Annotated in this window: 107 protein-coding genes, 1 pseudogene and 1 riboswitch (2 of these 109 only partly in view); of the genes and pseudogenes, 61 read left to right on the top strand and 47 right to left on the bottom strand. The window is 72.0% G+C overall.

The annotated features are described in order from the left end of the window. The 3 genes from cobN to V6V47_RS06725 all read right to left on the bottom strand — a co-directional run. Window positions 1-1656, bottom strand: the start of a protein-coding gene (gene cobN, locus V6V47_RS06715; protein WP_334627141.1) for a cobaltochelatase subunit CobN. Its footprint begins 2058 nt before the window's first position; 1656 of the gene's 3714 nt are visible here — the first part of the coding sequence; its start codon is at window positions 1654-1656; the stop codon falls past the left edge of the window. A 226-nt stretch (window positions 1657-1882) separates the two neighbouring features. Next, a riboswitch (cobalamin riboswitch) is annotated at window positions 1883-2060 on the bottom strand. A gap of 154 nt (window positions 2061-2214) precedes the next feature. Beyond that, window positions 2215-2550 carry a hypothetical protein gene (locus V6V47_RS06720; protein ID WP_334627142.1) on the bottom strand — a complete coding sequence of 112 codons (336 nt, stop codon included), beginning with the start codon at window positions 2548-2550 and terminating at the stop codon, window positions 2215-2217. 328 nt (window positions 2551-2878) lie between these two features. Beyond that, window positions 2879-3682: a maleylpyruvate isomerase family mycothiol-dependent enzyme gene (locus V6V47_RS06725; protein ID WP_334627143.1), complete on the bottom strand. Its 804-nt coding sequence runs from the start codon at window positions 3680-3682 to the stop codon at window positions 2879-2881. A gap of 400 nt (window positions 3683-4082) precedes the next feature. Here V6V47_RS06725 and V6V47_RS06730 point away from each other — a divergent pair, with 400 nt between their 5' ends. Beyond that, entirely contained in the window at window positions 4083-4703 is a 621-nt protein-coding gene (locus tag V6V47_RS06730; protein ID WP_334627144.1) for a DUF1062 domain-containing protein, read from the top strand. Between the two features lie 57 nt (window positions 4704-4760). Next, window positions 4761-5420 carry a hypothetical protein gene (locus V6V47_RS06735; RefSeq protein WP_334627145.1) on the top strand — a complete coding sequence of 220 codons (660 nt, stop codon included), beginning with the start codon at window positions 4761-4763 and terminating at the stop codon, window positions 5418-5420. Here the strand turns inward: V6V47_RS06735 and V6V47_RS32680 are convergent. Both V6V47_RS32680 and V6V47_RS06745 read right to left on the bottom strand, forming a co-directional pair. Then, window positions 5380-5670, bottom strand: coding sequence for an aldo/keto reductase (locus tag V6V47_RS32680; RefSeq protein WP_442934195.1), 291 nt, complete (start codon window positions 5668-5670; stop codon window positions 5380-5382). The genes V6V47_RS06735 and V6V47_RS32680 overlap by 41 nt on opposite strands. A gap of 210 nt (window positions 5671-5880) precedes the next feature. Then, window positions 5881-7146, bottom strand: coding sequence for an MFS transporter (locus V6V47_RS06745; RefSeq protein ID WP_334627146.1), 1266 nt, complete (start codon window positions 7144-7146; stop codon window positions 5881-5883). A gap of 164 nt (window positions 7147-7310) precedes the next feature. Between V6V47_RS06745 and V6V47_RS06750 the strand changes: the two genes are divergently transcribed. Then, window positions 7311-8300, top strand: coding sequence for a LacI family DNA-binding transcriptional regulator (locus V6V47_RS06750; RefSeq protein ID WP_334627147.1), 990 nt, complete (start codon window positions 7311-7313; stop codon window positions 8298-8300). Window positions 8301-8392: 92 nt separating this feature from the next. After that, window positions 8393-9100, top strand: a complete 708-nt coding sequence (locus V6V47_RS06755) for an alpha/beta hydrolase (protein ID WP_334627148.1) — start codon at window positions 8393-8395, stop codon at window positions 9098-9100. 14 nt (window positions 9101-9114) lie between these two features. Here the strand turns inward: V6V47_RS06755 and V6V47_RS32685 are convergent, their stop codons facing one another. The 3 genes and pseudogenes from V6V47_RS32685 to V6V47_RS06765 all read right to left on the bottom strand — a co-directional run bounded on the left by V6V47_RS32685 (window position 9115) and on the right by V6V47_RS06765 (window position 10474). Beyond that, window positions 9115-9360 (bottom strand): transposase, encoded by a 246-nt coding sequence (locus tag V6V47_RS32685; RefSeq protein WP_442934196.1) that lies wholly within the window; start codon window positions 9358-9360, stop codon window positions 9115-9117. Then, window positions 9345-9482: pseudogene (locus V6V47_RS32690) on the bottom strand (transposase); the annotation flags it as partial. The pseudogene V6V47_RS32690 and the gene V6V47_RS32685, both read right to left, overlap by 16 nt. A 116-nt stretch (window positions 9483-9598) precedes the next feature. After that, window positions 9599-10474 (bottom strand): NAD(P)-dependent oxidoreductase, encoded by an 876-nt coding sequence (locus V6V47_RS06765; protein WP_334627150.1) that lies wholly within the window; start codon window positions 10472-10474, stop codon window positions 9599-9601. 121 nt (window positions 10475-10595) lie between these two features. On the opposite strand from V6V47_RS06765, the gene V6V47_RS06770 reads away from it, so the two are divergent. After that, window positions 10596-10973 carry a winged helix-turn-helix transcriptional regulator gene (locus tag V6V47_RS06770; RefSeq protein ID WP_334627152.1) on the top strand — a complete coding sequence of 126 codons (378 nt, stop codon included), beginning with the start codon at window positions 10596-10598 and terminating at the stop codon, window positions 10971-10973. Between the two features lie 269 nt (window positions 10974-11242). Here V6V47_RS06770 and V6V47_RS06775 read toward each other — a convergent pair whose 3' ends face one another. Next, a complete protein-coding gene (locus tag V6V47_RS06775; RefSeq protein ID WP_334627153.1) occupies window positions 11243-12364 on the bottom strand; it encodes an FUSC family protein in 1122 nt (373 codons plus the stop codon). 262 nt (window positions 12365-12626) lie between these two features. Beyond that, the gene (locus V6V47_RS06780; RefSeq protein ID WP_334627154.1) at window positions 12627-13256 is read right to left on the bottom strand and encodes a TetR/AcrR family transcriptional regulator; all 630 of its coding nucleotides are present in this window, start codon (window positions 13254-13256) and stop codon (window positions 12627-12629) included. Between the two features lie 70 nt (window positions 13257-13326). Between V6V47_RS06780 and V6V47_RS06785 the strand changes: the two genes are divergently transcribed. Continuing rightward, window positions 13327-14496, top strand: coding sequence for an FAD-dependent oxidoreductase (locus tag V6V47_RS06785; RefSeq protein WP_334627155.1), 1170 nt, complete (start codon window positions 13327-13329; stop codon window positions 14494-14496). 6 nt (window positions 14497-14502) lie between these two features. Here the strand turns inward: V6V47_RS06785 and V6V47_RS06790 are convergent, their stop codons facing one another. Next, a complete protein-coding gene (locus tag V6V47_RS06790) occupies window positions 14503-14922 on the bottom strand; it encodes an NUDIX domain-containing protein (protein WP_334627156.1) in 420 nt (139 codons plus the stop codon). 131 nt (window positions 14923-15053) lie between these two features. Here V6V47_RS06790 and V6V47_RS06795 point away from each other — a divergent pair, with 131 nt between their 5' ends. From V6V47_RS06795 to V6V47_RS06870, 16 genes are all read left to right on the top strand, one after another. Next, complete coding sequence (locus V6V47_RS06795; protein WP_334627157.1) at window positions 15054-15869, top strand: LppM family (lipo)protein; 816 nt, start codon at window positions 15054-15056, stop codon at window positions 15867-15869. Window positions 15870-16017: 148 nt separating this feature from the next. Then, entirely contained in the window at window positions 16018-16362 is a 345-nt protein-coding gene (locus V6V47_RS06800) for a hypothetical protein (RefSeq protein WP_334627158.1), read from the top strand. Window positions 16363-16374: 12 nt separating this feature from the next. Continuing rightward, window positions 16375-16983, top strand: a complete 609-nt coding sequence (locus tag V6V47_RS06805; RefSeq protein ID WP_334627159.1) for a glycine zipper family protein — start codon at window positions 16375-16377, stop codon at window positions 16981-16983. Further along, window positions 16980-17678 carry a carboxypeptidase-like regulatory domain-containing protein gene (locus V6V47_RS06810; protein ID WP_334627160.1) on the top strand — a complete coding sequence of 233 codons (699 nt, stop codon included), beginning with the start codon at window positions 16980-16982 and terminating at the stop codon, window positions 17676-17678. The genes V6V47_RS06805 and V6V47_RS06810 overlap by 4 nt, the downstream gene beginning before the upstream one ends. Before the next feature lie 23 nt (window positions 17679-17701). Continuing rightward, window positions 17702-18970, top strand: coding sequence for a phage tail sheath family protein (locus V6V47_RS06815; RefSeq protein ID WP_334627161.1), 1269 nt, complete (start codon window positions 17702-17704; stop codon window positions 18968-18970). Between the two features lies 1 nt (window position 18971). Beyond that, window positions 18972-19457: a phage tail protein gene (locus V6V47_RS06820; protein ID WP_334627163.1), complete on the top strand. Its 486-nt coding sequence runs from the start codon at window positions 18972-18974 to the stop codon at window positions 19455-19457. Window positions 19458-20868: 1411 nt separating this feature from the next. After that, a complete protein-coding gene (locus V6V47_RS06825; protein WP_334627164.1) occupies window positions 20869-21192 on the top strand; it encodes a hypothetical protein in 324 nt (107 codons plus the stop codon). Further along, window positions 21192-22091 (top strand): CIS tube protein, encoded by a 900-nt coding sequence (locus V6V47_RS06830; RefSeq protein ID WP_334627165.1) that lies wholly within the window; start codon window positions 21192-21194, stop codon window positions 22089-22091. The genes V6V47_RS06825 and V6V47_RS06830 overlap by 1 nt, the downstream gene beginning before the upstream one ends. Further along, complete coding sequence (locus V6V47_RS06835; RefSeq protein WP_334627166.1) at window positions 22088-23689, top strand: phage baseplate assembly protein V; 1602 nt, start codon at window positions 22088-22090, stop codon at window positions 23687-23689. The genes V6V47_RS06830 and V6V47_RS06835 overlap by 4 nt, the downstream gene beginning before the upstream one ends. Next, window positions 23689-24027, top strand: a complete 339-nt coding sequence (locus V6V47_RS06840) for a hypothetical protein (RefSeq protein WP_334627167.1) — start codon at window positions 23689-23691, stop codon at window positions 24025-24027. Before V6V47_RS06835 ends, V6V47_RS06840 begins: the two co-directional genes overlap by 1 nt. Then, window positions 24024-24458 carry a GPW/gp25 family protein gene (locus V6V47_RS06845; RefSeq protein ID WP_334627168.1) on the top strand — a complete coding sequence of 145 codons (435 nt, stop codon included), beginning with the start codon at window positions 24024-24026 and terminating at the stop codon, window positions 24456-24458. Before V6V47_RS06840 ends, V6V47_RS06845 begins: the two co-directional genes overlap by 4 nt. Then, the gene (locus V6V47_RS06850) at window positions 24455-27091 is read left to right on the top strand and encodes a putative baseplate assembly protein (RefSeq protein ID WP_334627169.1); all 2637 of its coding nucleotides are present in this window, start codon (window positions 24455-24457) and stop codon (window positions 27089-27091) included. Before V6V47_RS06845 ends, V6V47_RS06850 begins: the two co-directional genes overlap by 4 nt. Further along, entirely contained in the window at window positions 27072-27587 is a 516-nt protein-coding gene (locus V6V47_RS06855) for a phage tail protein (protein WP_334627171.1), read from the top strand. Before V6V47_RS06850 ends, V6V47_RS06855 begins: the two co-directional genes overlap by 20 nt. Further along, on the top strand, window positions 27584-28513 hold the full coding sequence (locus tag V6V47_RS06860) for a hypothetical protein (protein ID WP_334627173.1): 930 nt from the start codon (window positions 27584-27586) through the stop codon (window positions 28511-28513). Before V6V47_RS06855 ends, V6V47_RS06860 begins: the two co-directional genes overlap by 4 nt. Beyond that, window positions 28510-28971, top strand: a complete 462-nt coding sequence (locus V6V47_RS06865; RefSeq protein WP_334627174.1) for a hypothetical protein — start codon at window positions 28510-28512, stop codon at window positions 28969-28971. Before V6V47_RS06860 ends, V6V47_RS06865 begins: the two co-directional genes overlap by 4 nt. 26 nt (window positions 28972-28997) lie before the next feature. Then, window positions 28998-29753, top strand: a complete 756-nt coding sequence (locus tag V6V47_RS06870; protein WP_334627175.1) for a hypothetical protein — start codon at window positions 28998-29000, stop codon at window positions 29751-29753. Window positions 29754-29765: 12 nt separating this feature from the next. On the opposite strand, the gene V6V47_RS06875 is transcribed toward V6V47_RS06870, so the two are convergent. The 7 genes from V6V47_RS06875 to V6V47_RS06905 form a co-directional block, all read right to left on the bottom strand. Beyond that, complete coding sequence (locus V6V47_RS06875; RefSeq protein ID WP_334627176.1) at window positions 29766-30140, bottom strand: cupin domain-containing protein; 375 nt, start codon at window positions 30138-30140, stop codon at window positions 29766-29768. Between the two features lie 102 nt (window positions 30141-30242). Then, window positions 30243-31097: a PmoA family protein gene (locus tag V6V47_RS06880; protein WP_334627177.1), complete on the bottom strand. Its 855-nt coding sequence runs from the start codon at window positions 31095-31097 to the stop codon at window positions 30243-30245. After that, the gene (locus tag V6V47_RS06885) at window positions 31094-31723 is read right to left on the bottom strand and encodes a hypothetical protein (protein ID WP_334627178.1); all 630 of its coding nucleotides are present in this window, start codon (window positions 31721-31723) and stop codon (window positions 31094-31096) included. The genes V6V47_RS06880 and V6V47_RS06885 overlap by 4 nt, the downstream gene beginning before the upstream one ends. Further along, the gene (locus V6V47_RS06890) at window positions 31707-32582 is read right to left on the bottom strand and encodes a carbohydrate ABC transporter permease (RefSeq protein ID WP_334627301.1); all 876 of its coding nucleotides are present in this window, start codon (window positions 32580-32582) and stop codon (window positions 31707-31709) included. Before V6V47_RS06890 ends, V6V47_RS06885 begins: the two co-directional genes overlap by 17 nt. Beyond that, on the bottom strand, window positions 32582-33565 hold the full coding sequence (locus tag V6V47_RS06895; protein ID WP_334627179.1) for a carbohydrate ABC transporter permease: 984 nt from the start codon (window positions 33563-33565) through the stop codon (window positions 32582-32584). The genes V6V47_RS06890 and V6V47_RS06895 overlap by 1 nt, the downstream gene beginning before the upstream one ends. A 31-nt stretch (window positions 33566-33596) precedes the next feature. Continuing rightward, complete coding sequence (locus tag V6V47_RS06900) at window positions 33597-34943, bottom strand: ABC transporter substrate-binding protein (protein WP_334627180.1); 1347 nt, start codon at window positions 34941-34943, stop codon at window positions 33597-33599. 19 nt (window positions 34944-34962) lie between these two features. Continuing rightward, entirely contained in the window at window positions 34963-36093 is a 1131-nt protein-coding gene (locus V6V47_RS06905) for a LacI family DNA-binding transcriptional regulator (protein ID WP_334627181.1), read from the bottom strand. A gap of 238 nt (window positions 36094-36331) precedes the next feature. On the opposite strand from V6V47_RS06905, the gene V6V47_RS06910 reads away from it, so the two are divergent. The 9 genes from V6V47_RS06910 to V6V47_RS06950 all read left to right on the top strand — a co-directional run bounded on the left by V6V47_RS06910 (window position 36332) and on the right by V6V47_RS06950 (window position 47489). Next, window positions 36332-37660 carry a Gfo/Idh/MocA family protein gene (locus V6V47_RS06910; protein ID WP_334627182.1) on the top strand — a complete coding sequence of 443 codons (1329 nt, stop codon included), beginning with the start codon at window positions 36332-36334 and terminating at the stop codon, window positions 37658-37660. A 25-nt stretch (window positions 37661-37685) separates the two neighbouring features. Further along, window positions 37686-39119 carry a glucuronate isomerase gene (gene uxaC, locus V6V47_RS06915; protein ID WP_334627183.1) on the top strand — a complete coding sequence of 478 codons (1434 nt, stop codon included), beginning with the start codon at window positions 37686-37688 and terminating at the stop codon, window positions 39117-39119. Next, window positions 39116-40420 (top strand): enolase C-terminal domain-like protein, encoded by a 1305-nt coding sequence (locus tag V6V47_RS06920; RefSeq protein WP_334627184.1) that lies wholly within the window; start codon window positions 39116-39118, stop codon window positions 40418-40420. Before uxaC ends, V6V47_RS06920 begins: the two co-directional genes overlap by 4 nt. Beyond that, a complete protein-coding gene (locus V6V47_RS06925) occupies window positions 40411-41904 on the top strand; it encodes a mannitol dehydrogenase family protein (protein ID WP_334627185.1) in 1494 nt (497 codons plus the stop codon). The genes V6V47_RS06920 and V6V47_RS06925 overlap by 10 nt, the downstream gene beginning before the upstream one ends. Beyond that, complete coding sequence (locus tag V6V47_RS06930; protein ID WP_334627186.1) at window positions 41901-43076, top strand: Gfo/Idh/MocA family protein; 1176 nt, start codon at window positions 41901-41903, stop codon at window positions 43074-43076. Before V6V47_RS06925 ends, V6V47_RS06930 begins: the two co-directional genes overlap by 4 nt. A 213-nt stretch (window positions 43077-43289) precedes the next feature. Next, window positions 43290-44654, top strand: coding sequence for a pectate lyase family protein (locus V6V47_RS06935; protein WP_334627187.1), 1365 nt, complete (start codon window positions 43290-43292; stop codon window positions 44652-44654). 89 nt (window positions 44655-44743) lie between these two features. After that, entirely contained in the window at window positions 44744-46324 is a 1581-nt protein-coding gene (locus V6V47_RS06940) for a pectate lyase family protein (RefSeq protein WP_334627189.1), read from the top strand. 104 nt (window positions 46325-46428) lie between these two features. After that, a complete protein-coding gene (locus tag V6V47_RS06945) occupies window positions 46429-47157 on the top strand; it encodes an HD domain-containing protein (protein WP_334627192.1) in 729 nt (242 codons plus the stop codon). Window positions 47158-47240: 83 nt separating this feature from the next. After that, a complete protein-coding gene (locus V6V47_RS06950; RefSeq protein WP_334627194.1) occupies window positions 47241-47489 on the top strand; it encodes a hypothetical protein in 249 nt (82 codons plus the stop codon). On the opposite strand, the gene V6V47_RS06955 is transcribed toward V6V47_RS06950, so the two are convergent. Next, window positions 47464-47832: a barstar family protein gene (locus V6V47_RS06955; protein ID WP_334627196.1), complete on the bottom strand. Its 369-nt coding sequence runs from the start codon at window positions 47830-47832 to the stop codon at window positions 47464-47466. The genes V6V47_RS06950 and V6V47_RS06955 overlap by 26 nt on opposite strands. A gap of 63 nt (window positions 47833-47895) precedes the next feature. Continuing rightward, window positions 47896-48345: a ribonuclease domain-containing protein gene (locus V6V47_RS06960; protein WP_442934197.1), complete on the bottom strand. Its 450-nt coding sequence runs from the start codon at window positions 48343-48345 to the stop codon at window positions 47896-47898. A 231-nt stretch (window positions 48346-48576) separates the two neighbouring features. Here V6V47_RS06960 and V6V47_RS06965 point away from each other — a divergent pair, with 231 nt between their 5' ends. From V6V47_RS06965 to V6V47_RS06975, 3 genes are all read left to right on the top strand, one after another. Continuing rightward, window positions 48577-49407 (top strand): hypothetical protein, encoded by an 831-nt coding sequence (locus V6V47_RS06965; RefSeq protein ID WP_334627197.1) that lies wholly within the window; start codon window positions 48577-48579, stop codon window positions 49405-49407. Between the two features lie 165 nt (window positions 49408-49572). Further along, window positions 49573-50076 carry a hypothetical protein gene (locus V6V47_RS06970; RefSeq protein ID WP_334627198.1) on the top strand — a complete coding sequence of 168 codons (504 nt, stop codon included), beginning with the start codon at window positions 49573-49575 and terminating at the stop codon, window positions 50074-50076. Window positions 50077-50114: 38 nt separating this feature from the next. Further along, window positions 50115-50588, top strand: a complete 474-nt coding sequence (locus tag V6V47_RS06975) for a hypothetical protein (protein WP_334627199.1) — start codon at window positions 50115-50117, stop codon at window positions 50586-50588. Between the two features lie 50 nt (window positions 50589-50638). Here V6V47_RS06975 and V6V47_RS06980 read toward each other — a convergent pair whose 3' ends face one another. Next, entirely contained in the window at window positions 50639-51265 is a 627-nt protein-coding gene (locus V6V47_RS06980; RefSeq protein ID WP_334627200.1) for a lipoprotein, read from the bottom strand. Window positions 51266-51408: 143 nt separating this feature from the next. Next, the gene (locus V6V47_RS06985; RefSeq protein WP_334627303.1) at window positions 51409-51597 is read right to left on the bottom strand and encodes a hypothetical protein; all 189 of its coding nucleotides are present in this window, start codon (window positions 51595-51597) and stop codon (window positions 51409-51411) included. 41 nt (window positions 51598-51638) lie between these two features. Between V6V47_RS06985 and V6V47_RS06990 the strand changes: the two genes are divergently transcribed. Further along, entirely contained in the window at window positions 51639-51791 is a 153-nt protein-coding gene (locus tag V6V47_RS06990) for a hypothetical protein (RefSeq protein ID WP_334627201.1), read from the top strand. A gap of 30 nt (window positions 51792-51821) precedes the next feature. On the opposite strand, the gene V6V47_RS06995 is transcribed toward V6V47_RS06990, so the two are convergent. The 6 genes from V6V47_RS06995 to V6V47_RS07020 form a co-directional block, all read right to left on the bottom strand. Next, window positions 51822-52160, bottom strand: a complete 339-nt coding sequence (locus tag V6V47_RS06995) for a hypothetical protein (RefSeq protein WP_334627202.1) — start codon at window positions 52158-52160, stop codon at window positions 51822-51824. A 17-nt stretch (window positions 52161-52177) separates the two neighbouring features. After that, the gene (locus V6V47_RS07000) at window positions 52178-53704 is read right to left on the bottom strand and encodes a hypothetical protein (RefSeq protein ID WP_334627204.1); all 1527 of its coding nucleotides are present in this window, start codon (window positions 53702-53704) and stop codon (window positions 52178-52180) included. A gap of 78 nt (window positions 53705-53782) precedes the next feature. Beyond that, window positions 53783-54355 carry a hypothetical protein gene (locus V6V47_RS07005; protein WP_334627206.1) on the bottom strand — a complete coding sequence of 191 codons (573 nt, stop codon included), beginning with the start codon at window positions 54353-54355 and terminating at the stop codon, window positions 53783-53785. Between the two features lie 41 nt (window positions 54356-54396). Next, window positions 54397-56511 carry a hypothetical protein gene (locus V6V47_RS07010; RefSeq protein WP_334627207.1) on the bottom strand — a complete coding sequence of 705 codons (2115 nt, stop codon included), beginning with the start codon at window positions 56509-56511 and terminating at the stop codon, window positions 54397-54399. After that, window positions 56508-57476, bottom strand: a complete 969-nt coding sequence (locus tag V6V47_RS07015; protein WP_334627208.1) for an NACHT domain-containing protein — start codon at window positions 57474-57476, stop codon at window positions 56508-56510. Before V6V47_RS07015 ends, V6V47_RS07010 begins: the two co-directional genes overlap by 4 nt. Before the next feature lie 41 nt (window positions 57477-57517). Then, on the bottom strand, window positions 57518-59311 hold the full coding sequence (locus tag V6V47_RS07020) for an ABC transporter ATP-binding protein (RefSeq protein ID WP_334627209.1): 1794 nt from the start codon (window positions 59309-59311) through the stop codon (window positions 57518-57520). 82 nt (window positions 59312-59393) lie between these two features. On the opposite strand from V6V47_RS07020, the gene V6V47_RS07025 reads away from it, so the two are divergent. Beyond that, window positions 59394-59822 (top strand): MarR family winged helix-turn-helix transcriptional regulator, encoded by a 429-nt coding sequence (locus V6V47_RS07025; protein WP_334627211.1) that lies wholly within the window; start codon window positions 59394-59396, stop codon window positions 59820-59822. A 165-nt stretch (window positions 59823-59987) separates the two neighbouring features. After that, window positions 59988-61772, top strand: coding sequence for an N-acetylglutaminylglutamine amidotransferase (locus V6V47_RS07030; RefSeq protein WP_334627212.1), 1785 nt, complete (start codon window positions 59988-59990; stop codon window positions 61770-61772). A gap of 17 nt (window positions 61773-61789) precedes the next feature. Here the strand turns inward: V6V47_RS07030 and V6V47_RS07035 are convergent, their stop codons facing one another. Together V6V47_RS07035 and V6V47_RS07040 are read right to left on the bottom strand one after the other, a co-directional pair. Next, window positions 61790-62923 carry a carboxylate-amine ligase gene (locus V6V47_RS07035; protein ID WP_334627214.1) on the bottom strand — a complete coding sequence of 378 codons (1134 nt, stop codon included), beginning with the start codon at window positions 62921-62923 and terminating at the stop codon, window positions 61790-61792. A gap of 95 nt (window positions 62924-63018) precedes the next feature. Then, window positions 63019-64038 carry an NADPH:quinone reductase gene (locus V6V47_RS07040; protein WP_334627215.1) on the bottom strand — a complete coding sequence of 340 codons (1020 nt, stop codon included), beginning with the start codon at window positions 64036-64038 and terminating at the stop codon, window positions 63019-63021. Between the two features lie 99 nt (window positions 64039-64137). Here V6V47_RS07040 and V6V47_RS07045 point away from each other — a divergent pair, with 99 nt between their 5' ends. The 4 genes from V6V47_RS07045 (at window position 64138) to V6V47_RS07060 (ending at window position 67868) form a co-directional block, all read left to right on the top strand. After that, the gene (locus V6V47_RS07045) at window positions 64138-64491 is read left to right on the top strand and encodes an ArsR/SmtB family transcription factor (RefSeq protein ID WP_334627217.1); all 354 of its coding nucleotides are present in this window, start codon (window positions 64138-64140) and stop codon (window positions 64489-64491) included. 225 nt (window positions 64492-64716) lie between these two features. Continuing rightward, window positions 64717-64908: an FxSxx-COOH cyclophane-containing RiPP peptide gene (fxsA, locus tag V6V47_RS07050; protein ID WP_334627218.1), complete on the top strand. Its 192-nt coding sequence runs from the start codon at window positions 64717-64719 to the stop codon at window positions 64906-64908. A gap of 2 nt (window positions 64909-64910) precedes the next feature. Further along, window positions 64911-66125 (top strand): FxsB family cyclophane-forming radical SAM/SPASM peptide maturase, encoded by a 1215-nt coding sequence (locus V6V47_RS07055; RefSeq protein ID WP_334627221.1) that lies wholly within the window; start codon window positions 64911-64913, stop codon window positions 66123-66125. A 3-nt stretch (window positions 66126-66128) separates the two neighbouring features. Then, complete coding sequence (locus V6V47_RS07060) at window positions 66129-67868, top strand: aKG-HExxH-type peptide beta-hydroxylase (RefSeq protein WP_334627222.1); 1740 nt, start codon at window positions 66129-66131, stop codon at window positions 67866-67868. A gap of 240 nt (window positions 67869-68108) precedes the next feature. Here V6V47_RS07060 and fxsT read toward each other — a convergent pair whose 3' ends face one another. Further along, complete coding sequence (gene fxsT / locus V6V47_RS07065) at window positions 68109-72023, bottom strand: FxSxx-COOH system tetratricopeptide repeat protein (protein ID WP_334627225.1); 3915 nt, start codon at window positions 72021-72023, stop codon at window positions 68109-68111. Between the two features lie 16 nt (window positions 72024-72039). Then, complete coding sequence (locus tag V6V47_RS07070) at window positions 72040-73287, bottom strand: TIR-like protein FxsC (protein WP_334627226.1); 1248 nt, start codon at window positions 73285-73287, stop codon at window positions 72040-72042. A gap of 134 nt (window positions 73288-73421) precedes the next feature. On the opposite strand from V6V47_RS07070, the gene V6V47_RS07075 reads away from it, so the two are divergent. Next, on the top strand, window positions 73422-74744 hold the full coding sequence (locus tag V6V47_RS07075; protein ID WP_334627227.1) for a flavin monoamine oxidase family protein: 1323 nt from the start codon (window positions 73422-73424) through the stop codon (window positions 74742-74744). A gap of 57 nt (window positions 74745-74801) precedes the next feature. Here the strand turns inward: V6V47_RS07075 and V6V47_RS07080 are convergent, their stop codons facing one another. Both V6V47_RS07080 and V6V47_RS07085 read right to left on the bottom strand, forming a co-directional pair. Further along, entirely contained in the window at window positions 74802-77435 is a 2634-nt protein-coding gene (locus V6V47_RS07080; RefSeq protein WP_334627228.1) for a discoidin domain-containing protein, read from the bottom strand. A gap of 203 nt (window positions 77436-77638) precedes the next feature. Then, window positions 77639-78838, bottom strand: a complete 1200-nt coding sequence (locus V6V47_RS07085; RefSeq protein WP_334627229.1) for an ROK family transcriptional regulator — start codon at window positions 78836-78838, stop codon at window positions 77639-77641. A 236-nt stretch (window positions 78839-79074) separates the two neighbouring features. On the opposite strand from V6V47_RS07085, the gene V6V47_RS07090 reads away from it, so the two are divergent. The 4 genes from V6V47_RS07090 to V6V47_RS07105 all read left to right on the top strand — a co-directional run bounded on the left by V6V47_RS07090 (window position 79075) and on the right by V6V47_RS07105 (window position 83671). Beyond that, a complete protein-coding gene (locus V6V47_RS07090; protein WP_334627230.1) occupies window positions 79075-80373 on the top strand; it encodes an ABC transporter substrate-binding protein in 1299 nt (432 codons plus the stop codon). 70 nt (window positions 80374-80443) lie between these two features. Next, a complete protein-coding gene (locus tag V6V47_RS07095) occupies window positions 80444-81433 on the top strand; it encodes a carbohydrate ABC transporter permease (RefSeq protein ID WP_334627231.1) in 990 nt (329 codons plus the stop codon). Continuing rightward, a complete protein-coding gene (locus V6V47_RS07100; RefSeq protein WP_334627233.1) occupies window positions 81426-82265 on the top strand; it encodes a carbohydrate ABC transporter permease in 840 nt (279 codons plus the stop codon). The genes V6V47_RS07095 and V6V47_RS07100 overlap by 8 nt, the downstream gene beginning before the upstream one ends. Before the next feature lie 29 nt (window positions 82266-82294). Next, window positions 82295-83671 carry a GH1 family beta-glucosidase gene (locus V6V47_RS07105; RefSeq protein ID WP_334627234.1) on the top strand — a complete coding sequence of 459 codons (1377 nt, stop codon included), beginning with the start codon at window positions 82295-82297 and terminating at the stop codon, window positions 83669-83671. Window positions 83672-83889: 218 nt separating this feature from the next. Here the strand turns inward: V6V47_RS07105 and V6V47_RS07110 are convergent, their stop codons facing one another. Next, window positions 83890-84459 carry a PadR family transcriptional regulator gene (locus V6V47_RS07110; RefSeq protein ID WP_334627235.1) on the bottom strand — a complete coding sequence of 190 codons (570 nt, stop codon included), beginning with the start codon at window positions 84457-84459 and terminating at the stop codon, window positions 83890-83892. Window positions 84460-84600: 141 nt separating this feature from the next. Here V6V47_RS07110 and V6V47_RS07115 point away from each other — a divergent pair, with 141 nt between their 5' ends. Further along, on the top strand, window positions 84601-85269 hold the full coding sequence (locus V6V47_RS07115) for a TMEM175 family protein (RefSeq protein ID WP_334627236.1): 669 nt from the start codon (window positions 84601-84603) through the stop codon (window positions 85267-85269). Here V6V47_RS07115 and V6V47_RS07120 read toward each other — a convergent pair. After that, entirely contained in the window at window positions 85256-85852 is a 597-nt protein-coding gene (locus V6V47_RS07120) for a nucleotidyltransferase family protein (protein ID WP_334627237.1), read from the bottom strand. The genes V6V47_RS07115 and V6V47_RS07120 overlap by 14 nt on opposite strands. Window positions 85853-85923: 71 nt before the next feature. On the opposite strand from V6V47_RS07120, the gene V6V47_RS07125 reads away from it, so the two are divergent. From V6V47_RS07125 to V6V47_RS07155, 7 genes are all read left to right on the top strand, one after another. Beyond that, window positions 85924-86475 (top strand): 2Fe-2S iron-sulfur cluster-binding protein, encoded by a 552-nt coding sequence (locus V6V47_RS07125; RefSeq protein WP_442934198.1) that lies wholly within the window; start codon window positions 85924-85926, stop codon window positions 86473-86475. Further along, the gene (locus V6V47_RS07130) at window positions 86472-87467 is read left to right on the top strand and encodes an FAD binding domain-containing protein (protein WP_334627238.1); all 996 of its coding nucleotides are present in this window, start codon (window positions 86472-86474) and stop codon (window positions 87465-87467) included. Before V6V47_RS07125 ends, V6V47_RS07130 begins: the two co-directional genes overlap by 4 nt. After that, window positions 87464-89554 carry a xanthine dehydrogenase family protein molybdopterin-binding subunit gene (locus tag V6V47_RS07135; protein ID WP_334627239.1) on the top strand — a complete coding sequence of 697 codons (2091 nt, stop codon included), beginning with the start codon at window positions 87464-87466 and terminating at the stop codon, window positions 89552-89554. Before V6V47_RS07130 ends, V6V47_RS07135 begins: the two co-directional genes overlap by 4 nt. Before the next feature lie 28 nt (window positions 89555-89582). Beyond that, window positions 89583-89942 carry an ArsR/SmtB family transcription factor gene (locus V6V47_RS07140; RefSeq protein ID WP_334627240.1) on the top strand — a complete coding sequence of 120 codons (360 nt, stop codon included), beginning with the start codon at window positions 89583-89585 and terminating at the stop codon, window positions 89940-89942. Then, window positions 89939-90592, top strand: a complete 654-nt coding sequence (locus V6V47_RS07145; protein WP_334627241.1) for an SRPBCC family protein — start codon at window positions 89939-89941, stop codon at window positions 90590-90592. Before V6V47_RS07140 ends, V6V47_RS07145 begins: the two co-directional genes overlap by 4 nt. 181 nt (window positions 90593-90773) lie before the next feature. Continuing rightward, window positions 90774-91175, top strand: coding sequence for an NUDIX domain-containing protein (locus tag V6V47_RS07150; protein WP_442934199.1), 402 nt, complete (start codon window positions 90774-90776; stop codon window positions 91173-91175). Between the two features lie 170 nt (window positions 91176-91345). Next, entirely contained in the window at window positions 91346-91897 is a 552-nt protein-coding gene (locus tag V6V47_RS07155; protein ID WP_334627244.1) for an RBBP9/YdeN family alpha/beta hydrolase, read from the top strand. Window positions 91898-92017: 120 nt separating this feature from the next. Here V6V47_RS07155 and V6V47_RS07160 read toward each other — a convergent pair whose 3' ends face one another. The 5 genes from V6V47_RS07160 to V6V47_RS07180 all read right to left on the bottom strand — a co-directional run bounded on the left by V6V47_RS07160 (window position 92018) and on the right by V6V47_RS07180 (window position 99479). Then, entirely contained in the window at window positions 92018-92539 is a 522-nt protein-coding gene (locus V6V47_RS07160) for a hypothetical protein (RefSeq protein ID WP_334627246.1), read from the bottom strand. A 429-nt stretch (window positions 92540-92968) separates the two neighbouring features. Further along, a complete protein-coding gene (locus tag V6V47_RS07165) occupies window positions 92969-94912 on the bottom strand; it encodes an ABC transporter ATP-binding protein (protein ID WP_442934201.1) in 1944 nt (647 codons plus the stop codon). A 100-nt stretch (window positions 94913-95012) separates the two neighbouring features. Further along, window positions 95013-96272 (bottom strand): MFS transporter, encoded by a 1260-nt coding sequence (locus V6V47_RS07170; protein WP_334627247.1) that lies wholly within the window; start codon window positions 96270-96272, stop codon window positions 95013-95015. A gap of 3 nt (window positions 96273-96275) precedes the next feature. Further along, entirely contained in the window at window positions 96276-97697 is a 1422-nt protein-coding gene (locus V6V47_RS07175; protein ID WP_334627248.1) for an ATP-binding protein, read from the bottom strand. A 114-nt stretch (window positions 97698-97811) separates the two neighbouring features. Next, window positions 97812-99479, bottom strand: a complete 1668-nt coding sequence (locus V6V47_RS07180; protein ID WP_334627249.1) for an FAD-dependent oxidoreductase — start codon at window positions 99477-99479, stop codon at window positions 97812-97814. 136 nt (window positions 99480-99615) lie between these two features. Between V6V47_RS07180 and V6V47_RS07185 the strand changes: the two genes are divergently transcribed. The 3 genes from V6V47_RS07185 to V6V47_RS07195 all read left to right on the top strand — a co-directional run bounded on the left by V6V47_RS07185 (window position 99616) and on the right by V6V47_RS07195 (window position 103122). Then, the gene (locus V6V47_RS07185; protein WP_334627250.1) at window positions 99616-101853 is read left to right on the top strand and encodes a hypothetical protein; all 2238 of its coding nucleotides are present in this window, start codon (window positions 99616-99618) and stop codon (window positions 101851-101853) included. Window positions 101854-101877: 24 nt separating this feature from the next. Then, window positions 101878-102369 (top strand): SsrA-binding protein SmpB, encoded by a 492-nt coding sequence (smpB, locus tag V6V47_RS07190; protein WP_334627252.1) that lies wholly within the window; start codon window positions 101878-101880, stop codon window positions 102367-102369. A gap of 360 nt (window positions 102370-102729) precedes the next feature. Next, window positions 102730-103122, top strand: a complete 393-nt coding sequence (locus V6V47_RS07195) for an SCO5389 family protein (protein WP_334627254.1) — start codon at window positions 102730-102732, stop codon at window positions 103120-103122. A gap of 644 nt (window positions 103123-103766) precedes the next feature. On the opposite strand, the gene V6V47_RS07200 is transcribed toward V6V47_RS07195, so the two are convergent. From V6V47_RS07200 to V6V47_RS07215, 4 genes are all read right to left on the bottom strand, one after another. Beyond that, window positions 103767-104180: a type II toxin-antitoxin system Phd/YefM family antitoxin gene (locus tag V6V47_RS07200; protein WP_334627256.1), complete on the bottom strand. Its 414-nt coding sequence runs from the start codon at window positions 104178-104180 to the stop codon at window positions 103767-103769. Between the two features lie 37 nt (window positions 104181-104217). Then, a complete protein-coding gene (locus tag V6V47_RS07205) occupies window positions 104218-104790 on the bottom strand; it encodes a GNAT family N-acetyltransferase (RefSeq protein ID WP_334627257.1) in 573 nt (190 codons plus the stop codon). An 83-nt stretch (window positions 104791-104873) separates the two neighbouring features. Beyond that, entirely contained in the window at window positions 104874-105314 is a 441-nt protein-coding gene (locus V6V47_RS07210; RefSeq protein WP_334627258.1) for a hypothetical protein, read from the bottom strand. A 33-nt stretch (window positions 105315-105347) separates the two neighbouring features. Further along, window positions 105348-106583, bottom strand: a complete 1236-nt coding sequence (locus tag V6V47_RS07215; protein ID WP_334627259.1) for a hypothetical protein — start codon at window positions 106581-106583, stop codon at window positions 105348-105350. A 184-nt stretch (window positions 106584-106767) separates the two neighbouring features. On the opposite strand from V6V47_RS07215, the gene V6V47_RS07220 reads away from it, so the two are divergent. Beyond that, complete coding sequence (locus V6V47_RS07220; protein WP_334627261.1) at window positions 106768-108327, top strand: NAD(P)/FAD-dependent oxidoreductase; 1560 nt, start codon at window positions 106768-106770, stop codon at window positions 108325-108327. Window positions 108328-108471: 144 nt separating this feature from the next. Then, window positions 108472-111936 carry a ThuA domain-containing protein gene (locus V6V47_RS07225; protein ID WP_334627262.1) on the top strand — a complete coding sequence of 1155 codons (3465 nt, stop codon included), beginning with the start codon at window positions 108472-108474 and terminating at the stop codon, window positions 111934-111936. A 119-nt stretch (window positions 111937-112055) separates the two neighbouring features. Here the strand turns inward: V6V47_RS07225 and V6V47_RS07230 are convergent, their stop codons facing one another. Beyond that, on the bottom strand, window positions 112056-112706 hold the full coding sequence (locus V6V47_RS07230) for a uridine kinase family protein (protein ID WP_334627263.1): 651 nt from the start codon (window positions 112704-112706) through the stop codon (window positions 112056-112058). Window positions 112707-112940: 234 nt separating this feature from the next. On the opposite strand from V6V47_RS07230, the gene V6V47_RS07235 reads away from it, so the two are divergent. Beyond that, on the top strand, window positions 112941-113156 hold the full coding sequence (locus V6V47_RS07235) for a hypothetical protein (RefSeq protein WP_334627264.1): 216 nt from the start codon (window positions 112941-112943) through the stop codon (window positions 113154-113156). Window positions 113157-113345: 189 nt separating this feature from the next. Here the strand turns inward: V6V47_RS07235 and V6V47_RS07240 are convergent, their stop codons facing one another. Further along, entirely contained in the window at window positions 113346-113873 is a 528-nt protein-coding gene (locus V6V47_RS07240) for a hypothetical protein (RefSeq protein WP_334627265.1), read from the bottom strand. A 112-nt stretch (window positions 113874-113985) separates the two neighbouring features. On the opposite strand from V6V47_RS07240, the gene V6V47_RS07245 reads away from it, so the two are divergent. Next, window positions 113986-115343, top strand: partial view of an acetolactate synthase large subunit gene (locus V6V47_RS07245; RefSeq protein ID WP_334627266.1) — the 5' portion only. 202 nt of this gene lie beyond the right edge of the window; only the first 1358 of its 1560 coding nucleotides appear in the window; the start codon lies at window positions 113986-113988; the stop codon falls past the right edge of the window.

Here is a 115343-nt window from a genome sequence, read left to right on the forward strand (position 1 = left end):
GACGGCGTCCGGTGCGGAGTCGGCGGCCAGCCCGAGGCCCTTGCCGGGCAGCCACTCCAGGGTGCCGTGTTTGCCGAGGTGCACCACCGCGTCGGCGCCGAAGCCCCCGTCGGTGACCGGTGCGGCCAGCCAGCGGTACGCGGCCAGGTAGTGGTGGCTGGGCGGCAGATCCGGGTCGTGGTAGATGGCGATCGGGTTCTCGCCGAAGCCGCGCGGCGGCTGGATCAGTAGCACCACGTTGCCGAACCGCAGCCCGGCCAGCACGATGTCCCCGCCGTCGGTGTAGAGCTCGCCCGGGGGCTCACCCCAGTGCTCGCGCATCCGCTCGCGCAGCGCGGTCGGGACGTCCGCGAACCAGCGCCGGTACGTCTCCCCGGGCACCCGGGCCTCGGCCGCGGCCAACTGCTCCGGGGTGAGCCATTCCACGTCGTGACCACCTGCGGCGATCAGCGCGTGGATCAGCGCGTCGCCGTCGTCGGGCACCGGTGCGTCGCCGAGGTGGTAGCCGGCGTCGGCGAACGCGGCGAGCAGCCGGACCGCCGAGACCGGGGTGTCCAGCCCGACGGCGTTGCCGACCCGCGAGTGCTTGGTGGGGTACGAGCTGAGGACCACGGCGACCCGCTTGTCGGCGTTGGGCACGTACCGCAGGCGGGCGTGGCGCACCGCGATGCCGGCGACCCGGGCGGCCCGCTCCTCGTCGGCGGCGTAGACCGAGAGCCCGTCGGCGTCGATCCGCTTGAACGAGAACGGCACCGTGACGATCCGGCCGTCGAACTCGGGGATCGCCACCTGCATCGCGGCGTCCAACGGGGACAGTCCAGCGTCGCTTTCGGCCCACTGCGCACGGGTGCTGGTCAGGCAGAGCGCCTGGATGACGGGCACGTCCAGGGCGGCGAGCGCGCCCACGTCCCAGGCGTCGGAGTCGCCGCCGCCGGAGGCGTCCGCGGCGACCGCGCCACCGGCGGCGAGCACGGTGACCAGCAGCGCGTCACAGCGACTGAACAGCCCGAGCAGGCCGTTGTCGGCGGCCTCGTGCGCGTCGGCGCCGGCAGTCTGGCCGTGCGGGTTGGTCGTCAGGCCGCGCAGCGAGCCGCAGAAGATCGGCAGCGGGTTGCCGCCGGCCGCCCGTACCGCGTCGGCCAGCACGTCGACGAAGGTGGTGTTGCCGGCGAGGGCGTGCGCCCGGTAGAAGACGATTCCCACGGTGGGCCGGTCCGGGTCGGCCGGGTTGTCGCCGTGCACGCCGTACTCCGGGGTGCGGGCGGGCGGGGCGAAGCCCTCACCGGTGAGCAGCACCGTGTCGGACAGGAACCGGGCCAGCTGCCCCAGGTTCTGCGGACCACCCTCGACCAGGTACGCCAGCGCCTGTGTGACCACCCCGGACGGCACGGTGGAGACGGCCATCAGCTCCGCGTCCGGCAGCGCCTCGCCGCCGAGCACGACCGCCGGCAGACCGGTGGCGAGCACCTGGGCGAGGCCGTCCGACCACGCCTGCCGACCTCCGAGCAGACGTACGACGGCGAGGTCGACCCCGGCGAGCAGGGCTGGCACCTCGTCGGCGGAGACCCGGGCGGGGTTGGCCAACCGGTAGTCGGCGCCGCTGGCACGGGCGGCGAGCAGGTCGGTGTCGGCGGTGGACAGCAGCAGGATGCGCACGGAAGGCTCCGGAGAGTGACGTCCCTGCCGCCACGCGGGCGACCTGGACGAGTGCGGGTGGGTGCGTGCGGCGTCAGCGCTGGCGTGCGCGGCTCAGCGGTGCCGGTGGCCGATGCGACCGACAGCCCGACCGAGGGCGGCGTGGTGTCCGCCATGCCAGCCGTAGCGATACTGATCGATGAATGAGACGCCGTGCGTCATCGGGTCCTCCTCGGGTGTCCACGCCCTGGGGTACGTCCCGACGGCCGAAGTATCCTGGCTTCCCGGATCGACGCTCTCCCCCGGCCTTCCAACCGCAGACACACGGCCGTGACTCGCGAGGGGGGATGACTCCCCGGTGACAGTGGCGGGACCGCGCCGGAATCACACCGGCTTCCTTCACTGCCGTCAGGTCGCGAATGCTGCCACACCCGTCCGAGGCCGGTCAACGGCATCCCGGTCGCAGCCATCGAGGAGTAGCGATTGCCGCGGCACTGCCTCGGGTTGCTGTCGCGCACCCTTTGCTCTGCTTCAACGGACGCAACAGCGCCGGAGCCAGATCGTTGCGCGGAACCGGTCTCAGCGTGCTCGGCGCTCCGGGTGCGCCCGGCTCCACACCCGCATCCGCTCGGGATAGCCGGTACGGCCCGCCTCGTAGAGCGGCACCGCGTGCTTGCGGGCGATGGCGCCCGCCGCGCGGGGCGTGCCGGTACGACGACGGATCCACTCGCCGTCGTGCGCGATCGCCACCACCGTGGTATCCGTCGCGGTGGTTTCCGGCTCGAGATAGAACTCCACCCCGTGCCGGCTGGCGATGAACGCCTCGAGTGCGGCGAGGTCGTCCCGGGTCGCCTCACGGTCCAGCTTCGTCGGGGTCGCCTCGCCACCCCGAGACCGCCGACTGAACCACCCCATGGCGCGTCCCCTCTCCCTCAAACCCCTACCAGTGCACCACCCCACCCTGAAACGACCCTGCACCCCACCTGTAAATCCCCTGACCCCCGCCGCTCGTGGCTGTGCCACTGCCGACTCCTCGATCACTGTGTCGTCAGCAGTTGTCCACGCCCGCCGGGGACCTGCTCACGACACAGTGATCGAGGGTGGCACGAGCGGCGGCCGGTTACGGGGTTGAATCTCATCGCCACCGGGCGGGCCGGACTGCTGTACATCATCCCGGGCCGCGGACCCACCGCCGCGCGCTGAGGCCGAGGTCGGCGCAGGGCGGCGGCTCCGTCGTCGTGTCCTATTCCTCCGGCTCCCAGGCGATCAGCTGGTCGAAGACGCGCCGGTCGCCGTCGACCCGCAGCGAGTCCATCGGAATGCGGCCGTAGCAGAACATGACCAGCTCATGGGCAGTGCCCCGGGCGGAGACATAGGCCGCATCCGAGTCCTCGCCAGCGACGGCCGCCTCGGGGCCTTCGCCGGCGACCGGCGTGGGGAGGCGGGCGGTCCGGGCGCCGTCGGCGGAGAACCAGAGCCGCCAGGAACGGCCCTCGGTGGCGTGGTAGTCGACGACCGCGGGCTTGTGCGGCCACGCGGCCGTCGTCGCGACGCAGGTGGTCACGAACTCGTCGACACCGTCGAGGGCCACCTCGTCCGGCAGCGGCTGCGGGGCGCCCACGGCGACCTGGGCGTCGTAGGTGTGCACGGCGACCTGCTGGAGCTGGTGCCGGGCGACGGCACCAGTCGTCTGCGGCGACTGCGACGGACCCCACCACGTCCAGCAACCACGATCCGGGCCGGCCTCCCGCAGCGCGTCCAGCAACTCCCGCGTCGACGCGGCGAACCAGGCCAGCAGTGCCTCGCGCTCCCGGGGCGCCACCGGGGCGGACATCGCCGGCGGAGCGTCAGCGGGCCCCGCGGCCACGATGGCGGCCCACTTGCGGCGCCCCTCGCCCAGGTGCTGCACCAGGTCGAACAACGTCCACTCGGGGCAGGTCGGCACCCGCACGTCGAGGCTGGGTGCCGCGGCGACCGCCGCCCGGAAAGCGGTCGATCGCTCCTCCATCAGGCGCAACAGGTCAGCGAACTCCAGAGTCTTTTCCACCGCGGCTTTGTACCACCCCCCTTCGACAACCGACAGCGGAAATTCCCCGCCCCCGGCGGCGGGGCCACGCGGAAAATCCGTTGCCCGGAGGCCCACGGGTCGACCACGCTGATCCGCATGGATCAGTGACCAGTGGCGCACGTGCGCGATGCAGACGGGTTGGAGTCACCTCCCCGTCTCCGTCCGCCGTGCCACTCGAAGCCCGCACCGCGTAACCGGTGCGGGCTTCCTTCACGCGACGTGATCTGCGACGTCGCGCCAGCCGGCGTGCTCCCCGCCGAGACGCCGGCTGCCCGCCACTGGACCCGGGAGGCACCCCCGGCGCGCCATCGCGCTGCCGGGCGCCTCCTGCCGAGATCTTGGAATCGCCGAAGCCATGAATAGTTCCCGCCATATCCGCGTGCCCGCCCACGGTCGCGGAACCGGCATCGACCGCAAGGCGCTGTGGGTGGTCAGCGAGCTCGGACTGCCCACCATCGTCAAAACCTGCGTGTCATGCAGGTCCACGCGGCACCGTCCCACCGGCAAGATCCGGGTCAACGCGAACCACAAGCTGCTCGACGTGTGGCTGCTGATCTGCTGCGACCTGTGCGGCCGCACGTCGAAAATCCCCGTCCACGAGCGCATCAACGTGCGGGCGCTGGACAACGAGCGGCTACTGATGTTCGAGAACAACGATCCGGCCATCGTGCGACAGCTGACCATGGACGCGACGCTCGCCCGCAAGGCCGCCTACCAGCTCGACTGGACCGGCACCTGGCGGCTGGACACCGACATACCGTTCTACGACCTCCGGCGCGAGGATGCCGCGCCACTCGAGGTCATCATCAGGTTCGAGCTCCCGGCACCCATCCGGGTCGAGAAGCTGCTCACCGCCGGGTTCGGCCTGAGCCGTCCCGCCGTACGAGGCATGGTCGACTCCGGGCGCATCCGCCTGCCCCTGCCCATCGACGCCAGGGCCCGCGAGGACTTGACCTTCCTGGTCGTCACCGCCCCACCGCTGTCTCCCGGGCAGGCATGAGGTGCCGCCCCACGGCGTGATGACCTGCGCCGTGGGGCGGCCCGTACCATCCGGGTGGTGGATCTTCGGGTGGTGGCCGCCCTGGACAACGCCCGGTGGTGCGGGATCGTCTGCGACAGTCACGGCCTGCGCTCGGTGACCGATACCGACACCTGGTCGGTGGCCCGTCGGTCGCCACCCTGGTACCCGGACGCGGTCACGCTCCGCCCCGGCATCGACGGCGACGCCCTGCTGACTCGGATCGACGCGGGGCCTGGCGCATCGGTGAAGGACAGTTTCGCCGACCTCGACCTCACCGAGCACGGCTTCCGGGTGCTCTTCGACGCACAGTGGATCCACCGGCCGCCGGTGGACCCTCCGGTCGGCACACCGCTCACCCCGGTCACCACACCCGCGGGGCTGGCCGCCTGGGCGGCGGCGCACGGCGGCGGTGAGCTCTTCCGGCCGGCCCTGCTGGACGACCCACGGGTACGGATACTGGCCCACTGTGACGACAGCGGTGCCGTGGCCGGTGGCGTGATCGTCAGCGGCGACGGCGTGTACGGCGTCTCCAACCTCTTCGCCCACACCGTCGACCCCGCGGAGATCTGGCTCGGGCTACTCGCCACCCTTCCCCGGGTGCCGCTGGTCGGCTACGAGGCCGACCCGGAGCTGGCCCCCGCCCTGGCGGCCGGCTTCACCCGCCTGGGCCCCCTCCGAGTCTGGCTCCACGACTGACCCCCGACCCCTCGAGTTGGACGTTGGAGAGCCCGAGGTGCCGGATCAGCCCAGCGGTCCGCAGCTCGGCCAGCGCCCCGAACCGCTCGGCCAGCGGCGCCGGACCGGGCCGCAGGTTGACCACGTCGAGCTGGTCGCGCCCGAGCCGACGCAGGTTCTCCTCCACCTGGGCGCGCAGTTCGGCCGCGGTGAACGCCTGGTGGAAGCCGGTCGCCGGGTCGTACCCGAAGCCGACCTTGGTGACGATCACGGCGCGGCAGCGCGACCGCCCGCTCCCGGTCGGGGTGCACGGTGATCCGCATCGAGCCGAAGCCCATCCGGTGCACGGTGCGGTCGCCGAGGGTCCCGGTGCCCGCCGGGGCGGCGGTGATCGTGTCGCTTGGCATCGGGCGACCCCAGCCAGCTCGGGTGCGCGAGCGCAGTCGGCCGCGCACCCGATACCGCGCCGAGCCGGCCTGGGTTAGATTTTCTGTGCTGGAGCGGTCGGTCCGGCGGGATGCGGCGGGCGCAGCACCGGCACCAGCGCCAGCGTCGGCACCAGCAGCAGCGGCACCACCAGCAGCGCGTGCAGCGTGCCGACCCGGTCGCCGAGCAGCCCCAGCAGCGGCGGCCCACCGAGAAACGCCGTGTAGCCGATCACCGCGACCACGCTGACCCGGACGGGCGCGTGCGCCTCCTCGTCGGCCGCCGCGCTCATCCCGACCGGGAAGCCCAGCGACGCGCCGAGCCCCCAGAGCGCGACACCGACGATGGCCACCGGCCCCGAACCGGCCAGCACGGCCAGGCCCACGCCGAGCACGGCGAGCAGGATGGTGGCGGAGAGCACCGGCAACCGACCCCACCGGTCCAGTGCGATCGTGCCGGCGGTGCGGCCGAGGGTCATGCCGACGACGAAGACGCCGAAGACCGCCGCGCCGGCCGCCTCGCTCAGGTCCCGGCCGTCCACGAAGGCGACCGCCACCCAGTCGTTGGCGCTGCCCTCGGCGAACGCCGCCACCAGCACGAAGAGCCCGATCAGCAGGGTGCGCGGCTCCCGCCAGGCGGCGAGCTGGGCTCGCCGGTTGGCGGCCGGGCTGGCGTCCTCCGTGCGCTCGGCCGGGTCGACGGCCGGCCGGGGCAGGAACGCCCGGGAGCCGAGCACGGTCCCGGTGAGCACCACCACGGCCACCGCGGCGAGGTGCGCGCCGACGGACAGGTCGAACCGGGCCGCCCCGGCGCCGATCGCCGCGCCAGCCACCGAGCCGAGGCTCCAGGCCGCGTGGAAGCGGGGCATGACGGTACGCCCCAACCGCCGCTCGACGGCCGCGGCCTCGACGTTCATGGCGACGTCGCAGGCGCCGGAGCCGTAGCCGAAGGCGACCAGCCCCACCGCGACAACGACGGCCGACCCGGCGACCGTGGCGCCCAGGCCGGCCACCGTCAGGCCGACGGCGAGCACCGCCGTACCCAGCCTCACGGTGCGGGCCGCACCCAGGCGCTGGGCGAGCAGGCCGGAGGTGGGCATCGCGAGCAGCGCGCCGGCACTCATCGCCAGCAGCAGCAGCCCGAGCCGGCCGGCGGAGAGGTCCAACGACTCACGGACCGCCGGCACCCGGGAGAACCAGCTACCGACAGCCAGCCCGTTCAGGGTGAAGGTGACGGCGACGCCGTTGCGGGCGGTCAGCACGGCCCGCGGCGGTGCCGGGGCGGTGACCGAGGGGGCGGGTGGACTGGTGGCGGCGCTCACGGGTGCAGGTCCTCTTTCCGGGGATGATCTCCTGGCACGATCGCACACCTGAGAGCGCTTCCACCACAAGCGGGATGCCCGCCCCTTACCGCCGATGGACCGGCCCGGCATGATTCCGAGTGAGGCGTTCGTCCTTGCGGACGGGTTGCCGGAGGGAGGGAACGATGACGACCGCAGCGCACCGACCGGCCACCCTGGAGGACGTCGCGCGGGTCGCCGGGGTGTCCCGGTCCACGGCCTCGCGGGTGATCGCCGGGACCGGGTTCGCCTCGCCGGCGGCCCGGGAGCGGGTCGCGGCGGCCGTCGACCGGCTCGGCTACGTGCCCAACCAGGCCGCCCGCGCACTGGTCCGGGGCGGTGGCGTACGGCTGGTGGTGGCGGTCCAGGGCACCAGCGCCGAGGTGCTGGACAACCCGTACGTCCACCGGGTGGTCGGCGCGACGGCCCGGGTCTGCGCGCCGGCCGGCATCGGGGTGGCGCTGCACTGGCTGCCGCTGGGCCAGCCGAGCCGCCTGGGGCAGCTCGCCGGGGACCGCAGCGTCTGCGGCGTGGTGCTGGTCAACACCACCGCCGAGCTGCTGGACGCCGTGCCACGGTCGCTGCGCGGCCGGGTGGCGTCGATCGGCATCGGCTCGGCCACCGTCCCGTCGTTCGACGTGGACAACGTGACCGGCACCGACGAGGTGCTACGCCACCTGTACGCCACGGGGCGCCGCCGGATCGCCATGGTGACCGGCCCCGAATGGCTGCCGTGCTCGCAGCGCCCCGTGCAGACGTACCGCCGCATGATGCATCAGGTCGGCCTGCCGGAGCGGGTGCTGCCCGGCGACTTCACCGCCGAGCGCGGCCGGGCGGCGGCCAGCGAGGCGCTGCGGCGCTGGCCGGACCTTGACGCGATCTTCGCGATCAGCGACGAGACCGCGCTCGGGGTGATCGCGGCGCTGCGCGACGACGGTGTACGGGTGCCCGGCGACGTCGCGGTGGCCGGCTTCGACGACATCCCGCTGGCCAGCATGACCGCCCCCGCGCTGACCACCGCGAGCCACCCGGTGGGCCGGATCGCCGCCGCCGCGGCGACCGCCGTGCTGGACGGGCGCCCGGTCGCGCCGGCGACCCTCTTCCCCTCCGCCCTGGTAGCCCGCGAAAGCGCCTGACCAGCCCTCCCGACAGCCGGGCCGGGTGGTTTAGCGGCAGTGGGTCGGGTAACCGCCGCGCACACGCCGTCGACAGCGAGGAGCGGTGACCCGTGTCCGAACTCGCGCCGCCGCGCCGGAAGCCGGCGGAGGACCCCCCGCACGGTCGCCTGACCGCACGGCCGCACCCGCCGGTGGCGCCGGCGCCCGCCGGACTGAGATCGATCATCGGCCCGGATGGTGAGCTGCTGGCGATGGTGTACGCCCCGGAGCCCGCGACCGACGGGACGGCGTACCGGTTGGTGCTGCTGTTGCACGGGGCGGGAGGCTCCGCCCGGCAGGGGCTGGACCTGCTGCGGCCGGTCGCGGACGCGCACCACCTGCTGCTGGTCGCCCCGCAGGCGGCGGCGAGCAGTTGGGACCTGATCGCCGGCGGGTTCGGGGTGGACGTGCGGCGCATCGACGGCTTGCTGACCAGCACCTTCGACGGCTATCCGGTACGCGACGTGACGTTCGGTGGCTTCTCCGACGGCGCCTCGTACGCCCTCTCGTTGGGCCTGGCCAACGGCGACCTGGTCGACGCGGTGCTGGCCTTCTCCCCCGGCTTCGCCGCGCCCCCGGTCACCCACGGCCGGCCGCGGATCTTCATCTCGCACGGCGTGGACGACCGCGTCCTGCCGATCGACGTGTGCAGCCGCCGGCTCGTCCCGCACCTGCACAGCCTCGGCTACGACGTCACCTTCGAGGAGTTCCCGGGCGGCCACGAACTCCCCACTCCGGTCCGCGGGTCCGCCATCACCTGGCTGACCCCGCGCCCCTGAGAGAGTGTGGGGTACTACTGGTCGATGGAGTGCAGCACCAGCCTGGCCCCGGCGCGGTCCTGAACCGAGGCGGAGTGCACCATGCAGACCAGCAGCAGCCCGTTCGTGTCGACCAGCAGATGCCGCTTGCGGCCTCGCACTTTCTTACCCGCGTCGAAGCCGATCTGCTCGCCGCCGCAGCGGACTTGGCCGACTGGGAGTCCAGCACCGCCGCGGTCGGTGCTGGGTCGCGCCCTCGGCCTGGCGGGACGAGGCGCCACGCGCAGCCCGGAACCATCACGTAGAGGATCGTGTCGGTGATCAGCCGGTGGCCGTACGTCAATGGCCGTCCACCCTTGGCCGGATCCCGTACCGGCAGGTGAGCGGATACGACCTGCCACACCGCGTCGGTCAGGGCGCCCGGCGGGCGTCATCCCCGCCAGTATTCATGTTGTCCGCAAAGACGCGATCTTGGCGGGGATGACCCAACTTCTGGCGCGAACGGCGCGCCGCACTTCCTTAGCGTGGTTGCTTGATGCTCTCGATGATTCGCGCAAAGCCTTCTTTTCCGTTGCCTGCCTCGATCTGGCGCCGGATGAGGCCCTGGACCATGGCGACTACCTCGGTGCTGATGCCCTGGTCGGAACTGGCGGTCATGATGTCGCCGAGGTCGGAGAACTCCAGACTCTGTTGCCCTTCGACGGTGTAGTCTCCGCCGTCGATGACTTCGGCGAACCCTTGCAACCCGCCGGTCATGGCGGTCAACCACGGTGCGGCCATGGCGGCGAACTCGCCCGCCGTCACGCCGGCCGGGGCGACCATGGCGGCGCCGTGCATGAATCCGGCGAACATGACGTACATGCCCGAGAGCAGGGCGAGGTCGTACAGCGACGCCAGTCCGGGATCCTCACCGAAGTAGGTACCGTCGCCCCACAGGTCGAGCAGCGGCTTGTACTGGTCGAAAACGGCGGCCGATCCGCTGTAGAAAATCGATGACCCAGGCTGACCGATCATTTCCGGGACGGCCATGATGCCGCCGTCCAGATACGCGACCCCTGCATCGGCAGCCCAGGCGGCCATCTCGCGTGACTGCTCCGGTGTCGTCGTGGTCACGTTGATCAACGTTCGTCCGGCCAACTCGTCGGCGAGCGGATCGAGCACCTCGTGGACCGACGCGTGGTCCAGCAGGCATGCGATCACCAGCCGGCTGGCCCGGACCGCTTCGCCTGCCGTGGCGGCCGCCTGCGCGCCCTGCGCAACCAGGTTGTCCGCCCTTCCCGCTGAGCGGTTCCAGACCGTTGTCGCGTGTCCGGCCTCCACCAAGGCGGCTGCGAGAGCGCTACCCATCGCGCCCAGTCCGAGAACGCTCACCTGGATGCTGTCGTTGGTTGTCATGTTTCGGGGCTCCCCTCGTGTTCGTCGTTCGGGGAGATCCTCTCCGCTGCCGGTAAGGTCGACTAGTACCGACTAATTAGTCAGGTACCCACCTGAAAGTAAGTAGGCCTTGGAGGGGCGGATGGCAACTTCAGCACGACGTGGCCCCTACTTCTGCGGGATCGACGCCGCGATGGACGTAGTCGCCGGCAAGTGGAAGTCGCTGATCCTCTGGGAGCTGCACAACTACGGGACCCGCCGGTTCGCCGAGCTCCGACGCGGTCTGCCGGGCGTCAGCGAAAAAATGCTGATTCAACATCTGCGGGAGATGGAAGAAGACGGGCTCGTGCATCGTGAGGTGTACCGCGAGGTGCCGCCGAAGGTGGAGTACTCCCTGACAGAGCACGGCGTATCCCTCAACGCCGCACTGGCATCCTTAGGGAATTGGGGCACCGAACGCATCCGGCGGATCGGCGCGGAGAAGGTTCCGGTCGACGTTGCCGGGGCAGTTCCTCGCTGAGCGCACCCGAGTTGGGACGGCAACAGACTTCTTGCACCGGTAGCGAGCAGCAAACGCGTCCCGGGAGGTGTGTGGCTGCAGCCGATCCTGACCGGGGTGCAGGTCGGTCAGGATCGACATGGTGCGGCCCGAGCCGGCCACGCTCGGGTGACGAAAGGTTCGGCGGCCAAGATCGCTCGCCGAACAACACTCTCTGACCCGCGCGCCACCGCCACCGGCGTCGATCATGGTGTTCGACGGGGCCTGGGCGGGGCCTGGGCGAGCCTGCGTCAGATCGGGGGTAGGCCCAGGGCGTCGTCGACCCGGGCGAGGACGGCGGCGTCCTCGTCGGGGTTGACGCCGCGCAGCAGGTCGATGGCCGTGGCGCGGACCTGGCCGATGATCATGGCGAGCGGGAGGGTCTGTGTCGACCCGAAGAGCTGCCCGGCGGTGTGCACGGCGGCGAGCGCCGCGTCGCCCGCCCGCGCCGCGTGCCGGTCAGCGGTCTCGTCCTGCCCATCCAGGTCGGCGGCGAGCGCTGCGCCGGCCTCCCGGACCGCCTCGGCGAGCGCGCGCAGCGCGGCGCCCAGCTCGGGCGGCACCGAGGACTGCAGGCGGCTGAGCGTCACGCTGGCGCGGGCGAGCACCCGGACGTTGCGTACCGCGTAGTCGATCTGTCGGATCGACTCGTCCACCGACCGCAGCCGGCCGATGTGCCGGCGCCGACGCAGGTTGAGCCGCAACGCCTCACCGGCGGCGAGCACCCCGTCGCGCAGCGCGTCGACCCGGGCGTCCATGCCGCGCGCCCGGGACAGCGCCGCGACCACGGCGGTCTCGTCGTGGTGGTCCAACGCGTCGGCGATGCCGCTGAGCAGCCCGGCCAGCTCGTCGAAGGTGCGGCGCACCTCGGCGACCAGCGGGGCCAGCGGGTGCCGGGCGTCGGCGATCAGGCTGACGGCGAGCGCCACGGCGCCACCGACCAGCGCGTCGACGAAGCGGAACGGCACGAGTGACCCGTCCGGTGGCGCGACCACCACGAGGTAGAGCGCGGAGACCGCGGCCTGCGTCAGCGTCACGGCGGTGGCGCCGAAGGCCACCGCGAGCAGGACGGTGAGCAGGATGACGGTGAGCACGGTCCAGGTGCTGCCCGGACCCAACGCCTGCACCACCAGGTCCGCGACCAGCACGCCGCCGGCCACCCCGAGGACGACCTCGACGGCTCGACGAACCCGCTGCCCCCGGGCCTGACCGAGAACGATCAGCGCGGCGGCCGGGGCGAAGAAGGGCTGCGGATGCTCGAGCAGCCGCGTGGCCAGCAGCCAGGCGACGGTCGCCGCGAGGGTCGCCTCCAGCACCGGCCGCCAGCCGTGCCGCAGACGCCCACCGGCGACCCGCAGCCCACCGAACCCCACCCTCGCTCACCTCCCGCAAACTCTGGCTCGCCGCCACGCGCCACCGCCATGTGCGACCGCCACGCGCCACCGCCACGCAGCGCCGGTCCAGTGACGCGCCGACAGCGGGACCGCGCAGGCTGACCGTGGCTCGCGCTACCCGAAGCGCCCCTGGCGATCGTCTACCATCGCGCGATGGTCCCCCTCACCGGGCTGCTCGACGGTCCCCGGGCTCGGGGTGCCTTCCTGCTCCGCTCGGTGCTCGACCCGCCGTACGCGGAGGTCACCTCCCGGCGAGGGCGCGCAGCAGGGTGCGAACGGCACCGGTCAGGTCGGTGCGGCTGGCCGGGCTGCCGGGTGCCGGGGCGGTGAGCGCGCCGGCGCCGACCAGCCGGTCGAAGAGCAGCCCGTCGACGAACGCGACGAACTGGTCGCCCTGCCGCTCCGGGTCGGTGGCGCCGGCCCGGGTCAGCAGGTCCCGGGCCTGGACTCGCAGGCCCGTGCCGTGGTTCAGGATGCCGCGCAGCTCGGGGCGGTGCACCGCCTCCAGCAGGCAGGCGTAGCGGGCCAACGTCCGACTGCGTCCGGCGCCCAGCCAGCGGTCGAGCACCTCGGCGATGCCGGCGGCGAGCAGGTCGAGGTCGTCGCCGTCGAGCCGCGGGCCGGGCGCGGGCGGCGGCGGCCCGGTCGGCAGGTCGTACGCCGCCAGGTCGGCCCGGTCCAGGTCGGCGAGCCGGCCCACCACGGCTTCGATCAGGGCCTGCCGGGTGCGCAGGTACGCCGACGTGGTGCCGAGCGGCATTCCGGAGCGGCCGTCCACGGCGCGGTGGGTCAGCGCCCGCATGCCACCGTCGGCGATCAGCTCGATGGCAGCGTCGGCCAGCAGCGCGATCCGGTTCGTCCGGGCCGTCACGAACCTCCCCTTCCCGTGGCGTGGTCCGGAGGTAGTATCACTCTTCTACAGGCGTAGAAGGGCGGCCGACGTGAACGACTCGCACGCGGTGGTGGTCGGCGGCGGAATCGGCGGGCTGAGCGCGGCGCTCGCCCTGCGCCGGCACGGGTGGCGGGTCACCGTGCTGGAACGCGCGCCCGAGCTGCGCGAGGTCGGGGCCGGGCTGACCCTGATGGCGAACGCACTGCGCGGGCTGGACGCCCTCGGTCTCGGCCCGGCCGTGCGCTGCGGCGACCACGCCGAGGCACCCGGCGGGATCCGCGACCGGCGCGGGCGGTGGCTGTCCCGGGTGGACGGTGCGGAGATGATCCGGCAGCTCGGCACCGCTGCCCTCGGCGTACACCGGGCCACCCTGCACCGCATCCTGCGCGACGCACTGCCGGCCTCGTCGGTGCGGACCGGCACCGACGTGGAGCAGGTGGGGTCCGGCCCGGACCACGCCGAGGTGCGCTACCGGGGCCCGGACGGCCCGCAGACCCTCGCCGCCGATCTGGTGGTCGGCGCCGACGGGCTGCGCAGCCGACTGCGCGCCCAGCTCTGGCCGGAGATCCCCGCCCCGGTGTACGCGGGCTCGACGGCCTGGCGGACCGCCATCGCGTTTTCCGAGCCGGTCCCGGCGGCGATCACCTGGGGCCCCGCGGCCGAGTTCGGCATGGTGCCACTCGGCGGCGGCCAGGTCTACTGGTACGCGGCCCTCACCGCCCCGCCCGGCGGCCACGCACCGGACGAGCTGGCAGCCGTCCGGGAGCAACTCGGCGACTGGCACGCACCCATCCCGGCGCTGCTGGCGGCGACTCCACCCGGGGTGCTGCTGCGCAACGACATCCACCACCTGGCCACGCCGCTGCCGTCGTACGTGCGGGGGCGGGTGGCACTGCTCGGCGACGCCGCCCACGCGATGACGCCCAACCTCGGGCAGGGCGCCGGCCAGGCGATCGAGGACGCCGTGGTGCTCGGCGCGGTCTGCGCCGGCGGCGCCGAGGGGCTGCCGGCCGCCCTGGCGGCGTACGACCGACTCCGTCGCCCGCGCAGTCAGGCCATCGCCCGGGCCGCCTTCCGCGCCGGACGGTACGGGCAGCAGCTCCGCAACCCCCTCGCGGTCGCGGTGCGGGACACCGCGTTACGGCTCACCCCGGCTCGGGCCGCGCTGCGCGGGATGGCCCGCTACGCGGACTGGCTGCCCCCGGCCGAGCCGAGCTGAGGTTGCTCAGCCGGCGGCGGCAGCGACGTACTCGGGTGAGGCGAGGAACTGGGTGAGAACCTCGACGGTGCCCGGCGTGTACGGGCGGCCGTCGAGCACCTGGTCACCGGGCACGAAGACGATCGCGGCACCCTCCCCGAGCACCACATCCTCCTGGCGGGCCCGGGTGGACCCCACGAAGTAGTGCATCACCCGGGCGATCTCGGGCACCGGCTGCACGGCGTACGGACGCAGCGGGCCGTCGGCGCGAAGGCCGGTCTCCTCCCACAGCTCCCGTTCGGCGGTCTGCCCCGGCGTCTCCCCCGGCTCCTCGTGCCCACCAGGCAGGCACCACACGCTCGGGTGATAAATGGCGTTGTCGTCACGCAGTTGCAGCAACAGTTGCCCGTCGGGGTCCACCAGCAGCACACACGCGATTGTGATCATCGGATCAGCCTAGCCATCGCGGCGGGGCATAAAGCTCCAGAGTAGTCAATTGCGCCGCCGCCGGCCTCAGCCGAACATGACAGGGCGCCGGTAAGATCGGCGACTGCGTTGTGACTGATCGCTGACTGCTTGTGGTGAAACTGATCACACACACTGAGCGCATGAACAGGAGAGTCAACCGCGGTAAGGCACTCCGCGTCGCGGTGTGCCTTCTCCTCCTCGCCGCGCTGAGCGGCTGCATGCAACTCAACATGGGGCTCACCGTCAACGCCGATGACACCGTCGACGGACAACTCCTCCTGACCGCCGAGAAATCGGTGCTGACCGCGCGGAACAAGAACATCCCCGCGGCCTTCGCCGAACTGCGGCAGAACATCCCCGCGCTGCCCGCCGGCGAGGAGACGACCTACAACGACGCAAAATTCTTCGGCAGCCAGATCACGTACCGCAGGGCGCCACTGAAAACGTTCGACAGCGAGAGCGTGAAACTGGTCCGGGACGGCGATCTCTACCGCTTCACGCTTCCGCTCGATCCCAAGAAATACGGCGGAAAAGTAGCCGAACAGAACCCTCAGCAGCAACAGGCATTCATGAAGCTGATGTCGTTCGAGATCTCGGTGACCTTTCCCGGCCGGGTGATCGACACCAATGGCACCATCAACGGTCGTTCGGTCAGTTGGAAGGTGGATCCCAACCAGGACAAGCCGGCCGAGCTGCGGGCCGTCGCCGAGGCACCGCCTCGACCGTCCGCCTCGCCGGCCGCCGCCAGCGACGACGGGGGCGGGTTCCCCTGGCTGCTGGTCGTCGGCGGTGTGGTCCTCCTGCTGCTGGTTCTCGCCGTGGTGGGCGTACTCCTGCTGCGTCGCCGTCGCCCGACGGCGCCGGCCGCAGCCACACCGGGCCCCACCTCGCCGGGCCCGCCCGCCGGCGCGCCCGGGCCCGGCTGATCTCTCCGGTGGCCGGTCCTGCCGGCCACGCCCGGCCCCGGCCGCCCCGCAACGACGGCGACCGGCACCGGTGCTCCCCTGCGGGAGCACCGGACCTCACCACCACCTCATCCCGGTCGCACATCGCACAAATCGAAGGGAGATCGCCATGAACGATCTCTACACCTGGGCAGCCCTGGGCAGCATCGCCGGCGCCAGCGCCGCCACCCTCCTGGCCACCAACGTCATTGGCGGGCTGATCGGCCCGAGCGGCGACAAGGCCCGCAAGTGGATCGCCATCGGCATCGCGCTCCTGCTCTCCTACGTGACCGCGGCGTTCGCCGACGAGGCCGGCGGCGAGAAGTGGGTCATCGCGTTCTTCAACGCGCTGGTCATCTTCTCCGCCGCGCTCGGCATCAACCAGATCCCGCCCGGCAACCGGCAGGCGACCCAGGCGTCGCCAACCCAGGTCGCGCAGAACCGCGAGCCTCGCTTCGTCCGCTCCTGGGTCTGAGGGGATGACGTCATGATCTTCGGAATCATCAGCACAGTGGTGCAGGTCGGCTTCGGCGCCCTGTTCGGCTACCTCGCTGGCGGCACGATCGGCCTGCTCGTCGGCGCCGTCGTGGGCCTGCTGGTCGGCGCGGTCTTCGGCTGGGCGATCACCTCCGCCGGGGTGTACGCCTCGGACGCGCGCGGCATCCTGCTCTTCGTCGTCGACCACACCTGGAGCCTGCTGAACACGTTCATCGGGGCCATCTACCTGGCCGTACACCTGCTCTTCGGGCACTCCCTGGACCGGCCCACCTCGGCGGGCAGCGGCCGGGTAAGCGTGGTGGAGGGGGTCTCGCCCCGCTACGCCACCACCATCGGCACCGTCTGCGCCGGCTCCAGCTCGGGCATCCAACGGCACGAGGACGTGCACATCTTCCAAGGGCGCCTCCTCGGCCCGCTCTACATCCCACTGGTGCTGGCGAACTACGTGCTGTTCACCATCGCACCGGTGTGGCTGCTCTACCACGACCACGCCAACGCGCCGATCAACCGGTTCACCCGGTACTTCGAGATCGGCGTCTACCCGCACGTCTGGAACGAGGCCATCGCGTACCGGATCCAGGGGACGCCACCGCGATGAGCACCGACGGGCGCGGACCGATCGAGGCGGCCACCGCCGCGCTGACCGCCTGGCTGGCCAGCGCGGCGGGGGAAACCGTCCCGATCGGCCCGCCCCGTACCGACGGCGATGCCGGCGGGCTCACCCTCTGGCCGCTGGAGTTGCGCCCCGCCCGGCAGACCCGCTCCAGCGGCGCGGTCCGCGAGCCGTACCGGTTCACGGTCCGCTACCTGCTCTGCGCGACCGGGCCGGCCGGGCTGCCCGGGTTGGACCGGGTGCTCACCGCCGCGACCCGCGACGGCAGCTACCCGGTGGTGCTGGAGGCCGGCGAGGCACCGATGTGGACCGCGTTCGGCAGCGCGCCACGTCCCGCACTACTGATCGACGTGCCGGCCCAGGTGGACCACCCGACCCCGGCCGCACCGCCGGTGCTGCAACCGCTGCGCCTGCGGCAGATGGAGCTCCGGACCCTCACCGGCCGGGTGGTCGGCACTCAGGACCAGCCACTGGCGGCTATGCGGGTCGAACTGCCCGGCACGGCGACCGCCACCCGCACCGGTCCCGACGGCCGATTCCTGATCGTCGGTGTCCCGCACGACCCCGAGCACCCGGGCCCGGTCCGGCTTCGGCTGACCGGGCACGGCCTCGTGCTCACCGCCGACGTCGACCCCGCCGAACCCGACCTGGTCATCGTCTGCGCGCCACCGACCCACTGACGCTCACCCGCACAGGAGGACCGATGCCCAGCTACTTCTCCCCCGGCATCTACGTCGAGGAGGTCCCCAGCGGCGCCCGACCGATCGGACCGGCGAGCACCAGCATCGCCGCCTTCGTCGGCGTCGCCCCGGACCGCTCCGCCCAACTGGGCAGGGCGGTGCCGGTCAACAACTGGACCGAGTTCCTGCGGCTCTTCGCCGGCGGGGAACCGGCGGAGAGCACCCCCCTCGCCCGGGCGGTCTTCGGCTTCCTGGACAACGGGGGCGCCCGCTGCTGGGTGGTCAACGTCGGCGAGGGCGGCGCGATCACCGGGACCGGGCAGCGGCGCGGCGGCCTGCAGTTGCTGGAGGCGATCGACGAGATCTCGATCCTGGCCGCGCCCGGTTTCCACGACGTGGTGTCGCACGAGGCGCTGCTGAGCATGGCCGAGCGGACCCGCACCATGGTGGCGATCTGCGACCCCGCACCGGACATCGACGACATCTCCGCGCTGACCAAGGTCGCCACGCCGTCCTCCGGCAAGCCTCCCAAGCCCGCCGAGGGAGCCGGCTCGTCCGGGTCCGGCTCGGGTTCCGGCGGTTCGGCCAGCGCCGGGGCGTCGGGCGGATCGGCGGGCGAGGGTACGGCGTACCGGCCCCGGCAGTCCGAGTTCGGCACCTTCTACTACCCGTGGATCCGCGTCCGTGACCCCATCACCGGGGAGTTGGAACTCACCCCGCCGAGCGGGCACCTGGCCGGCATCTGGGCTCGCACCGACGCTCTGCGCGGGGTGCACAAGGCGCCGGCCAACGAGCCGGTACGCGGCGCGGTCGACCTGGGCTACCTGGTCACCCGACCGGAGCACGACGTGCTCAACCCCAAGGGCGTCAACGTGATCCGCTACTTCGCCGGCGAGGGCATCCGCGTCTGGGGCGCCCGTACGCTCGCCGCCGAGGCCAGCGAGTGGCGCTATCTCAACGTACGCCGACTCTCCATCGCCATCGAGCAGGCCATCGCCAACGGCACCCGGTGGATGGTGTTCGAGCCCAACGACTTCACGCTCTGGCGCTCCATCCGGCGGGACATCGGCGCGTTCCTGACCCGGGTGTGGCGCGACGGCGCGTTGCTGGGCCGCAACGAGGAAGAGGCGTTCTTCGTCAAGTGCGACGAGGAGACCAACCCGGTGGAGGTCCGCGACGCGGGCATGGTGATCGCCCACATCGGTATCGCCGTGGTCAAGCCCGCCGAATTCGTGGTGTTCAAGCTGAGCCAGTGGGCCGGCGGCACCGAGACCGAGACGATTGGAGGCTGACATGCCGCCCACCACAGCCACCCCCCAGCCGGGCGCGCCGGTCGACCCGTACCGGGCGTACAACTTCCGGCTGCTCATCAACGGCGTCACCAACGGCCACTTCACCGAGATGAGTGGGCTGGAGCTGAACATCCCCGGGCAGCCGTACCGGGAGCACGGCCTCGGCCGGATGCGGATGGTGCCGGGCCAGGCCGAGTACGAGCCGGTGACGCTGCACTTCGGGCTCACCGCCTCCCGGGAGCTCTGGGACTGGGTGAACGCCACCGCCAAGGGCACGCTCAGCCGCCGCAACGTCTCGGTGGTGCTGCTGGACTCCGTGGGCACCGCCGAGGTGCTGCGCTGGAACCTGATCGACGCCTGGCCGACCCGGTGGCGCGGCGCGCACCTCAACACGCTGAGCCACGAGATCGCCATCGCATCGCTGACGCTGCGCTACGAGGGTCTGGAACTGGAGTCCGGCGGTGCCACCGCGCCGACCCCCGCGTAGCTGGCTGGCCGGCCGACTGCGCTCGGCGGCCGGAGCGGTGCAGCGCCTCGCCGGCCGCGTCGAGCCCGCCGGCCCGGTCGGGCACCAACCGTCGGACGCCCTCGTGGCGGCGCCGCGCCGCTCCGGGGAACCACCGCGGCACTGGCTGGACCTGGTCGCCGCGCACGCCCCCGGCCTGCTCCGTGACCTGGAACTCGAGGACCCCTCGACCGGGCCTGTCGGCGGCCTGACCGAGGGCGGGCGCAGTGACCGCCCCGGCGTCGACGGGCCGGCGGACTGGGCGGGGTCCGCCGGCCAACCGGGCTCGGGCGCTGATCCGTCGTCCGAGCCCGGCGGGCCCGGCGGGTACGACGCCCGTGGGCGCGCTCGTGGTGCTCGCGCACTGGGGAGCGCGGGCGGGTTCGGGTGGTGGCAGCCGACGAGTGCCAGGAGGTCGGACAGGTCGTCCGGGGCGGCCGACGGGCTCGGTGGTGCCGGGCACGGTGGCGCCGCTTCGGGCGGCAGCGGCCTGCCCGGTGGCGCCGGCTCGTACGGTGGCGCCGGCAGGCTCGGGGCGGCTGGCGGCTACGGCGCTGGTGTCGACGGCACCGGTGCGGCGTTCGACGGGGCGGAGGGGTTCGGCACGCCGGACGGCACCGTGGCCGGCCGATCGAGGTCGGCCGGAATGCGCTTGCGCCGTCGGTTCGACTCGCCGACCGGGTTCGGTTCGTCGACAGGACCGGGTGGGTCGGGCGGGGTCGGTGCCGTTGGCGGGCTGGCGGGTGCCGGACGGGCGGGAGAAGCCGCGGCACCGGCCCGACCGCTGATCCGGCCAGCGGTCCCAGGGCCCTCCGCCCTCGGACCCTCCTACGGCAACGCCGCCGGTCACCACTCCCTCGGAACGACCCCATCGGTCTCCCACCTGACCCCCGCACCCGGGCCCGACGGGCCGATCCTGGAAGGTTCCCGCCCCTGGAAGGGCCGCTTCCTTCCAGGACCTTCTGCCGCGTCGAGCGACGACGGACTGCGGGGCGCGACGGACGGATTCGAGGCGGTGCGAAGCGAGAGCACGCGCGCCACGGCGGACGGGGGCGCCCTCGGGGCCAGCGGGGACAGGCCCGGCGCCAGCGGGGACGGCCACCACGGGTTCGGGCGCCACCAGACCGGGTTCGACGCTGACCGGAACGGGACCGCAGGCGACCAGAACGGGTTCGCGGGTGGCCCGAGGAGGTTCGGGGGCGACCCGAGCAGGGTCGGCGGCGGCTGGAGCGGGCTCAGCGCGCGCGGATCCGGGGCCAGCGGGCCCAGGTCCGGGGCCAGCAGGCGCGCAGGCGCGGCCGGCGGGCACGGCACCCGAGGCGGGTCTGCCGCCGGTCCGAGCGGACTCGACGGCGGCGGTGGACGACCGGGGTGGACAGCAGGGGCGGGTGACGTGGCGAACGGCCAGGACCTGGGCAGGGCCGCCCCGGGCCGCAGGCCGATCGGGTGGACACGCGCGGCGGGTGCGGGGTACGCGACCGGCGGTACCGCGCTCGACGCGGCGCGTACCGCCAGCAGTGGACCCTGGCCGGCGCTCCCGGACGACCCGTCGTGGCCCACACAGAGCGCCGGCGCGGCGGCCGGCGGCGAACGGGCAGCGGTGACCAGCGACCTGTGGCCGGCGCTGCCGGACGACCGACCGCTGTGGAGCGTGCCGGACGCCGCGCTCGACGCGACCGAGCTGGGCCGACTGGACCGGGAACAGGCGGGCGACTGATGGAACGCGTCGCCTTCCTCATCGACTCCTCCGGGGAACGGGTGGACTGCCTGCTCAACCCGGAGACCGTGCAGGTGACCCGGCTCGCCGGCGTACGCCAGAGGGGTGTCGCCGGTGGCCAGCTCACCGGGTCCGGGCTGGCCGACGACCCGCTGGTGTTCACCGGCGGCGGTCGTACCGAACTGGTGCTGGACCTGCTCTTCGACGTGGACTTCGTGGAGGCGCAGATCCGCCCGGCCGACGTGCGGGTGTTGACGCGTCCGCTGTGGATGCTCGCGGAGAACTCCACCGCCGAGCACGGCTGGCTGCGACCGCCGCTGGTCCGGCTGGTCTGGGGCAAGACCTGGAACGTGCCCGGCGTGATCATCGCGGTGGCCGAGCGGTTCGACGCGTTCACCGGCACCGGCTCGCCTCGGCGCTCCTGGCTGCGGCTCAAGCTGGTCCGGGCCGCCGAGACGGCCGATCAGGCGCAGGCCGGCTTCGAGGAGGAGTTGGCCGCCGCGAGCACCCCGACCGCCGCTCCGGGCAGCGCCGTGGTCGCCGCCGGTGACGGCGCCGCCGAGCCGGGCCGCTCGGGGGTGCGCTTCGACCTGCTGGCCAACGACGCGCTCGGCTCGCCGCTGCGCTGGCGGCTGCTGGCCGAGCACAACCGGATCACCGACCCCCTGGCGGTGCCGGCCGGCACCACGTTGGCCGTCCCGCCGCCCGGCCCACCGGCCGGCGCCGGCTCGACGCTGGCCGGCGCGGTGGCCGGGGTCGCCCGGGCGGTGGCCGGAGCGGTGGGCGCGTCCTTCGTGGGCGCCTCTATCGCGACCGCGCCGGCGGCCTGGGGATCGGCGACCGGAACACCGGCCGGGCCGGCACCGACCGGCGTCACCGGAACAGGGGGTACGCCATGACCAGCGTTGCGCCCCGGGCCCTGACCGTCCTGCTGGACGGGAACGAACTGTCCGGCGCGGCCCGTCAGCGGGTCCGCTCCCTGCGGGTGGCCGCCCGGCTCGACCAGCCCACCCAGGCCGAGCTGGTGCTCGCCACCACCGCCGGGATCGGCGCGTTCGACCCGGCGGTCCGCCCCGGCACGACGCTCGACGTCCGGCTCGACGAGCATGCCGACGCGCTGTTCACCGGAGAGGTCACCTGTGTCGAGATCGAGTACGCCGCCGACGGCGCGGCGGTGCTGCGCATCCGCGCGTACGACGCACTGCACCGGCTGCGTAAGCGACAGGGGTTGCGGGCCTTCACCTCGGTGACCGCCGCCGAACTGGCCGAGGAGCTGTGCGGCGAGGTCGGGCTGGCCGTGGCGGCGGAGACCGACGGGCCACGGCTGGAGCGGCTGCTCCAGCACCGGCACAGCGATCTGGAGCTGCTGCGCGAGGTGACCGGCCGGGCCGGGCTGCACCTGGCCGCCGACGGTGACACGGTTCGGCTGATCACCCTCGCCGGGTACGGGGAGCCGGTCGCGTTGACCCTCGGGGCGGGCGTACACACGCTGCGGCTGGCTACCAACCTGGACCAGGCCAGCGGTGCCAGCGCCGCCCTGGGTTGGCATCCGCAGCGGGCCGAACCGATCAGCCAGCAGGCCGACGAGGCGCGCTGCGGCCGGCCGGCCGGCGATCGCCCGGACCCGGCCGACGTGGGCGCCGACGGGGTACGCACCGCCGTCGACCAGCCCGGCCGCAGCGACGACGAGTTGGCCGCGTTGGCCCAGGCCCGGCTGGACACCCGGGCCGCCGCGCTGGTCACCGCGGAGGGCGTGGCCGAGGGCGATCCGGCGCTGCGACCGGGCCGGCGGATCGACCTGGCCGGCGTGCCCGACCCGGTCGCTGGCGGGTACGTGCTGACCGAGGTGGTGCACACCGTGGACGGCGACGGGCACCTGACCCGGTTCTCCACCGTGCCGCCGGCAGCGCCCGCGAACACCTCGGGTGGGGCGGCCGGCGCGGTGGTCACCCTCGGCACCGTCACCGACGTCGCCGACCCGGACGGGCTGGGCCGGGTCCGGCTGACCCTGCCGGCCTACGGCGATTTGGACGCCGGGTGGCTCGGCGTGCTCTGCCCCGGCGCCGGGCGCGGCAAGGGCTTGGTGGCACTACCCGACCCCGACGACACCGTGCTGGTGGTGCTGCCCGGCGGCGAGCCGGCGTCGGGCATCGTGCTCGGCTCGCTGTTCGGCGCGGTCGAGCCGTACGACGCGGGCATCGACGACGGCCAGTCCCGCCGCTGGACGCTGCGCACCAAGGGCGGGCAGTCGATCGTCGTCGACGACGTCCAGCGCAGCCTGCGGTTGGCCACCGAGGCGGGCAGTTGGCTGGAGCTCACGCCCGACCTGGCCACCCTGCATGCGGCGACCGATCTGGTGATCTCCGCGCCCGGCCGGGCCCTGGTGGTGCGGGCCCGCAGCGTGGACTTCCTGCACGCCGAGTCGACCGAGGACCCGACCACCGCGGCCGAACGGGCCCGTTCGCTCGCCCGCGCACACCACGAAGGAGGCGGCTGATGCGCTGGATCCACCGCGACTCGGTGATCACCTGCGACCACGACGGCCGGGTCGAGAACGAGCCGTCGCAGGAGTGGGTGACCATCACCGGCGTACCGGTGCTGGTGGACGACGACCCGGTCGGGCGCGACATCACGGCCTGCCCCAACTACGGCCCGACGATCAAGCCGTGCGGCAAGACGGTGAACGTCCGGGTCGGTTACAGCGACTGGCTGCGGGTCGACGGGCACAAGATCCTGCTGTCGCACCTGGAGGGGTTCACCGACGGCACACCGCCGGGACTGGTCCACCACCTGGTGCGTGACCCGCGCCAGCAGTTCCTGGCGGCGGACCGATGAGGGCGTTCCGTTTCGTCGGCGCCGGCTTCGACGCCGGCCGCAACGGCGGGCTGGCGCTCACCGCGGCCGGCGGCCTGGCGATGACCGAGGGCGACGAGAGCGTACGCCAGGCGCTGTTTCTGCTCCTGTCGACGACACCGGGCGAGCGGCTGATGCGGCCCGGGTACGGCTCCCGGCTGCACCGGTTGGTCTTCGCGCCCAACGACGACACCACCGCCGGGCTGGCCATCCACTACGTCCGGCAGGCCATCGCCCGCTGGGAGCCCCGCGTCGAGGTGATCGACGTGGACGCCGGGCCGGACCCGGACGACGCGTGGCGGCTGGTGATCCGGTTGGACTACCGGGTCCGGGCCAGCCTGACCCCCGGGCAGTTGGTCTTCTCCGTGGACCTGCTGCCCATCGACGAACCGGCGCAGGGAGGATCCTCATGACGCTGCCCGTGCCGCACCTGGACGACCGCGGGTTTCTCGACCTGGTCACCGAGGCCCGGGAACGGATCCGGCAGTCCTGCCCGGCCTGGACCGACCTGTCGGCGCACGACCCGGGCATGGCGTTGGTGGAGGCGTTCGCGCACCTGACCGAGGTGATGATCTACCGGCTGAACCAGTTGCCGGAGAAGGCGTACGTCTCGTTTCTGAATCTGCTCGGGGTGACCCGGCACGCGCCCACCGCGGCCTGGGCGGACGTCCAGTTCACCCGCAGCGGCACCGATCGGGGCGCGGTGCGGATCCCGGCCGGCCTGCGGGTCGCGGCGGCCCGGGGCGCCGATCCCCGGCCGGTCGTGTTCGTCACCACCGAGCCGGCGCTCCTGCCCGCCGGCGAGGCGTCGGTGACGGTACGGATGCACCACTGCGAGCCGGTCGAGGCGGAGCTGCTCGGCACCGGCACCGGCCAGCCGGGCCAGGTGCTGCGGGCCGCGCGGGCTCCGCTGGCGTACACCGCCGAGCAACTGGACCTGCTGCTCGGGGTGGAGGTGCCGGCCGGCACGGTGGAGCTCGGTGCGGCGGCCCGCGAGCACGAGGGCCGCACGTTCGAGATCTGGCGGCCGGTGGACAGCTTCGCCGGGGTCGGGCCGCAGGCCAAGGTGTACCTGGTCGACCGCTGCTCGGGGACCGTCACCTTCGCACCCGCCCTCGACCTGCGGTCCCCCACCGAGCCGGCCAGCGCCGCCCAGTCGCCGGTGACCGTGGCGGCGGTGCCGCCGGCGGGACGGCAGATCCGGCTCTGGTACCGGGCTGGCGGTGGTCCGACCGGCAACGTGGCCGCGGGCACGCTGACCAGCCTGCGCGACCCGCTGCCCGGGGTACGGGTGGACAACCCCGCGCCGGCGGCGGGCGGCCGGGAGATGGAGGCGCTGGAGTCGGTGCTGCTGCGCGGCCCGTATGAGTTCTTCGCCCAGCAGCGGGCGGTCACGGCGAGGGACTTCGAGGTCCTGGCCACCAGCTCCGGCGCGGTGGCCCGGGCCCGGGCGTTCACCCGCGCCGCCGTGTACAGCTTCGCCCGCCCGGGTGAGGTCGAGGTGGTGCTGGTGCCGTACGTGCCGGAGTCGGCTCGCCCGGGTGGCCGACTGCCGGTGTCGGTGCTGCGCGAGCACGAGGTGCCCGAGGCACGCCGGCGGGTCGAGGCGGATCTGGAGCAGCGCCGGATGGTCGGCATCCAGTCGCGCGCGACCTGGGTCCGGTTGAAGGCGGTCTCGATCCAGGCCCGGGTGGTGGTCCGGCGGGAGGAGGACGTGGACGCGGTCCGCCAGCGCATCCACGACCGGCTGCACCAGACTCTCAGCCCGCTGCCCACCGTGCTCAACCCGACCGGCTGGCCGTTCGGCGAGCCGCTGCGGGCGTCCAACGTGTACCGGCTGCTGGAGCACGCCGAGCCGGGCGTGCGCTACGTCGAATCGGTCCGGTTCGTGGTCGACGAGGCGCCCGACGCCGAGGTGCGCGCCCTCGCCGTCGACCAGTACCAGCCGCGCACCTGGTACGCCGGGCGGGGGCCGGTGCTGTTCCGCTCCAGCAACGCCGGGGCGGGCTGGGAGCCGGCCGGCCGGTTCGACGACGAGACGGTGGTACGGGTGGCGCCCGCGCCCGCGCCGGTACGGCCGGGAATCGTGCCGCGTCCCGGCTCGGTAGCCGTGGTGACGGTGCGCGCCTCCGGCGGCTCGCGGGTGCACCTGAGCACCGACCTGGGCGAGACGTGGTCCCTGCTCACCGACCTGGACTCGCGGATCTCCGACGTGGCGTGGATCGACCGGGACGGCGCGGGCGCGCTGCTGGTGGCCACCGACACCGGCCTGTACGAGGTGTCGCTGCTGCCCGGCGCGGTGCCGTTGCAGATCCTGGTCGACCCGTCCGACGCGGACCGGGGCTTCTACGCGGTGCGCGCGTTCGTCTCCGAGCGCGGGGCGCCCGGTGTGGCGGTGGCCGCGCAGGCGAGCTTCGGGGTGTACCTGTCGACGGCGGGCGGACGGCCCGGCAGCTTCACCCACGTCGGCCTGTCGAACGTCGACAACCGGGTGTTGGCGGTGCAGTACGACGGCCCGGCCACGCTGCTGTGGAGCGGCGCGGGCGAGCCGGACCCGAAGAAGCCCGGCCAGGGCTGTCACCGCACCCGACTGTTCGAGTCCGATGTGAAGTGGCAGTCGGTGCAGGCCGGCTGGATCGGTGGCACCTGTCGGGATCTCGCGTTCGCCGGCCAGCAGGCGGTGGCGGCCACGCAGAGCGGCGGGGTGCTGCGACTGGACACGCTGGCCACCCAGCCGCAGTGGCAATCCGTGATGGTCAACTGCGGGTTGCCACTGCGGGACCGGACCCGGTTCGTGCCGGTGGACGCGATCGCGGTGAGCGGCCACGCGGGCGGCGCGACGACGGGCGCCGGCACACCGGCGGCGGAGCGGCTGGTCCTGGCCGCCGGCGGAAGCGGCGTGTTCCGCAGCGCCAACGCGGTCGACTGGATCCCCAGCGCCAACCAGGCCACCGCCGACGTGGTGACCGTCCCTGACACCTGGCTGCTCTGCTCCGGCGAGCACGACATCGAGGTGGTGCGGCAGGATGCGACGCTCGGCGATTGAACGGCTGCTGCCCGCCGCGTACCAGCGGGCCTGCGTGCCGGGCAGCGTGCTCTGGGCGCTGCTGGAGGTGATGGAAGGGCTGCACGCCCCGGACGAGGCGATCCTCGCCGAGGTGGACGCCCTGTTCGACCCGTACCGGGCGCCGGACGGGTTGGTGGTGCAGCTGACCCGTTGGGTGGCCATGGATCACGTTGTGGCCTCGCCCCGGCCGGACGCACCGCTGCCGCTGCCGGTAGGTCGGCTGCGGGACCTGGTGGCCAACGGGGCGCTGCTGGCCCGGTGGCGGGGCACCCCGTACGGCATGCGGAGGGCTCTCGAGCTGGCCACCGGGTTGAGTGGTTTCGCGATCGACGAACCCGCGGATCAGCCGTTCCACGTCGTGGTGCGGGTGCCGGCGGTCGCCGCCGGCCAGCTCGCCGTGATCACCCGCATCGTCGAGGCGGAGAAGCCCGCCTCGGCCACCGTCGAGATAGTCGTCGCAGAGGAGTCGTCATGACCACCGAATGGGCGGTCGTCGCCGCCGCCGAGCAGTTCACCCTTGACCCGCGTAACGCCGGCGAGCTGACCTTCACCGTCTCGAACCCGGGCAACGCGCCGGACACGGTGGTGTTCGACATCGCGCCCGGCGACGGCTCCCAGCGGGCCTGGTTCACCGTCACCGAGCCACAGCGGGTGGTACCCGGGCAGGGCTCGGTGTCGTTCCTGGTCAAGCTCACCGTGCCGGCGGGCACCCCGCCCCGGCGCTACGACATGACCGGGTTCGCGTACTCGGCGAACACCGCCCCGGAGGAGAGTTCCCGGTCCAGCGGCCGGGTCACCTACGAGGTGCGGGCGGTCGCCCCGCCTCGGCGTACGCCCTGGCCCTGGATCGCCGCGGCGGCGGCACTGGTGCTGGTGGTGGTGACCGTGGGGGTGGTCCTGCTGACCCGCGGCGGCGACCCGGCCCCTGGCGAGCCGCGGGTGGTCACCGTCGAGGCGGAGAGCCTGGTGGACGCCGCGGTGGTCAAGTCGCCGCAGAACAGCAAGGCGGCCGTGGGCGCGCAGCCCAACTGCTGCGGGGTGACCTGGTCCGGGGACAAGCAGCTCTTCTTCACGGGGCTGGCGATCGGCGATCAGGTCACCGTGACGGTGCAGATCCCGGCGGACGGCAGGTGGCGCTTCGCCGCCGTCCGCACCACCTCCCTCGACTACGCCAACACCGTCTTCGTCATCGACGGCGGCCAGGTCGGGGGCACGTTCCTCGGCTTCAGCCCGACCGTGCAGAAGACGGATTTCCTGGACGTCGGCACGGTCCAGCTCACCAAGGGCGCGCACCAGGTCACGCTGTTGGTGGTCGGCAAGACGCAGGGCACCCCCAGCTACTTCGCCGGCGTCGACCAGATCCGGTTCAGCGAGGTCGTGACGCCGGCCGCCGCGCGATGAGCGGCCGGCAGAAGGCGCTGCTGGCGGCGCTCGCCGTACTGCTGGTGGCGCTGTTCGTGGTCGCGGTCGGCACCGGCCGCGACGACCAGGGCGACCCGGGGGCCAGGCACGGGCTGGTCGACTGGCTGGGCGCGCTGGGCGGCGAGCGCTCTTCGGTGGACCCGGCCACGGTCAGCGCGGACTGCTTCGAGGAGCCCGGTCGGCTGGTCTTCTCCGGCAGTTGCGTGCTGCGGGTCGCCGACCCGGGCGGCCTGCGCACCCTGGTGCTGCGCAGCGCTGCGCGGTTCACGGTCAGCGCGCCGGCGCCCGGCGACGCCGACCTGACCATCCGGGACGAGGTCGAGCCGGCCTCGGACGGCACCGGCGCGGTGGCGAAGGTCGCCGTCGACGAGGCCACCGAGGTGTCCGTGCGCTGTCCCAGCCTCGGTGGCTGCACGGTCACCGTCGCCACGTCCTGAGTGAGCATCGAGAGGGAGGCACCGACGTGGGTGACCTGCGTAAGCCGTTCCTGCTGCTGGCGATGCTCGCCGTCGTCCTGGCGATCGGGGTGGAGCTGGGCTCGGGGCTGCTGCTCGGTGGCGCCAACGCCGGCGCGGCCCTGGCCGACAGCGCCGGATCTCTGGACGTGGAGCTCGACGGGGTGTCCGGCGTCAGTGAGCCGTCCGGTCGGGGCACCGGTTACCTGGCGCTGATCGACGCCGTGGCGGTCTGGAGCACCGGGCTCTTCTGCCTGGGCATGCTGCTGCCCGAGCGGGTCCAGGGCCGGGTGCAGGGCGTCGCCACCCTGATCTTCTCGATCATCCTGATCATCGTCGGGCTGATCGCGCTGATCATCGCGTTCATCGAACTAATGATCATGGTGTCGCTGTTCCTGGCCGTGCCGTTCGGCACGCTGGCCTACCTGGCCCTGTGGGGGTACTTCCCGGTCGGCGAGGCGTCGGTGCTGCTCGGGCTGGTGCTGCTGCTCAAGCTGCTCTGGGCCGGGCTGCTGGTGCTGGCCCAACCGCGCTTCCTGCAGAACAAGGGCCTCGTCCTGCTGATCCTCACCACCCTGCTCTGCACGGTCGTGCTGGAGTTCCTGCACAACCTGCTGCCCGTGATCCTGGTGAGCATCATCGACGACGTCGCGGCTTTGGTCTTCGCGGTGATCGCCATCATCTGGGGGTTGGTGCTGCTGATCGGGTCGATCCCGGCGATCGTCAAGGCCATCCGGGTCACGGCCGCCCTGCCGGCCCGCTGAGAAGGGCGATGCTCACTCGACCTTGGTCAACAGCGGCTTACCCTTCTCGACGACGTACGTGGCCAGTTCGACCGCGACGCCGCTGCCGACGTTGCGCGCCTGGTGGTGGACCCCGTAGGGCACGGTCAGAGCATCACCGACGTTGCACACCACGGGTGCCTGACCCTCGAGCGTGTACTCCAGGGAACCCTGGAGAACGCAGATGATCTCTTCGCCGGGATGGAAGTGCTTGAACGGCGGGGAGTCCGGCGTGAACTCCACCCGACTCTGGACGACCTCGCGTCCGGGGATGCTGAGATCGTGTCTCTGTAGATCGACGCGCCACAACCCCGGCGCTCCCTCCACCGCCGTCGGGCTGATGCCCTCGGGTCGATCCTTTCCGCCCATCACGGCCCCCTACGAGCCGTCGCGCGGACGGCATACGCTCCGGTCACAGCCGCTTGAGAATAAGGGGCTGCGGACCCGTCCGGGGCGAGGATGCCCTTGCCGTCACCCGGCGCCCCCGGCGAGGGCCGCCGCGGTGGCGGGATCCAGGACGCCGTCGGCGACGACCACCGAGTGCCGGCCCCGCCGCTCGGTGCCGGCCGCGATGGTGACCGGCCGCTCGAACGCGAACGCCACCCCCACACCCGGATACATCCCGGCCCGCACGAACCACAGGTCGCCGTCGCCGAGACCCGTGAAGACCAGGGTGTACGCCCGGCCGTCCGGCCCGGTGCCGCACAGCGCGACCCACGGCTCGGCGGAGCCGTTGACCGCTTCCTCCCCCGTCACCGTGGCACCGAACGCCGACGCCGGGTCGGCCGAGACCGCCCGCCAGAAGAAGCCGCCGTAGCCGGCCCGGTCGGGGCGGCCGTTGGTGCCTGGGCTGCCCAGTCGCACGTCCTGCCCGGGCGGGGCGGTCAGCGTGTAGTCGAACTCCAGCCGCCAGGCCGGCACGGCCCCGCCCAGCGGCACGGCGGCGATGCGGCGACGCTCGGTGAGCAGCACCGCCCCCGCGCGGTCACGCCACTCCAGCCGGTGCGCCAGCCGGTCCGCGGCCCGATCGGTCCAGCCGGCGTGCGCGATCCGCCCGTGGTCGTCGCGCCAGGTGTAGCCGACGTCGCGGACGTAGGTGCGCCCGCCCCAGAGGTTGGCGCCGTTGACGTCCTGCACCGCGAGGGAGGCGCCGAGGTGCCACACGTGGTCGGCGGGCTGCGCGTCGGTGACCACCGTGCCGGCCAGGGTGCGCACCGGGTGCAGGTGCGGCCGGGGTCCGTGCCGCGCGTCCACCTCAGGGTCGAGCACGTACCGGGCGACCTCGGTGTCGTCGACCAACAGTCGCGCGGGCTCTTCGCTGGTCATGGCAGCTCCGGGTGTGCGGGGACCGGCCGGCGACCGGCGACGGCGTACAGGGCGGCCACGGTGTAGCCGGCGAGGATCGGCACCGCGACCGGGGTCACGAGGGCGGCGAGCAGCCCGGCCAGCGTGGTCACACCGGCGAGCGCCGCCCAGCGGGCGGGCGCGTCGAGGCAGGCGCGGGCGGCGGACCGGGCCGCCGTCCGCCACCGCCCGCCCCCGTTGCCGCCCACCTCGACGACGACCAGCCCGGCGTACCCGGCGAGGCCGGCCGCGACCAGCGCGGTCACCAGTAGCGCCGGCGGGCCGCCCGGCACCCGACCGGTGGCCAGCGCGGCCAGGTCGGCGGCGAGCAGACCGGCCACGGCGAGGGCGAGCAGGCTGACCGGCACGCTGGGCAGCATCGACCGGCCGAACCGGCGCAGAGTCGCCCCGGCCGGCGGCCAACTGCCGGTACGCGTCCAGTCGTGCACCGCGGCACTGGCCGTGCCGACCGCGGCGGCGGCGGTGACCAGCGGTGCCGCCGCCAGCGTCAGCAGGATGCCGAGCAGGGCCAGGTCGGCGGCGTCGCGGACGACGTCGCGCCAGTCCCGCCGCTCGCCGGTGTCCGTCGACTCAGCCCTTGATGCCACTGGTGTTGATCCCCTCGACGAGCATCCGCTGGAACGCGACGAAGAACAGGAAGACCGGCAGCAGCGACAGCACCGACATGGCGAACATCGGCCCGACCGCGCTCTGGCTGGTGGAGTCGATGAACAGGGTCAGCGCGACCGGCACCGTGTAGTCCTCCAGTTGGGAGAGGAAGACCAACTGCCGGAAGAAGTCGTTCCAGGTCCAGATGAACGAGAAGATCGCCGTGGTGACCAGCGCGGGCCGGCTCAGCGGCAGGATGACGTGCCGGAAGATGCCGAACGGCCCGGCGCCGTCGATCCGGGCCGCCTCGTCCAGCTCGCGGGGGACGCCCCGCATGAACTGCACCATCAGGAAGACGAAGAACGCCTCGGTGGCCAGGAACTGCGGGATCAGCAGCGGCAGGTACGGCCACTCCCCACCGACCAGACCCAGGGTGCGGAAGAGGATGTACTGCGGCACGATCAGCACGTGTTGCGGCAGCAGCAGCGTGCCGATCATCACGGCGAACCACATCCCGCGCAGCCGGAACCGCAGCCGGGCGAAGGCGTACGCGGCCAGCAGGCAGGAGATGCCGTTGCCGACCACGGTGAGCAGGCTGACCATGACGCTGTTGAGGAAGAACCGGCCGAAGCTGACGTCGAAGTTGGACCACCCGGCGGTGTAGTTGCCCGGGGTGAACCGCTCGGGCAGCAGCCCGACGTTGTTGACGATCTCCTCCTGGGACTTCACCGACGTGCCCACCATCCAGATCAGCGGGTAGAGCACCACGGCGACGATCGCCAGCAGGATCAGCAGCCGCAGCACCGGCCGCCCGCTCGGGCGTCGCTGGGCGACCGGTGCCTGGGTCACCGCCACCATCACCGGTCCTCCCCGTCGGAGTAGTGCACCCAGAACCGCCCGGTGCTGAAGAAGATCGCGGTGATCACCGCGATGGCGAGCAGGAAGACCCAGGCCATCGCCGAGGCGTAGCCCATCTGCAGGTCGGTGAAGCCGGTGATGTAGAGGTTGAGCGTGTACATCAGGGTCGAGTCGACCGGGCCGCCGGTGCCGTTACTGAGCACGAATGCGGCGGTGAAGCCCTGGAAGCCGTTGATCGTCTCCAGCACCAGGTTGAAGAAGATCACCGGGGAGAGCATCGGCAGGGTGACGTTGCGGAACTTGCGGAACCGGCCGGCGCCGTCGACCGACGCGGCCTCGTACAGCTCGGTGGGCACCTGCTTCAGCCCGGCCAGGAAGATCACCATCGGTGCGCCGAACTGCCAGATGGCCAGCACCATCAGGGTCTGCAGAGCCCAGTCCGGGTCGTTGACCCAGGGTTTGCCCTCGATGCCGAACAGGCTCAGCAGCGAGTTGAACGCGCCGTCGCGGTTGAACATGTTGACCCAGACGATGGCCAGCGCGACGCTGCCGCCGAGCAGCGACGGCAGGTAGAACAGCCCACGGAACACCCCGACCCCACGCCAGGCGCGGTTGAGCAGCAGCGCCACGCCGAGCGCCGCCGCCAGCTTCAGCGGTACGGCGACCAGCGCGAAGGTCAGGGTGACCCGGACCGCGTGCCAGTACGACGGGTCGGCGGTGAACATCCGCTCGTAGTTGGCCAGCCCCACCCATTCCACCTCGGAGAACGGGGTGAGAATGTCGTAGTTGGTGAAGCTCAGGTAGAGCGACAGCAGCATGGGGATCGCCGTGACACCCATCAGGCCGATGAGCCACGGCGACAGGAAGACGTACCCCGCCAGACCTTCGCTGTGCCGGAGACGTTCGGGCCCACGCCCCTCGGCGTGGGCCCGGGCGGATCCGGGGCCACGTCGGGTCGGGTCGGGTGCCGTGGTCAACGCCACGAACAGCTCCTCTCCTCGCCTGGTCAGGCGGTCAGGCGATGGCGGACTTGCACGCCGCGATGAACTGGGCGGCTGCCGCGGCGGGGGTGGCCCGGCCGTACTGGGCTTCCTCGGCGGCCTTGATCAGCTCCGAGCGGACCTTGCTGTGTCCCTTGATCGGCACCTGCGGGGACTTGCCGAACTTCTGGGTCAGCTCCGCCTCGACGGCGATCGACTGCTTCATGGCCGGGTCGGTGGTGTCGTCACTGACCACCCGGCGCAGGTCCTGGTTGGACGGCAGACCTCGATCGGTGCCGAGCAGCTTGACCGCCTCCTGGTCGTTGTTCAGGAAGTTGATCACGTCGACGGCGACGTCCTTGTTCTTGCTGCCCTTGAACACGGACCAGTACATCGAGGCCCGGGCCCACTGCGCGCTCGGGTCACCGGGGTAGGCGACCACTCCCAGCTCGTCCTTGGTGTTCTTCTTCAGGTCGGGCATCTGGTTGGCCCAGACCCAGGAGGTCGCCGACTTGCCGGTGACCACCAACTGCTTGGTGATGTCGCTGGAGTTGCCCTCGTGGATGACGTCCGCGGTCGGGGTGGCCTTGCGGTCCCGGGCGCCCTTCCACAGGTCGAACCACTTGGTCACGTCCTCGGCGGTGAAGCCCAGTTCGTTGCCCTTGTAGAGGTCCTTGCCCTGCTGGCGCAGCCAGACCCAGAACGCCTTGTAGTCGGCGCTCGGGTCCTGCGTGCCGGGCACCTTGGTCTTGGCGGTGACCTGCTCGGCCCAGGCGATGTGCTGCTCCCAGGTCATCCCGGTGGTGGGCTCGGGCAGGTTGTGCTTGGCCAGCAGCGTCTTGTTGTAGACGAGACCCTGGGTGTTCTCCCCGGCCGCCAGGCCGGCGAGCTTGCCGTCGACCACGCCGTACTGCCAGAGACTCTCCGGGAACTTGGAAGTGTCCAGCTTGCCGGACTTCTGGTACGAGGCGAGGTCCAGGGTGGTGCTGCGCGCCGCGTACTCGGCCAGGTAGTTGTCATCGATCTGGAACAGGTCCGGCGGGTTGCCGCCGGCCGTGAGCGTGGCCAGCTTGTCGAAGTAGCCCTGGTTGGCCTGCCAGGTCTTCTCGAACGTCACGTTCGGGTGCTTCTTGGTGTAGAGGGCGAGGGCGTCCTCGGTCAGCTTGGCCCGGGCGTCGCCGCCCCACCAGAAGATGGAGAGCTTGACCGGAGCGTTCGGGTCGGCGGCCGTCTCGTCGTCGCCGCAGGCAGCGGCACCGAAGAGCAGCGGTGCGGCGACCGTCACGGCGAGCAGGCCGCGCAGCAACCGCCGCCGGGGCAGCGGGGTACGGTGATTGCGCCCGACGGGCGCGCTGGCGGTGGGGGGCGTTGCGGGGTGCATGTGCGCTCACTCCTCGGCATTAGGAGGCGACGGCGTCACCGGTGGCCGCGGTCGGGGCGCCCGGGCCCGCAGGGCAATGCGGGTCCGGGCCCTGCGGCGCGGCCAGGGGACGTGCCGGTCGGGCCTGGGGGCCCGGGCCGGTCGAGTCGCGGATGACCAGGTCGGTCTGGAGCATTACCTGTGCGGTGGTACGACGGACGCCGATCGCCGTGCCGGCACCGAGGCCCCGCGCGCCGCGCGGTGACTCGGTGTCCTGTTGCAACAGCATGTCGACGGCCGTCCGGCCGGCGGCCGCGGTGGGCGTGGCCACGGTCGTCAGTTTGGGGCGGGTGAGCCGGCTCAGGGCGATGTCGTCGACCCCGACGACGCTCACCTCCTGCGGCACCCGGACCCCGAGCGCGTCCAGCCCCTCGATGAGGCCGATCGCCATCAGGTCGTTGTAGGCGAGCACGGCCGACACGCCGCTGCGCCGCACCTGCTCGGCGACCGCCGATCCGCCGGTCTCGGTGGGAGCGTTGGGGCCGATCAGGGTCAACTCCGCGCCGCCGGCCCGGGCGGCCGTGGTGGCGGTCCGGCGCATCTCCCGGTTGGTCCACGAGCTGCGGGGGCCGCCGAGCAGCGCGATGCGGGTGTGGCCCAGGCCGATCAGGTGCTCGATCGCCGCCCGGGCCCCCTGTCCGACGTCCATCAGCACGCAGGGCAGACCGGTCACCTGACGGTTCACCACCACCAGCGGCACCTCGCGGCTGAGCTGCTCGATCAGGCTGTTGCTCATGCGCGGGCTGCACAGCAGCACCCCGTCCACCTGCTTGGCCAGGGCGTGGACCAACTCCTCCTCGGCGGCCGGATCCTCATTGGTGTCGGCCACGAAGACGTGGTAGTCGCGGTGCCGGGCCTGACTCTCCGCCGCCTTGATCAGCGGCGGGAAGAACGGGTTCGCGATGTCCGCGATGATCAGGCCGATGTTGTGCGTCCGCCCGGTGATCAGGGCCCGGGCCGCCCGGTTCGGCCGGTAGCCCAGGTCCTCCGCGCAGGCCAGCACCCGGACCCGGGTCTCCGGGTTGACCAGGTGCGGAGCCGAGAAGGTGCGGGACACGGTGGAGATGTGCACGCCGGAGGCACGGGCGACGTCCCGGATGGTGACTGGCACGGCGGCCCCTTCGTCCGATGTGGCGGCGGTCACGTGGGTGGGGCCAATTAATGCAAACGGTTGCTCCAGTGTCAACGGTGGACGGTTACGGTTTTGTTGCGCTGGCGCTCCCAACGGTAACTTCTAGCCCCGCAAACACTGACATTTACCGCTGATTGTGCCGCTCTCGTTGACGCGATCGGATCGATCGTGGTTACTTCACTGCAAACCTTTGCAGGATCAGCGGGAAGGCGGCCGAATGTCACCGACAGCCGACGGACGGGTCCGGTACGCCGTGGTGGGCACCGGTGCACGGGCGGAGATGTTCGTCCGGGCCCTGGTGCTCGACCACGCCGACTCGACCGAGCTGGTCGCCTTCGCCGACGTCAACCAGGCCCGGATGGACGCGCACAACCGCTGGCTCGGCGAGCTGGGCCACCGGCCGGTGCCCACCCACCCCGCCGGCGACTTCGTGGCCATGTTGGACAAGGAGCGCGTCGACGTCGTCCTGGTCACGAGCGTGGACGTCACCCATGACGAGTACGTGGTGGCCGCGCTTCGCGCCGGCCGGGCGGTCGTCACCGAGAAGCCGATGACCGTGGACGCGCCGCGCTGTCGGCGGATCCTGGACGCGGTGGCGGAGACCGGTGGCCGGGTGACGGTCGCGTTCAACTACCGCTACAACCCGCTGCACGAACAGGTCCGGCGGCTGCTCGCCGACGGCGCGGTCGGCGAGATCGGCTCGGTGCACTTCGAGTGGCTGCTCGACGTGCGGCACGGCGCGGACTACTTCCGCCGCTGGCACCGGGACAAGGCCACCTCGGGCGGGCTCATGGTGCACAAGGCCAGCCACCACTTCGACCTGGTCAACTGGTGGCTGGGCGCCACCCCGGTCGAGGTGTACGCGGCCGGGCGCCTCTTCTTCTACGGCGAGGGCGGCCGCCGGCACGGGTACGCCCGCGACTACGACCGGGCGTACGGCTCCCCCGCCGCGGTGGACGACCCGTTCGCGCTGCGGCTGGACGCACACCCCCGACTGCGCGAGCTGTACCTCGACGCCGAGACCGCGGACGGCTACCAGCGCGACCGCAACGTGTTCGCCCCCGGGGTGAGCATCGAGGACGACATGGCGGTGCTCGCGCGGTACTCCACCGGCGCCACGATGACCTACCACCTCACCGCGTACGCCCCCTGGGAGGGCTACCGGGTGATGGTCAACGGCAGCCGTGGCCGGCTGGAGTTGGAGGTCACCGAGAACGACTTCGTCGACCGGGGCACCGCCGGCGCGGTCAAGGGCGCGGCGCTGCACGGCACCGAGGCGCCGGCCGAGGGAGGAGGCGCGACGCTCACCCTGCGCCCGTTCTGGGAGCCGCCGCGGCAGATCCCGGTCGAGGGCCGGACCCGGCACGGGCACGGCGGCGCGGACGCCCGGATGACCGGGGTGCTCTTCGGTGGCGCCCCGGACCCGTTGGATCGCGCCGCGACCGCCGACGACGGCGCCCTGGCCCTGCTCACCGGCCTGGCCGCCAACCGGTCCTTCGAGACCGGTCAACCGGTCCGGGTCGCCGACCTGCTCACCCCCCGCTGACACAGGAGACGAGGAGCCCATCCCCGTGCCGACGTTCGACCACACCGACCTGCTCCTGCCGCCCGAGCCGGGCCAGCGCGCGCTGGCCCGGGAGCTGTACGCGCTGGCCGCGGACCAACCGATCATCTCGCCGCACGGGCACGTGGACCCGGCCCTGCTCGCCGAGGACCGCCCGTTCCCGGATCCGGCGCGGCTGCTCATCGTGCCCGACCACTACCTGACCCGGATGCTGCTCAGTCAGGGCGTACCCCCGGGTGACCTGGGTGTGCCCAGCCGGGACGGCAGCCCGGTGGAGACCGACGGCCGGGTGATCTGGCGACGCTTCGCCGCGCACTGGCACCTGTTCCGGGGCACCCCGTCGCGGCTCTGGCTGGAGCAGACCTTCCGCACCGTGTTCGGGGTGCGCACCCCGCTCGGGCCGGCCACCGCCGACACCCTCTACGACGAGTTGGCGGCCCGGCTCGCCGAGCCCGACTTCCGACCCCGGGCCCTGTTCGGGAAGTTCAACATCGAGGTGCTGGCCACCACCGAGTCGCCGCTGGACGACCTCGGCCAGCACGCCAAGCTCGCCGCGGACGGCTGGGGCGGGCCGGGGGGCCGCGTGGTCACCACGTTCCGCCCGGACGACGTGGTGGACATGGAGTTCGAGGGCTGGGCGACCAACCTGGACCGCCTGGGCGAGGTGGCCGGCGAGGACACCGGCACGTACGCCGGCTACCTGGCCGCGCTGCGGTCCCGCCGCGCCGCGTTCATCGCGGCGGGGGCGACCTCCTCGGACCACGGCCACCCCACCGCCCGTACCCTGGATCTCGCTCCGGAGGAGGCCGCGCGGCTGTACGACCTCGGTCGGCGCGGGCAGGCCGACGCGGGCGACGCGGAGGCGTTCCGGGCGCACATGCTGATGGAGTTCGCCCGGATGTCGCTCGACGACGGCCTGGTCATGCAGTTGCACCCGGGCGCCGTGCGCAACCACAACCGCTGGCTGCACGCCCGGCACGGCCGCGACGTCGGCGGCGACATCCCCCAGGCCACCGAGTACGTGCACGCGCTCGCCCCGCTGCTGGAGCGCTACGGCAACGACCCGCGGCTGCGGGTGGTGCTCTACACCCTCGACGAGGACACCTTCACCCGCGAGCTCGCGCCACTGGCCGGTGGTTACGCGGCGCTGCTGCTGGGCGCTCCCTGGTGGTTCCTGGACTCCCCCGAGGTGCTGCGTCGCTTCCGGGAGACGGTCACCGAGACCGCCGGTTTCTACAACACGACCGGGTTCGTCGACGACACCCGCGCGTTCTGCTCGATCCCGGTCCGCCACGACGTGGCCCGGCGGGTGGACGCCGGCTTCCTGGCCCGGCTGGTCGCCGAGCACCGGCTGCCCATGGACGAGGCGGCCGAGACCATCGTCGACCTGGCGTACCGGCTGCCCAAGCGGGTCTTCAACTTCGGAGGACAGGACCAGTGAGTGTCACCATCACCTCGGTCGAGGTGCACGACGTGCGGTTCCCGACCGCCGCGCGGGGCGACGGCTCCGACGCGATCAACCGGGGCGACTACTCGGCGACCTACGTGGAGCTGGGCACCGACGCCGGGGCGACCGGCGCCGGGTTCACCTTCACCAACGGGCGGGGCAACGAGATCACCTGCGCGGCGGTCCGCGCGCTCGCCCACCACGTGCGGGGCCGGACGATCGAGGAGATCGTGGCCGAGCCGGTGACGTTCTGGCGCTCGCTCAGCGCCGACGTGCAACTGCGCTGGCTGGGCCCGGAGAAGGGCGTCATCCACATGGCGACCGGGGCGCTGGTCAACGCGGTCTGGGACCTGCGGGCCACCCTCGCCGGCAAGCCGATGTGGCGGTTCCTCGCCGAGCTTCCCACCGACGACCTGGTGGCCAGCATCGACTTCCGGCACATCAGCGACGCGCTCACCCCGGACGAGGCGGCGGCAATCCTCGACAAGGGGCGCGACGGGCTGGCCGACCGGTTGGCCACCCTCGAACGTGACGGTTTCCCGTCGTACACCACCTCGGTGGGGTGGCTCGGCTACCCCGACGACAAGGTGCGGGCGCTGACCCGGCAGGCGTACGACGACGGCTGGCGGGCGATGAAGATGAAGGTCGGCGGCCCCCTCGCCGACGACCTTCGCCGGGCCCGGATCATCCGCTCGGAGATCGGCCCGGACGCGCTGCTCATGATGGACGCCAACCAGGTCTGGGACGTCGACGAGGCGATCACCGCGATGACCGCGCTGGCCGAGGTGGACCCGTACTGGATCGAGGAGCCCACGCACGCCGACGACATCCTGGGTCACGCCCGGATCGCCCGCGCGGTCACCGAGCTGACCGGCGGACGGTGCCGGGTGGCCACCGGCGAGGTGGCCGCCAACCGAGTGATCTTCAAGCAGTTGCTCCAGGCCGAGGCGATCGGCGTAATGCAGATCGACGCCTGCCGGGTCGGCGGCGTCAACGAGGTCCTGGCCGAGCTGCTGTTGGCGGCGAAGTTCGGGGTGCCGGTCTGCCCGCACGCGGGTGGGGTCGGCCTCTGCGAGTACGTCCAGCACCTGGCGATCTTCGACTACCTGCGGGTCGGCACCAGCCTGGACGGGCGGATGATCGAGTACGTCGACCACCTGCACGAGCATTTCCTCGACCCGGTGCGTACCCGCGATGGCCGCTACCTGCTGCCCGAGCGTCCCGGCTACAGCGCCACCATGAAGCCGGCGTCGATCGCCGAGTTCCGCTTCCCGGACGGCCCGGCATGGCGGTGACCGTCGGCGCCTCCCGGCTCGGCCTGAGCGCCCTGCGCCGACTGCCCGCCGAGGCCCGACCGCTGGTCCGGCCGGGCACGGTGGCGGCCGGCGTCGTGCACCTCGGGCTCGGCGCGTTCCACCGGGCCCACCAGGCCGTCTTCACCGAGGCGGCGATCGGCGCGGCCGGCGGCGAGTGGGGCATCGTGGCGGTCGCCCCGCGCAGCACCGCCCTGGTCGAGGCGATCGCCGCACAGGACAACCTGTTCAGCGTCAGCACCCTCTCCGCCGCCGGCAGCACCACCCGGGTCATAGGCGCGTTCAGCGGAGTGCGGCACGCCGCCAGCGACCCGGACGCTGTCGTGGCGCTGCTCGCCGACCCGGCCGTACGGGTGGTGACGCTGACGGTCACCGAGAAGGCGTACCAACTCGATCCGGTGACCGGCCAGTTGTGCCCGGACGCGGCGCTCGCCGCGGACCTGGCCGGCGGTCGGCCCCCGACCACCGTCCCGGGTCTGCTGCTGCGCGGGCTGGCGGCCCGGGCCGCCGCGGACGCCGGGCCGGTGGCGCTGGTGAGCTGCGACAACCTGCCGGCCAACGGTCGGCGGCTGCGCGGTCTCGTCGACCAGGCGGTCGGCCGGGCCGCCGGGGTGCCCGCCGGGCTGGTCGACTGGGTGGCCGGCAACGTCACCTGCCCGGGCACGATGGTCGACCGGATCGTCCCGGCCAGCACCCCGGAGACGATCGACGCGGCCCGTCGGGCGCTCGGCGTCACCGACCTGGGCGCGGTGGCCGCCGAGCCGTACGCGCAGTGGGTCATCGAGGACGACTTCCCCGGCGGCCGGCCGGGCTGGGAGCACGCCGGGGCGGTGCTCACCGACGACGCCGGCCCGTGGGAGCGGTTGAAGCTGCGCACCCTCAACGGCGTGCACTCGGCCGTCGCGTACCTGGGTGCGCTGGCCGGCCACGAGACGGTCGCCGACGCGCTGGAGATCCCGCACCTGGCCGACGTGCTGCGCCGGCTGATCGCCGAGGACATCGCGGCCAGCTTCACCCCGCCCGACGGGGTCCGGGTGGTCGACTACGGCGAGCAGGTCCTCGCGCGCTTCGGCAACCCGGCGATCCGGTACCGCACCCTCCAGGTGGCCACGGACGGCTCACAGAAGCTGCCGCAGCGGGTCCTGCACACCATCGTCGACCTGCGCGCCGCCGGCCGGTCCGCGCGCTGGGCCACGCTGGTGGTGGCCGCCTGGCTGCGCTTCGTGCTGGGTTACGCCGACGACGGCCGGCCGCTGCCGTTCCAGGATCCGCTCGCCGGGCCGATCCGGGCCGCGCTGGACGCCGGCCGACAGAGCCCCGCCGGCGCGGTGGACGCGGTCTTCGCGCTGCGCGAGATCGTCCCGGTCGAGGTCGCCGAGGACGACGAGGTCCGAGCCCAGGTGATCGGCTGGCTGACCGCGCTGGAACGGCACGGCGTGGAGGCGACACTGGCCGGTGCCCGGTGAGCGGGCCAGCGCCGACGCGGGTGGCGGTGGTCGGCGCCAACGGGCACGGCCGGTGGCACCGGCGGGTGATCGCGCCGCTGCACGCCGCCGGTCGGGTGCGGCTCGTCGCCCTGGTCGACGTACGGCCGGTGGAGGACGACCCCGACGCACCGGTACCGCCCGGCGTCGACGTGTTCACCGACCACCGGGCGATGCTCGCCGCCACCCGGCCCGAGGTGGTGGTGATCTGCACCCCGCCGCACACCCACCTGCCGATCGCCCGGGACGCGCTGGCCGCCGGGGCGGACCTGCTGCTGGAGAAGCCGCCGGTGCTGTCGCTGGCCGAGCACGAGGAGTTGGCCGGGGCGCTGGCGGACGCCGGACGGGTGGCCCAGGTCGGCTTCCAGGCGCTCGGCTCGGCGGCGCTGACCGCGTTGACCGACGCGCTGGCCGCCGGGCGGCTGGGCCGGGTGACCGGCATCGCCACGGTCGCCGCGTGGCAGCGGCCGGACGCCTACTACGCCCGCTCCTCCTGGGCCGGGCGGCGGACCCTCGACGGCCGACCGGTGCTGGACGGCGCGCTGGCCAACCCGCTGGCGCACGCGGTGATGCAGTGCCTGGCGGTCGCCGAGGCGCTCGGCGGTGTGCCGCCCACACCGGTCGCGATCGAGGTGGAGCGCTACCGGGTCCGGCCCATCGAGGTGGAGGACACCGCGGTGCTCCGGGTGCGGTTCCGGGCCGGCCCGCCGGTGCTGGCCGCGGTGACCCTGGCCGCCGAGGAGTTCGTGGCGGGCGAGGTGCTGGTCACCGGTACGGCGGGCCGGGCGGTGCTGGAGTATCCGACGGACCGGTTGCGGCTGCCCGGCGACGTGGTGACCCGCCGGGTTCCGGGCCGGCGCGGGCTGCTGGAGAACCTGCTCGCGCACCGGGCCGACCCGACCGGGGTGCCGCTGATCGCCCCGCTGGCCCGTACCGAGCCGTTCACCGCGGTGCTGGACGCGTTGCGGGTCGCACCGGAACCCCAGCTGCTCAACGGCGAGTTGGTCGCCGCCGTGGGCGATGGCGGGGAGCGGGTACGTCACCTGCGGGGCGTGGTCGAGGTGCTGCGCCAAGCCGCCGAGCAGGGGGCGCTGCCGAGTGAGGTGGCGGTGCCCTGGGCGGTCCCGGCGTACCGGGCCGAGCTGGTCGGATAGGGGGCGACGGCAACCGGAGTGCAAACATCGCCCGGACGCCTACGGGCCTTATCGGACAGACACCCGGATATCCGACCGGCATCGGTCGGGGCAATGTCGGTCGAGCCGGGCAACTGCAACATTCCTGCACACACCGCATATTGACTCTCATTAATTCGCGTACCTACCGTTCCTGGTGAATGCCGAATCACCACCAGCGAATGGGAAGAATCGATGCGCAGAATGTTCACCGGCGCTACGGTGATCGCCCTCCTGCTCGGTGCCGCCGCCCCGGCCGCGGCAGCCGCACCGGCGAGCGACGCACATGCCACCACCGACCCGGTCTCCTGGTCGGCGCGGCACCTCGGCCGGCAGGCCCTGCCCGAGCGGGACGGCTGGGCTGCCGAGGGCACCGGGACCACCGGAGGCGCGACGGCGAGCCCCGAGCGGACCCGGGTGGTGCGCAGCCGGGCCGAGCTGGTGGCCGCGCTCGGTGGCGACAACGCCAGCAACGCGACCGACGCCACCCCGAAGATCATCTACGTGGATGGTGCCGTCGACGGTTTCGAGGGCCCCGACGACACCCCGCTGAGCTGCGCCGACCTGGCCGACCCGGCATACACACTGGACGCCTACCTGGCCGCGTACGATCCGGCGGTCTGGGGGCGGGTCACGCCAGCCGGGCCGCTCGAGGAGGCCCGGGTGCGCTCGGTGGCCAACCAGACCCGGCAGACCCAGATCAACGTCGGCCCCAACACCACGATCATCGGGCTGCGCGGTGCCCGGCTGACCGGTCTCACCCTGATGATCGACCGAGCGCCGAACGTCATCGTCCGCAACCTGACCTTCGTCGACGCCCGGGACTGCTTCCCGGCCTGGTCGCCGACCGACGGCGAGGCTGGCAACTGGAACAGCCAGTACGACCAGATCTCGGTCCGCCGCAGCGAGCACGTATGGGTCGACCACAACACCTTCACCGACGGCGACAACCCGGACAGCGCCCAGCCGACCCACTTCGGGCGGCCGTACCAGGTGCACGACGGATCACTGGACGTCACGCACACCGCCAGCCTGGTCACCGCCTCCTGGAACCGCTTCACCGGGCGGGACAAGCTGATGCTGATCGGGTCGTCCAACACCGTCGGCCCGGACGTCGGGCGGCTGAAGGTCACCCTGCACCACAACCTCTTCGACGGCGTCCTGCAACGGCTGCCGCGGGTGCGCTTCGGGCAGGTCGACGTCTACAACAACCTCTACCGCCTCGACGGCGACGGCTTCCAGTACGCGCTCGGCGTCGGCGTGCAGTCCGCGCTGTACGTACAGAACAACTTCTTCGCCCTGGACGCGACGGTCGACCCCGCCGACCTGCTCTACGACTGGGGCGGCACCGCGCTCACCGAGCGGGGCACCTGGGTCCGTCAGGGCAGCGCTCCGGCCCGTCCGGTCGACCTGCTGGCGGCGTACAACGCGACGCACGACCCCGACCTGGGCGCCGACGCCGGCTGGACGCCCACCCTGCGCCGCGACCCGGTCCTGCCCACTGCGCTGGTCCCGCTCCTGGTGGGGCCGCTCGCCGGCGCCGACCGGCTGCCGATCTGATCGACCGGCCCACCGTCGCGGCGGGCGCCGATGGGGCCGGCGCCCGCCGTCACCACCCCACCCCCACTCCTACCCCCGAGGAGAACCCCGTGCGCATCCCACACCTTCCGCGAGGAGCGCTGGCCGCGGCCGGCGCGGGTCTCATCGCCGTCGCGCTCGCCGTCGGCGTGCCCACCGGTGCTCAGGCGGCCACCCTGTTCGGCGACACCTTCGACGACGGCACCGCCGACGGTTGGTCCAAGTCCGGCGGTGACTGGTCGGTGGTCACCGACGGCTCGGCGGCCTACCGGCAGTCCAACGCCGGCAGCGAGCTGGCGAGAGCGTTCGCCGGGCAGACGAGCTGGACGGACTACCAGGTCCAGGCCCGGGTCAAGCCACTGTCGTTCAACGGCACCAACCGGGTGGTCGGGTTGGCCGCCCGATCGTCGGGCGCGACGAAGATGTACCGGCTCGCGCTCGTCAACGCCAACCGGGCCGAACTTCAGGTGGTCAACGGCAGCGCGATCACCGTGCTCGGCTCCACCGCGCTCACCGTCGCCACGGGCTCCTGGTACACGCTGCGGCTGGAGGCCACCGGCAGCACCATCCGCGGCTTCGTCAACGGCTCTCAGGTGGGTGCCGGCAGCAACACCGCGTACGCCGCCGGCCGGATCGCGGTGGTCACCGCGTACGCCAGCGCGGTCTTCGACGACGTCGTGGTGGACAGCGCCGGCGGCGGACCGACCGACCCGCCACCGACCGACCCGCCGCCCACCGACCCGCCGCAGACCGGGCTGGTTGGCTGGGCCGCCCAGAACGGCGGCACCACCGGCGGCGCCGGCGGCGGCACGGTGACCGTCACCAGCGCATCGGCGCTGGCCAGCGCCGTGCAGGGCGACACGGCGACGACCGTACGGGTGAACGGCACCTTCAGCTGCTCGACGGAGATCCGCAGCGGCTCGAACAAGACGATCATCGGGGTCGGTTCGGGCTCGGGGTGGTCCGGCTGCGGGCTCAACCTGCGCGACACCAGCAACGTCATCGTGCGCAACCTGAACATCTCCAAGGTCCGCGCCAGCGTCGGCAACGGTGACGCCATCCACCTGGACAACACCACCAACGTCTGGATCGACCACAACGACCTGTCCAGTGACACCACCAGCGGCACCGACTACTACGACGGCCTGGTCGACATGACGCACGGCTCGAACTACGTGACGGTCTCGTGGAACCGGCTGCACGACCACGTGAAGTGCTCGCTGGTCGGGCACAGCGACGGCAACTCCAGCGAGGACACCGGCAAACTGAAGGTGACCTACCACCACAACGTGTTCAGCAACTGCTTCCAGCGCAACCCGCGGGTCCGCTTCGGCAACCCGGTGCACGTGTACAACAACTACTACGTGAACACGGCCAACCCGTCCTACAGCTACGGCATCGCCACCACGAACAACGCCGGGGTGCTGGTGGAGGGCAACTACTTCGAGAACATGACCGACCCGACGCACGTCGGCGAGGGCTCCTCCCCCGGTGGCAACCTGGTGGCCCGCAACAACCAGTTCGTCAACTCGGGCACCCCGCAGACGGCCGGCTCGGTGGCCGCCATCCCCTACTCGTACTCGATGGACGCCGCGAGCACCGTCAAGGCGACGGTGACCGCCGGCGCGGGCACCGGCCGAATCAGCGGCTGACCCCCAACCGGGCCGGCGCCGTTCGGGCGCCGGCCCGGTCCGGTCCCGTCGCGTCGGTGACCGACCGGGCCATCGACATGGAGGAGATCGGCTATAAGTGACGCATGGACTTCCCGTCGCACCTGGGCAGCATGCCGATGCACGCGATCACCGAGATCCACGGCGAACCGGGCCTGCTGGAACGCTTCCGGCTGGAGATCCAGGAGTTCGACGACCCGGCCCGGGCCCGGCTGACCGCCGCACTCGACCTGGCCGCCGACCTGCACCGCGACGACCGGCGGGTCCGCGAGCCGTACCTGAACCACCTGCTGCGGGTGGCCATCCGGTTGATGCACCACTACCAGGTGCGCGACGTGGACGTGATCGTCGCGGGTCTGCTGCACGACGCGGTGGAGGACCATCCGGCCGAGTTGGCCGGGCCCGATCCGGGCGCCGACCCGACCGCGGCTGCGCTGGCCACGCTCGCCGCCCGGTTCGGGCCGCGGGTGGCCACGCTCGTCAAAGCGGTCACCAATCCGGCGTACGACCCGGAGCGCGATCGGAACGCGCAGTACCGGGAGCACCTGGCGGTCAGCCTGGACCGGGAGCCCTGGGCCCGGGTGATCAAAGTATCGGACTTCACCGACAACGGCGTCGGGGTGATCCACACGGTGGGGCCGAAGGTGGTGTCCTCGGCGACCAAGTACCGGCCGCTGGTGCCACTCTTCCGCGACCTGATCGGCCGTCCGGACACGCCCCTCTCACCGGCGGTGAAGCGGCACATCTTCGGTCAGCTCGACCTTGCCGAGGAGCGGTTCAGCGCGATCCTGGACCAGCCCGCCCGCCGCAACTGATCGTCCGCGCTTCGCGGCCTCGCGGGGCAGTCGATCATGGGTCGCGGGCGATAAGGTCGGCGCTCAGGACGGCGAGGAGCAACTTGGAGGCCGGATTGAGCAGGGTCATCTCCATCATCGGGACCGCTCTCGGCCTGGTCCTCGCTCTGTACTTCATCGTCCGGGCCGTGCTCGAGCTGTTCATCGTCGACTTCTCCGACCCTGCCAGCTACCGGAACGACTGGGGAGGGCCGAGCCTCGCGGGGGTCCTCGCAGTCCACTGCGGCCCCGGCGTTCTGGCCGCCGCGATCATCGCCGTCGCCGTTGTCAGACGCCGCGCGCGCCGCCGCTGAGCAGCACGCGCAGCGGGTGCGCACCGATGGTGGCGAGGTCACCGAACACCCGGAGGAACATGGCGTACTGGCCCGCTGGCTCGTCGGCGAGCAGCTGGCTGGCGTCGTCGACGCACACGGTGAGCGGGCCCGCGTCGAGCCGGTCCCGAACCACGTCGGCGAGGGCGTCCCAGGTGTCGCCCAGGTATGTGGGCAGCGCCAGCGCGGCAGCCAGCGCGGCGAAGAACTCGGCCCGGGTGCGGGTCGCCGCGCCGGCCACCGTCACCGCGCCGGGCACCTCGAGGGTGGGTTCCCGGCGGATGCTCAGCCAGTCGGGGAGCCGGTCGCCGTCCTGGTGGGGCATCAGCGCCTCCTGGTGTGGGTGGACCGCCGGGGCCGACCGGGTCGCGGCCGGCCCCGGGTCGGGTCAGATCCGGTAGAAGTCGGTGTAGTGGTTGGGCGAGAACCAGGTTGCCCCGGTGCTGCGGTTCACCACGATCCGGTACGCGTCACGGGCGGCGCCCTGGGTGCGCGGGTAGACGTCGTACTCGTAGTAGGTGGCGTTGGTGGGCAGTTGACCCTCGTAGTTGTAGAACCGGCCGCCGGCGAAGTTGGACTTGCCGCCGCTCCACGAATACCAGCCCCGGGTGGTCGGGAAGCCCTTGGCGGACCAGCCCGAGCGGGCGGTACGGGCGTCGGCGCAGCGGCTGATGGTGCAGGAGCTGTAGACCGCCGCCGAGGCGGAGTCGGTCAGCCGTGGGGTCACCACGGAGGGGCCGACCAGTGCGCTCGCGACCATGGCGACGAGCAGAGCGAGGGTGGTGGTACGCCGGCGGATCGCGCCGAGCGGGGCCATCGGGGACACGAGGGTGGACATGCGCTGCCTCCAGACCATTCAATCCATCGATCCGCGTCACTATCGGATCGGACCCCAGTCTCGCCGCTGTCGACCCACCACGACAGTCTCGGCGCGCCAACGGTTTCACAATCTTCGATGAATCCCAGGCCACGCCACACGTACCCACTGGGCGCGCCCGGCGTGGCGACCGCCAGATCGATGATCCGTTGTTAGCGTGATATATCGGATACGCGATCAGGGAGTGGTGGCATGACGGACGCCCCCGACGGGAAGCCCGAGCCCGCCGAACGCCGGCCGCACTGGAGCGTCCGCGGACTGACCACCGCCCGGGACGCGAGTGTCCACGCTTGTCGGTGGATGGCGCGGACCTGGGATCGACTGGTGGCGGCGCTCCGGGACGAGGCGCCCGTCGGGGCGGCCGCCGAACCGTCTCCGTCCGGCCCGCTCGTCGAACAACGCGACGCACCCGGGCTGATCGTGGTGCCCGCTCGGGGGTACGTGTACTCCTTCTACCTGCGCGCCACGTTCGCCTGGTCGTCACCGACGAGCATGCGCGCCGAGCTCTTGAGCTGGTACGCGCAGTACTTCCAGCCACACGCGGTCCAGCGGTTGACCCGGCTCGCCGCCGACGCCGCCCGGGACCTGCCGCCGCACCGGGCCGCGGATCTGGAGTTGGCGGTGCAGCGGTCACTCGTCGACGACGGCCCGTGGCGTTACCAGCGGGGCGACATCGTCGTCACCTGCCAACCCGACGCCGCCGTCCGACTCGACGAGCGGATCAGGCCGACGCTCCAGCCGCACGTCGACCGGCTGGTGAAGCTGGACTACCAGTTCGACGAGCAGCTCCGACAGGCCCGGTACGCCGAACAGCTCAGCCGGCGGTGGGTCGAGATCCTCTCCGAACACCGGAGTGCGGCGGCCGACCAGGACCTCTCGACCGCCCGCCGCCACCTGCTCACGGCGCAGCGCGACGCCACGCGGTGGATCGACGGGCTGTTGCGCGTCCGCTCACAGCACCCCACCGACCCGGCCAGCCCCTCCCCCATCCCACCTCAGCCCAGCCCGCTCCCGCCGCGCTGATTCTGCTTCTGTTTGGTGGAGCGCTACCAAATCTTGATCATCTTCTTCTGGCTCTTCATGCCGATTGTTCCAGGTCCGCGCGTTCTGCCATGATCGCCAACGCTGCGTCGGCTGACTAGCATCCTCCCGTCGTCCCTGCCAGGGAGGCACCGAGGAGGAGTGCACGTGGAACTCGAACGCAACTGGAAGCCGTACGCGCGAGGGCCTTGGCTGCTGATCCTGGCTGTCGTTTTGGCGTTCTCACCCGAGATCATGGCGTCGATGGGCCGGGAGTTCATCTTCGGCGACTGGTTCGGCTACCTGCTGGCGCTGCTCGCCCTCATCGGCGGCGTCGGCGCGGTGCGCGAGAGTCGCCAGGCGTTCGCCGTCCGTATCACGGAGCAGGGCATCACCTGGGTCAAGGGGACGACCACGGTGGAGTTCGCGTGGTCGGAGGTGAGCCGCGTCGCCGTCGAGAAGAAGTCGAACGCCGGCAAGCTCGAGAAGCCCAGCATCCTCACCGTGTGGACGGCGGACAACGCCGAGCGCGCCCTGCCGCCCGACATCGAGCTGACCGGGCTGCGTGGTTACCAGGTCGCCGACCTGAGGAACGTGAAGCAGTCCTCGCAGCAGGTGAGGTCCGCGCTGCGCCAGTACGGCGGCGACCGCTACTCCACCGTCGCGAACTGACCGCCCCCTCGACCGAGCCGAACCAACCGGAGCCAACCGTGTCCACCATGCCCGTGCCCGCGCCCGGCGCGATGCCGCCGCCAGCCCTCCGCCCTCCGGCCGACGGGGAGTGCCAGTTCTGCGGCGCACAGCCCGCCGCCCACACGCAGTACCAGTCGGTCACCAGCATCGTGATCCTCTACGTCATCTCGTCCCAGCGCGGCTGGATGTGCCGCAACTGTGGCCTCGCGACGTTCCGCCATCACACGAACAAGAGCCTGGTCGGCGGCTGGTGGGGTATCGGCGTCATCGCCATCCCGATCATGCTGATCGCCAACCGCCTCCGCCTGGGTCGCATCCTGCGCCTCGCCCCACCACAGCCCACACCCGGCGTCGCGGCACAACTGCCAGCACCACTCGACCCCGGCAAGCCGGTCATGACACGGTCCGGCGGCATCGTGACCATCGTCGTACTGGCGTCACTCGTGCTGGTGGTCGCCTGCGGCGTTCTGGTAGCACTGCTGCCCAGCTAGTCGGACCCGGGCGTGCGGGTCCACCGTCGGGCGGACCCGCACGCCGAGGCTCACGCGGGCCTGACGCTGCGCTTAGCCAACTGGTAACCGGGCAGGAGGTCCTGGAACTCGTCGGCGTCCATGCCACCGATTGCCAGCAACGTGTCACCGCCGACCGCCGCCACGACGATCGCCCGATGTGGGTTCGGCTTCCCGTCGAGGTCCTCCTCCACGTAGGACGCCTCTCTCGAGTCGAGCGGCCCGGCCTTCACCTGGCGATACACGGCCTTCGGGTCCTTCGCGAACTCGGTGACGAAGCGCTCGACATCGGTCTTGCCCTCGCTCGGCAAGCTCTCGTTGATGCTCCACACCCGCAGGAACCCGACCAGGCCGGCCGGCTTGGCGTCGATCTCGCACTTCAGGGTCGAACGGCCCACCACGAGCTGCGCCTCCCCGGACACCTTCGTCACCTTCCAGTCGGCCGGGACCGAGAACGTGATCGGCAGCTCGCACTCGCTGCCCTTGGCACCCACCGTCGCGCCAGCCTCGGCCGGGGCGACCTCGTCGTGCCACGGCGGGCCGGACGCGATCGGGCTTGCTGACGACGACGGCGCCGCTGTGGTCTCTGTACCGCTCTCGGCGCAGCCGGCCGTCACGGCGAGGGTGAGTGCGGCCAGCATGGCCACCCGTCGGTTCATCTCGGTATCGTCCCCACATCGTCGATGCCGTCGACGCGACGGCCGACGGATGCTAACCGACGCGGGCTTTGCGTACTGCCCCCATGATCACTGCGTCACCAGCAGTTCCTGAGGCCCGCTGACAACTACTCACGACACACTGATCATGGGTGAGAGCGGCGGGAGGCGAGGATGGCCAGGGTTTCACTCCGCACCTCGGCGGGGCTGGCCAGCAGGCGACGGCGAGTCACACGCACGACGAGGATGCCGAGGGTGGCCAGCAGGGCGTCACGGCGTAGGTCGATCTCGCGTTCGGCGGGGTCCCCGTGGGTGGTTGCGCCGTCAAGTTCGATGTTGACCCGCTCCCGTCGAGGTACGCGAGTTCCAGGCTCGCGTGGCCGACGAGCTGACCGCTCTCAACGAGACGGTACGGCTGCTGAGCCAGGAGAACGACCGCATCAAGCGGGCGTTGCGCGACTGGCAGACGATGCACGCGCGGGAGTGCAAGCCGTCGCGGGAACACCTTGACAACTCCGGCCACTGGTGAGCGCGCGGACAGGACCGCTCCGGCGCAACGTCAGAGGGCGTTGACGGCCTGCGAGATCCGCAGTACGGCATCGGCGACGGCCGTGACCGTGCCGGCACCCGCGGTCAAGGCAGGCAGCAGACTGCGGATGCCATCCGCGTTGGGCTGCGGCTCCGCCGCGTAAGCGGCAGCCACACTTGCCAACCGCGTCAACCGTTCGGCCTCGTGCAGTTCCGCCCGGTGGAGCGCGACCTCCCTGATCAACACGTCGACGAGCCGCGAGAGGTCCGCGCCCTGACGGAAGTCATTGTTGCCGTTGTGCACGGAAGCGTTGTCACCGAAGACGTTCCCCGCACCGCTGATCTCGCCCTGAAAGTTGAATTCACTCACCGACGCACGCTCCCGACTCACTCGTCCGATTGATCATCGCGATAGGAATTGGCCACTCGCCCGTGATGGCCGAAGATGTTGCCCGTGCCGGACACCTCGCCGATGTTCGTGATGTTGTTGATGATCCGCTGCCTCCCCTCAGCGATCTCGGACGTGTCGATCCCCTTCTCGTCGAGGAAGGCCATCAGACAGTCGACCGCCCCTCGCTGCATCCTCAGCAGGCAGTCGCGCACATCCACCATCTCGAAATAGCTGTCGATGCTCGAGGTCGACGCAAGCTCGCGAACGCTGTAGGGGGCGCCGTAGTCGTAACGCCGGCCCTCCTCAAGGGCCTGGTACTGCTCCACCATCCGCTCCTCGTGGGCCTCAGCCAGGTCTACACCCCGGTCCGAGCGGAGGAACAGCTCAGCGGCGAACGTACGCCACGCCGCGATGGCGAGGGCACGTTCGATGGAGCGCCCATGAAGCGGGCCCAGATTCTCGCCGAACACGCCACCGAAGTCCGTCGAGCGCGCGGACATGCGAAGGACCGGGGGCAGGACGTATGCGGCGAACTCGCAAGAGAGCACACTCTGCTGGAGCGTGCAGCGGGCGAAGAGGGTGACCACGATTTCACCACCGACGAGGCTCTTCGCGAGACAGACGTAGGTCCTCGCCTGCTCCCCCGGCGCGTCACTTCCGAGATCAACCCAGTAGTCGTCGACGCGGGGCAACGGCCGCAGATCGTCGGGCGAGAGGAGGCCGTCACACTCCGGGAGCACGTCCCCCCGCACGTACAGCCGCTTCTCGATCTCGATGTTTTCCAATCCGAGCCTTGAGCGGGCGATACGGATCAGATAGTCATGCAGCTCTCGAATCGAGAAGGGGGTGGGTGGAGGAGTCCCATCATCCGTCTTGCCGCCTCTGCGGCTGACGTCGATCGGGGGCAGAGCCCACCGACCGACTTCGGTGCCGCTGCCGACGAAAGGGCTCTCCGCGTCAACCGAGAACGCAATGATGTTGGCTGCCTGCAGGACGGCGAGATCCTCCTCCAGATCGGCATCGACCTTGACGACCTGGTGCGCCAAGTCCGCGCCCTCCACCATCGTCTCCACGGCCGCCGCACGGGTTTGCTGGAGGCTGCGGTAGGTGGTGCGCCACCCCACTCCGTAAATGACGGCGATCAGGGGCAGCGACAGCAGGACTGTCGCCAGCCCTCCGAGCCCGAGGAGGAGGGCACCCAGCGCGATCAGCGCGATCAGCGTGAAACGTATGAACGCCACAGCGCTGTACAGACTGCGCCAATGAGCATTGGCGGCCTGGGCGTGCCGAACCAGCGCTACCACGTCCACACCGAACGACGGGCACCACGCTCTCGGATTGTCCGCGCTGTAATGCAACAGCACCTGCGCAGCCAGCGCCGGATGGAGGTGCGCGGCGCAGCACATCTCCCGGCTGGCCAGATCGGGCGGCGCAGAGGGCAGTGGCGCCCGCCCATCTGGATGACCGTTCCTGATATCGGGAGCGTTGTCGGTGCTAACGCTTCCCTGCGTCGATGACGGCATGCCAGGACAGTAGAGCTTTCACTGTCAATGCACTGTCCATGATCTTGCAACTGCCGACTTGGGGCCCCGCAGCACCGATCACCCCGCACAGTCAACAACCGGCACGGACGACCGATCCAGCAGCGCCCGCTGCAGGGACCCCGACTGCTCCACCGATCCACCGTGGACGCCCAGGCTGCGGCGGGCCGCCCGGTAGTAGTCGTCGCGCGCCTCGTTGACCCGGCTGAGCAGATCGGCGATGTCACCTGGTGGTTCGGCGATCCCCCGGGCGAGCCGTTCGACCTGCCAGACCGCGTCCCGCCACCCTGCGGCGGCCACCACCGTCGGCTCGTCGCCGAGCAGCAGCAGGTTCTCCCAGACGATGGTGCGCCGGGCGTCCGCCTCGGCCAGCTGGGCCAGTCCCTCCTCGCGGCCGATGGGGTGGCTGCGCGATCCGGGTCGGTGATCGGCTGTCATCCGCAGCGCCACGGCGTGGTTCTCCTTGATGGCGTGCGCGTACTCGACGTACGCGTCGAGCCGCCGCTCGTCCCAGCGGACGCTCTGGCTGCGCCGCCACCGCGCGCGGTCGGCCAAGGAGGTGGCGAGGATCGTGCCCAGGGTGCCGACCAGGACGCCGATCAGCGCCGGAAGCTGTGTCAGAAGCGTGCCCACGCCGCCGAGGTTGCCAGGGCGGTGCAAGGCCCGAACCGCAGCTAGCCGCTGTGCCACATCGGCGCACCGCGTCGGGCGGTCCGTGCCACGATCGCCGCTTCGGCGAGGACGCCGAGCAGTCGTCTGCTGGCCGCCACCGCGACCGGCCCCAGCGTCGGATGCCCCACCATCGAGTGGCACAGCTGGAGACCGATCTCCGCCAGTTCCCGCCGGGTCAGCGCGGGACGTCGCCCACGTTGCTCCGCGAGCGCCGCGTGGACCCGGCCCAGAAGCTCGTCGCGCTCGTCGGTGACCCGGCGTAACACCTCCACCGACCAGCTCCACGTCTGTGCCAGCAGCAGGTCGTCCCGTTCCGCGACCCGGTCGGCCAGCAGCAGTTCACGGTGGCAGACAGCGGCGGCCGCCGCCACCTCGCCGTCGTCCAGGAGTAGTCGGACCCGCAGCCCGGCCGCGATCGGCGCGGATCGCGCGAGCCCACCGTCGGCCGAGGACTGGCCGTCGCTCGCACCGCGGGTCGGTACCAGCCGGTCGAGCAGTGCTCGCGCCCCGTCGGTGTCACCTTCGGCGCAGCGCAGCGCGGCCAGGAACTCGTCGGTCCCGGAATCCTCGTCGTCGGCCTCCCGGCGGCGCAAATCCTCGGCGGCGACCCGCAGCTCGGCCAGGGGCGCGCCCGCAGCGATCAGACTCGCGACGCGGTGACGCTGCGGCAGCGCCGGCGTGGTCGCGCCGGGCGGGGGCGGCGCGGGCATGAGCGCCAGCAGATCCTTGAGCCGTGTCCACTGCCCGGCTGCGGCCCCGACCAGCAGCGCCTTACGCAGCGCCGCCACGGTCAGATTGTCGGTTGGCCCGATGTTCGTCGCCCGAGCCCCCGCGACATCGGTGAAGGTGCCGAGCGCCTCGGTCCAGTAGCCGGCGCCGGCGAGCTCGATGCCGAACATCTCCCGGAGCCGACTCCCCCGCCGCCCGGCCACCAGGCCGGCGGCCAGCCGGTTCTGGAGACGGCCATGCCGGAACCGGTACGCCCCGGCGCTGTGCCGTAGCAGGCCGACGGATTCCGTGTAGGCCAGGAAGCCCAGCAGCGAGAAGGGCAGCCGTTCCCGGACTTCGAGCACCACCCGGACCACCGTGAACCGGATCCAGGCGGCGTCGCCCCGCCGATACAACCACCAACCCAACCCCAGACCGAACCCGCCGTACGCCAGGGACGCCAGGGGTGGCGTGGCGGGCAGCACACCGGCCAGCGTCAATGCCGACGCGACGACGAGGACCCAGGTGACGGCGGACGCGACGGACAACAGGGCCGACGCGACGCTCGCGGCGCGGTCCGCGTTGACGGTCTCGACGGCGCTGGTGGCACCCAGCTCGGCAGCCGGAGCGGCGACGTCGACCCGCAGTCCGGACCGTACGGCGACGTACCCCCACAGGAGCACACCGACCAGGATGGCGGCTCGCTCATCGCCGAACGAGGGCGGCAGGGCCGGCACGCGGTCGAGCCGGGCAGCCACCTCCGGGGGCAGCGCGACGGACAGCATCAGCGTCAGCGTCATCCAGCCGGCGACACCGCCGAGGAACAGGCCACCGACGAGCCCTTCGCCGAAGGCCCGCCAGCCTCCGACGAACACCACCCGGCGAGGCGTCTCCCGCGCGGTGCCGCCGCGCAGCGCCGCCGCGCACGCGCCCAGCAGGAAGGCGGCGGATGCCAAGCCGTCGGGGTGGCGCGCGAGCCAGAGCAGCAGGTCGTGGATGCCGAGATCGGTGACCAACGCGGCGGTCGAGGTGAGGGCGTCGTGGGCGTACGTGAGGGCCACCCAGACGGCCAGCGCGGTTCGCAGACCGTCGATGATCGCCCAGAATGGACCGGGCAGCGCGGCGGGCAGTTGCCACCAACGGAATTCGCGTTGGTCGAGCGATTCCAGGTGTCCGGCGAGGAACTCGAGGTACCGGCGGGAGGCGTCCGGCTCCCACCGGCGCAGCCCCTGCCGGCCCCGGCCGGAGCGCAGCGAAGCGTCCACGGCCCTGGTCAGCAGATCGTCCTCCACCGACCGGCTGCCCTGCTCAAGAGCCAGCGGGAGCAGTTCACGCGGATCGGTGCCGGGCTGCTCGAAGGCGGTGCGGGCCATCGCCACCATCAACGGCGTGGACAGCCCGCCGGTCAACTCCGCACCGTCACCGATCGCGGCGGCGACGGTCGACCAGTTTCGGACTGGTGGAACGGGGCGGCGTCGACGAGGTAGTCGGCCACCTCGGCGGGGCGCAGCGGTTCGAGCACCACCACGGCGGTGCCGCGCAGCCTTTCACCCTTGACGAGGTAACGCTCGTAGACCGACGTGCGGCAGGTGAGCACAAACCGCTGGGTGGCCAGCTCGTTCAGCTGCTCGAGACAGGCGACCAACCGCTGCTCGGGCATCTCGTCGAGGCCGTCGAGGACGGGTACCACCAGATCCGCCTCCACGAGGTTGCGCAGGACGGCCTCCCGGCGAGGATGGTCGGCGGCGAGCTGCGGAAACCTCCGGGCGATCCGGTTGACCAGCCAGTCGGGGAAGCTCTCCCGGTCGGGGTCCCACGTCGCGACGGGCAGCGGCACCGGGACGGGTGCGTCTGGTTCGCGGTGCGCGGGCAGCTCCCGTGCCATCCGCAACGTCGTGATCGACTTGCCGGAGCCCGCCGAACCGAGCAGGAGCAGCCGCCCCGACGGGACGCTCCGGTAGCGGCTCCACAGCGTGCCGTCGCGGCCGGAGAGGTCAAGCGGGGTCGCGTCGCTGGATCGGCCGATCGACCGCCAGGAGGGGAGCAGCCGGTCCGGGCCGTTGGCCCAGCGCACCGGCAGCGGGTACGGCTCGTCGACGGCGCGCAGCAGTGTCTCGTCGGTCCGGTCGCGGCGGATCAGGTCGGCGAGCTGGTCCGCCGCCGCACGCCGGTCGGTGACCATCGCCGTGGACACGGTCGACCGTTCGGTGAAGACCTGGCCAAGGAAGACGTAGACGGCGATGAAGCCGGCGACGACGCCCCAGGCCCAGTTGACCTTCTCGAAGTCGTAGCGCAACCAGACCCAGGCCGTCCCGCCGGCCGCCAGCGCGCCGACGATGCCAAGCAGACCCCAGTTCCACACTCGACGCCGCACCGCATGATTGTGGTCGCTTCGAGGTCGCCGGGACACCCCGCTCAGGCGGCCAGGGTGGCGTAGCGGCCGTTGCGGTGCAGCAGACTGCTGTGGGTGCCGGACTCGACGATGCGGCCGTGGTCGAGCACCGCGATCTGGTCGGCGTCGCGGACCGTCGAGAGCCGGTGCGCGATGGTGATCGTGGTGCGCCCCTCGGCGAGCAGGTCGAAGGCCCGCTGCACGGCTCGTTCGGTCTCGGTGTCCAGCGCGCTGGTGGCCTCGTCGAGGACCAGGATGCGCGGGTCGCGCAGCAGCGTACGGGCGATGGCCAGCCGCTGCTTCTCGCCGCCGGAGAACCGGTGGCCACGTGAGCCGACCATCGTCTCGTACCCGTCGGGAAGGCCGGCGATCAGCTCGTGGATCTGCGCGGCGCGGGCCGCGGCCTCGATCTCCGCGTCGGTGGCGTCCACGCGGGCGTACCGCAGATTCTCGCGCACGGTGGTGTGCAGCAGGTAGGTCTCCTGGCTGACCACACCGACGATCGCGGCCAGGTCGGTCAGGCGGAGGTCGCGCAGGTCGACGCCGTCGACGGTGACCCGACCGCTGGTCGGGTCGTGCAGGCGGCTGACCAGCCCGGCGAGGGTGCTCTTGCCGGAGCCGGTCTCGCCGACCAGGGCGAGGCTGGTGCCGGCGGGGACGTCGAGGGTGACTCCGGCGAGCGCGGCGGTGTCGCTGCCCGGGTAGCCGAAGGTGACGTCCTCCAGGCGCAGGTGCCCACGGACCCGGGTGGGGTCGAGGTTGACCGGCTCGGCGGGGTCGTCCACGTCGACCGGCAGGTCCAGGTATTCGAAGATCCGGGCGAACAGCGCCAGCGAGGCGGTCAGCGAGACGCCCACGTTGAGCAGGCCCATCAGCGGTCGGAACAGGCCGCCCTGCAGGGCGGTGAAGGCGACCAGGGTGCCGATGCTCAGCGTGCCGGAGGTGCCGGGCAGCCCGGCGGCGAGGTAGATGACCGCCGGTACGGCGGCGAAGACGATGCTCATCGCGGCCATCCGCCAGCGCCCGGCCAGTTCGCTGCGCAGCTCCAGGTCGACCAGGCGGGCCGACGAGGCGGTGAACCGGTCGATCAGCGCGGGGCCGGTGCCGAGGGTCTTGGCCAGTTGCACGCCGCTGACCGACAGCCCCTCCTCGACGGTGACGTTGAGGTCGGCGAGCTCGCGCTGGCGCTGGGCGGTGATCTCGCGGCGCATCCGGGCGACCCGTCGGGTCAGCCAGATCGCCGGCGGCAGCACCACGAGCGAGACCAGGGAGAGCTGCCAGGAGAGCGCCACCATGGCGACGGCGGTGGCGATGACGGTGGTGAGGTTGGCCGCGACGGCGGTGGCCGTGGAGGTGACCACCGACTGCATGCCGCCGATGTCGTTGGTGATCCGGGACTGCACCTCGCCGGTGCGGGTCCGGGTGAAGAAGCCCAGCGACTGCCGCTGGAGGTGGCTGAAGACGTCGGTGCGCAGCCGGTGCATGACCTGCTGCCCGACCTGGGTGGAGATCCAGGTCTGGATGACGCCGAGGGCCGAGGTGACGGCGGCCACCCCGACCATGCCGAGGACCAGCCAGACCAGCAGGGTCACGTCACCCTGCGGGAGGGCACGGTCGATCACGGTACGGAGCAGGAACGGGCTGGCCATCGCGACGATCGAGGAGACCACGATGATCGCGGTGACGACGGCCAACGCGGGCCGGTGTGCGGTGAACAGCCGGCCGATGCGGCGCAGCGACACCTGTCGGGCCTGCGCCTTCTCGGCGGCGCTGACGGTGCGGTGGCCGCGGTCGCGGCCTGCGGGGGTGGGTTCCAAGGGGCACTGCCTCTCGTCGGGGATATTGCTGAGGTTACCTCATCATGAGGGAACAACCGCATTCCCTGCTACCGTATTCCCCGTGACAGACAGCACCGCGGACGGCGACGACGACAGCCTGGCGGAGGCGTTCTGGGCGGTCGCCGGCCGGCTGCGCCGACAGGCCCGCGAGTCCCTGGAGCCGTGGGACGTCACCCCCAGCCAGTCCCGGGCGCTCGGCGTGCTGGCCCGACACGGCGAGCTGCGCCCCGGCACGCTCGCCGAACACCTGCGCATCGCCCCCCGCTCGGCCACCGAGGTCGTCGACGACCTCCAGACCCGAGGGCTCGTCGAGCGCCGGCCCGACCCGGCCGACCGGCGGGCGACCCTGGTCGCGCTCACCGAGGACGGCGACCGGGTCATCGAGGCCATCCGGACCGCCCGTCGGGCCGAGGCCGACCGCTTCTTCGGCCACCTGGACGACGCCGACCGCGCCCAACTCGCCCGCATCCTGCGTACGCTGCGCGGCTGAACCGCCGACGCGGCCCGCTCCCCCGCAGCGGCCGGCCGGCGCGGACGCCGGGTTTGCGCACCCCGCGCCCGGGTAGCCAGCGGCTCCTCCCGGCCATCACCCGCCGGGGCGACGTCACAGGAGGATGCTCGTGGCACTGGTGTCCCACCTGCACCACCGCGCCTGATGTGCGGGATCAGCGGCGAGGCGCGGTTCGACGGCCACCCGCCCGACGCCGCGGCGGTGACCCGGATGACCGAGGCGATGAGCTCCCGCGGCCCGGACGGCGAAGGGCTGTACGCGGTCGGCTGGGTGACTCTCGGGCACCGCCGGCTGACCATCATCGATCTATCCGAGGCGGGCGGTCAGCCGATGGTCCGCGACGACCTGGGTCTGGCGCTGGTCTTCAACGGCTGCATCTACAACTACCCGGAGCTGCGCGAGGAGTTGCGGCACGCCGGGTACGCCTTCGGATCGACCAGCGACACCGAGGTGATCCTGGTGGCGTACGCGCACTGGGGCGAGCGCTTCGTCGACCACCTGGTCGGGATGTTCGCCATCGGGCTGGTCGACCGGGTCCGGCGGCGGTTGGTGCTGGCCCGCGACCGGCTCGGCATCAAACCGCTCTACCTCGCCGAGAGCCCCGGGCGGCTCCGGTTCGCCTCCACCCTGCCCGCGCTGCTGCGCGCCGGCGACGTGGACACCAGCATCGACCCGGTGGGACTGCACCACTACCTGTCCTGGCACTCCATCGTGCCCGCACCCCGGACCGTGCTGCGGGGCATCCGCAAGCTGCCGCCGGCCACCCTGCGGGTGATCGAGGCGGACGGGCGCAGCCGGGAGGAGGTGTACTGGCGACCCGACTACGTCCGGGAACCGGCCGACGCCGGCATGGACGTCGCCGACTGGCGGGCCGCCGTCGGGGACGCGCTGCGCACGGCGGTACGCCGACGGCTGGTCGCCGACGTGCCGGTCGGCGTGCTGCTCTCCGGTGGGCTGGACTCCAGCCTCATCGTGGCGCTGCTCGCCGAGGCAGGGCAGCAGCACCTGCAGACGTTCAGCATCGGCTTCGAGAGCCGGGGCGACGAGGCCGGCGACGAGTTCCACTACTCCGACCTGGTGGCCCGCGCGTACGACACCGACCACCATCGGATCACGCTGGCCGACGACGACCTGGTGCCCGCCGTACGACGCGCCGTCCTGGCGATGACCGAGCCGATGGGTAGCCACGACGTGGTCGCCTTCCACCTGCTCTGCGAGCAGGTCGCCCGGCACGTGAAGGTGGCCCAGTCCGGGCAGGGCGCCGACGAGGTGTTCGCCGGGTACGGCTACCACCAGCCGCTCACCGAGGCCGCTCGGCACGGCGCGGAGGAGACGTTCGCCGCCGCGTTCTTCGACCGCGACCACGACGAGCTGCGCGACATCGTTGGCCCGGCGTACGCGCTGGACCACGACGCCAGCCGGGAGCTGCTCGCCGCGCACCTGGCCGCGCCCGGGGCGCAGAGCGCGCTGGACGCGGTGCTGCGCCTGGACACCCACCTGATGCTCCCCGACGACCCGGTCAAGAGGGTGGACAGCATGAGCATGGCGTGGGGCCTGGAGGTGCGCACACCGTTCCTCGACCAGGACCTGGTCACCCAGGCCGCGCACTGCCCGCCCGAGCACAAGGTGGCGCGGGGTGGCAAGGGTGTGCTGAAGGACGTCGCCCGGGAGGTGCTGCCGGCCGAGGTGATCGACCGGCCCAAGGGCTACTTCCCGGTGCCCGCGCTGCGCAACGTGGACGGGCCGGTGCGCGCGCTGGTCGCCGAGGCGTTGCAGGCGCCGGCCGCGCGCGAACGGCGCCTGTTCCGATCGGAGTACGTGGCGCGGCTGCTCGCCGAGCCGGAGGGCGCGGAGGCGGCGGCCGGGAGCAACAAGCTGTGGCAACTCGGGCTGCTGGAACTCTGGCTCCAGACGCACGACATCCGTTGAGCCGGCGCGCTCGCCGGTCAGGCCGCCGTGGTGCGGGCGGCCAGGTCGTCGAGGACGGCGCGCAGGTCACCGGTGCGCTCCAACACCCGGCGCTGCCGGGTCGCGCCCGTGCCGTCGCGGCGCAGCCGGGCCAGTTGCGCCAGCACGTACCCCAGGTCCCCGTGCCGGAGCAGGGCCGGGGCGACCACCGCCATCAGGTCGTCGACCAGGGTCCAGGCGGGCCTGGTCCCGCCCGCCCGCAGATCGATCAGCTCACCGTCGAGCCCGTCGTGGGCCGCCCGCCAGTGTGCGGCGGCCACCAGGCAGTCGCGGACCGGCGGGGCGAGCACGCCAGCGCGGACATCGTCGGCGAGGGCGGCGACCAGGGCCCGGACCAGCGCCGCGACCAGCACCGCGTCGTCGACGCTCGGGCAGACGTCTCCGACCCGCACCTCCACGGTCGGGTACGAGGCCGACGGCCGGGCGTACCAGTAGACCATCGCCGAGTCCAGCATGATGCCGGCGGCGATCAGCTCGTCGACCGTCCGGTCGTAGTCGGCGCCGGAGTCGAAGTACGGCGTCGGGCCGATGCTCGGCCAGCGTTCCAACTGCATCGACCGCCAGCTCGCGTGGCCGGTGTCCCGCCCGTCGTGCAGCGGCGAGTTGGTGGTGATCGCCTGCACCACGGGCAGCCACACCCGCAGGTGGTTGCAGACCTGTACGGCCAGCTCCCGGTCGGGCAGCCCGACGTGCACGTGACAGCCGCAGACCGCCGGATCGTGCGCGACTGGGCCGTACCGGCGGGACATCGCGTGGTAGCGCGGTTTGTCGGGCACCGTCAGGTGCGGCTCCGCCACCGGGGTGGCCCCGACCGCCACCAGCCGGGCCCCGGCCGCCGCGGCGGCGTCGGCCGCGGAGCGGCGCAGGGCCACCAGGTGCCCCCGCAGCTCGGTGAGGTCGGCGCAGACCGGGGTGACCATCTCGACCATGCTGTGCCGGAACTCCTGCCGGCTCTGCTCGCGGGCCGGGCCGCGCAGGGCGGCCAGCACCTCATCGGCCACCGGCAGGTTCCGCCCGCTGGCCGGGTCGAGCAGCAGGAACTCCTCCTCGACGCCGAGCGTGAGGACGCCGAGGTCGGGTACGGTGTCGACGGTCGTCGGACGGTACGCCATGGCCGCCTCCATCCGCTGCTGCGGCCAGGGGTCGACACCCCGACCGACGGGCGGCTCGGGTTCCCGGCACGGGCCGCCGGCAAACGCGCTGATCGTCAGGTCGTGACGTCCACCAGTACCTTGCCGACCACGCCGGTCTCCACCGCCCGATGAGCGTCGGCGGTGCGGTGCAGCGGGAAGCGGTGCAGTGGCAGGCCGTGCTCCTCGCCGACCGGCAGGGCGCCGTCACGGAGCGCGGCGGCGACGTCCTCGACCGCTGCGGCGCGCGCCTGCGGGCCAGCCGTGTAGAGCACCAGGAACTGCAGGCGCGTGTTCAGCACCATGTTCTGCCCCACGTTCAGCTCGATCGGTTGTCCGCCCTCGTTGGCGTACGTCGCGATCGTGCCGCGCGCACGCAGCACGGCCAGGTCCAGAGGCAGATTGGCGCCCAGCGCCACCTCGGCGACGATGTCGACGCCGTCCGGGGCGATCGCACGAATGGCCGCGACCGAGTCACCCTCGCGGTAGTTGACGGTGTGGTTAGCTCCGGCCGCGGTGGCCAGCTTCGCCTTCTCCGGGCCGCTGACCGTGCCGATCACGGTGGCGCCGGCCCATCGGGCGAGCTGGATGACCGCGTGCCCGACCGCGCCGGCCCCGCCGGCGGCGAGCACCACCCTGCCGTCGAGCGCGCCGGGGTGCAGGCGGCGGGGCCCGTCCTCGGCAACGGTGAGCGCGCGGTGTGCGGTGAGCGCGGGGACGCCGAGCGAGGCGCCGATGTCGAACGCGGCCTCGTCGGGCAGTGCCACGGCCTGATCGGCGGGTACGACGGTGAACTCGGCGGCGGTGCCGGTGGGTCGCCCGGCGGCGGCCATGAACAGCCACACCCGCTGACCGACCCGGCCCGGATCGACCCCGTCACCGACCGCGTCGACCACGCCGGCACCGTCGAGGTGCGGGGTGATCTCGGAGAACTGCTTGCGGTGGGCGTTGCCGGAACGGGCCTGCCAGTCGGTCGGGTTGACCCCGGAGACGGCGACCCGGACGCGGATTTCGCCGGGTCCGGGCGCGGGCCGGTCACGCTCGACGAGCCGGAGAACCTCGGGGCCGCCGTTGTCGCGGTAGATGATCGCCTTCATGATTTCGTCCTTAGTTTGATCTGCGTCGTACCGTTCGAGCTGCGTCGAACAGTACGACGCGGCTCGAACATTTCGCAAGATCTGGCTAGGCTTCGTCTCGTGACCGAGGTGATCGAACCCGCCATCGAGACCGTGACGATCGACGTCGTGCTCAGCGCGCTTGCCGACCCGGTACGGCTCACGCTCGTGCGCGCCTTCGACGCCGCCGGGGACTGGACCTGCGGCAGCGACGTCCTCAAGGACACCGGTGTCGCCATCGGCAAGTCGACGCTGTCGCACCACATCAAGGTGCTGCGCGATGCCGGCCTGATCCGCACACGTGTGAGCGGCATCCGCCGGCTCGTCACGCTGCGCTACGACGAGGTGGAGCAGCGGTTTCCCGGGCTGCTGACCATGCTCCGGGAACACGGCCCTGCCCGCGCCGCCGCGGAATCGCCGGCCTCGACCCCGTGACGCCGACAACGACGGCCACCCTCTTCGACAGCCGGCCCGGGACATCGATGGTCCCGGTCGGGGCGTCCGCCGAGCGGCCTCGGCGGCACGCCAGGTAACGGCACGGCGGCCAGCGCGTCCGGGCTGCGGTGTCGCGCCGTCGCCGGCCGGGCGCGATGGTGTAGAAAGGCGGAGTGAGCGCAGCGGTGACGCAGGTGCCGGTCTTCGACCGAAGGACGGTCCACGGTGGCTGACCACGACCAGCCGCCCACTCCCCTCACCGCCGGCGCCGCCCTGGTGCAACTCGGCGACGTCCCCCTCGCGGACCTGCTGGCCGGCGCGGGTGACGGCGTCCTGGCCCACGTGTTGGGCACATTGGCTGCCGAGGGTGAGCCGGGTCGGCCCGGCGACGTGTCGGCTTTCGAGTCGAGCTTCTGATCGTGCCGGCCGACGCCTCGCCGTCGGCCGCTCGACACCGCCCTGCCGCGCCCCGCATCCGCCAACTGGTGCTGAAGGTCCACTCACGCTGCAACCTGGCCTGCGACTACTGCTACGTCTACCGCCACGCCGACCAGGGCTGGCGGAACCGGCCGCGGGTCATCGCGCCCGACACCGTGCGCCGGGTCGCCGACCGGCTGGCCGCGCACGTGGCCCGCCACCGCACCGACCGGGTGCGGGTGGTGCTGCACGGCGGCGAGCCGCTGCTCGCCGGCGTCGTGGTACTCGATCGGACGGTCCGCACCCTGCGCGACGCGATGCCCACCGGCACCACGCTCGACATCGCGATGCAGACCAACGGTTTGCTGCTCGACGAGGCGGCCCTGGACCTGTGCCACACCCACGGCATCGACGTCGGGGTGAGCCTGGACGGCGATCGCAGGTCCAACGACCGCGGCCGGCGGCACGCCGACGGCCGGGGCAGCTTCGCCGAGGTGGCCCGGGCGCTGCGCCTGCTGGCCCGGCCCGAGCACCGGTCCCGCTACGCCGGCCTGCTCTGCACCATCGACCTGGCCAACGACCCGATCGCCGTCTACGAGGGCCTGCGCGAGTTCGACCCGCCCCGACTGGATCTGCTGCTGCCGCACGGGAACTGGAGCACTCCCCCGCCCGGGCGCCACCCCGGCGATCCCGCCACCCCGTACGCGGACTGGCTGATCGCCGTCTTCGACCGCTGGTACTCCGAGACGCCCCGGCGTACGGGCATCCGGCTGTTCGAGTCGCTGATCGCGTTGCTGCTCGGTGGGCGCAGCGGCACCCAGGCGCTGGGTGCCGCCGAGCCCGACGTGATGACGATCGAGACCGACGGCACCATCGAGGGCACGGACACCCTCAAGACGACCACCGCGTCGGCGATGCGTACCGGGTTCGACGTCTTCCGGCACAGCCTCGACGACGCGCTGCGCCATCCGTCGCTCGCCGGACGACCCGAAGGGGTCGCGGCCCTCGCCCCTGCCTGCCGGGCCTGCCCGGTCGTCGGCACCTGCGGCGGTGGCCTGTACGCGCACCGCTTCCGCGACGACGCCGGCTTCGCCCACCCGTCGGTCTACTGCGCCGACCTGTTCCGGCTGATCCGGCACGTGCAAACGGTGGTGACCGCCGACCTGGACGCGGTGCGCCGACGGGTCTCCGACCTGTCGGCCCCGGCCGGACGGTGAACGGTGTCCGAGACGCGGCAGCCCGGGCCGCTGTCGGCCGCGCAGCTCGCCGGGTTGGCTGGCGGGCTCAGTGCCGGCGACACCCTGACGGTGCTGCGGGGCGGGCAGCTTGGCAGACGTCGGCTCCTCACCGTGGCCGCCGCCCGCGCCGCTGGTGATCAGCCGCTGGTCCGGCAGAGCCTGGACCTCTTCACGCGGGCCGAACGCGCCGACCCTGCCGCGGTGGCCGAGGTGCTGACCCACCCGCCGGTCACCGGTTGGGCCCGCGCCGCGCTCGACGGCTCCACCGGCCCGACCTACCTGGCCGCGCTCGCGGCAGCGGCGGCGACCCGCGCCGGGCTGACCTTCACGCTGACACTGCCCAGCCCGGCCGACGGCATGCTGCTGCTTCCTACCGTTGGCGCCGCTACCGGTCTCGCCGCCGGGCCGGTGCTGCTGCGCGGTGACCCCGGCACGCTGCGGATCGGCACCGAGGGCCAGGCGCACGACGGAGTCCAGATCAGCCACGGCCGCCGGGTCGGGACGGACGGCGGCGAGGTGCGCTGGCTGCCGGTCCGGCGAGTTCTCGCCGCCGAGGGGATCGGTGTGGTCATCGACGACCAGGACCCGTGGCGACACTGCTACCACCGACCGCCAACGGCGCGGCTGGACGACGCGGCGGCGGCCCGGTTGAGCCAGCTCACCGGGCATGCCTGGGAGTGGCTGCGGGCCCACCTGCCGGCGCACGCCGACGGGCTCGCCGGGCTGCTGCGCTCGCTGGTGCCACTGCTGCCGCCGCCATCCGGTAACCCGGTGAGCGCCACCAGCCGCGACGCGCTCGGTGCCATCGCGCTCTCCCTTCCCGCCGATCCGCCGGCCCTCGCGCTGCTGCTGGTGCACGAGCTGCAGCACACCAAGCTGGGCGCGCTGCTGGACCTGGTACCGCTGCACCGGCCCGGCGGGCCAGCCCGCTACCGGGCGCCGTGGCGGCTCGACCCGCGCCCGGTCGGCGCGCTGCTGCAGGGCGCGTACGCCCACCTCGGGGTAGCCGAGGTGTGGCGCTGCCGGCGGCACGAGGGGGTCACCGCCGCCTTCGAGTACGCGTACTGGCGGGAGCAGACCCTGCGGGCGGTCCGGCAGCTCGCCGAGTCGCCGGAGCTGACCGAGGCCGGGCGGACGCTGGTGGCCGGCATGGCCACGACCCTGCGCGGCTGGCGCGACCCGGTGGACGGCGCGGTCGCCGCGGCGGTGCGGGACGTCGCCGACGGCGGTGCGGTTCGCTGGGGCCTGGCCAACCTCGTGCCCCACCCGGACGAGGTGGAGCGGCTGGCGCGGGCCTGGCGGCGGGGTGTGCCACCTTCGGCCGGAGGGCCGGGGCCGACCGTCGTGCCGACCACGGCCCGCCCGGCACTCGCCGCTGGCACCGGCCCGGAGGCGGCGGTGCGGCGACGGCTGCTGGGCGGTGGCGACCCGTCGGAGCTGGACGCGAGCGATCGGGCGTACGCGGCCGACGAACTGACCGACGCGCTGGCCCGGTACCGACGGCGGTTGGTCGCCGACTCCGAGGACGCCGACGCCTGGGTCGGGTTGGCCCTCGCCGCGCGCCGGACGGGCAAGGCGGCCCCGGTCCTGGCACTGATCAGCCGGCCCGAGCTGGTCCGGGCGGTCAGCCGGGCGCTGCCGGGCTCGGACCCGCTCGCCGTGGCGACCTGGCTGGCCCACCCCGCCAGGGCGGCGGCCAGCCCGGGGACCGCCGACAGCTGACGGCCAACCGGCGACAGAAGAAGGCGCCCGGCGTCAGCTGACGGCAGGCTGCCAAGGCCCACGCCGGAGCGGCCAGCCGTTCAATCGCATCCTTTGCTCTGCTTCAACGGGCGCAACAGTTAGCGCCGCTAGGTGTTGCGTGCGTTGAAGCAGAGCAAAGGGCGCGCAAGAGGCACGACCGCACGGCAAGGCACAGCCGCACGGCAAGGCACGACCGCACGGCAGGTGGTGTCGCGAGGGCTAGAGCAGCGCCGGCTCGATGTAGGCGTTGGAACGGTCCCGTTGGCGGGCCTGCACCACCCGTGGGTTGTCCCCACCGAAGAGCTGCACCAACTGCCCGAACGCCTCGTCGTAGAGGGCGCTCCCGGCATCCGCCTCGGTCTCCGTGGCGAGCCGGCTCAACGCCAGGTTGACCGACGCGGACAGGGTGTCCGGGTGCTCGGCGCCGAGCGCCCGGGTCAGCTCCACGTACGCGGTGGTGTCCAGCAGCAGCGCGGTGTCCCGGTCGCCGAGCGCGAACAGGTCGTTGGCGAGGTTGAGCGTGGCCAGCAGGGTGTGCGGGTGCCGTTCGCCGAGGGTGGCCAGCAACTGGTCGCGGACCCGCTGGGAGAGGTCGCGGGCCTGGCTGTGGTCGCCCTGCTTACGCACCAGCACGCCGAGATTGTTCAGGCAGGCCAGGGTGATGGCGTGGGTCTCGCCGAGCACCTCGTTGTAGGCGTCGCGCAGCCGGCGGGCCAGCCGTAGCCCGGTCTGGTTGTCGCCCACCGCCGACCAGGTCGTCGCCAGCGCCATCTCGGCGGACAACGTGTCGGCGTGCTCGCCACCGAGGACGCGCTGGTAGCGGACCACGGTTCGCTCGATGAGCCGGTGCGCGTCGGCGAAGCGGCCAAGCTGGCGCAGGGTGAGGGCCAACTCCTTGGCCGTCCGCAGGGTCTCCGGGTGGTCGACGCCGTTCACCTTCTGCTGGGAGTTGTAGGTGCGTTGCAGCACGCTGTGCGAGCGCCACAGCTCGCCGGTGTCGCGCAGCCCGCGCCCATAGTTGCTGGCCGAGGCGAGGGTGAACGGGTCCTCCTCGCCGAAGCGGGCCCGCCGCCGCTCATGGATGTGCTGGTCGAGCTCGACGGCACCGCGGAAGTCGCCGACCAGCCGCAGCGACACGGCCAGGTTGTTCTCCGCGGTGAGGGTCCGGCCGCTGTCATCGCCGAAGGTGCGGACGCTCAGCTCCAGGGTGCGCCGATCCTGGGCCTCCGCCTCGTGGTAGAGGCCCTGGGCGCGCAGGTCCGCGCCCAGGCTGCGGGCGGTCATCAGGGTGTAGAGGTGCTCCTCACCGAAGATCCGCCGTTGCCGCTCGTAGACGTCCCGGTCGATGTCGTACGCGCGGTCGAACTGGCTCTGCGCGCGCAGCACGTTGGCCAGGTGGAAGCGCATCCGCAGCTTGGTCGGGTCGTCGTCGTCGGTCTCCCGCCAACTGTCGAGCGACTCCTGCGCCAACGCCCGGCTGGTGTCGTAGTCGCCGCGCTTGTAGAGGTAGCGCACCGTGTCCGCCACGAGTTGCCGTGCTTCGTCCATCGTGGAGGACGGCAGCCCGCTGGGGCGTACGTGCGGCCACAGCTCCGCGTACCGGGGCCAGTCGGCCGGCTTGTCCGGGTCGCGCGGGCCCGCCGCGGCGAGCAGGAGTTGGGCCTCGCGGCGGGTCTCCTCCTCCCGGTCACCGAGCTGGTCCTGGATGACCAGTTGGACCAGCCGGTGGACGCGAACCGAGTTGTTCTCCGCGTCCACCTGGGCCAGCCCGTAGCGGCCCAGCTCGGCGGTGACCAGACCCTGCAGGATCGGGTCGGTCAACGTCGGATCGAACGTGGCCATGAAGCTCGCGAAGCGGTCGCCGGTCAGGATGGCGACCGGGATGGGCTCCGGGGCGTAGAACGAGCAGAGCTCCAGCAGTCGGGCCGCCGCCGGCTTCTCCTGGCGCAGCTGACGCAGGGTGACCAGCCAGGTGGCGGCGAGGGCCTTCGAGTAGCCGGCGGACTGTCGGCCGTCGAGGATCCGCAGCAGGCCGGGCGTGTCCAGCGAGGCGAGGTAGTCCTCGACCCGCATCGCGGTGGCCCGCAGGTACGCGGCGCCCTGCTCGACGGCGAGCGGCAGGTCGCCGAGCTTCTCGGCCACCTGGGTCGCCTCGTCCTCGGTGAGCCCACGGACCCGGTCGCGCAGCAGTTGCACGCTCTCGGCGCGCTCGAAAACGGTCAACTCGGTCGCGGTCGCGTACTCGCCCCAGCTCTGGTCGCGGGTGGTCAGCAGCACGTGACCCGGCCCCTGCGGGAGCAGCGCGCGGGTGGCCCGGGTGGGTTCGCCCGCGTTGTCCAGGACGATCAGCCAGTGCTGGCCCGGCCCGGCCCGACGCAGCGCGTCGAGCACCCGGCGCACCGCCGCGTCGCCGCCGCCGGTGCCCAGCCCCATCGCCTGGCCGAGGTCGGCGAGCCCGCCCCGGATGCGGTCCTCGCTGTCGGCCGGAATCCACCACACCAGGTCGTAGTCGCGGCCGAAGCGCAGCGCGTACTCGGCGGCGAGCTGGGTCTTGCCGACCCCGCCGAGGCCGTGCACGACCTGCGTCGCCGAGTCGGGTGCGGCGGTGAACCGGTCCCGCAGGGCCTCGATCTGGACGGCCCGCCCGACGAACGGGGTGCCGTGCTGACGGACGTTGGACACCGTCGGGAACGGGCCGGGGAACCGGCCGACCGCGCGCCCGCCGACCGCGGCCGCCGGGGCGCCGGCCGCCTCCAGCAGCCGGGTCCGGGCGGTGGACTGGTCGACGTCGGTGAGGTCCACGAGGCTGCGGTCGCTGTACGGTACGGCCAGCCGCGACTCGTCCACCCGTAAAGGGAACAGCACGTGCCCACCGCCGAGCTGGTCCCGGCTGGCGGCGGTCTTCCACACCTCGGCGGCGAGCGAGGCGCCCGCGTACTGCCAGGTCAGCACGGGCAGCACCCGGCTGGCGCCGCCGACGGCCCGGTCCAGCTCGGCCCGCCCGCCGGCGCGTAGCGGGACGTCCACCGCCCGGCGGTCCACCCGCAGCCCGGCCTCCTCCAACTGGTCGGTGATCCACTCGGCCCACAGCCGGTCGGCGGAGGCGTAGCTGACCAGGACACCCTGCTCGGCGGTGAGCCGGCTGCGCTCGAACTCGGTCAGCAGGCGACGCCGGTCCTCCTCGGGCATCGGCTGCAGTGCGGTGACCCGCCCGCCGGTCACCAACGAGGCGAGCTGCTCGTACGCGGCGAGCAGGGTGCCGGCCTGCTCGGGCCGGTCACCGAAGGCGGCGAGGATCTCCTCGTAGGCGTAGAAGGTGCGGTAGGGCACCTCGATGGTGTTCCAGTAGCGGGCCGCCGCCGAGTCGGTGAGGTGGTCGAGGAACGGGGCGAACTCGGCGCGGAGCAGGTCCCGACCCGTCTCCAGTTTGCGCAGCTCGGCGTCCTCGACGCGCATCGGCACCGGCAGCAGCAGCGGCGGGTCGTCCGGACGCTGGCCGCGGATGGAGCGGGCCACCGCCGCCGCGCCACGGATGCTCTGGGTGGACATGGTGAAGCAGTTGACGACCAGGTCGGGCAGCTGCACGGTGCAGATGCCGGCGGCGTCGCTGAGCCCGGTGCGGCTGTCGATCAACACCACGTCGTACTCGGCACGCATCTGGGCGCGCACCGCGTCGATGAACGACCTGCCGCCCTGCCGCTCGTAGAAGGTGGCCCAGTCGAAGGTGCTCACCAGCCGGGAGTACGCGGCGTCCTGCTGCCCGGCGGCCACGAAGTCGATCACACCGCCGTGGCTGAAGTCCCAGTCCAGAGAGACCGCCCGACGCTGGATCTTGGCGTGCCCGGTGAGCAGCTCCTGCGAGTCGTCCTCCCGGTTGCGCTGCATGGTGGCGATCGAGTAATCCCAGATCATCTCGATCACACCGGGTGTGGCGCGCAGCTCCTTGTCCCGCAGGAACGGGTGGAAGTAGCGGTGCAGGCCGGGTGACTCCAGATCCCAGTCGACCACCAGCACCTGCATGCCCTTGCTGGCCAGGATCCAGGCCACGTTGGCCAGTGCCATCGTCCGGCCGGTGCCGCCCTTGTACGAGTAGAACGTCACGATCTGGCCGTGCGCCGTCTCGTTCACCGCCATGGCCTGCCTCCCTCCCCTAGGGACCTTCGAGGATCGGGCGTTGCCCGGAGCCGTCCGAGTGTGGCTCCTGGTAGACCGTGCCCGTGCGATAGATCCGGCCCTGTTCGACGACCAGCGCGCCCTCCAGCTCCTCCTGAAAGCGGGCCGAGGTGGCGATTTCCGTGCGGACCGTGCCGTCGCGGATGTTGGACACCACGTGGTGTGGCAGCACCCGGGCCAGGGTCTCCCACATCTTGCGGATGCCGCCCGCGGCGGCGTCGTCGGCGGCCGTCCAGGGCACCAGCACCGGCGCCCGGGACTCGGTGTCGCGGTCGTAGCCGTCCAGGCTCCGCCGGTAGCGCGTCAGATCGGCCGACCAGACGTCGACCACCAGGACGACGATCTGGTTGTGGGCCCAGGCCCACTCCCGCACCGCGGCCAGGTCCACCGCGTCCTCCACCGTCCAGCCGTAGCTCTTGGTGGTGGCGATGGCCCCGGCCCAGCTGCCGATCGGCACGTCCAGCTCGGGCCGGTACGGCCGCCAGTCCCAGGCCACCGCGCCGTAGCGCTCCTCGGCGCCGGGGCGGCTGTCGGCCATCTCCGCGGAGCTGCCGGCCACCAGCACGATGTGCACGTGCCGTGCGCTGGTGGCCCGCTGCGCCGCGCCCGCGCCCGTGTCGCCCTGGCCGAGCACCGCCGGTGGTCGGACCGGCTGGCCGAAGGCACTGGTGACCTTGGCCAGCACCGGCCGTTGCGCCGGCTGGTGCAGGGTGTGCTCGCGGGCGGTGCGCACGACGTGCTTGGCCAGCGCGTCGACGAAGTCCTTGTAGTCGTCCTCGTGCCGGCGGCGCTGTTTGAGGGTGAGCAGTCCGTCCTGCGCGTACACGGTGCCGGTCGGGAAGTTGCGGTACTGGTAGGACCGGACCACGTCGGGCAGGCCGTCGCAGGGGATCCACTGCACCGGCACCAGCGCCGGCGGGCGGACCTGGAACTGCCGTTCGTGTTCGTCGATCCGCTCGGCGAACACCCGGAACTCGCGGCCGCAGTAGTCGCTGACGACGTACCGGGGGGAGGTCAACGCGATCAGGCAGGCACTGGTGGACAGTGCCCCGGCCAACTCGTCGGTCCAGGTGCTGCCGAGCAGCATCTGGCCGTCGATGAAACCGGCCTCGTGCCAGTGGACCCCGGCCAGCCCGGCCACCGCCTCGCGGAGGTCGGCGAAGAACGCCTGCACCTGACCGTTGCGGTTGTCCTCTTGGGCGTAGCTCAGGAAGAAGAGTGGCACGCCCCGCCTCCGCTCACGGGTTCCACGACCGGTGCGCACAGTATAGGGCCGTCGATGCCTACCCCGCCGTCACGCGATCATCGCCCCGGGCGCGCCAAGAGTCGTATGCCCGACGTTTGTGGGTAAGCCGCGGCGTGACGGACGGACTCCGGGTGGTCGTGGTCGGCGCTGGTTTCTCCGGTCTCGCCGCCGCGTTGGCGCTCAGCCGGGCCGGCGCGCGGGTGCGGTTGCTGGAGGCCCGCGACCGGGTCGGAGGGCGGGTGCTGACCCGATGGCTGCCCGACGGCACCCAACTCGATCTGGGCGCGCAGTGGATCGGCCCGACCCAGGACCGGATGTACGCGCTGGTCGCCGAGTACGGGCTGGGCACCTTCGCCTCGGCGGCGGCCGGCGCGCCCGCCGTGCTCTGGGCCGGGCGGCGGCGGGCCGAGCCGCCGGCGCAGGTGAGCCGGGTGCTCGACCTGCTCGACGGCTACGCCGCCCAACTGGATCCGGCCGCGCCCTGGCGCGCGCCGGAGGCCACCCGGTGGGACGGGACGATCCTCGGTGGCTGGCTGCGCACGACGGCCGGCGACTCGGACACCGCCGACTACCTGGGCCGACTGCTCGCTGGCGGGCTGCTGGCGGCCGGCGCGGACGAGATCTCCCTGCTGCAACTGCTGTTCTACCTGCGCAGCGGGGGCGGCACGGGACGGCTGTTGGCGATGGCCGGCGGCGCGCAGCAGGACCGGATCGTGGGCGGGCCGCCGGCGTTGGCCGAACGGATGGCCGCCGCGCTGCCGCCAGGGACGCTGCGGCTGTCCGCGCCGGTCCACGCGATCGGGCAGGACGCGGACGGGGTCGCGGTGCGCACCGACGCCGAACACGTCGACGCCGACGCGGTGGTGGTCGCGCTCGCGCCCACGCTGGCCGGCCGGATTCGGTACGAGCCGCCGCTGCCGGCCCTGCGGGACGGACTGACCCAGCGGATGCCGATGGGGTCGGCGCTGAAGCTGCACGCCGTCTACCCGGAGCCGTTCTGGCGCTCCGACGGGCTCTCCGGGGTGAGCACCGCCAGCACCGGCCCGCTCACCGAGACGGTGGACAACAGCACTCCGGTCACGGAGCGCGGGGTGCTGACCGGGTTCAGCTACGGCGCGGAGGCCGCCACGCTTCGCGGAATGTCACCGGCCGAACGTCGGCGCAGCGTGCTGGACGCGTTCGCCGCCGTGGTCGGGCCCAGGGCGGGTGATCCGTTGGACCTCGTCGAGTACGACTGGTCGGCCGACCCGTGGACCCGGGGCTGCTTCTGCGGCGTGCTGACCCCGGGCGCCTGGCACACGTACGGTGCGCAGTTGCGCGCACCGGTGGGGCGGGTGCACTGGGCGGGCACCGAAACGGCGACCCGCTGGGCTGGCTACCTGGAGGGCGCGGTGCGCGCCGGTGAGCGGGCGGCGGCAGAGGTGGTGGCGGGGTGACCGCGCGCCGCGCCGGCCCGGTCGCGGGTGGCGACCGGACCGGCGCGGGTGCCTCGGTCAGGGGTAGGTGGTCAGGTACTGCTGCTGGGCGGCGGCGTTCGCGGTGCCGCCGGCGTTGTTGATCACCCGGTTGATGGTGCCGACGCCGCCGAGCGAGACGGTGACCATGTTGGTGAACCGCACGTTCGGGTTGATGGGCACCTCGAAGGACCGTTCTTCGACGACCGCGGGGTTGACGTTGAAGTAGGAGTAGCTGCCCAGACCGAACGCCTGATGGCTGGTGACCGAGTCGGCCACCTTGTACGCGGCGTAGCCCCGGGTCGTGCCGTTCATCCAGGCCGCCTGGTTGGGCGGGTCATAGGGCAATTCGTTCTGGTAGAAGTACGTCCTGCCGCCGTTGCCGTTCCAGAGAGTCTGGTACTTCTGGTAGTGCTCGACGAAGAGGCCGTACATCGTGACGTTGTCGCCGTTGACGGTCAGCCCGGTGTCGGCGGTGTTCAGCGTCCACCCGGTCGGTACGCCGCTGGCGGCGTGGTCGGCCCGCCACAGCCACATGTGATCGCCGATCACGTTGTCGCTGTTGACGGTCAACGTGTTGGTGGCCTTGCCGACGTGCGGCCCGCCGATGCGGAAGAACACGTCGTGCAGCGAGGTCGGGTTCGTGGCGTGGCTCGCCGACGAACCGGACGGGCCGACCTCCATCAGCACCGGCGAGTTGGTCGTGCCGGCCTCGAACATGAGGCCGGCCACCTTCACGCCGTCGACGTCGCCGACCCGCATCCCGACGCTGCCGTTGTCGGCCTGGATGGTGGCCAGGCCGAGACCGAGGACGACCGTGTCGGCCCGGTTGACCTGGATCGGCTCGGTGACGTGGTGCACGCCCGGGGTGAAGAGCAGGTGCCGGCCCTGGGCGAGGGCCGCGTTGATGGTGGCCGCGCTGGTGCCCGGCTGGACGATGTAGAACTGCGACAGCGAGATGGACGAGCCGGCCGGGGTCTTGTTGTACCAGCTGGTGCCGACGGAGTTGTTGCGCAGCGCCGGCACGAAGACCCGGTACTCACCGGTGCCGTCGATGTAGAGGAAGGGCTTCTCCCGCACCTGCGGGGTCTGCGCGATGACGGTGTGCGAGGGGTTGGGGAAGTGCGGCGGTGGAGCGCCGGTGACGCCCTGGAAGACCATGTTCCACACCGAGCCGGTCCAGCCGTTGCCGAACTCGCTGTTGCGGGAGTACCACTGCTGCTGCGACCCGGAGACGACCAGGCCGTCGATGCGGGTGTCGGCCAGCAGGCCGCCGCTGGACCACCCGTCGCCGCCGTTCCAGAGCTGGATCTGGTTCTGCGCGCCGCGCAGGTGCATCCGCCGGTACGGCGCCGCCTGGGACACGGCCCACCGCTCCACGGTCGTCCCGGCCGGCAGGGTCACCGACAGGTTCTCCGCGGCCCGCCAGAAGTTCTGGGTGGCGTTGCCGCCCATCCAGAACGCCTCGGTACGGACGTGTCCGTTGAGGTTCACGTCGTCCGGGCTCAACCCGAGGCCGGCGACCTGGGTGAAGAAGCCGAGGTTGACGTCGGCGGTGTAGGTGCCGGGCTTGAACAGCACGGCGTACCGCTGCGGGCCGAACTGGTTCTGCTCCTGCTGGGTGAACAGGCTGTTGAGCCGGCTCTGGATGGTCGACGTGGGGGTGCTCGGGTCGAAGACGAAGGTGTTCGGCCCGAGGTTCGGGTTGCGCGGGTCGGTCGTGTCGCCCGGGGGCTCGGTGGTCCCGCCGGTGGCGTTGACCGCCAGCTCCCACAGCGAGTAGCCGTACGCGGTGCCCCGGGCGGTGCCGTACACCCGCAGGTAACGGCCGCTGCCGGTGACGTCGAGCGACTGCGTGCCGCCGGCGCCGGTGGTGGTCGAGTAGATGGTGGCCCAGGTGTTGCCGTCGGCCGAGGTCTGGATCTGGAAGGCCCGGGCGTACGCGGCCTCCCAGGTCAGCACCACCCGGCAGATGGTCCGGGTGCTGCCGAGGTCGACACGCAGCCACTGTGGGTCGCTGGCCGCGCTGGCCCAGCGGGTGCCGGTGTTGCCGTCGACCGCGTTGGACGCCGCGAGACCGGCGTCCTGGGTGGACGAGGCCGTGGCCGGCTGACCCTGTGCGGCGTTGGTGCTGCCGCAGGTCGGCGTGGTGCCGCCGGTCTCGCCGTAGACCTGGAACTCCCACAGCGAGTAGCCGTAGCCGGTGCCCCGGGCGGTGCCGTAGATCCGCACGTACCGGCCGGCGCCGGTGACGGTGAGGTTCTGTGTGCCGCCGGTGCCGGTCGTGGTCGAGTAGATGGTGGTCCAGGTGGCTCCGTCGTCGGAGGTCTGGAGCTGGAACGCGCGGCCGTAGGCGCCTTCCCAGAGCAGGTTGACCGAGCTGAGGGTGGCCCGTGTGCCCAGGTCGACCTGGAGCCACTGCGGGTCGCTGAAGGCGCTGGCCCAGCGGGTGCCGGTGTTGCCGTCGACCGCGGCGGACGCCGGGGTGCCGGCGTTCTCGGTGGACGAGGCGGTGGCCGGGCGGCCCTGGGAGAGCAGGGTGGGAGCGGCCTGCGCCGGCAGGGCACCGGTCGGGCCGAGTGCCGCGACCAGGGCCGCCACGGTGAGCCCGGCGAGCAGGCGCCGGAGGCCGCGTCGGGGACGGGGTCGTACGGATGTAGCGCGAGATGTCATGACACTGCCTGTCGATAGGGGGCTACGGACGCGCGCAGGTGGGATCGAGCTCGCCTGCGGTGCCGTGGGTGGTGCCGCCGATGCGGCGCCGCGGGGACGGAGAGCGCTCTCGTAGGAGTGTTGCGGCGGGATTGCGACGGCGTCAAGACATCGATCTATAACACTGTTATTTATCCCGAAGGTTGGTTCTGGGCGATTCGGCCTCAGCGGCGTACGCCACCCTCGGTGAGGAACCGGGCGATCGGCAGTGTGGCAGCGCCCAACGCCACCGCGTCCACCCCGAGCCGGCACAGCTCGATCGACGCCTGCTCGTACGGCTGACGCAGCGCCTGCCGGCCGGCGGCCTCCCGGACGGCCGGAAGCAGGTCCCCCAGCGCCATGGCGGCCCAACCGCCGAGCACCACTCGCTCCGGGTTGAACAGGTTGATCAGGTTGGCCACGCCAGCGCCGAGGTAGCCGGCCGTGTCGTCCAGCACCCGGCGGGCGGTGGCCGAGGTCTCGGCGGCGGCGACCAGGGCGGCCAACTGCGACTCCTCGTCCTCGCCCGGCACCGGTCGGCCCCGACGCGCCTCCCGATAGCGGTCGATGATCGCCTCGGCGCCCACGTACGCCTCCAGGCAGCCACGGGCGCCGCACCGGCAGGCCCGGCCGCCGTACACCAGGGTGGTGTGGCCCCACTCCCCCGCGCTGCTGGACGCACCCCGGTAGGTGGCGCCGTTGGTGACCACGGACGCGCCGACACCGGAGCCGACCAGCGCGAAGACGGCGTGCCGGGCGCCCCGGCCCGCGCCGAACCACATCTCCGCCTGGCCGAGCGTCTTCGCGCCGTTGTCGATGTGCAGCGGCAGGGTGGTGCCCGCACCGATCAGACGCTCCAGCGGCACCCGGTCCCAGCCGAGGGCCTGAGCGTGCACCACGGCCTGGACGCCCTGTTCGACGACCCCGGAGACGCCGATGCCGACGCCGAGCACGTCCGCCGGGGCGACGCCGGCCCGGCCGGTCACCGCGTCGATGCCGGCGAGCACGTGCCCGGACACCACGGCGGGCTCGGTACGGGCCGGGTCGAGCGGGTACTCGATGCTGGACAACAGGGTCATCGCGAAGTCGAACAGCTCGACCCGGACCCGGGTCTCGCCCACGTCCACCCCGATCACGAAGGCGAACCGGGGTGCGACCCGCAGCAGCATGCTGGGCCGGCCACCGTCGGACTCGGCGGCGCCGGCCTCGGCGACCAACCCCTCGTCGATCAGGTCGGCCACCACGTTGCTCACCGCCGGCTGGCTCAGCCCGGTGCTGCGCACCAGGTCCTGCCGGGTGAGCGGAGCGTCGAGGAAGAGCTTGGTCAGCAGGGCGGACCGGTTGCGCAGCCGCACGGTGCGGTTCGTGGCGCGGGCCAGCTCCACTCGTCACCTCGTTCCCGTCGGCCGTTCGAGGCGACTGTAACCGCCTCGTGCTTGACGACCCACTTGCCAGCTACTTTAATGACGACATTCATTAAGCCGTGATGTAACTCCCGGGAAACGCCGGCGGACCCCCGGCGGCGCACCCCCGAAACCATCCGCACAGCCGGCCGTCCGTCGCCCCCATCCCCACGACGACGGATGCCGGCGGACCCCCACACGTACCGGAAGGGCTGACCGTGTCGAGACGACACCTCGGGATATTCACCGCCGCCGTACTGGCCGCCGCCTCGCTGACCGCCTGCGGCGGCTCGGGCGACGACGACGCCGGAGCGGGCAAGACCCTCACCTACTGGGCCAGCAACCAGGGCCCCAGCCTGGAGGCCGACAAGACCATCCTCCAGCCCGAGCTGGACAAGTTCGAGAAGCAGAGCGGCATCAAGGTCAACGTCGAGGTGGTCCCCTGGTCGGACCTGCTCAACCGGCTGCTCGCCGCCGCCGCCTCGGGCAAGGGCCCGGACGTGGTGAACATCGGTAACACCTGGTCGGCGTCGCTGCAGGCCACCGGCGCGTTGGTCGAGTTCGACGACGCCACCCTGCAGGCCGTCGGCGGCAAGGACCGGATCGTGCCCGCCGCGCTCGCCGCCGCCGGCGCCGAGGGCAAGCCGCCGGCCGCCGTGCCGATCTACAGCCTGGCGTACGCCCTGTACTACAACAAGAAGGCGTTCGCCGACGCCGGCATCACTGCCCCGCCGACCACCTGGGAGCAGCTCGCCGAGGACGGCAAGAAGCTCACCAAGGGCGGCAAGTGGGGCCTGGCGATCGAGGGCGCCAACCCGTCGGAGAACGCGCACCACGCCTTCGCCTTCGGCCAGCAGTACGGCGGCAACTGGTTCGACTCGGCCGGCAAGCCGACCTTCGACACCCCGGAGAACGTCTCGGCGGTGAAGCGCTACATCGACTTCATGGCCGCTGACAAGATCACCAACCCGAGCAACGCCGAGTACGCGCAGAACCAGTCGGTCTCCGACTTCGCCAACGGCAAGGCCGCCATGCTGCTGTGGCAGGCCGCCGGCTCCAACCTGAAGTCGCAGAACATGCCCGCCGACGCGTACGGGGTCGCCCCGGTGCCGTTCCTGGCCAGCCCGCCGGCCGGCGGCAAGAAGGTCAACAGCATGGTCGCCGGGATCAACATCGCGGTCTTCAAGCACACCAAGAACAAGGACGGTGCGCTGAAGTTCGTGAAGTTCATGACCAGCGACGAGGAGCAGACGATCCTCAACAAGACGTACGGCTCGCTGCCGGCCGTGAAGACCGCGGGCTCCGACCCGGCCTTCAGCGCCCCGGAGCAGAAGACGCTCCAGGAGACCCTGGTCACCAGCGCCGCGCCGCTGCCGCAGGTGCCGGACGAGAGCACCTTCGAGACCCTGGTCGGCACCGCGATGAAGGAGCTGTTCGCCGAAGCGGCGAGCGGCAAGCCGGTCACCGAGGAGTCGGTGAAGAAGAAGCTGACCGACGCCCAGCAGAAGATGCGCTGACCGAGGCAGCACCGGTGGCCGTGGCCGGGCTCGTCGCCCCGCCACGGCCACCGCCTCCGAGAGGACCCTGATGGCAACCAGCACCACCGCGCCGGACGCCGAACGGCGCGAACCCCGGGCCGGCTCACCGGCCCGGGGGCCGTCCCGCCGGCCCCGCGGCCCCCGCCGCTCGCTCCTGCCGTACCTGCTGCTCGCCCCGGCCGTCGTACTGGAACTCGCCGTCCACGTGATCCCGATGGTGGTCGGGGTCTGGATGAGCCTGCTGGAGTTGACCCAGTTCCACATCCGCGACTGGTCCACGGCGCCCTTCATCGGCCTGGAGAACTACAAGGCGACGCTCGACTTCAACAGCGCCGCGGGCCGGGAGCTGCTGCACTCGTTCTGGGTCACCCTGATCTACAGCGTGCTCTCGGTGGCGCTGGCCTGGCTGCTCGGTATCTCCGCGGCGGTCGTGCTGCAACGGCCGTTCCGTGGTCGGGCGATCCTGCGGGCGCTCTTTCTCACCCCGTACGCGCTGCCGGTCTACGCCGCCGTGATCACCTGGAGTTTCCTGCTCCAGCGGGACACCGGCCTGGTCAACCACGTGCTGGTCGATCAGCTCGGGCTGCTCAACGAGCGCCCCTTCTGGCTGATCGGCGACAACAGCTTCTGGTCGCTGCTGGTGGTGTCGGTCTGGCGCAACTGGCCGTTCGCCTTCCTGTGCCTGATGGCCGGCCTGCAGAACGTCCCCGGCGAGATGTACGAGGCCGCCGCGATCGACGGTGCCGGGTTCTGGCGCCGGCTGCGCTCGGTCACCCTGCCCATGCTGCGGCCGGTGAACCTGGTGCTGCTGCTGGTGCTGTTCCTCTGGACCTTCAACGACTTCAACACCCCGTTCGTGCTCTTCGGCGGCTCCGCGCCCGAGCAGGCCGATCTCATCTCCATCCACATCTACCGCAGCTCCTTCAAGACCTGGGACTTCGGCTCGGGCTCGGCGATGTCGGTGGCACTGCTGCTGTTCCTGCTGGTCGTCTCGGCCGGCTACCTGCTGATCACGAACCGCCGGAGGGACCATGCGTGAGACCGCCGGTGAGCGCTGGGGTCGACGCATCGTCCTGACCCTGCTCACCCTCTTCGTCGTCATCCCGCTCTACGTGATGATCACCTCCGCGGCGAAGCCGTTGCAGGACGTGCAGAACGGGTTCACCTGGTGGCCCAGCCGGCCCACCCTGCAACCGTTCATCGACATGTGGAGCACCGTGCCGCTGGCGCGCTACCTGATGAACAGCCTGGTGGTGTCGAGCATCGCGGCGGTCTGCTCGGTGGCGGTGGCGATCTTCGCCGCGTTCGCCGTGAGCCGGTACCGGTTCCGTGGCCGCGGCGTCTTCACGGTGACGGTGCTGTCCACCCAGATGTTCCCCGGCATCCTGTTCCTGCTGCCGCTCTTCCTGATCTACGTCAACCTGGGCAACGCCACGGGCATCGAGCTGTACGCCAGCCGCACCGGCCTGATCATCACGTACCTGACCTTCTCGCTGCCGTTCTCGATCTGGATGCTGGTCGGCTACTTCGACTCGATCCCCCGAGGGCTGGACGAGGCGGCGCAGGTCGACGGCGCCGGGCCGCTGCGCATCCTGTTCCGGGTCATCCTGCCGGCCGCCATCCCCGGCGTCGTCGCGGTCACCGTGTACGCCTTCATGACCGCCTGGGGTGAGGTGCTCTTCGCCTCGGTGATGACCGACGAGGGCAGCCGCACCCTGGCCGTCGGCCTGCAGGGCTACTCCACCCAGTTCAACGTCTACTGGAACCAGATCATGGCCGCCTCGCTGGTGGTCAGCATCCCGGTCGTCGCCGGGTTCCTCGCCTTGCAGCGCTACTTCGTCGCCGGCCTGACCGCCGGCGCTGTCAAGTGAGTCATTTCACCACAGAGGAGAACCATCCCGTGCCGGACCTGTCCAAGCTGCCGCCCGACTTCCTCTGGGGTGTCGCCACGGCGGCGTACCAGATCGAGGGGGCCGTCGACGTCGACGGCCGGGCGCCGTCCATCTGGGACACCTTCTCCGCGGCCCCCGGCAACGTCGACAACGGCGACACCGGCGCGGTGGCCTGCGACCACTACCACCGGTGGCCGGAAGACCTGGCGCTGGTGCGTCGGCTCGGCGTGGACGCGTACCGGTTCTCGGTGGCCTGGCCCCGGGTGATGCCCGACGGCGTCGGCGCGGTGAACACCGCCGGTCTGGACTTCTACGACCGTCTGGTGGACACGCTGCTCGCCGACGGCGTCCGGCCGTTCGTCACGCTCTACCACTGGGACCTGCCGCAGGCCCTGCAGGACCGGGGCGGCTGGCCGCAGCGCGCCACCGCCGAGGCGTTCGCCGACTACGCGGCGGTGGTCGCCGCCCGCCTCGGCGACCGGGTGGCCGACTGGAGCACCGTCAACGAGCCGCTCTGCGTGTCCTGGATCGGGCACCTGGAGGGGAAGATGGCCCCCGGCGAGCGGGACCTGACCCGCGCGGTGCACACCTCGCACCACGTGCTGCTCGGGCACGGCCTGGCCACCCAGGCGGTCCGGGCCAACGCGTCCCGGCCGGCGTCGATCGGCCTGGTGCTCAACCTGAGCCCGATCGAGGCGGCGACCGACCGGCCGGAGGACATCGCGGCGGCCCGGCGAGCGGACGGGCACGTCAACCGCTGGTGGCTGGACCCGATCCACGGGCGCGGCTACCCGGCCGACATGATCGCCACGTACGGGGTCGAGCCGCCGGTGCGCGGCGACGACCTGACGGTCATCGCGACGCCCACCGACTACCTCGGGGTGAACTACTACTTCCGCCAACTCGTGGTCGACGACCCGACCGGCGCGGCGCCGTACGCCCGGCAGGTGCCGGTGCCCGGCTCGGTGGAGACCGCGATGGGCTGGGAGAACTACCCGCCCGGGCTGGAGCGACTGCTGGTCGACGTGCACGAGGAGTACCGGCCGGGCCGGATCATCGTCACCGAGAGCGGCTCGGCGTGGCCGGACGAGGTCACCGCGGACGGCACCGTGGAGGACAAGGAACGCACCGATCACCTGGAGCAGCACCTGGCGGCCTGCGCGTCGGCGGTGGCCCGGGGCGTTCCGCTGGGCGGCTACTTCGTCTGGTCGCTGCTGGACAACTTCGAGTGGGCGTACGGCTATGACAAGCGCTTCGGGCTGGTGCACGTGGACTACGCCACCCAGCGCCGGACGGTGAAGGCGAGCGGCCTGCGCTATGCCGAGCTGATCCGCGCCCACCAGCGATTCGCCGGGGCGACCAGCACCGCCACGCAGGTGGCCTGAACGGGGGCCGGCGAATCCGGAGACCCTGGGCGCCGCGTCGAGCGGCGCCCAGGGCGTTCCGTCCGCCGACCGGCGCTCAGTCCAGGACGCGGCGGGCCAGCGACGGCGGCAGCCGGCTGGCGAGCAGCCATCAGGCGCCGGTCGGGGCCAACAACAGCCCGCGGACGCCGGCGACGGTCGTGCCGGTCCCAGCGAGGTCAGCGAGCCGCTGAGACCCATCACCGCGCCGGCGATGAGTCCGTGGGCGCTGCGGTGGTGGCATCGGCGGGCAAGGTCGCGTGGCTGGCCAGGCGGGCGTCTGTCGAGTCCAGCCAGCGGACGACGGCCTCCAGCCGGAACAGTTCGGCGTCGACGACGAGACCGAGACCGATGTCCTCCGGCACGGCGTCGGCCTTGAGGTGGGTGTAGCGCTGCATCTCTTCGATGATCCGCCGCCGGTGGGCCTGGAGGATCTCGGTGACGTCGACCTGGGGCAGGCGCATCGCCACCTGCACCTTCATCACCAGCTCGTCGCGGGGTGGTGGCCCGGCGTCGGGCGGGGTGCGCAGCCAGCTGTGCACCTCCCGCTCGCCGTCGGCGGTGAGCCGGTAGCGCTTCTGTGTGCCTTCCCGGCCCGCGTCGTCGGACTCGACGTGCCCCTCGCGCTCCAGGCGTTGGAGGGTGGTGTAGACCTGCCCGACGTTGAGCGGCCAGACCTCGCCGGTGCGCGCCTCGAACTCCTGCCGGAGTTGGAGACCGTACTTCGGTGCCTCGGTGAGCAGCGCCAGGATGGCGTGACGAATGCTCACCGTCCATCACCGCCAGTCAACATACTCGGTATAATACACAGTATTATCGACCTGCACGGCCCTGCCGATGTCCATCCACAGTCGCCTTCACGTTCGGGACAAACCGCCGCCAGCGGTCCCGTCGACGGCTAGCCTGCGTCAGTGGCCGCAGGAGCCGACGAGGTCGCGCCGTCCGACACCGGTCCCCGGCTATCCGACACGGACCGGTTGACGGCGTTCAGCGACGGCGTGTTCGCCATCGTCATCACGCTGCTGGTCATCGAGTTGCGGGTGCCGGAATACCACGAGGGTGAGCTGCTGGCCGGGCTGCTCGACGAGGGCGCCTCCTACCTCGCCTTCCTGGTGTCCTTCGTCTACGTCGGGGTGATCTGGCTCAACCACCACGCGCTGGTCCGCCTGATCCGCGCGACCACCCTCGCGCTGAGCTGGATCAATCTCGGCATTCTCTTCGGCGCGGTGATCATCCCGTTCCCCACGGCGGTGCTGGCGTCGGCGTTCACCCACGGCAACGCCGCCGACCGGCGTGCGGCCGTCGCCCTGTACGCGCTGGCCGCCGCGCTCATGTCGGCGCCGTGGCTGGTGTTCTTCGGCTACCTGCGCCGCCACCCCACGCTGCTCCAGAGTGGGATCCGCCCCGACTACGTCCGTGCGCAGCGGCTGCGACCGGTCACCGGCCTGGTCCTGTACGGGCTCAGCGGCCTGCTCGGCTGGTTCGTCGACCCGCTGCTGGGCCTGATCGGCATCATCGTGATGATCAGCTATCACGCGGTGACCAGCGAGGGTCTGCCCCGGTGGCTCACGCGTCGCTGACCGTGCGCAGTCGAGGCAGGTCGGCCGGGGTGTCCACGTCGACCGGTGAGCCGGCGTCGTCGCAGGGCACCTCGACCACGAGATCGGGGCGGGCGCGCAGCAGGTCGCGGGCGCCCCGGTCGCCGACGGCGTACCTGTCTAGCAGTGGCCAGGTCGCCCGGCCGAGCAGCACCGGGTGCCCCGGCCGGCCGGCGTAGGTGGCGACCGCGACGACGGCACCCCCGGCGTACGCGGCCCGCACCCGGTGCACCGCGACCGGGCTGAGCAGCGGCTGGTCGACGAGGACCACCACGGCCGCCGGGACGTCGGCCGGCAGCGAGGCGAGCCCTCGACGCAGCGACGAGCCCAGCCCCTCCGGCCAGCGATCGTGGCGCACCGGCACCGCTCCGGGCAGCTCCGGCAGCTCGTCGGCGCCCGCGCCGACCACCACGTGCACCGGCGCGCAGCCGCCGACGGTCAGCAACCGGATGCCGTGCCGCACCAGCGGCTCGCCGGCCCACTCGACCAGCGCCTTCGGCCGGCCGTACCGCCGCCCGGCCCCGGCGGCCAACAACAGCCCGGCGGTCGCCGGCGGGTCTGGCACCCGGTCACCTCCCTTTCACGACCTACTGTGGTATTCGCCCGCATATGTACCGGTAAAGCTAGTCTGGCCCGGTGCAGGAGAGACCCGGGAACGAGGCAACCAGCGACGAGCGGCACTCGTCCCAGGTGACGGTCGAGGTCAACGACGTACGGCGGGAGCTGACCCTGGACAACCGCAGCACGTTGCTGGACGCCCTGCGCGAGCGGCTCGACCTGACCGGGGCGAAGAAGGGCTGCGACCACGGCCAGTGCGGCTCCTGCACCGTGCTGCTGGACGGCCGCCGGGTGAAGAGCTGCCTGGTCCTCGCGGTCACTCTGGACGGCCGGTCGGTCCGCACCGTGGAGGGCCTGTCCGGTCCGGACGAGCTGTCCCCACTCCAGGCCGCGTTCATCGCGCACGACGCGTTCCAGTGCGGCTACTGCACGCCCGGCCAGCTCTGCTCCGCCCGCGGCATGCTCGACGAGGTCGCCCAGGGCTGGCCCAGCGTCGTCACCGGCGACCTCACCGCGCCGGCCGAGCTGACCGACGCCGAGATCCGCGAGCGGATGGCCGGCAACCTGTGCCGCTGCGCCGCGTACCCGCACATCGTCGCGGCCGTCCGCGAGACGGCGGCGAAGCGGTGAGACCGTTCCGCTACCACCGGCCCGCCGACGTGGCCGAGGCGGTCGCCGTGCTGGCCGGTGAGCCGCAGGCCGCGTACCTGGCCGGCGGCACCAACCTGGTGGACCTCATGAAGCTCGGGGTGCAGCGGCCCGACCTGCTGGTCGACGTGACGCGGCTGCCGTTGGACGCCGTCGAGGAGCTGCCCGACGGCGGGCTGCGGATCGGCGCGACGGTCCGCAACAGCGACCTCGCCGCTCACCGGGTGGTCCGCCGGGACTACCCGGTGCTGGCCCGCGCACTGCTCGCGGCCGCCTCCGGTCAGCTCCGCAACCTCGCCACCACCGGTGGCAACCTGTTGCAGCGCACCCGCTGCGTCTACTTCCAGGACACCGGCAAGGCGTGCAACAAGCGCGAACCCGGCAGCGGCTGCGCCGCCCGGCACGGCCAGAACCGCGACCTGGCCGTGCTGGACTGGTCCGACGAGTGCGTCGCCACCCACCCCTCCGACCTCGCCGTCGCCCTCGCCGCGTTGGACGCCGTGGTCGAGGTGCACGAGGTGGACGGCCCCCGCGACGTCCCGCTCGCCGCGCTGCACCGCTCGCCCGGCGCGCATCCGGAACGGGAGACCACCCTCGCCCGGGGTGCGCTGATCACCGCCGTCCGGCTGCCGGCGCTGCCGGCCGCCCGACGCTCGGCGTACCTCAAGGTGCGCGACCGGGCGTCGTTCGCCTTCGCCGTCGGGTCGGTGGCCGCGGTGCTCGACCTCGACGGGGACGTGGTCCGCGACGTCCGGCTGGCGTACGGGGCGGTGGCACACCGGCCGTGGCGGGCCTACCGGGCCGAGGAGGAGCTGCGGGGCCAGCCGTTCACCCCGGAGCTGGCGGCACAGGCCGCCGATGCCGAACTGGCCGAGGCACGCCCGTTGCGGCACAACGGCTTCAAGCTGCCGCTGACCCGGGCCATCACGGTCCGGGCGCTCACCGAGCTGGCCGCAAGGCCGGCCGCGACATGAGCGGCGGCGCGGTCGGCCGGTCGTACCCCCGGCTCGAGGGCCGGGAGAAGGTCACCGGCACGGCACGGTACGCGGTGGAGTACCCGGTCGACGGGATCACCTACGGCTGGGCGGTGCCGGCGGCGGCGGTCCGGGGCCGGATCACCCGGGTCGACACCGCGCCGGCGCTCGCGGTGCCCGGCGTGCTGGCCGTGCTGCACCACGGCAACGCGCCCCGGCTCGCGCCCGGCTCGGAGCCGGAGCTGTGGCTGCTGCAGGAGCCCGCCGTGCGCTACCGCGGGCAGCTGATCGCGGTGGTGGTGGCCACCACGCTGGAGGCTGCTCGGGAGGGCGCCCGGCTGGTCCGTATCGATTACGACGCCGGGCCGCACAGCACCGTGCTCACCGCCGACCACCCCGGCCTGTACCGGCCGGAGCACGTCAATCCCAGCTACCCGACGGACACCGCCGAGGGCGACTTCGACGCCGGGTACGCGGCCGCCCCGATCCGGGTGGACGCCACGTACCGGACACCGGCGTACCACAACAACCCGATGGAGCCGCACGCCACGACGGCGCAGTGGCATGACGGGCGGCTGCTGGTGCACGACTCCAACCAGGGCGCTTCGCCGGTGCAGGCCATGCTGGCCGAGCTGTTCGAGCTGCCCACGGAGTCGATCCGGGTGGTCGCCCGGCACGTCGGCGGCGGCTTCGGCAGCAAGGGGTTCGCCAAGGCCGCGGTGGTGCTGGCCGCCCTCGCCGCCCGCCACGTGGACCGGCCGGTCAAGCTGGCGCTGACCCGGCAGCAGCTGTTCGGGCCGGTCGGCTACCGCACCCCCACCATCCAGCGGGTCCGGCTCGCCGCCGACGCCGATGGGCGGCTCACCGCCGTCTGCCACGACGCGATCAGCCAGACCTCGACCATCCGGGAGTTCGCCGAGCAGACCGCCGTCTACACCCGCAGCATGTACGCCGCGCCACACCGCCGCACCACGCACCGGCTGGTCCGCCTCGACGTCCCCACGCCGTTCTGGATGCGCGCCCCGGGCGAGTGCCCCGGCGCGTACGCCCTGGAGTCGGCGATGGACGAGCTGGCCACCGAGGTCGGCATCGACCCGGTGGAGCTGCGGATCCGCAACGACCCGGCGGTCGACCCCGACCAGGGAAAGCCGTTCACCAGCCGCAACCTGGTGGCCTGCCTCCGCGAGGGCGCCGAGCGGTTCGGCTGGCCGGACCGCGATCCCACGCCCCGGTCCCGCCGCGACGGCCGCTGGCTGGTCGGCACCGGAATGGCCGGATCGAGCTACCCGGCCCGGTCGATGCCGGCCTCGGCGACCGCCACCGCCCGACCCGACGGCAGTTTCCTGATCCGGATCGACGCCACCGACATCGGCACCGGCGCCCGGACCGCGATCTGGCAGGTCGCCGCCGACGCGCTGGGCGTACCGCCGGAGCGGGTCGAGATCCGCATCGGCGACAGCGACCTGCCGACGGCCCGGCTGGCCGGCGGCTCGATGGGCACCGCCACGTGGAGCTGGGCGGTGATCCGGGCCGCTCAGGCGCTGCGCGAGAAGCTGCGGGACACTCCGCTGGCGGACAGCGAGGTGACCGCCGCGGTGAACACCGAGGAGGAGGTGGGCGGGCAGCCCACCCTCCCCCGGTACGCGTACGGGGCGCAGTTCGTCGAGGTGCGGGTCGACGCGGACACCGGCGAGGTGCGGGTGAACCGGATGCTCGGCGTGTTCGCCGCCGGGCGGGTGGTCAACCCGGCGACCGCGCGCAGTCAGCTCATCGGCGGCATGACGATGGGGCTGTCGATGGCGCTGCACGAGGAGGGTGTGCTCGACGAGCGGTACGGCGACTGGGTCAACCACGACCTGGCCACCTACCACATCACCGGCTGCGCGGACGTGGAGCAGATCGAGGCGTACTGGGTGGACGAGTCCGACGACGAGCTGAACCCGGCCGGGGTGAAGGGCATCGGCGAGATCGGCATCGTCGGCACCGCGGCGGCGGTCGCCAACGCCGTGCACCACGCCACCGGCGTACGGATCCGGGACCTGCCGATCCGACTGGACAAGCTGATCAGCCCATCACCCTTGGCTTAAATAAGCCAGCAGTGATATAAAGGTCGCCGTGCACGCCTTCGACGTGCTGGGCGATCCGGTCCGGCGCCGCATCCTGGAGCTGCTCGCCGACGGCGAGCAGACCGCTGGCGCGGTCAGCGCGGTGATCCGCGACGAGTTCGGCATCTCCCAGCCCGCCGTCTCGCAGCACCTCAAGGTGCTGCGGGACAACGGCTTCGCCACCGTCCGGCCGGAGGGCACCCGACGGCTGTACGCAGTCGACCCGCGCCCCCTGCGTGAGGTCGACGGCTGGCTGGAGCATTTCCGCAGATTCTGGACTCCGCCCCTGGCGGCACTCGCCACCGAACTGGCCCGGGGCCGACGTGCGCGTCGGCTCGACGGGCCACCTGACGAGAGGCATCTATCATGATCGACGCGACCGAGCAGATCAACGCCGTCCAACGCACGGTCGGCAGCCGCACCCTGGAGGCCGGAGAGGCCCGGGTGTCCACGATCAGCCAGACCTACCACGCGACGCTCGACGATCTCTGGGATGCCTGCACCAACGCCGAGCGCATCCCACGCTGGTTCCTGCCGATCAGCGGCGACCTGCGGCTGCACGGGCGTTACCAGCTCCAGGGCAACGCGGGCGGCACCGTCGAGAGCTGCGAGCCGCCGCACCGCTTCACCGCCACCTGGGAGATGGGCGGCGAGGTGAGCTGGATCGAGGTGCGGCTCACGCCCGTCGACGCCGAGCGGACCCGCTTCGAGCTGGACCACATCGCCCACGTCGACCAGGACCGCTGGGCGCAGTTCGGGCCGGGCGCTGTCGGCGTCGGCTGGGAGCTGGGGCTCCTCGGTCTCGCCTCGTACCTGGCCGGCGACGGCAGCGGCGTCCGGCCGGAGGACAGCGCCGAGTGGAGCGCCTCCGAGGAGGGGAAGCAGTTCATGGCGCGCAGCAGCGAGGGATGGCGGGACGCCAGCATCGCCGCCGGCACCAGCCCCGACGAGGCAACGGCTGCGGCCAACCGCACCACCGCCTTCTACACCGGCGCACCCGACCCCTCCTCGTCGATCTAGGGGAAATCGTCACCAGCTGATCTCCGGTCACGACGATCCTCCCTAGATCGACGGGGTAGCGTGCTGCCGCATGACTGGTACGCCGTATTCGCACTGCTCTTTCTGCGGGGTTGCCTACCCGGCGGGGGTTGGGTGGCCTCGGGTCTGTGGGGCCTGCGGTCGGACCGTCTGGCGTAACCCCTTGCCCGTCGCGGTGGCGCTGCTGCCGGTCCGCAGCGCCGACGGCCTGGGCGTGGTGGTGATCCGCCGGGACATCGAGCCGGCCCGCGGGCTGCTCGCGCTGCCCGGCGGCTTCATCGAGTACGGCGAGGAGTGGTCCGAAGCGCTGGTCCGCGAGCTGCGGGAGGAGACCGGGCTGGTCGCGGCCGCCGAGGACGCGCGGCTGTTCGCGGTGCACGGCGCCCCGGCAGGCGGCACGATGATGGTCTTCGGGGTGCTGCCCGAGCGGCCCATCGAGGAGTTGCCGCCGTCGACGCCGACCGACGAGACGACCGAATGGCTGGTGCTCACCGACCCCGTCGAGCTGGCATTCTCCACCCACACCCGGGTACTCGCCGACTTCCTGACCCCCGGCCGCCGTTGACACCGAGGCCGGTGGTGCACGACCGTCGTTGTGGTGGAATAGGGCAGCGTTCTGGCGGCCCGCTGCACGCCGTCGGCTGGTGCCATGACCCATAACCGATGCCTCAACTCGACACCCACAACCTTTGTCACCGCAAAAGTCCGGGCGATCGTCGCGCTAGCCTCACCAGCATGACGCGTTACCTTGTCGTGCCCGGTCGAGGAGTGCCCTACCCCGACCACTGGTCGCGCGGCTGGGTCAGGGACATCCCGAAGTACCAGTGGGCGCCCGAACCGCCCGGGCCACCGTACGTCGCCGCCGAACGGGTCGCCGCGCTACACGCTGCCATAAGCGCCGACAGTGAGCCGGCGATCCTCGTGGCGCACAGTGCGGGATGCCTGACCGTCGCCGTCTGGGCCAGCCAGCACGTCGGCCCTGTCCGTGCCGCCCTGCTGGTCACACCGCCGTACCTGAATCCAGACTGGACTCCCGACCCTCACGAGAGCGTCGATGTCTTCATCGACCATGTGCCACGCGAGCGACTGCCCTTCCGCTCGATCCTGGTCGCCAGTCACAACGACCCGATCACCTCGTTCGAGCAATTCGAAGCGTACGCGCGAGACTGGGGCTCGGAACTGTTCGACGCGGGCGCGGTCGGGCACCTGGACTCCAAGACCGGGTTCGGCCCGTGGCCCGACGGCCAGCGCCTGGTCCGATCGTTGACCCAGCCCGTACAACCATAAGATCGCCGACGCAGCTGCGCGCGTGGCACCGAGGACGTTGCGAAGGACATGGACGGCCACAAGTGTGGCGGATCAACTGATCCGTCAGAGGCCGGACCCTGCTCCAACGTGACCGGATACCTAGGCAACCTGGAGTTGGTACGTCGCAGCGACGTGGAAGCCGTGCCCGTCCGTGCCGGCAAAGGCCACCGTATGGGGTCCCGGGGCGAGCGGGTCCACACGAGCCCAGATGCCCCACACCCGCATGGGTACCCGGCGCCGACGGCGGGTGACCGGATTCAGGAAAGCGCCCCGGACGTCGAACAGCTCGGCCACGTCGATCGTGTTGACCGGATGCGGCACCTGGTCGACGTGTGCCTCGCCGGTCGCCGCAGGCAGCGGTGGAATGTACGTACCGTCCGGGCACCACATGTTGAAGGCCGGGAAGAACAGCGGGCGCCCTGCGGGCACGGTGCACCGGCGTTCGACATTTCCACCGAAGCAGCCAGCCAGGAACCACACGTCGTCGGGCTGACGGCGGTGCGCATGCCGGCCGGTCGGGTCCAGGATGGGGTTGCGGAACGGCCCGATCGCGGCAGCCCACTGCACCCACCGGGCCGCCAACCCCTCCGGGCTGTCTGGCTCGTACGGGAAGATCGACACGGCGCAGATGCTAGCTGTGTGCGACGGGTTGCGCTGCCCGCCCCCTCACCCAAGGGCGGGACGGACGTGCTCCCCTCGCGGATCGAGACGAGACGAGAGGGCGGCGGAATCTGTGCGCAGCACGAACGCGCAGGGTGTGTCCCCGCAGGGCGGGCATCGACGTACTCGGAAATTGCCGGACGCCTTCGACGGCACGAGACGTGGTCGCGAACATCTCCCTGCTGCGTCAACTACAACTGGCCGCCGTACCGCCACGCGGACATGGACGCGACGCTCGGCTCTGGGCCGACCACCGCCGTGCAACCCACCCGAACTGCCGCGACTGAACTTCCTAACGGTCGGCCAAGGCGGAATTTCAACGTGCCCGCAACCACCTGCACACCGCCCGGAGGGCCGGTTAAGCGCGGTCTCGCGGGGCCCAGCCAAGCGTCAGTGGGGCACCGCGTCGTTGGTGCCCGCGAGGTAGCCCGCCGCCTGGAGGTCGAACAGTTCGCGGTAGAGCCCGCCGGCCGCCATCAGCTCGTCGTGGGTGCCGGTCTGGACCAGCCGGCCCTGATCCATCACGAAGATCCGGTCGGCGTGCCGGACGTTGGCCAGCCGGTGGGTGATCAGCACGACCGCCCGGTCGGGTCGGCGGCGCAGGTGCTGGAACAGGGCGTGTTCGGCGCGGGCGTCCAGGGCGGCCGAGGGCTCGTCACAGATCAGCAGGGCGGCGTCGCGGTAGAGGCCGCGAGCGGCGACGAGGCGCTGCCACTGCCCACCGGACAGCTCGTGGCCGTCCTTGAACTCCCGGTCGAGCAGGGTGTCGTAGCCGTGCGGCAGGCCGTCGATCATCTCGTGGGCGGCGGCTGCCCGTGCCGCCTCCTGCACGCTGGGGCCGGGGCGTTCCGGCGGTCGGTCGTGCCGGCCCACGCGGATGTTCTGCCCAGCGGTGAAGGGGAACTTCCAGTACTCCTGCGTCATGACGGCCACCTGCGCGCCGACCGTACGCGGGTCCAGCTTGGCGACGTCGACACCGTCCCACCGGATCACGCCGCCGGTCGGCTGGTAGAGCCCCGCGATCAGCTTGGCCAGGGTGGTCTTGCCGGAGCCGTTCTCGCCGACCAGCGCGATCACCTCACCCTGCCGGATGGTCAGGCTGACCTGGTCAACCGCCGGCGCGTCGGTGTCCGGGTACCGCAGGCTCACCGCGTCCAGCTCGATCACGTCGACGCTCTCGGCCGCCCGGTCGCCACCGACCGGCACCCGGGCCTGCGCGCGGTCCAGGAAGTCGCGGTAGTCCTGGTAGTAGAGCGCGTCCTCGTACAACGAGTTCGTGGCGATGACCGCCAGGCCGAGGCTGTTGCGCGCGGACTGGAGGGCGAGCAGGGCGGTGGCCGCCGCGGCGAGGGCGACCATCCCGCCCAGCAGCAGACCGCCGAGGACCGCGTACACGCCGAAGGTGGCCAGTCCCGCGATGGCCGCGCCCACCACCCGGGTGCCCATCTGTGAGCGGACGAGCCGCAACTGGGCCCGGGTCTCGACGGCCATCACCCCCCGGTACTCGGCGAGCAGGAAGTCGCGCATCTGGTAGGCGCGGACCTCGGCGGCGGTGTGCCGGTTGGCCATCAGGTGGGCGAGCATCCACATCCGCCGTCGCCGGGTGATCCGGGCCAGCATCGCCAGGTACTCCCGGCGGGCCATCCGCACCGCGGTGACCGCCTGCGGCACCGCCGCGAGCAGCAGGCAGGGCAGCAGCAGCGGCTGGATGACGGTCACCGCGACGGCGGTGGCGAGCATGCCGACCACGCCGGTGACCAGGTTGACGGTGTGGTCGACGATCCACGCCGCCTCGACCATCCCCCGGTCACGCACCCGGTCCATCTCCTCGGCGAACCCGGCGTCGTCGAACGCGGCCAGGTCCACCGCCGTGGTGGTCTCGAAGAGCCGCAGCTCCACCGCGTAGTTGATCTGCGGCGTCAGCCGGGCCTGAGCCCAGCCGGCGGCGATCGTCAGGCCGCCGCGCGCCGACACCGCCGCCGCGGCCACGATCAGCGCCGGCAGAGCCGAGCGGACCCGGTCCGGGGTGGGACCAGCGGCGAACAGCTCGCGCAGCACGCTGGTCGTGGCGAGCAGGCCGAACGTGGTCATCACCCCGGCGGCGACGTTCAGGCCGATCGAGGCGACGGTGTCCCGGCGGTTGGTGTCCCAGGCCAGCGCGATCGCCTCGCGGACCAGCCGGGGCAGGCGGCGGGCCACCGCCCAGAAACTGGTGTGCGCGAACGCCTTCGCGTGGTGCATCCAGGCGGCGTCCTCCAGCTCGGGCAGCATGATGCCGGGAGGCGGCTCGGCCGGCTGGTCATCGTCGTGAGAGGTGGTGCGCTGGCGGGCCATCGACTCCACGGATCCTCCTCGGGGGATCAGAGACGCCGCCCGAGACTACTGCGCGCAACCAGTCGATGTCTTTAGGTAATCGGCGCGTCGCACGGGTGTGTCAAGAAGCCGTGGCCTGGAGTTCCTGCGGGTGCGTGACCGGCTCCGACCCAGCCCGCCGGATCGGGGAGAACAGCCCCGCGATCGCGACCAGCACGCAGCCGATCCCGGCGACCAGGGTTACCCGGGTGACGCCGTACTGGGCGGTGGCCCAGGTCAGCGCGGCGGCGCCGAACGGCCCGAGCGAGAAGTGCGTGCTCCAGAACGCCGAGGTCACCCGCCCCAGCAGATGGTCCGGGGTGATCTCCTGGCGCAGCGACATGGAGCAGATCCCAGCGACGCTGACCGCGCCCAGATACAGGCCGGCCAGCGCCGCGACGGCGGGCACGGTCCCGACCAGGCCGATGCCCATGATGGCGAGACCGCAGATCAGGTGCGCCCCGACCCAGGTGGCACCGAAGCCCCGCCGACGGCGCAGCGGCGCCACCAGCAGCGCACCGGCGACCGTGCCGACCGCGGCCAGCCCGAGCACCGTGCCGACGGTGCCGTCGGAGCCACCGAGGTGGTGCTTGATGTGGTAGATGAGCACGTCGGTGAAGCCGAACGTCAGGAAGATGAAGACCGACAGCAGCACGGTCAGCGTGCGGAGCACCGGCTGGTGCCAGATGAACCGGATCCCGGCCAGGAACTCGGCCAGCGGCTTCGCCCGCCCCACCGTGCCGTCCGCCGATGGCGGGGCGGCTTCGGCGGGTCGGAGCCGGACCAGCCAGAGGCCGGCGGCCGACAGCGCGAAGCTCGCCGCGTTGATGGCGATGGCCGCCGTCGGCCCGAAGCGGCCCGACACCACACCGGCGAGCAGTGGCCCGGCCACGGCCGCCGCCGCGAACGTCGCCTGCAACCGCCCGTTGGCCTCGGTGATCCGCTCGCGGTCCACCAGATTGCGGACGGCCGTCACGGCGGCGACCTGGAACACCATGCCGACGGCCTCGCAGATCGGCAGGACGACGAACAGCAACCACAACTGCGGGCCGGCGAGCCAGACCAGCGGAATGAGGCCGTACAGCACCAGCCGGATCAGGTCCGCGGCGATCATCAGGGTGCGCCGGTCGTACCGGTCGACCAGGACCCCACCGAACACGCCCGCGCCGACCGACGCGGCGCCGGCCACCGCGGTGAGCAGGCCCATCTGCGCGACCGAACCGGTCGCATGCAGCACGAGCAACGGCAACGCGATGTACGCGAACGAGTCACCGATGGCGGACAGCGACTGGGCGGCCCAGTACGTGCCAAAGTTGCGGTCGACCGCTGATCCCTTGCGCATCGGTCAGGCGGTGACCGGCAGCAGCACCCGGAACGTGGTCCGGCCGGGCTCGGTCTCCACCCGGATGTCGCCGTGGTGCTTGTGCACCACGATCCGGTACGAGATGTCCAGCCCCAGGCCGGTGCCGGCGCCGACCGGTTTGGTGGTGAAGAACGGCTCGAAGATGCGCGGACGCACCTCCGGCGCGATGCCCGGGCCGGTGTCGGTGATCTCCACCGCCAGCAGGTCGCCGACGCGGCCGGTGCGGACGGTCAGCACGCCCTTCTCCCCCATCGCGCCCAGCGCGTTGTCGATCAGGTTCGTCCACACCTGGTTCAGCTCGGCGGCGTACGCCGGAACCGGTGGGAGGCCGCGGTCGTACTCGCGGACGAGCTTGACCTCGGCGGGGATCTTCGCCTTGAACATCACCAGCGTGGCGTCGAGCAGGTCGTGCACGTCCACCACCTGGTGCGGGGCGCGGTCGAGCTGGGAGTACTGCTTGGCGGCGCCGACCAGGCCGGAGATCCGGGTCACCGCGTCGCCGATCTCGCGCATCAGTAGCTCCGTGTCGACGGTGTAGGTGAGCCAGCGCACCGCCGCCTCCAGATCCGCCGGCCCGACCGCCGCCTTCACCTCGCCCAGCCACGCCGCGTCCAGCCCGCCGCCGACCAGGATCGGCGCCAGATCCCAAGCGCCGCCCACCCCGTGCTCCTCCAGCCAGTCGGTGAGCGTGTCCTCGGCGTCGGCGGTGGCCATCGGGGTCAGCTTCGGCGCGGTCGCCACCCGGGCCACCGCCTCCTCCTGCAACGCCACCAGACCGTGCAGCGCGCGGCCGTCCAGCCGGCCGTCGGCGATCATCGCGAGCTTGTGCCGCATCCCGGCGACCCGGTCCCGCAGCACCGAGGTGGCCCGCACCGCCGCCGCGGCCGGGTTGTTCAGCTCGTGGGTCAGACCGGCCGAGAGTGAGCCGAGGGCCAGCAGCCGCTCCCGCTCACCGACGATGGTCTGACTGTCCCGCATCCCGAAGAACAACCCCTCCAGCAGGTGCATCGGCATCGGGAACCACGACCGCAGGGCGTACGCGAAGTCCTCCGCCGGCAGCACGAAGAACTCCGAGTCGGTGACCGCCCGCAGGGTGTTCCGGTACACCTGATCGACCTGATCACCCAGGTACGCCTGAGTGGCACCTCCGTACACACCACGCTGATCGGTCCGGCTGACCTCGACGTCGTCCCCCCGCACCTGCCGGCTCAACGCCACCGCACCCCGCAGCAGCACGAAGAAGCAGGTGGCGGCCTCGCCCTCGCCGTAGACCAGCGTGTCGCCGGGGCGCTGCTCGACCCGGCCGTGCTCGGCCAGCCAGTCGAGCTGCTCGTCGTCGAGGGCCTCGAACAGGAACAGGGTGCGCAGGTGCGCCGGCGTCAGCCGATCCGCCTCGGTGGTCACTGGGTCTCCTCTGTTCGCGACTGCGGGGCTCGCAGGCCCGGCTCACTCCTCGCGCTCACTGGGCCTCCTCTGTTCGCGACTGCGGGGCTCGCAGGCCCGGCTCACTCCTCGCGCTCACTGGGCCTCCAGATAACGGTGCACCAGCGACACGGCCATGGCGCCCTCACCGACAGCCGAGGCGACCCGTTTGACCGATTCGGCCCGTACGTCCCCGGCGGCGAACACGCCGGGCAGGCTCGTCTCCAGGTGGTACGGGTCGCGCGACAGCGGCCAGCGAGCCGGCCGCCGCCCACCGCTGACGAGATCCGGGCCGGTGACGATGAAGCCACGGCCGTCGCGGACCAGCACCCCGTCCAGCCAGTCGGTCCGGGGCTCGGCGCCGATGAAGATGAACAGCCACGACGTGTCCACCGACCGGGCCTCGCCGGTGCGGGTGTCGCACAGACTGAGCCGTTGCAGGTGGTCCTGCCCGGACCCGCCGACCACGGCGGTGTGCGGGTGCACGATGATCCGGTCGATCCGTTCCAGCTGGTCGATCAGGTAACGCGACATCGAGGCCGTCAGGTCCGCGCCCCGGATCAACAGGTGCACCCGGGCCGCGTACCGGGAGAAGTGCACAGCGGCCTGACCGGCCGAGTTGGCCCCGCCGACGATGTAGACGTCCTGGTCGACGCAGCTCGGCGCCTCGGTGGCGGTGGAGCCGTAGAACACGCCCCGCCCGGTGAAGTCGGCCAACCCGGGGGCGTCGAGCACCCGGTAGGACACCCCGGTGGCCAGCACCACGGTGTGCGCGGCGATCTCGGTGCCGTCGCCGAAGCGCAGCAGCCGGGCGTTTCCGGCCTCGGTCAGGCCGACCACCTCCCGGGCGCTGAGCAGCTCGGCGCCGAACTTCACCGCCTGCCGCCGGGCCCGATCAGTCAGCTGCGCGCCGGAGACGCCGTCCGGGAAGCCCAGGTAGTTCTCGATCCGGCTGCTCTGCCCGGCCTGCCCGCCGGTCGCCCGACGCTCGACCAGCACGGTCCGCAGCCCCTCCGACGCGCCGTACACCGCCGAGCCCAGGCCAGCGGGGCCACCGCCGATCACCACGAGGTCGTAGAAGTCGGTCGCCGGCACGACGGTCAGCCCGGCCAGCCCCGCCAGTTCGGCCTCGTTCGGAGCGATCAGCGCCTTACCCTCGGCCGTCACCACGAGCGGCACGTCGGCCTCGGTGGCCCCGGCCGCGTCGAGCAGCCGCGCGCCCTCCGGGTCGTCTGCCAACAACCAGCGGTACGGCACCAGGTTACGGGCCAGGAAGTCGCGGACCTTGAACGACGGCGCGGACCAGCGGTGCCCCACCACCCGGATCTCGGTGCTCGCCGCGTCCGGGGTGAGCGCCCACGCCTCGAGCAGACCGTCCACCACCGGGTACAGCTTCTCCTCCGGCGGGTGCCAGGGCTTGAGCAGGTAGTGGTCCAGGTCGACCACGTTGATCGCCTCGATCGCGGCGTCGGTGTCCGCGTACGCGGTGAGCAGCACCCGGCGGGCGGCCGGGAAGATGTCCATGGCGGCCTCCAGGAACTCGACCCCGGTCATCTCCGGCATCCGGTGGTCGGCCAGCAGCAGCGCCACCTGTTCCCCGCGCAGCTTCACCTCCCGCAACGCGTCCAGCGCCTCCGGCCCCGAGGAGGCCCGCAACACCCGGAAACGCTCTCCGTAGTGGCGACGGATGTCCCGGGCCACCGCCCGGGAGACCACCGGGTCGTCATCGACGGTCAGGATCACCGGGTTCGCCATGGCGCCCATGTAACCACCCGCGCCGAGGACCACACCAGGCGGCGCAGGCCGCAGGGTTGATCGGGCCTGGAGAGGGTAAGCCGGGTCGCCGCGCGGTAGGCCGTACACCGACCCGCCTGGCTGCCGCGTACACCTCGGGGGGCCCATGCCGGACGCGACGCCGACCGGACCGACGACGTCGGACCGGGTCGTGGAGCTGCGGGTGCACGGCGTCTCCGGGGCGGGGGCGGACCAGGTGCTGGACCGGCCGCACGTGCAGCAGGTCGCCGGGGATCGGAGCGGCGGCTTCTACCGCCCGCGGGCCGGCTACCCGGGCACCACTGGGCCGGGCGGGGTGACGCTGGAGGCGTACCGCTGGAGCGACCTACCGTCCGGCACGGTGCTGCGGACGCTGTCACTGGTGTTCCTGCTGCCGTTCATGCTCTGCAACGTGGCGCTCTGGATGCGCCCGGCGAGCCGTGTCTCGAAGCACAGCATCGTCGCGCTGTGCCGGGTGCTCGCGCTCACCCTCACCATCCTCTACGTGCTCTCCATCGTCGGGGTGGCGCTTGACCTGATCGCCTGGCGGTGCATGGGCACCTCGTCCTGCCTTGCCGGGAGGACCTGGCTGTCCTGGCTCGGCGGGCGCCCGGTCGGGCTGCGGCTCGGCGTGCTGTCGCTGGTGCCGATCGCCGCCATCGGAGTCGTCTGGTGGCTGGGCGCGCGCCCCGGCCACTCGTTCGACGCGTTCCGGACCCCGGTGCCGGAGACTTCGGTGCACCGGTTGAGCGCGGTCGGCCAGTGGGACGCGGCACCGATGGTGGGCCGGCTGCGTTCGGTACACGTCGCGGCCGCGTTCGCCACCCTGGACGGCAGTCTGCTGGCGGCCCGGGCCAGCGACGGCGCCTCCCCGGTGATGGTGGCGCTGCTGGCGGCCACCGGGGCGGTGCTGCTCGCCTGTGTGGTGCTGCTCTGCGCGGCGACGGTCATCGACGGACCCGGCCCGGCGCCCCGGGTCGACGGGCTCACCCGCGGCCTGCGCACGATCAGCTGCGGCCTGACCATCCTGGTGATCGTGCACATCGTCCGGAGTCCGGTGCCCTGGGGGCGGAGCAAGGTGCTGCCCGGCTACGGGGCGATCGTGGCCTGGCTGTTCGTCAGCCAGACCGTGCTGCTGGTCGTGCTCGCCGCTCTGGTGATCTGGCAGCGGAGCAGGCCGCGGCCGGGTGCGCCGCTGCGCGCGCTGGGCTCGCCGGTCTTCGTCACGATCGCCGCCGGGCTCGCCGTGGCGTTCTCCGCCGAGCTGGTCTACCGGATGTCGGACCTGCTCGACCGCAACGGGGACACCACGGACGGGCTGGAGACCAGCCCGCCGCTGGCGTACAAATGGGCGATCTTCGGGTTCTTCCTAGCGATCGTGACCGCGCTGCTGGTCGCGGGCCTGGTCACGGTGCTGACCCGGCGCGAACGCCGGCGGGCGGCGGCGGCGATCGTCGCCACCGACTTCCCGGACGCGCCACCGGAGGCCGCCGACCGACTGCTCCAGGTCGAGCAGGCGATCGCGCGGGCCTGGTTCACCGAGCGTCTGCAGCCGCTCACCATCGTCTACGCCGGGCTGGCCGCGCTCGGCCTGGCCACCAGCGTGCTCGGCCTGATGCACCTCTATCCCGGCAACGTGATCCAACGCTTCGTCGGGGTGCCCGCCGACCTGGTCAACTTCCTGATCGGGGTGGGCAGCTACGTGATCGCCGCGGTGGTGGTCGCGCTGGTGATCGGCGGCATCTTCGCGTACCGGACGGCGCAGTTTCGCCGGTACGTGGGCGTGCTGTGGGATCTGGGCACCTTCTGGCCCCGGGCCGCGCACCCATTCGCCCCACCCTGCTACGCCGAGCGGGCCGTGCCGGAGCTGACCAAACGGATCACCTACCTGGTGGAGCAGGGCGCGGGAGTGCTGCTGACCGGGCACAGCCACGGCTCGGTGCTGCTCGCCGCCACCTTGCTGCAACTACCGTCCCGGATCACCGACCGGGTCGCCCTGCTGACGTACGGGTCACCGCTGAGCCGGCTCTACGGGCGGCTGTTCCCCGCGTACGTCGACGACGGCGTGCTGCGGGAGATCGGCGAGCGGGTGGGCTGGCGCTGGGTGAACCTGTGGCGGGACACCGATCCGATCGGCGGTTGGATCTTCGAACCGCACCGGCCCGGAGACACCGAGACGCTGACCGGCCCAGCGGCGGCCGTGGACCGCCGGTTGAAGGACCCGCACGACGTGGTGCCGCCGCCCAGCGACAGCGTGCCGCCACCGATTCTCGGTCACTGGCCGTGCGAGCCGGAGGAGACGTTCGTGGAATCGGTCCGGGACCTGGCCGATCGGCTGCGTACCGACCGGCCGCGGCAGCGCTGACCGGCGGCCGGCTATCGTCGGCCGGTGACTCCGTCCAAGCAGCCCGAGCGCCGGCTGATCGCCTCGAACAAGAAGGCCCGGCACGAATACACCGTGCTGCGCACGTACGAGGCGGGCATCGTCCTGGTCGGCACCGAGGTGAAGTCGCTACGCGAGGGGCGCGCCTCGCTGGTGGACGCGTTCGCCCACGAGCGCGACGGCGAGATCATGCTGTACGGCCTGCACATCGCCGAGTACACGTACGGCACCTGGACCAACCACGCCCCCCGGCGCACCCGCAAGCTGCTGCTGCACCGGTCGGAGATCAAGCGGATCCTCGAAACGGTCCGCGAGGGTGGGCTGACCATGGTCCCCCTGTCGATGTACTTCGACAACGGCTATGCCAAGGTCGAGCTGGCCGTGGCCCGGGGCAAGCGCACCTACGACAAGCGGCAGACGATGGCCGAGCGGGACGCCAACCGGGAAATCGCCCGCGAGTTGGGCCGGCACCTCAAGGGCCACCCCCGCCGCCCCTGACCGCCGGCCGCTGCCCCCGATCGGCCGCCGCCCTGTTATCGCCTGCCGCCCCGTGATCGCCTGCCGCCCCGTGATCGCCTGCCGCCCCGTGATCGCCTGCCGCCCCGTGTTCGCCTGCCGCCCCGTGATCCACACGGCGTCGGCGATGTCGCGGTGACCCGCACCGGGTGATACCGCGATGTCAGCGATCCCGGGTCGACCACGACCAGCGTGGCCGATCCGGCGCCTCGCCAGGGGTTTGGCCAGGGGTCTCGGCGCGGCGACACCCCGGACATCGTTGACGTCACCCGGACGGCGTGGTGTGCTCGATCGGCACCGTTAATGACAACGGTAATCATTAGCTGGAAGCGGAGGAGAACCATGTCGCTCACCGTCCCGCCCGCCCTGCTCGATGCCGCCGAACGCGGCCCCGTCGACGACGACGCCTTCATCGCCTGCGTCCGAGATTCACTGCCGTACGCCTGGGCCACCGTCAGCCGCGTGGTGGCCGAACTCGAGGCAGGGGACGACGACCTGGCCGACAACGTCGTCCCGCCGCCCACCGACGCCGACCGGGGGCAGCTGCTCCGGGCACTGGCGAGCGACGCGATCCGCGCCGGCCTGGAACGGCACTTCGGGGTACGGCTGGCCTTCCAGAACTGCCATCGGGTCGCCGCGTTCCGGCCGACGGCCGTCGACGGGGAGCGCTACCGCAGATTCGTGTCGACCCGGGGCCAACTGCTCAACCAGTCCCCCGAATTGCGCAACTGCTGAGCCGTACGCGTCAGGCGGGCCCGCAGCAAACGAGGGTCGCCCGACGTGACGCGCACCGCCCGACGTGGTGCGTCCCAAGATCCGCGCAGTTTCGGGGAAGCTGCTGCCTGCGACCGTGTCGAGGCAGCAGTTTCCTCGAAGTTGTGCGGATCTCGGCGGGGGTGCCGAGGCTGGACGACTGCCGGGGCTGCGGTCGCGGCACCCCAGGCGTGCGGATACGGGGGCGGTGCAGGAGACGTGGGGGCTGCGGCCCAACCGCGCCCTGATCACTGCGTCGTGAGCAGTTGCCCACGAGCACTGACAACTGCTCACGACACAATGATCAGGGGGAGCGACGCTCATCGTCCGGCGTAGCTGGCCGTCGGCGGGCATAGCCAACGGCCAGCTGGCCGAGCCGCAGTGGCTCTCGCCAGCTGGCCGAGCCGCAGTGGCTCTCGGCGCCGCTGGCCGAGCCGCAGTGGCTCTCGGCGCCGCTGGCCGAGCCGCAGTGGCTCTCGGCGCCGCTGGCCGAGCCGCAGTGGCAGCCGCAGTGGTTTTCGACCAGCCTGCGGACCCGGAGCTCGTCAACCCCGGGATCCGTCGAGCGCGCGGCTCCCGATCGCGGGCACGCGGGGCGCCCGCGTCGGCCGGGAGCGAGCCGCCGGTCAGCCGGCGAGCAGGTCGGCGTGCGCGGCACGCAGCCGGAGCAGCGCCGGGTCGCCGCCCGGGGTGACCCGGCGCTCCAACTCGGCCCACGCCTCGGCGAGTGCCGTGCGGACGGCACCCAGCTCCGCGGCGTGCCGCTGACTGCTGCGCCGGTGCTGCTCCTCGAGGCGCCGGGCCCAGCCGGCGGTGACCGTGGCGAGCCGGTCGGCGTCGGCGCGGGCCTGCGCACCACTGCGGGCAGCGGCGGCCGGAACGATCGCGGCGACCGGGCGCGGGTCGCCGTCGCGGGTGACGACGGTGACCGAGTCGGTCAGCTCGGCCAGCGCGACGAGCTGGCTGAAGCGGGTGCGCGCCTCACGCAGCGGCACGGTGCGCGGCGAGTCGGAATGCGGGGTGAGCGCGGGGACGGCCATGGATGCATGGTGCCGCCCGGGTACGACAGAACCGTCGTCAGTGGACGGCGTGCTGCGGTCGCGCCGGCCCGGCCAGCCACTCGTCGGCGAGCACCGCCCAGATCTCCTGGTCGAGTCGACCCCGCGGGCTCGGGGCGAGTTGGCGGAGGGTGCCCTCGTGGCGCAGCCCGAGTCGACGGGCGAGCGCGATGCTGCGGGTGTTGTCGGCGGTGGTGCGCCACTCCACCCGGTGGATGCCGCGCTCGCGTACCGCCCAGTCGACGATCCGGCGGATCGCTGGCGCCACCATGCCCCGCCCCTCCGCCGCAGGCTCCAGCCAGCAGCCCACCTCGCAGACGCCCGAGGCCACGTCGAAGGAGACGAACATGACCCCACCGACCAGCGTGCCGCGCCACCACAGCCCCCAGATGCCGCCGCTGTCGCTGGCCCACCGATCGGCGTAGCGCCGGAGCACCGCGCGGGCGGACGGCAGGTCGGTGGCGACGAAGGACGGCCCCACCCAGGGCGCGATGTGCTCCCGGGCCCGGTCGAGGTGGGCGAGGAACTCCTCGGCGCGCCACGGGTCCAGCGGGCGCAGCTCGACCTCCTCGGTCAGCGGCAGGGCAAACATCGGGCCTCCACGGGGGTGTCGCTCGAACGTCGAGTGCAGGCTCGCACAGGCCGGCCCGGGCCGGCGCGCCGCCTCTGTCGCGGTCAGGCCGGCACGTGGGCACGCAGTACGGCGAACTGGGCCACGGTGAGGTACGAGGGGTTGGCCGCCTGCGGCTGACGGAACACCTCCAGGGCGGCGAGCCGGTCGTCCGCGCGCAACCGCTGCCGGGGCACCCGGTCCCGCTCGGCGAGAATGCGCAGGTCCAGCGGCACCGACCAGGGTTGGCCCGGCGGCCCCGGCTCGGCCGCCCCGGTCACCTGGCCGATCCCCCACACCCCGTACGGCAGCCGAGCGCGGCTGCCGCTGGCCCAGAAGACCACCGGCTGCCCGGTGCGCATCAACCGCGCCCGGTATCCGGGGCGTACGCACCAGCTGGTCACGTGGGGATCCCGGGCGAAACGAGCGGTCAGGTCGACCAGGTCAGCGTTGCCCTTGATCAGCCAGGCACCCAGGTCATCGAGGCGCACCCGTGGCTCGGTCATCTGCCCATCCTGCCCGGCCGGCCGCTGTCCCGCTCAAATGATCAGGTGGGTCCAGTAGCTGAGCCAGAGCACGAACAGCGCGCCCTGCACCAGGGCGAGGGCTGCGGTCAGCCACACGTCGACGCTGGCGCGGCGTGCCCAGCGAGCCAGCGCCAGGGCCACCGGGAACGCGGCGAGCAGGTAGCGCAGCAGGCTCTTGTAGACCGCTGGGCCCATCGACAGCGGCACCAGCACCATGAGGACGCCGTAGACGAGATAGGGAACCTCGCGGCGGCGGAGACCGGCTGCGAGCACGGCGAGCACAGCCACGGCGAACCAGACCCGGGCGGCGTCCTGGGGTTCCCCGGCCAACCCGCCCAGCAGCACCGGCACCGGGTTCTGCACCTCGATCCCCCACCCGGCCCGCTGGGCGTGCTGGTACGCGAACCAGTCCCCACCCCGCCACCGGCAGAACGCCATGAAGGTGAACCAGCCCGCGGGCAACAGCAGCAACGGCCAGCCGATGCGTAGATAACCGAGCAGGGCGCGGGAGCCGAGCCGCCAGTCGTGCTGGCGGAGCAGCACCAGGGCCAGCGGCAACGCAACGAGCAGGCCGAGCGACCGACTCATCGCCAGGAAGTAGCCCAGCACGCCGACCAGCAGCCACCGGCGCCGCTCGGCGTAGTAGAACGCGGCCAGCGCGAGGCAGACGAAGAGCGACTCGGTCAGCGCGGCCTGGAACAGGAACGCGGTCGGCAGCAGCACCAGGTAGCGGGTGAACCGGCGGGCCGCGTCCGGGTCACCGAGCAGCAACACGGCCAGCTGGTGGCCGTACCAGAGCGCTAGCAGGAACGCGATGTTGCTGATCACCAGCAGGGCCAGGGCGTTGTCGCCGCCGAGCAGCGCGCCGACCGGCCGGGCCAGAAACGGATAGAGCAGTGGAAAGCCGAAGTCCGCCCACGGCCCGGTCAGCGGCAGCTCGCTCAGCCGCAGGTAGAGCAGGGCGTCCCAGGCGAACCAGAAGGAGATCCAACGGTGCCCGGAGACCTCGCGCTGCTGCGCCCACATCGCCGCCTCGTCCGGCGGAGGCGCGCCGGGGACCCCGTCCCAAGCGTGCAGGACCAGTAGCCCGACCAGGGTCAGCAGCAGCTTCGCGCCGACGAAGAGGCCGAGCAGGTAGGGCCAGGGTGCCGGCAGCCGGCCGGCCAACCGCGCTCCGGCCCGGGCCGCCCCGTTGAGCCGGGAGGCCAGCGCGGTCGAACGCCCCCGGCCGCTCCGCCACCGGTGCATCCGCCCGCTCCCCCGGTCAGCTCGACCCACCCGTCGCGCGGGGCGCCGCCTCTCCGTTGTACGCCGTCGCGCGCCCCGCCGAAGCGGAAACGGCCAGGACCGGTGCCGACGAACGGGTGAGGTCCGCCGCGGAACGGGTACGCGCGGCGCCTCGACCACAGCGGTGAGCAGGGAGCGCAGCGGCATGAGCGAGCAGCACGGCACGGTGGTCATCGGTGCGGGGCCGGCGGGTCTCACCGCGGCGTACGAGCTGCTGCGGTACGGCCTGCCCGTCCGGGTGTTCGAGGCCGACGACGTGGTCGGCGGCATCAGCCGGACCGTGGAGCGCGACGGGTGGCGGTTCGACATCGGCGGGCACCGGTTCTTCACCAAGGTGCCCCGGGTGGAGGCGTTCTGGCACGAGATCCTGCCGGACGAGGATTTCCTGAGCCGGCCCCGGATGAGCCGGATCTTCTACCGGGGCGCGCTGTTCAACTATCCGCTCAACGCGGGGAACGCGCTGCGCAACCTGGGGCTGCCGGAGGCTCTCCGCTGCCTGGGCTCGTACGCCCGGGCCCGGTTGCGTCCACCGCGGGACCAGTCGCATTTCGAGGGCTGGGTGTCCGCCCGGTTCGGGTGGCGGCTGTATTCGATCTTCTTCAAGACGTACACCGAGAAGGTCTGGGGGATGCCGGCCGACCGGCTGCAGGCAGACTGGGCCGCGCAGCGCATCAAGGACCTGTCGCTGGCCAAGGCGATCCGCAACGCGGTGCTGCCGCGACGGTTCCGCGCGGACGTGACCAGCCTGATCGAGCGGTTCCAGTATCCGAAGTACGGGCCGGGAATGATGTGGGAGCGCTGCGCCGAGCAGGTGCGCCACCGTGGCGGGGAGCTGTCGACCGGCACCTGGGTCACCGCGGTGCACCGCGACCCGCTGCGGCGGCGAGCGGTCAGCGTGACCGTCAACGGCGCGGGCGGGCAGCGTACCGAACCGGCCAACCACGTGATCTCGTCGATGCCGATCTCGCAACTGGTGGCCGCGCTGCGCCCGGCGGCGCCGCCGGAGGTGCTGGCCTGTGCCGCCGACCTGCGCTACCGCGACTTCCTGACGGTCGCGCTGGTGGTGCCGTCCAGGTACTCGTTCCCGGACAACTGGATCTACGTGCATGATCCGGGGGTACGGGTGGGCCGGATCCAGAACTTTGGCTCCTGGTCGCCGTACCTGGTCAAGGACGGCCGTACCTGCCTGGGCATGGAGTACTTCGTCTTCGAGCACGACGAGCTGTGGCGTACCCCGGACGCCGATCTGGTGGCGCTGGCCACCGCGGAGCTGGAGCGGTTGGGGCTGGTCCGGCCCGGCGCGGTGGAGGCCGGCTACGTGGTGCGGATGCCAAAGGCATACCCGGTGTACGACGAGCACTACCAGCACAACGTGGACGTGATCCGAGCCTGGCTGACCGAGGAGGTGCCGAATGTGCACCCGGTGGGGCGCAACGGGATGCACCGCTACAACAACCAGGACCACTCCATGGTGACCGCGATGCTCACCGCGGAGAACATCGCCACCGGCAGCGAGCACGATGTCTGGTCGGTCAACGTGGAGCAGGACTACCACGAGCAGGCGACCGGCAGCGCCGGCCGACGGGGCACCGGTCGGGACGCTCCGGTGCTGCCGAGTCGGATCACCACGGCGCCGATCACCGCACCCAAGGGTGTCCGGGCCGCTGGCGACGGCGACCGGCCCGCGCAGGTGCCGCTCGCCTGAACGGCACCGGACGGAGCCCCGGACGATCAGGGCAGGAAAACGCTTACCTCCATGCTATTGACGCTCGTCACTGGCTGTCAGTACCGTGATTCGGGCACTGAGAAAGCGCTTTCCGAGCCCTCACCGTCCAACAGGGAGCGCCCCATGCCCCGACACCTGCGTGCGTTCTGCCTCGCCCTGCTCACCGTCCTCACCGTGCTGAGCACCACCACCGCCCTGCCCGCCGAGGCCGCCCCCCGCTTCCGGGTGCTGGTCTTCTCGAAGATCACCAACTTCTACCACGACTCGATCCCGGCCGGCGTCGCCGCGATCCAGCAACTCGGCACCACCCACAACTTCGAGGTCGTCGCCACCACCGACGCGGCCGCGTTCACCGACGCCAACCTCGCCACCTTCGACGCCCTGGTGTTCAACAACACCAACTCCACCCCGGCCTCGGGTGACCTGCTCAATGCCAGCCAGCGCGCGGCGTTGCAGACGTTCATCCGCAACGGTGGCGGTTGGGCCGGCCTGCACGCCGCCTCGGCGAGCGAACGCGACTGGCCGTGGTACGAGGGTCTGGTCGGCACGATCTTCGACTACCACCCCGACTTCTCGGCCACCGGCGGCACCTTTCCCGGCCGGGTCAAGGTGCTCGACCGGGCGCACCCCTCCACCCGCAACCTGCCGGAGCTCTGGGAGCAGAGCGAGGAGTGGTACAACTGGAAGACCAACCCGACCGGCAACGTGCACACTCTCGCGCAGATCAAGGTGCGCGACGGGATCCCCGGCATGGACGAGGGCGTCGACCACGCGTATTCCTGGTGTCAGCGCTACGACGGCGGCCGGTCCTGGTTCACCGCCGGCGGGCACGCCAGCTCCCGATTCTCCGAGCCGGCGTTCCTGGAGCACCTGCGCTACGGCATCGAGTGGGCCGCTGGGGCGGTCGCCGGTGACTGCTCAGCCACCAAGACCGGCAACTTCGAGCGGGTCGGGCTGGTCACCGACAACCTCGCCGACCCGTTCGAGCTGGCCGTCGCACCGGATCGCAAGGTCTACTACATCCAACGTACCGGCGCGTTGAAGGTCGTCAACCAGGACACCCTTCAGGTCACCACTCTGCTGGACTTCGCGTACACCCCGGCGATGACCGACCAGTCCGACGGGCTGCTCGGGATGACCCTGGACCGCAACTTCGCCAGCAACGGCTTCGTCTACCTGCTCTGGTCGGACAAGACGCTGAAACAGCTTAACCTGTCCCGGTTCACGGTGGCCAACAACAGCGTGGCGCTCTCCTCCGAGAAACGGCTGCTGGCCATCCCCACCTACCGCGGCGTGGGTCGGGCCAACTCGCACATGGGCGGCTCGCTGACCATGGACGCCGCCGGTCGGCTCTACGCCGCCATCGGCGACAACACCGACCCGTTCGCCTCCAGTGGGTACACGCCGATCGACGAGCAGGCCGGCCGGGCCGCCTGGGACGCCCAGGGCACCTCCGGCAACACCAACGACCTGCGCGGCAAGGTCCTACGGATCACCCCGCAGGCCGACGGGACGTACACCATCCCGAGCGGCAACCTGTTCCCGGCCGGCACCGCGAAGACCCGGCCGGAGATCTACGCGATGGGCATGCGCAACCCGTTCCGGATCACCGTCGACCCGCTGACCAATGCGCTGCTGGTCGGTGACTACGGCCCGGATGCCCGCGCCGCCGACGCCAACCGGGGTCCGGAGGGGACGGTCGAGTTCAACCGGATCACTGCCGCCGGCAACTACGGCTGGCCGTACTGCGTGGGCAACAACATCCCGTTCAACGACTACAACTTCGCGACCAGCACCTCCGGTGCGAAGTTCAACTGCGCGGCGCCGGTCAACAGCTCCCCCAACAACACGGGCCTGACCACCCTGCCGGCGGCGAAGTCGGCACTGGTCTGGTACGCGTACTCCGCGTCCACCCAGTTCCCCGAGGTGGGCACCGGCGGTGGCGGACCGATGAGCGGCCCGGTGTACGACTACGACCCGGCCAACGCCCGCACCACCAAGTTCCCGGAGTACTTCGAGGGCAAGTGGATCACCTACGAGTTCACCCGCAAGTGGTTCAAGACCCTCTCCATCCACAAGACGGCGCAGACCTTCACCAACCCGCGCTTCGGCCCCACCGCCGTGGGCGACCTCCAATCCATCAACGGAATCTTCGGCAACATGAGCTGGATCCAGCCCTTCGAGGCAGAGTTCGGCCCCGACGGCTCGCTCTACGTCATCGACTTCGGTGAGGGCACCGGCAGCGGACGCGGCGGCAGCAACGCCGGCGCCGGCATCTACCGCATCGACTACGTGGCCACCGGCCGACCGCCGACCGCGAAGATCACCGCCATTCCGGACAGCGGACGCCCGCCGCTGTCGGTGGCGTTCTCCTCGGCCGGGTCGACCACCGGTGACGGCTCGGCACTCAGCTACGCCTGGGACTTCACCAACGACGGCAGCACCGACTCCACCGCGGCCAACCCCGGCCACACCTACTCGACGGCCGGGAAATTCACCGCCCGGCTCACCGTACGCAACAGCGGTAACGGCCTGACCGCCACCGCGGTCACCGACGTGGTGGTCGGCAACACCCGACCCACGGTGACCATCAATGTGCCCGACGGCGGGTTCTTCGACTTCGGCGACAAGATCCCGTACACGGTGACGGTCACCGATCCGGAGGACGGCACCATCGACTGCGCGAAGGTGACCGTGCAGACCCAACTCGGCCACGACTCGCACGCCCACCCACTGGACGTGTACACCGGCTGCTCGGGGCTGCTGGCCACCGAGGCGGACGCCGGTGACGGCCACGGGCCGGGGCAGAACCTGTACACGCTCATCACCGCGCAGTACACCGACGGTGGCGCGGCCGGCGGCGTACCGGCCCTGACCGGCTCGACCCGGGTGCAGCTGCAGCCCAAGAGCAAGGAGGCCGAGCACTTCAGCGGCCAGTCCGGCCTCACGGTGAACGACCGGGCCACCGCACGCGCCGGCAAGCGGCTCGGCGACGTCGACCACAACGACTGGGCGGCGTACGGGCCGGTGGACCTTCGCAACGTCGGCTCGGTGACGCTCGGGGTGACCAACGGCGGGCTCGGCGGCGACATCGAGCTGCGCACCGGCTCACCCACCGGCACCCTGATCGGCAAGGCCACCATCGGGTCGACCGGCGGTTGGGACAACCTGGTCTCGCCCACCGTCACGTTGACCAACAAACCCGCCGGCACCACCACCCTGTACGCGAAGTTCGTCAACGCAGCGCAGGTCGGCGGCACCCCGGACCTGCTCTCGTTGGACTGGCTGCGGTTCAACGGGGCCGGCGTCAAGCAGGAACCCGGCGGGTCGATCTCCCTGGCGGCAAGTCCGGCCAGCGGCACCGCGCCGCTGACCACCACCCTGACCGCCACCGCGACCGCCGGCTCCGGGCAGACCATCACCGACTACGCGTGGGACTTCGGTGACAACAGCGCCATCACGCATGGGGCGACGCTGCGCTCGACAGCGCACAGCTACCCCCGCAAGGGGATCTTCACCGCCCGGGTGACGGTCACCTACAGCAGCGGGGAGACCCGTTCGGCCAACCTGACCATCACGGTCAACTGATCGTCGGCCGGTGGCGGGTGGGGAGAACCCCGCCCGCCACCGCCGGCATCCCGGGCGTCAGAGTCGCACAAGACGAGAAACATGGCGTACGCGGTGCCAGCGCCGCCGTGCGAGCATGCCTACTGGAGTCGCTGGGCGGGACTTGAGCTCGTACCGAGAATCATGTGCCGATCCCCGCCGGTGACGCTCGCCGCGGGGCGTAGGTCAGCGCGGTCGCGCGCATTGTCGTAGACGACATCACACGTCAAATGCGGCGTGTACTTCGCCTTGTAGCTGATCTCCGAGCGCTCCCAGGCATCCCAGAGGTCGCGATCGTAGATGCCGCTTTGCACGTCTCGTTGCTTGGCTCTCTCCCGAGCAACTGCCATCGGCGCGTCGACCCAGATCCGAAGGTCGTAAAATTGCCATAGCTCAGCGTGATACGCGGACACACCCTCCACGATGAGATACCGGACGTTCGGGACCGGCACCCATCGGCCTGGGCCGCCATCGGCACCGATCAGCGTCTGATAGCCCCGCAGTCCACCACGCAGAGCCGGCTGGAGCACTCGACGGGCAAGTTCTCCACGATTGAAGTCACTCTTGTCCTCGTCGCTGACCAGGCCTTCGATCAGAAACTCATCCAGGTGCACGAGATGGGCCTCGCCCAGCATCTCGCCGAGCCGCTCTGCGAAGACGCTCTTGCCCACGCCCCCGAACCCCTCGACCCCGATAAGTTTCGGCCTCGCCTCTCGCGCGCCCTCGATGGCCAAGTCCACGATCTGCGCCATGGTGAACCGCGACACCGGAGACGCTCGGTGGCGATCCCGGTCCCCCGCAGGCTCCTCAGCCGCCATTTCGTCACTGCCCCTCGTACCGCCGACCTTCCGATTTTCAGTCGGACGCTCAGGGCCTTAATGGCGTCAGGCGTGCGGGATGCCTCCGACATTATGGATGCTACGCGGATCCTGCACCCGCGACGCGGGCAGCGCGCCGTACGACCTGCGAATCCATAGGATGCACGGATGCTTGAGGCATGGGGTGTAAGCCTGACGATCGAGGTTGCCCGGCAGGTCCGGCAGTGGCGTGTGGAGGAAGAGTATTCCTATCGCGGTGTCGCCACACTTGCCGACGAGACCTGGGGCACCGACTCGGGCGGCAACCAACTGTTCGGCATCGGTCTCTGTGCCGAGAGCGCGGCGCTGCTCGGTGAGAACCCGAACGCGGAGCCCTGGAACTGATCCCGTTCGACCTCAGTGACCCCGCCAGCGGGGATGGGCCCCCGCGAGGGCCAGCGCACGTTGACGCCGGCGGCCAGCCCGGCCAGCGGCACCACGCCGCTGACCACCACCCTGACCGCCACCGCGACGGCCGGGTCGGGGCGGACCATCACCGACTGCGCGCGGGACTTCGGCGACAACAGCGCCGTCTCACTCGGACAGGTAGGTCGGTACGGGTATCTCCAAGTGCGTCAGAAGGGCACCCACCTCATGGTCAAGATCCACGCCCACGTCGTGGATCGCGTCCAGTCCGAACGAACCGAGTGCACGACTGGGCTGCTCGATGATGAACCGTGCGCCACCGTCGTGGCCGTCGCTGATGACGGTCCGCAGCGGCGCGTACAGCATGACGGCCGCGTCGTGACGGAACATCCGCTCGGCGATGGTGTGGTTCCCCATCAGGTATTCGACACAGTGCGGGGGGTCGCCCGCGAGCTTCATCATCGGCTGCAGGTCGCCGCTGCTCCAGTAGATAAGAAAGTTGTGGGGCGCTCGTTCTCGCATCAGTGCGAGCACGTCGCCCCTCGGGGCGCCGCGAGCCACCAGCGCGTTGAACGCGGTGGCGTCGTAGGGCGGCACGGCCTGCTCGTACTGCCGCCGGAAGTCCTCGAACGAGCGATCGACGCTGATGTCCAGGCACCGCGCCTGGTAGCTGCGGTCGACGCGACCCGGTTCCATCGTGCGCACACCTCCCCATCGAACGATCGGTATCGTCAAATTGGCAGCATTAGTCCGGGATGTGAGTTTAGGTAAAATCACTGGTGATCCTCTCGTCGACGAGGAGATGTGTGTGAACGGGGCAGAAGCACTGCTGCGGACGCTGGTCGACGGCGGGGTAGAGGTGCTCTTCACCAACCCCGGCACCACCGAGCTGCACCTGGTCGGCGCATTGGAGTCGGTTCCGGAGATGCGCGGTGTGCTCGCCCTCTTCGAGGGTGTGGTCACCGGAGCCGCCGATGGCTACGCCCGTATCGCGGGAAAGCCGGCCGCGACCCTGCTGCACCTCGGGCCGGGGCTCGCGTACGGCCTGAGCAACCTGCACAACAGCCGGCGCGCCAATTCACCAGTGGTGAGCATCGTCGGGGACCACGCGACGTTCCACACCGCCTTCGACCCACCGTTGAACTCGGACATCGCTGCCCTGGCGGGATGGCTTCGCGGCCCGGTCCGCCGCCCCGAGGACGCGGCCGGCGCCGGGCCCGACGCCGCCGCCACCCTCGCCGCCGCTCTGGAAGCTCCGGGGCAGATCGCCACGGTGATCATGCCGGCGGACGTGTCCTGGTCCGACGGGGGCGCGGCCGCTGCGCCCGTGCCGCCACGGCCGGCATCGACCGTCAGCCAGAAGGTGGTCACGCAGATCGCGGATGTCCTTCGCGGCGGCGATACGACCGCACTGGTCATCGGGGGCACCGCGCTCCGAGAAGCCGGCCTGACGGCCGCCAGTCGCATCGCCACGGCGACCGGTGCGCGGGTGCTGCAGGAGCTCTACTCCAACCGGGTGGAGCGTGGAGCGGGCCTACCCGCGTTCCCCCGGCTCGGTTTCTACCCGGAGCAGGTGCTCGAACAACTGAACGGTGTGGATCGCCTCATCGTCGCGGGCACCAAGGCGCCGATTTCCTTCTTTGCCTACCCCGATCAACCGAGTCTCCTGGTGCCCCAGGGCGCGCAGACGCACATCTTGGCCGAGGTCGGCCAGGACGCCGTCGCCGCGCTCGTCCAACTCGCCGACCTGGTGGCGCCGGGCACGACCGCCGAGGTCACCGGGCCACAACGTCCGGCGCTGCCCACGGGCGCACTCAGCCTGCAGAACTGGGCTGACGTCGTCGCGGCACTGCTGCCCGAACGGGCCATCATCATCGACGAGTCCGTCAGCTCCGGCACCGCACTGGCAGCCGCCACCGCTGGCTCACCGCGGCACGACGTGCTCATGCAGACCGGTGGTGCGATGGGTGACGGCCTGCCCCTGGCCGTCGGTGCCGCCGTCGCCGCACCCGACCGGCCGGTGGTCGCGCTGGTGGCCGACGGCTGCGTCATGTACACCGCCTCGGCACTGTGGACTCAGGTACGCGAGCAGTTGAACATCACGAACGTGATTCTCAACAACCACGCGTACGCGATCCTGCGCCAAGAGTGGAGCCATTTCAGCAA

It is taken from the genome of Micromonospora sp. CPCC 205539 (genome assembly GCF_036906815.1).
GTDB lineage: Bacteria > Actinomycetota > Actinomycetes > Mycobacteriales > Micromonosporaceae > Micromonospora.

Excerpts from the sequence above, each read along its gene's own strand:
- V6V47_RS06720 (WP_334627142.1), bottom strand. The coding sequence starts at position 2,550 with ATGGGGTGGTTCAGTCGGCGGTCTCGGGGTGGCGAGGCGACCCCGACG.
- V6V47_RS06750 (WP_334627147.1), top strand. The coding sequence starts at position 7,311 with ATGACGACCGCAGCGCACCGACCGGCCACCCTGGAGGACGTCGCGCGG.
- V6V47_RS06765 (WP_334627150.1), bottom strand. The coding sequence starts at position 10,474 with ATGACAACCAACGACAGCATCCAGGTGAGCGTTCTCGGACTGGGCGCG.
- V6V47_RS06770 (WP_334627152.1), top strand. The coding sequence starts at position 10,596 with ATGGCAACTTCAGCACGACGTGGCCCCTACTTCTGCGGGATCGACGCC.
- V6V47_RS06790 (WP_334627156.1), bottom strand. The coding sequence starts at position 14,922 with ATGATCACAATCGCGTGTGTGCTGCTGGTGGACCCCGACGGGCAACTG.
- V6V47_RS06800 (WP_334627158.1), top strand. The coding sequence starts at position 16,018 with ATGAACGATCTCTACACCTGGGCAGCCCTGGGCAGCATCGCCGGCGCC.
- V6V47_RS06805 (WP_334627159.1), top strand. The coding sequence starts at position 16,375 with ATGATCTTCGGAATCATCAGCACAGTGGTGCAGGTCGGCTTCGGCGCC.
- V6V47_RS06810 (WP_334627160.1), top strand. The coding sequence starts at position 16,980 with ATGAGCACCGACGGGCGCGGACCGATCGAGGCGGCCACCGCCGCGCTG.
- V6V47_RS06815 (WP_334627161.1), top strand. The coding sequence starts at position 17,702 with ATGCCCAGCTACTTCTCCCCCGGCATCTACGTCGAGGAGGTCCCCAGC.
- V6V47_RS06820 (WP_334627163.1), top strand. The coding sequence starts at position 18,972 with ATGCCGCCCACCACAGCCACCCCCCAGCCGGGCGCGCCGGTCGACCCG.
- V6V47_RS06830 (WP_334627165.1), top strand. The coding sequence starts at position 21,192 with ATGGAACGCGTCGCCTTCCTCATCGACTCCTCCGGGGAACGGGTGGAC.
- V6V47_RS06835 (WP_334627166.1), top strand. The coding sequence starts at position 22,088 with ATGACCAGCGTTGCGCCCCGGGCCCTGACCGTCCTGCTGGACGGGAAC.
- V6V47_RS06840 (WP_334627167.1), top strand. The coding sequence starts at position 23,689 with ATGCGCTGGATCCACCGCGACTCGGTGATCACCTGCGACCACGACGGC.
- V6V47_RS06845 (WP_334627168.1), top strand. The coding sequence starts at position 24,024 with ATGAGGGCGTTCCGTTTCGTCGGCGCCGGCTTCGACGCCGGCCGCAAC.
- V6V47_RS06850 (WP_334627169.1), top strand. The coding sequence starts at position 24,455 with ATGACGCTGCCCGTGCCGCACCTGGACGACCGCGGGTTTCTCGACCTG.
- V6V47_RS06855 (WP_334627171.1), top strand. The coding sequence starts at position 27,072 with ATGCGACGCTCGGCGATTGAACGGCTGCTGCCCGCCGCGTACCAGCGG.
- V6V47_RS06860 (WP_334627173.1), top strand. The coding sequence starts at position 27,584 with ATGACCACCGAATGGGCGGTCGTCGCCGCCGCCGAGCAGTTCACCCTT.
- V6V47_RS06865 (WP_334627174.1), top strand. The coding sequence starts at position 28,510 with ATGAGCGGCCGGCAGAAGGCGCTGCTGGCGGCGCTCGCCGTACTGCTG.
- V6V47_RS06875 (WP_334627176.1), bottom strand. The coding sequence starts at position 30,140 with ATGGGCGGAAAGGATCGACCCGAGGGCATCAGCCCGACGGCGGTGGAG.
- V6V47_RS06880 (WP_334627177.1), bottom strand. The coding sequence starts at position 31,097 with ATGACCAGCGAAGAGCCCGCGCGACTGTTGGTCGACGACACCGAGGTC.
- V6V47_RS06890 (WP_334627301.1), bottom strand. The coding sequence starts at position 32,582 with ATGGTGGCGGTGACCCAGGCACCGGTCGCCCAGCGACGCCCGAGCGGG.
- V6V47_RS06900 (WP_334627180.1), bottom strand. The coding sequence starts at position 34,943 with ATGCACCCCGCAACGCCCCCCACCGCCAGCGCGCCCGTCGGGCGCAAT.
- V6V47_RS06910 (WP_334627182.1), top strand. The coding sequence starts at position 36,332 with ATGTCACCGACAGCCGACGGACGGGTCCGGTACGCCGTGGTGGGCACC.
- V6V47_RS06925 (WP_334627185.1), top strand. The coding sequence starts at position 40,411 with ATGGCGGTGACCGTCGGCGCCTCCCGGCTCGGCCTGAGCGCCCTGCGC.
- V6V47_RS06935 (WP_334627187.1), top strand. The coding sequence starts at position 43,290 with ATGCGCAGAATGTTCACCGGCGCTACGGTGATCGCCCTCCTGCTCGGT.
- V6V47_RS06945 (WP_334627192.1), top strand. The coding sequence starts at position 46,429 with ATGGACTTCCCGTCGCACCTGGGCAGCATGCCGATGCACGCGATCACC.
- V6V47_RS06955 (WP_334627196.1), bottom strand. The coding sequence starts at position 47,832 with ATGCCCCACCAGGACGGCGACCGGCTCCCCGACTGGCTGAGCATCCGC.
- V6V47_RS06960 (WP_442934197.1), bottom strand. The coding sequence starts at position 48,345 with ATGTCCACCCTCGTGTCCCCGATGGCCCCGCTCGGCGCGATCCGCCGG.
- V6V47_RS06965 (WP_334627197.1), top strand. The coding sequence starts at position 48,577 with ATGACGGACGCCCCCGACGGGAAGCCCGAGCCCGCCGAACGCCGGCCG.
- V6V47_RS06980 (WP_334627200.1), bottom strand. The coding sequence starts at position 51,265 with ATGAACCGACGGGTGGCCATGCTGGCCGCACTCACCCTCGCCGTGACG.
- V6V47_RS07000 (WP_334627204.1), bottom strand. The coding sequence starts at position 53,704 with ATGCCGTCATCGACGCAGGGAAGCGTTAGCACCGACAACGCTCCCGAT.
- V6V47_RS07030 (WP_334627212.1), top strand. The coding sequence starts at position 59,988 with ATGTGCGGGATCAGCGGCGAGGCGCGGTTCGACGGCCACCCGCCCGAC.
- V6V47_RS07035 (WP_334627214.1), bottom strand. The coding sequence starts at position 62,923 with ATGGCGTACCGTCCGACGACCGTCGACACCGTACCCGACCTCGGCGTC.
- V6V47_RS07040 (WP_334627215.1), bottom strand. The coding sequence starts at position 64,038 with ATGAAGGCGATCATCTACCGCGACAACGGCGGCCCCGAGGTTCTCCGG.
- fxsT (WP_334627225.1), bottom strand. The coding sequence starts at position 72,023 with ATGGCGGTGAACGAGACGGCGCACGGCCAGATCGTGACGTTCTACTCG.
- V6V47_RS07080 (WP_334627228.1), bottom strand. The coding sequence starts at position 77,435 with ATGACATCTCGCGCTACATCCGTACGACCCCGTCCCCGACGCGGCCTC.
- V6V47_RS07095 (WP_334627231.1), top strand. The coding sequence starts at position 80,444 with ATGGCAACCAGCACCACCGCGCCGGACGCCGAACGGCGCGAACCCCGG.
- V6V47_RS07100 (WP_334627233.1), top strand. The coding sequence starts at position 81,426 with ATGCGTGAGACCGCCGGTGAGCGCTGGGGTCGACGCATCGTCCTGACC.
- V6V47_RS07135 (WP_334627239.1), top strand. The coding sequence starts at position 87,464 with ATGAGCGGCGGCGCGGTCGGCCGGTCGTACCCCCGGCTCGAGGGCCGG.
- V6V47_RS07145 (WP_334627241.1), top strand. The coding sequence starts at position 89,939 with ATGATCGACGCGACCGAGCAGATCAACGCCGTCCAACGCACGGTCGGC.
- V6V47_RS07155 (WP_334627244.1), top strand. The coding sequence starts at position 91,346 with ATGACGCGTTACCTTGTCGTGCCCGGTCGAGGAGTGCCCTACCCCGAC.
- V6V47_RS07165 (WP_442934201.1), bottom strand. The coding sequence starts at position 94,912 with ATGGCCCGCCAGCGCACCACCTCTCACGACGATGACCAGCCGGCCGAG.
- V6V47_RS07170 (WP_334627247.1), bottom strand. The coding sequence starts at position 96,272 with ATGCGCAAGGGATCAGCGGTCGACCGCAACTTTGGCACGTACTGGGCC.
- V6V47_RS07180 (WP_334627249.1), bottom strand. The coding sequence starts at position 99,479 with ATGGGCGCCATGGCGAACCCGGTGATCCTGACCGTCGATGACGACCCG.
- V6V47_RS07185 (WP_334627250.1), top strand. The coding sequence starts at position 99,616 with ATGCCGGACGCGACGCCGACCGGACCGACGACGTCGGACCGGGTCGTG.
- V6V47_RS07195 (WP_334627254.1), top strand. The coding sequence starts at position 102,730 with ATGTCGCTCACCGTCCCGCCCGCCCTGCTCGATGCCGCCGAACGCGGC.
- V6V47_RS07200 (WP_334627256.1), bottom strand. The coding sequence starts at position 104,180 with ATGGCCGTCCCCGCGCTCACCCCGCATTCCGACTCGCCGCGCACCGTG.
- V6V47_RS07205 (WP_334627257.1), bottom strand. The coding sequence starts at position 104,790 with ATGTTTGCCCTGCCGCTGACCGAGGAGGTCGAGCTGCGCCCGCTGGAC.
- V6V47_RS07210 (WP_334627258.1), bottom strand. The coding sequence starts at position 105,314 with ATGACCGAGCCACGGGTGCGCCTCGATGACCTGGGTGCCTGGCTGATC.
- V6V47_RS07215 (WP_334627259.1), bottom strand. The coding sequence starts at position 106,583 with ATGCACCGGTGGCGGAGCGGCCGGGGGCGTTCGACCGCGCTGGCCTCC.
- V6V47_RS07220 (WP_334627261.1), top strand. The coding sequence starts at position 106,768 with ATGAGCGAGCAGCACGGCACGGTGGTCATCGGTGCGGGGCCGGCGGGT.
- V6V47_RS07225 (WP_334627262.1), top strand. The coding sequence starts at position 108,472 with ATGCCCCGACACCTGCGTGCGTTCTGCCTCGCCCTGCTCACCGTCCTC.
- V6V47_RS07230 (WP_334627263.1), bottom strand. The coding sequence starts at position 112,706 with ATGGCGCAGATCGTGGACTTGGCCATCGAGGGCGCGCGAGAGGCGAGG.
- V6V47_RS07235 (WP_334627264.1), top strand. The coding sequence starts at position 112,941 with ATGCTTGAGGCATGGGGTGTAAGCCTGACGATCGAGGTTGCCCGGCAG.
- V6V47_RS07240 (WP_334627265.1), bottom strand. The coding sequence starts at position 113,873 with ATGGAACCGGGTCGCGTCGACCGCAGCTACCAGGCGCGGTGCCTGGAC.